The organism is Pseudomonas kurunegalensis, assembly GCF_030291635.1.
Taxonomy (GTDB): Bacteria; Pseudomonadota; Gammaproteobacteria; order Pseudomonadales; family Pseudomonadaceae; genus Aquipseudomonas; species Aquipseudomonas monteilii.
On sequence record NZ_CP127871.1, the window covers coordinates 2,413,851 to 2,527,552 of the forward strand.

Here is a 113,702-nt window from a genome sequence, read left to right on the forward strand (position 1 = left end):
TTCGGGCGATGTGATGCCGTGAGGTGAGTCATGTGTGGACTGTGTGGCCTGATCGGTGAAGACGCTCACTGGAGCGACCCTCTTGATTCAAGCCTTCCGGCGCGGCGCGAGCGCTTGCGCCGCATCGCCTCGATCAACCAGGTTGTTGCTCCGTTCAGGCTCAAGGTCAGTGACGTTCAAGGCGCTACCTATCTGGTACAGGGGCCTACCGGGAAACAGGGCATTGCCTCAGGCCTGGAGCAACTCTGGCAGGTGGCCGAGGACATCTTGAACCGTAAGCTCGACCCCCTCGACCCAAGAATTCTCGATCATCTGGAGGCGCTGTCATGAGCGTTCAGATCAATGTCCTGACCGGGTTTCTGGGCAGTGGCAAAACCACACTGCTGCAGCGGGTTCTGGCCAATGAAGAGATGGGCGAGACGGCGCTTCTGATCAACGAATTCGGCGAGGTAGGGATTGATGATCTGCTCGTACAGGAGATCGCTCCAGACACCGTTCTGTTGCCGAGCGGGTGCGTTTGCTGCTCGGTGCGAGGTGATCTGAAACAGGCGCTTATCGACCTGCATGACAAGCGCAGTCGAGGTGAAATTCCCGCTTTTCGTCGTGTGCTTCTTGAAACAACAGGCCTTGCAGACCCAGCCCCCATTCTCTCGACGTTGCAGCGTGACCCGCAATTGCGTGGTCGCTACCACCTGGGCCTGCTTGTAACGGTGGTGGACGCTCAGCATGCCGCGCTGCAGGAGCACCTTCACCCTGAGTGGTTGGGGCAGGTCACAGCAGCTGATCGCCTGTTGGTAAGCAAGGCAGACCTGGTAAGTGCCGGGGTGCTCGAACACGTGTTTGCCAACCTGAGGGCACTCAACCCGTCTGCCTCGGTGGCCCTCGCCAGTTCCGTTGTTGCAGGTGACGAGCAGCTTTTGGGCGAGGGCTTGAGAAGCCTTGCACCCGATGAAGAAGTTGCGACGTGGCAGCTGTTCGCGCCCACCACACAACCTCGGCACGCCGGTGCGCGCGTCTGTGCGCTGGAGTATGAAAGGCCGCTGGATTGGCTGGCTTTCGGGGTTTGGCTGTCGATGCTGTTAAGATGCCACGGAGACCAAATTCTGCGGGTCAAAGGGATCTTGAATGTGAGCGACTCCGAACAACCCATCGTGATTCATGGTGTCCAGCACTGCCTTCATGCTCCCGTGCACCTTACCCGTTGGCCAGGCGGTGAGCGGCGCTCACGCCTGGTGATCATTGTGCGAGACCTGGACACCGAGCTGTTGCGCAGATCCTTCGGTGCATTCCTGCAGCACCTGGGGCGTGCGGCATGAGTGGTCCGGTTACATTGCGGGTGCTCGGCACCTCGGTGACGTTGCTCGAATCCATTCGCCTGCGCGCTGAACAAGAGCTGGGCATTCGCATTGAATATCAGGTCCATGATGTGCAAACCGTGCAGCGCATTGCGCTGATGCATCCTGAACGCTATGACCTTTACGATCAGTGGTTTCATAGCATGGACTTTGTCTGGCCTGCGGGCGCGATCCAGCCCATTGATATTCGACGCATCGCTTTGTGGGACGAGATCAACGACCTGGCGAAGCGAGGCAGGTTGCACGCCGACGATCAGCTATCGGGGGGCAGCTTGCCTTGCGATCGCCTGTTCGTTCAGCACGATGGGGGTTTGGCGAATCGGCCAAGCCACTTGATCAGCATGTTGCCGTTGACCCATAACGTCGACAGCTTCGCCTACCGGCCTGATCTGCTGCCGCCAGGGTTTTCTGTCGACAATGAAAGCTGGTCCTGGCTTGTCGACCCGGCCTGGTGCGGCCACGTTGCACTGCAAAGCGATGCGGCGATAGGCGCGCTCGACGCGGCATTGGCCGTGCAGGCCAAGGGCCTTGCCACGTTCGATGTCATTGCGAACCTTCGTCTGGAGGAAATTGACGAGCTTGCCAGGATCCTGATCAAGCTCCAGCGACAAGGGCATTTTGCGGCATTCTGGTCGGATGATCGTGAGGCCGGCAAACTGATGCTTGGCCCGAACGTACACATCGAGAGTGTCTGGTCTCCGGCACTCATGCAACTGCACCGCGAAGGTGTTCAATACCGACAAGCCGTGCCCAAGGAGGGTTACCGGGGCTGGTTTGGCGGCTTATCGCTGTCGCGAGCTGTAGACGGTGTGGTCAAGGACGCAGCGTACGCGTATCTCAACTGGTGGTTGGCGGGTTGGCCTGGGGCGATGATGGCTCGGCAAGGGTTCTACATTTCCAATCCCCTCAGGGCCCGAGACCATCTGTCAGCCGCAGAATGGGACTACTGGTACGAAGGCAAGCCAGCTTCCGAGCAACTGCTGGGAAGCGATGGCGAGCCGCTCATCGAGAAGGGCGAGGTGCGAGAAGGCGGTTCCTATACCGAACGCGTCAGCCGCATCAGTGTCTGGAACTCGGTCATGGACGAGCACAACTACCTGGTGCGCAAATGGGCGGATTTTCTCCGCTCAGGGCGGCATTAACAGGCTTGCTCGGCCGCCGTCTTGCGCGCCGCAGCCAGGATGGTCGCCAGCACGATCAGAGCAGCCCCCGCTGCCATGCGCAGGCTTGGTTGGTCACCAAACAACCACCACGCCCCGATGATCGCGTACACCGGCTCCAGCGCGATGATCATGCCGGCTGTGCGGGCCTCCAGGCCTTCCAGGCTCTTGACGAACAAGAACTGCGAAAGCCCGGTGCAGAACACCCCCAACAGCACCAGGTTGACCCAGTCGCTGCCCTCAAGGCTGGTGTTGCCCAGTTGGGTAAATGCAAACGGCGCCACCAATGCGGCCACCACCACGTTCTGCCAGAAGGCCACCTGCATGGCGTTCATGCTCGAACCGTTGCGACGGTTGGCCACGGTCAGCAAGGCGAACGCCAGACCCGAGCCCAAGCCCCAGAGCAGGCCGATGGTGCCTTTGTCCAGCAGGTCGAAAGTCGGCACCACCAACACCAGGCCGGCGGTAACCATCAGCAGAAGCAAACCTTGCACGGCGCCGATGCGTTGGCCGAACACACCGCGCTCGATCATGGCGATGAACGCCGGGAAGCTGGCAAAGCCCAAGGTGGCCACGGCCACGCCACCCACTTTTACAGCAATGAAGAAGGTCACCCAGTGGGTAGCCAGCAGGGCGCCGGTCAGCCCCAGCACTGGCAGGTTGCGCAAGGTCAGCGCATCAAGCAGGCGCGTACCCTTGAGCCCGGCGACAAAACCCAGGGCAATGAAAGCAAAGGTAGCGCGGCCAAAGGTGATGATGCTGGCGTCGGCCTCGATCAGGTGACCGAGGATACCGGTCAGGCCGAACAGCACAGCGGCGATGTGGGCAACGAGCAGGGCATTACGGTGGCCGGAGGCAGCACCGGCTACGGGGATTGAAGTCGCGATCATGGCAGTCAAGTCTTCACAATGTGGCGCGCGCGAACACTCCCGGCTGGCGCGGCACGGGTCTCTAATACTGGGAGTTTTATCGTTATGAGCCCGGACGAACTGCCCGGTGCAAAAGGGCGCCACAGCGTTGGAATTGTGAAGCGAGGCTGCTTACTCGCGGATACCACGTCGGCCAGCCCACGGCGCGGGGCTGGTCGATGTGTGTATTATCTTTGTATACAGGCGTGTCAGCCGATCGCGGGCGACGTGTGCTTGTCTGATCGCGACATCGGCAGTTGCCTTGCTGCGCCGCGTCACTCTTCGCCGTAGTTCATGATCGACAACAGGCGGATGGGCACCTGCACCAGCTGCTCGGGGCCATGCGGGGTTTCACCGTCGAAGGTCAGGCTGTCGCCGGCATGCATGTGATAGAGCTGGTTGCCATGGCGGTACACCAGTTCGCCCTCCAGCAAGTGGAGGAATTCGGTGCCTGGGTGGGCGAAGGTCGGGAACTCTTCGCTGGCGTCATCCATGCTCACCATGTACGCCTCGAAGTTCTTTTTCGGCCCCCTGGCGTGGTTGAGCAAATGGTAGGTGTGGCCCTTCTCGGTGCCGCGGCGCACCACCTCCAGCCCTTCGCCGGCCTTTACCAGCAAGGCATTGCCGTCGGGCTGGTCATACTGGCTGAACAGCTTGGCCATCGGCATGCCCAGCACATCGCACAGGCGGCTGAGGGTGTCGAGGCTGGTGGACACCTGGGCGTTCTCGATCTTGCTCAGCATGCCTTGGCTGATGCCGGCGATGCGCGCCACGTCGGCGAGCTTGAGGGACTGGGCCTGGCGCTGGCGCTTGATCTGCAGGCCCAGGTACTGCTCCAGGCGAAGGCGCGGTTCGGTTTCGGTCGACATCGAATGTCCTGCACGGTTTCAGTTCAAGAATAAAGATTTCGCACTGGGAAAGTGCGAAAAGCAGCTGCGTTGGCTGCTTCTTTCCTCGGGTGAAAACAAGTTTCCCATAAATAGAGCATAAAAATCTGCCTGGGATTTGAGTGGCCTGTGCCGGCCTCTTCGCGGGTAAACCCGCTCCCACAGCGGGGTGGAGAACTCTGTGGGAGCGGGTTTACCCGCGAAGAGGCCGGTACAGGCAACCTCCAACGAGCGCTCTGGAAAAAGTTGGCAAGCGCATTGCATTCCTGTGAGGAAAGTAAGTTTCTCGTGCGGAATCATTGCCCCTTACCCAGGAGTGTTCAACCCATGTTGCCAGCAGAAACCCAGCGCACCCTCGACCAGCACGGCATCAAGTACGTGCTGGCGCAGTTCGTCGATATCCATGGCTCGGCGAAGACCAAATCGGTGCCGGTCTCGGGCCTGAAGATGGTGGCCGAGGAGGGCGCCGGCTTTGCCGGGTTCGCCATCTGCGGCATGGGCATGGAGCCGCACGGCCCGGACTTCATGGCCCGTGGCGACCTTTCCACCTTGATCCCGGTACCGTGGCAGCCGGGGTACGGCCGGGTGGTGTGTGTGGGGCATGTCAACGGCCAGCCCTGGCCTTACGACAGCCGCTATGTGTTGCAACAACAGGTGCAACGCCTGGCCGACAAGGGCTGGACCTTGAACACCGGCCTGGAGCCGGAATTCAGCCTGTTCCGCCGTGACGAAGGCGGCAAGCTGCAACTGGTGGATGCCTCCGACAACCTCGACAAGCCGTGCTACGACTACAAGGGCCTGTCGCGCTCGCGTCTGTTTCTCGAACGCCTGACCGAGGCACTGCAACCGGTAGGCTTCGACATCTACCAGATCGACCACGAAGACGCCAACGGCCAGTTCGAGATCAACTACACCTACAGCGACGCCATGGAGTCGGCCGACCGCTTCACCTTCTTCCGCATGGCCGCCGGTGAAATCGCCAACGACCTGGGGATGATCTGCTCGTTCATGCCCAAGCCCGACCCCAAGCGCGCCGGCAATGGCATGCACTTCCACCTGTCGCTGGCCAGCAGCACCAACAAGAACCTCTTCCACGACGCATCCGACAGCAGCGGCATGGGCCTGTCGAAGCTGGCCTACCACTTTGCCGCAGGGCTCCTGGCCCACGGCCCGGCGTTGTGTGCCTTCGCGGCACCGACGGTCAACTCCTACAAGCGCCTGGTGGTCGGGCGTTCCTTGTCGGGTTCGACGTGGGCCCCGGCCTTTGTCGCATGGGGGGCCAACAACCGCTCGGCGATGGTGCGCATCCCGTATGGCCGCCTGGAGTTCCGCCTGCCGGACGCCGGTTGCAACCCGTACTTGGTTACCGCCGCGATCATCGCCGCCGGCCTCGATGGCATCGACCGCCAGCTGGACCCGGGCGAGATGTGCAACGAGAACCTCTACAACCTCAGCCTTGAAGAAATTGCCGCACGCGGCATCAAGACCCTGCCGCAATCGCTGAAGGAAGCCGCCGACGCGCTCGAAGCCGATCCGTTGTTCCGCGAGGTGTTGGGCGCCGAGATCGTCGACGAGTTCATCAAGCTCAAGCGCATGGAGTGGGTGGAGTACTGCCGCCATGTCTCCGACTGGGAAATCCAGCGTTACACCGAGTTTTTCTGAGCTGCAAGCTATAAGCCGCAAGCTGCAAGAGAAAGCCAGTGCGCGGTGAACATAAATATCCCGTTCTATTACGGACAACTTGCAGCTTGCCGCTTACAGCTTGCTGCCGAACGTAGTGAGGCTCTTTTATGTGTGGAATCGTAGGTCTGTACCTGAAAAAGCCCGAGCTGGAGGCCCAGCTTGGCAAACTCTTCGAACCCATGCTCGAAGCCATGACCGACCGTGGCCCGGACAGCGCAGGCTTTGCCATCTACGGCGACGAAGTGGCGGATGGCTGGGTCAAGCTGACCCTGCAAGCCACGGACATAAACTACCCCTGGACCACCCTGATGGGCCAGCTGGAAGGGCGCCTGGGCTGCTCGCTGGACTGGTTCCAGAATGCCAGCGCGGCGGTGCTCAAGGTGCATACCAGTGAGGCCGCTGCGCGCCTGGCCCTGAGTGAACTGGCACCGGACGTGCGCATCATGAGCGCCGGGCAAAGCATCGAAATCCTCAAGGGCATGGGCCTGCCGGCTGAAATCTCCAGCCGCTTCGGCTTGGCCGGCATGAAGGGCAGCCACATCATCGGCCATACCCGCATGGCCACCGAAAGCGCCGTTACCATGGAAGGCAGCCACCCGTTCTCCACCGGTGCCGACCTGTGCCTGGTGCACAACGGCTCGCTGTCCAACCACTTCCGCCTGCGCCAGGAACTGAAGCGCGAAGGCATCAGCTTCGAAACCGATAACGACACCGAAGTGGCCGCCGGTTACCTGACCTGGCGTTTGCAGCAAGGAGACACCCTGGCCCAGGCCCTGGATGGTGCGCTGGAAGACCTGGACGGTTTCTTCACCTTCGCCATCGGCACCCGCAACGGCTTTGCCGTGATCCGCGACCCGATTGCCTGCAAGCCGGCAGTGTTGGCCGAGACCGACGACTACGTGGCCATGGCCTCGGAATACCAGGCACTGGCCAGCCTGCCGGGTATCGAGCATGCCAAGGTCTGGGAACCGGCTCCGGCCACCCTGTACGTCTGGGAGCGCGAAAGCGCCTGACCTGCCACCGAACCTCTGGAGAACCTTATGAAAACGATCGACCTGTCCAGCACTTCGGTGCGCGTGCTCAACCAGTCCCTGCACGGCGAGGTGCAGGACCACGAATGGCGGGTGACCCACCCCGATGGCAAACACAACCTGGCCGTGGGCATCAACGCCGCCGTGGCGGTGGATATCGAAGGCCACGCGGGCTACTACTGCGCCGGCATGAATCAGCACGCCAGCGTGACGGTGCATGGCAACGTGGGCGTGGGCGTGGCCGAAAACATGATGTCTGGCTCGGTGCGGGTCAAGGGCAGTGCCTCCCAGGCCGCTGGCGCCACCGCCCATGGCGGGCTGCTGGTGATCGAGGGTGATGCCGGTGCCCGTTGCGGCATTTCCATGAAAGGCGTGGACATCGTGGTGGGCGGCAGCATCGGCCACATGAGCTGCTTCATGGGCCAGGCCGGCCGCCTGGTGGTGTGTGGTGATGCCGGCGATGCGTTGGGCGACTCGCTGTACGAGGTGCAGATCTACGTCAAAGGCTCGGTGCAGTCGCTGGGCTCGGACTGCATCGAAAAAGAAATGCGCGCCGAGCACCTTACAGCGTTGCAGGAGCTGCTGAACAAGGCAGGCCTGGACCACAAGGCCGCCGATTTCAAACGCTACGGCTCGGCCCGCCAGCTGTACAACTTCAAAGTCGACAACGCCAGCGCGTACTGATCCAGGAGCATTCCCATGAGCGAACAATTCCCCCCGGTACTGCGTGAGTCGGCCACCTTCGATCGCCTGACCATCCAGGAAATCCAGCGTGCCGCCGAAACCGGCATCTACGACATTCGCGGTGGTGGCACCAAACGCCGTGTGCCGCACTTCGACGACCTGCTGCTGCTGGGTGCCAGCGTGTCGCGCTACCCGCTGGAAGGCTACCGCGAGAAGTGCGGCACCGATGTGGTGCTGGGCAACCGGTTTGCGAAAAAGCCGATCCACCTGAAAATCCCGGTGACCATCGCCGGCATGAGCTTCGGCGCGCTGTCGGCCAATGCCAAGGAAGCGCTGGGCCGTGGTGCGACCATCGCCGGCACCAGCACCACCACCGGCGACGGCGGTATGACCCCGGAAGAACGCGGCCAGTCGCAGCACCTGGTGTACCAGTACCTGCCGTCGCGTTACGGCATGAACCCGGACGACCTGCGCAAGGCTGACGCCATCGAGATCGTCCTCGGCCAGGGTGCCAAACCGGGCGGTGGCGGCATGCTGTTGGGCATGAAGGTAACCGAGCGCGTTGCCGGCATGCGTACCCTGCCGATCGGCGTCGATCAGCGCAGTGCCTGCCGCCACCCCGACTGGACCGGCCCGGACGACCTGGCGATCAAGATTGCCGAGATCCGTGAGATCACTGACTGGGAAAAGCCCATCTACGTGAAAATCGGCGCCAGCCGCCCGTACTACGACGTCAAGCTGGCAGTGAAGGCCGGTGCCGATGTGATCGTGCTCGACGGCATGCAGGGCGGTACTGCGGCGACGCAGGAGGTGTTCATCGAGCACGTCGGCATCCCGATTCTGCCGGCCATCCCGCAGGCGGTGCAGGCGCTGCAGGAAATGGGCATGCACCGCAAAGTGCAGCTGATTGTCTCGGGCGGTATCCGCAACGGTGCCGACGTGGCCAAGGCCATGGCACTGGGCGCCGATGCGGTGGCCATTGGTACGGCGGCGCTGATCGCCCTGGGTGACAACCACCCGCGACTGGACAGCGAACTGAAGAAGATTGGTTCGGCGGCCGGCTTCTATGACGACTGGCAGAACGGTCGCGACCCGGCCGGCATCACCACCCAGGACCCGGAACTGGCCAAGCGCCTGAACCCGGAAGAGGCCGGGCGTCGGTTGGCCAACTACCTGCGCGTACTGGTGTTGGAAGCGCAGACCATGGCGCGGGCGTGTGGCAAGTCGCACCTGCACAACCTGGACCCGGAGGACCTGGTGGCGTTGACCGTGGAAGCGGCAGCGATGGCACGGGTGCCGCTGGCGGGGACTGCGTGGGTGCCGGGCCAGGCGCAGTACTGATCCATTGGTTATTGGGGCCGCTCTGCGGCCCTTTCGCGACACAAGGCCGCTCCTACAGGGACCGCAGTGCCTGAGCCTGGCGCGGTCCTTGTAGGAGCGGCCTTGTGTCGCGATGGGCTGCACAGCAGCCCCAAGGGCATCACCTTCATTCACACAGGAGTGACTCCATGAAGCACCTCACCCTCGCTGTAATGTTGTTGGCCCTGGCCTCCCAGGCCACTGCCGCTGAAGCGGTGCTGGACACCGGCAACACCGCCTGGATGATCTGCGCCGCGATGTTCGTGCTGATGATGTGCATACCTGGCCTGGCACTGTTCTACGGTGGCATGGTACGGGCGAAGAACTTCCTTTCGGTGTTCACCCAACTGTTTGCCGTAGCGGGTGTGATCGGCATCCTTTGGGTGCTGTTTGGCTACAGCCTGGTGGTCGACACCACGGGGATGGTCGAGGGGCAGTTGACCTTCAACAGCTTCATCGGCGGCCTGGACAAGGCGCTGATGCTGAACATCGGCCACGACAGCCTGGTGGGCACGATCCCGGAAGGTGTGTTCGCGGTGTTCCAGCTGACGTTCGCCATCATCACCCCGGCGCTGATTGCCGGTGGTTTTGCCGAGCGCATGAAGTTCAGTGCGTCATTGCTGTTCATGGGGGCCTGGTTCGTGCTGGTGTATGCGCCGATTGCCCATATGGTGTGGGGCGGGCCGGGGGCGCTGATGGTCAACTGGGGCGTGCTGGACTTTGCCGGTGGCACGGCGGTGCATATCAACTCCGGCGTCGCTGCCTTGGCGGCGGCGCTGATGCTGGGCAAGCGCAAGGGCTATCCGCAAGTCGCCATGCCGCCACACAACCTCGGTTTTACCCTGGTGGGTGCCGGGTTGTTGTGGGTGGGCTGGTTTGGCTTCAACGTGGGGTCGGGGCTGGCGGCCAACGAAGGGGCAGGGGTGGTGATGCTGGCGACCATGGTGGCGGCCTGCTCCGGGATTGTCGGCTGGTTGCTGACCGAGAAGGTGATGCATGGTCGGCCGACTGCCTTGGGTGCGGCTTCAGGCGCGCTGGCTGGCCTGGTGGGGATTACCCCGGCCTGTGCGTTTGTCGGGCCTTTGGGGGCTGTGGTGATTGGTCTGTTGACCGGGGCCATCTGCTTCTTTGCCGTGACCCGGCTGAAACAGGCATTGGGGTATGACGACAGCCTGGACGTGTTCGGGCTGCATGGTGTGGGCGGAATGGTCGGTGCGATCCTGACCGGGGTGTTTGCTGCACCGGCGTTTGGAGGTTATGTGGAGGGCGTATCGCCTATAGGGCAGGCGCTGGTGCAGTTGAAGGGGGTGGCGTTCACCTTCGTTTACTGCTTCGTGGTGAGCTGGGCGATTCTTGGGGCCATCAAGCTGACCGTGGGGCTGCGGGCCAGTCGGGAAGAGGAAGAGCAGGGGCTGGACCTGGCGGAGCACAATGAGCGGGCGTACAACCTCTGACTGATGTGTTGTCTGTTCCGGCCTCTTCGCGGGTGAACCCGCTCCTACACTGGGATGTGCCGCTTATGCCACCGGTGTAGGAGCGGGTTTACCCGCGAAGAGGCCAGTACAGGATGAATCAGTGCCCCATGGCCAACTTGGCACTCATCTGCCGACGACGGTAGGCGCTGTCACGCGAAGCCAGCCACCAGTACAGCGGCGAGGTAACCGCCAAGCCCACCAGCCACGACAGATCCGCCCCATTGATGTGCTCGGAAATCGGCCCGACGTACAGCGGCGTGTTCATGAACGGGATCTGCACCACGATGCCCACCGCATAAGCGATCAGCGCCTGCGGGTTGTAACGGCCGTAGATACCGCCATCGACCTGGAAGATCGACTGGATGTCGTAGTCCCCCTTGTGAATCGCGTAGAAGTCGATCAGGTTGATCGCCGTCCATGGCACCAGCACCACCAACAGCACCAGCACCATGTCGACGAAGTGGCCGATGAAGTCTGCCGAGGCAAACACTGCCACCACACAGCAGGCCGACAGCACGATCAGCGAAAGCACCGCGCGGCTCTTGGCGGTCGGGATCCAGCGGTAGGCGAAGGTTTGCACCAGGGTGATGATCGACAGCACGGCACCATACAGGTTGAGGGCGTTGTGGCTGATGACACTGAGCAGGAACAGCACCAGCATGACCGGGCCGAGGGTACCGGTGGCCAGCTTGACTGCGTCCATGGTGTCCATGCCGGCCGGGATCGCCAGCACCGCCACGGCGCCGAAGATGAACGACAGGCTCGAACCCAGGGCCGAGCCCAGGTAGGTGGTCCAGAAGGTCGAGCTGACTTTCACATCCGCCGGCAGGTAGCGCGAGTAGTCCGACACATAGGGCGCAAAGGCGATCTGCCACAGCGCCGCGAGCGACACGGTGGCCAGCCAGCCGGCCAGGTTGAAGCCGCCGCGGGTGAGGAAGTCGTCGCTTTGCACATGGGTGAAGATGTAGCCGAAACCGACCACGATGCCGATGCCCAGCACCCAGGTGCCGATACGGTTGAGCACATGGATGAAGCGATAGCCGATGATGCCGATGATGCCCGAGCCCAGCGCACCGATGACGATGCCTACCGGTACCGGCACGGCGTCGACCACGCCATGCAGCGACTTGCCGGCGAGCACGATGTTGGAGGCGAAGAAACCGATGTACATGACCCCGGCGATCACCACCACCAGCAGCGCGCCAAGGGTACCGAACTGGGCGCGGCTCTGGATCATCTGCGGGATACCCATTTGCGGGCCCTGGGCCGAGTGCAGCGCCATCAACACACCGCCAACCAGGTGGCCGACCAGGATGGCGATGATGCCCCACACCAGGTTCAGGTGAAACAACTGCACGCCCAGCGCGCCGGTAACGATGGGCAGCGGCGCGATGTTGCCGCCGAACCACAGTGTGAACAGATCCCTTACCTTTCCGTGGCGGTCTTCCGGCGGTACGTAGCCGATCGTGTGTTTTTCTATGAGGGGTGCCGAATTGGCTGCACTGGTCATGACTGACTCCAAGGCAAGGTAGGGCATCGGGAACTGCCCGGGGGCGTGCCGGCGAAGGGCGACGCGTTCTTGTTGGAGCGATGATGCGGGGCGCGGGGATAACGAGAAATTAGTAAATATGTACCCATAAACCTTAAAAAACCTAAGGCTGACAAAAGCTTAAGCGGTGGACGGTAGCAAGGACGGTGCCAGTTGGCGGGAGGGCTTGTAGTAGAGGGGGTTGTGGTCTGGCGGGTTGGTTGTAGTGGGCTGTGCTGGTGCGCTGCGCCCGTTTTCAGGGCGCAGGCAAAACAGTTACATCGGCAACAACCGATCCTGAATCACCTCCTTCATCACCAGTGTCGAGCTTAAACGCTTCACATTGGGAATGCTGGTCAGCTTCTCGTCATACAGCTTCTGAAACGCCGGCAAGTCCTTGGCCACCACGTGCAGCAGGTAGTCCGGGTCACCGAACAGTCGCTGTGCCTCGACAATCTGCGGGATCTCGGCCAGTGCCGCTTCAAAATCCGCCACCGGTTGGCGGGTGACTTCGCGCAGGGTCACGAACACCAGCGCGGCAAAGTTGAGCCCCAGGGCGCTCGGCGCCAGGCGGGCGTGATAGCCCAGAATCGCCCCCGACTCCTCCAGTGCCTTCAGGCGCCGATGGCAGGGCGAGAGGCTGAGCCCCACGCGATCGGCCAGTTCGGTCACCGAGAGGCGACCGTCTTTTTGTAGCTCGGCAAGAATCTTTCGATCAGTCCTGTCCATTGAGAAGGATCTTCCAGTAATTGAACCATGAAGGGGAATATACGAAAGAAAATCCCCGGACGGAATCCGTAATCTTTCGACATCCCAAGGCAGTGGAAAAGGAAGATTCAAGTGGCTATCAGTGTTCTGACGGCATTCTGGGCCGTGTCGATGCTGTTCGTGATTACCCCCGGGGCAGACTGGGCCTACGCTATTTCGGCGGGCATGCGCGGGCGCTGGGTGATGCCGGCGGTGGCGGGCATGCTGTCGGGGCATTTCCTGGCCACCCTGGTGGTGGCGGCTGGGGTCGGCAGCCTGCTGGCCGGCCACCCGTTGGCGCTGACCTTGCTGACCCTGGCAGGGTGCAGCTACCTGTTGTGGCTGGGCGGCAACCTGTTGCTGAGCCCGGCATTACCCGAGGCCGGGCAGGGCGGTGTGGGGGAGTCGGGCTCGCGCTGGGCGTTGAAGGGTTTTTGCGTCAGTGGGTTGAACCCGAAAGTGTTCCTGCTGTTCCTGGCCCTGTTGCCGCAGTTCACCGACCCGCAGTCAAGCTGGCCGGTGCCGTTACAGATCCTGCTGCTGGGCCTGGTGCACCTGTGTAGCTCGCTGGTGATCTATTCGTTGGTCGGCTATGGCGCCAAGGCGGTGCTGAGCACCCGGCCGGGGGCGGCCAGGCTGGTCGGGCGGGTGTCGGGGGTGGCGATGATCACGGTGGCCTTGGGCTTGATAGCGGGGCAGATCAACTGAGTTCACCGGTTTCAAAAGGCTTCAGATAAACTCGCAGCAATCCACAGCACAACCAGGATGTGCCCAATGCCCGAAACAACCCAACTGTTAACGTTTGCCCTGATCTGCCTCGGCATGGTGCTGACCCCAGGGCCGAACATGATCTACCTGATTTCCCGCTCGATCTGCCAGGGGCGCAAGGCCGGCTTGATTTCCCTTGGCGGCGTAGCGCTGGGTTTCGTCATCTACATGTTCTGCGCTGCACTGGGCATCACCGCCCTGGTGATGGCTGTGCCTTTTGCCTACGATGCACTGCGCATCGGTGGCGCGCTGTATCTGCTGTACCTGGCCTGGCAAGCGCTGCGCCCGGGCGGTCGCTCCCCGTTCCAAGTCAAGGACCTGCCGGCGGACAGCCCACGCCGGCTGTTTACCATGGGCTTTGCCACCAGCCTGCTGAACCCCAAGATCGCCGTCATGTACCTGTCGCTGATGCCGCAGTTCATCGAACCCGGCCACGGCAGTGTGCTGGTGCAGTCACTGGTGCTGGGCTCGACGCAGATCGCCATCAGCGTCTCGGTCAATGCATTGATCGCGATCATGGCCGGCTCCATTGCGGTGTTCCTGGCCGGTCGACCGCTGTGGCAGCAGGTTCAGCGCTGGTTGATGGGCACTGTGCTGGCGGGCCTGGCCGTGCGCATGCTGGCTGAAGGGCGTCGCTGAGCGCCAGGCGAGCTGTCGGGTTCAGGTGCCCAGCACCTTCCCGAGTATCTGACACACCTGTTCTGCCGAATAGGGCTTTGCCAGAAAGGCAAAGCCCTGGTGCCCACCCTCAGCAATCGACTCGCTGTAGCCCGAGGTGAGGATGACCGGCAACTGCGGCCGCTGACGCCGCAGTTCACGGGCCAGTGCCAGCCCACCCATGCCGGGCATCACCACATCGGAAAATACCGCATCGAAATGGCCTGCAGGCCCCGCCAACTGGGCCAAAGCATCTTCCGCCGAGCGCGCATAGCTGATCTGGTAACCATGGTCCTCAAGGATTTGTGCAGTGAAGTTGCCAAGGTCGGGGTTGTCTTCCACCACCAGTATTCGTCGCTGCTCACCTTGCGCCTGAGCTTGGGGGCTGGCCGTGGTGTCTGCCGTCGGGGCCGCTGGCGGCGCCTCCTGAGGTAAATAAAGGGTGAACGTGGTGCCCTGACCCGGGATGCTGTGCACCTGCACATCCCCGCCCGACTGCTTGGCAAAGCCGAACACCTGCGAAAGCCCGAGACCGGTGCCTTCGCCTGGCGCCTTGGTGGTGAAGAACGGGTCGAAGATACGCTCCAGCAGTTCTGCGGCAATGCCCACACCGCCGTCACTCACCGAAATCGCCGCAAACGTGCCTGCCTGCGCAGGCTGGCCACGCAAGGCAGGCAGGCGCTGGTCAGCCAGCAAGCGCAGTTGCAACGTGCCTTCACCCGCCATGGCGTCACGGCCATTGAGCATCAGGTTGATCACCGCAGTTTCCAGTTGGCTGAGGTCGGCACGGATGTGGCAAGGCGCTTCTGGCAACTGCAGCTCCACCTGGATGCGCGCACCGGTGGCAGTGTCGAGCATGTCGGCCATGGCTTCCAGCCGTGGCCCGGCTTCGAACACCTGAGGGCTGAGGGCCTGGCGTCTGGCAAAGGCCAGCAACTGCCCCGTCAGCTTGGCGCCGCGGTCGACCGTGTCGGACATGGTCTTGAGGTAGCGCTCGCGGCGCTTTTCATCGAGGCTAGGGCGCTGCAGAAAATGCAGCGAGGAGCGGATGATGGTCAGCAAATTGTTGAAGTCGTGGGCAACACCGCCAGTCAGTTGGCCGATGGCTTCAAGCTTTTGGGTCTGGCGCAGCACGGCTTCGGTGTGCAGCAACTGGCTGGTGCGCTCTTCGACGCGATGTTCGAGGGTGGCATTGAGTGCTTCAAGCGCCGCCATGGCCTCGCGCACTTTGGCATTGGCCTGCACCCGCTGAATGTGGGCCCAGGAGCGTTCGGTGACTTCGCTGAGCAAAGCCAGTTCGTAATCGGTCCATTCGCGCGGCACGCAGTCATGGATGGCCATCAATGCGGTCAGGCGACCGCCTTTTATCAGTGGCATGCAGATGGTGGCAGTGATGCCGATGGCCTGAAAGGTGGCTGCCTCGTCGGCAGCCAGTTCACTGAGGTTGTCGTTGATCACCAGGGGCAGGCCACTGCGCAGGCGGCTGAACGCCAGGCGACCGAAGTCGTGCAACTGGTACTGGCCCACCAGCCGTGGCGCGCCGTGGGCTACCGAGTCACCGCAGATGGTAAAGCCGTCTTCGTCAGGGTCCATTACTGCATAGGCGCAACTGGACAGGCCCAGGTGTTCCACCAGCATACGCGTTGTGGTGGCCAGTATCTGGTCCGGGGCCGTGGCTTCGGCCACGGCGCGGCCGAGTTGGTCAAGGAAGTTGAGGCGCTGGTTGGCGATCACGCTGGCCGTGGTTTCGGTCACGGTGTCGAGCATGCCCAACACCGTGCCGTCATGGTCACGGATGGGGCTGTAGCAGAAGGTGAAATAGGCGCGTTCCGGGCCGCCGTTGCGGTCAATCGTCAGCGGAAAGTCTTCTATGTACACCGCCTCGCCAGCCAAGGCGCGGTCGGCCATGCTGCCGATGTCGGCCCAGGCCTCCTGCCACACGTCGCGGAAGGGGATGCCCAAGGCCAGGGGCTTGCGCCCGAGAATCTGGGTGAAGGCGTCATTGTGCAGGGTGAGCAGGTCCGGGCCCCACAGCACGGCCTGTGGAAAGCGCGATGCCAGGCACAGGGCCAGGGTGGTTTTCAGAGCGTCTGGCCAGTGTTCGAGCGGGCCCAGGGGCGTGGCGGCCCAGTCGTGGTTGCGGATACGTTCGGCCATCAGTCCGCCGCCGTCTAGCCATTTTGCCATGTGCTCTGCCGGTCCGTTTGCGTAAGGCCTCTAGGGTGCACCGAGAATAGGCGATTGGCGAGGGGTTTGTGCAGGCTTGTGCCGGCCTCTGCGCCGGTACGGGCTAGCGAATGAAGTGCACCTTGCCAGTGTCATCGTTGCCCATGTAGATGCCGTAAACCCCTGCCTGCCGCTCAAGGATATAGCGCTCCAGTATCTGCCGGATCGCCGGGTAGTAGATCTCGTCCCACGGAATCTCGTCCGGTTCGAAGAACTTGTACGCCAGCGTCTCCGCCCCGTACTGCCCGGTCTCTTCGATGGCGATGGCGCGGAAGATGATGTACACCTCGCTGATTTTCGGCACGCTGAAAATCGAGTAAGGCGAAACGATGTCGGCACGTACGCCGCTTTCTTCCCACACCTCGCGCAGCGCCGCCTGCTCGGTGGTTTCGCCGGCCTCCATGAAGCCAGCCGGCAAGGTCCAGGTACCCGGGCGCGGGGGGATGGCGCGCTGGCACAGAAGGTACTTGCCATCGCGCTCGATGATGCAACCGGCGATGATCTTCGGGTTGATGTAGTGGATGTAGCCGCAGCCGGTACAGTGCAGGCGTTCGTGGGTATCGCCTGTGGGAACGCCCCGGGCCAGTTCCGTGGTGCAGTGCGGGCAGTAGCGCGGGGCGTTGGGCATGATCAGCGACCTATGCGGGGTTCCTTGAGGGTCAGGGGCTCGACGATTTCGCGTACCTTGGCGTTGTCATCCTGCTTCTGGCGCAGGTAGTCCAGGGCTACCTTGGCGGCAGCGCGGACGTGGTCGACCGAGGCCTGGTGGGCCACCAGCGGGTCGCCGCCTTTGATCGCTTCGACGATCTTTTCCATTTCGCGGTTGCTGGCGCCACGGCGGTTTTCCTGCGACACCGAGGTGGCACGCAGGTAGCTAATGCGCGCCTGCAACTGGCGCAGCTGCTGGGCCGCCACCTGGTTGCCGGAGCCTTCCAGCAGCACGTCATAAAAACCTTGTACCGAGTCCAGCACCTGTTGCAGTTCGCCTTCTTCGAGGGCCTCGCGGTTGACCTCCAGCGCACGTTCCAGGGCACGGATGTCCTTGGCTTTGGCGTTGAGGGTGAACAACTGCACGATCAGGCCTTCGAGCACACAACGCAGCTCGTAGATGTCGCGGGCATCTTCCAGGGTGATGATGGCGACGCGCGGGCCCTTGGCGTCGGCGAATTCCACCAGGCCTTCGGATTCCAGGTGTCGCAGCGCTTCGCGCACCGAGGTACGGCTGACCCCAAGGCGGTCGCAGAGGTCACGCTCGACCAGGCGGTCGCCTGGCAGCAGGTGGAAGTTCATGATCGCGGCGCGCAGCTTGTCGAGCACGATTTCGCGCAGGGTAACGGGGTTGCGGTTGACCTTGAAGCTGTCGTCGAGTGGCTGGCGTTTCATCAGGTGCGCTCTTTATGAGGCTGTTGCGCCAACATCGCGGAACGCCCCGAACCGAGGCTTTCCATGCAGTGGTTCGAACAGCCCGTTGTTAACGGGTTGGCTCCGCATCGGCTTCGGCAAACGCTTCACGGGCCAGGCGGAAGCTGTCCACCGCCGCGGGTACGCCGCAGTAAATGCCGACCTGGAGCAGGATTTCGCGAATCTGTTCACGGCTCAGGCCATTGCGCAGTGCGCCCCGAATGTGCAGCTTGAGTTCGTGGGGCCGGTTGAGCGCGGAAATCATGGCCAAGTTTATCATGCTGCGCTCTTTGAGCGACAAGCCTTCGCGGCCCCAGACGTGGCCCCAGCAGTATTCTGTGACCAGTTCCTGCAACGGCTGGGTGAACGCGTCGGCGTTCTGGATCGAGCGGTTGACGTAGTCCTCGCCCAGCACCTGAGTGCGGATGGCCAGGCCTTTGTCGTACTTTTCGTTGCTCATGTGCCGTACTCCGGAATAAAACAGGGGCCGCAACCGAGGGTGAGACGATTAGCGCGGCCCCTAAAAGGATGATCAGCCAAGCGGGGGCAGGGCGCCCAGCTTGCCTTTGTGGTAAACCATCGGCGTTGCCGGCTGCTCGGGCAGCACCAGGTTTTTCACAGCGCCCACGATGATCGCGTGGTCCCCGCCGTCATACTCGCGCCACAGTTCGCACTCGATGATCGCCGTAGCCTTGGCCAGCAGCGGGTTGCCCAGCTCGCTCAGGTGCCAGTCGATGCCTTTGGCCTTGTCCTTGCCCTTGCCGGCGAAGGCATAGGCTTCGGCAGTCTGGTCGGCGGACAGCAGGTGGATCGCGAACTGCTTGCTGTCGCGCAGGATCGGGTAGGTGTCGGAGGCGTAGTTGGGGCAGAACAGCACCAGCGCCGGGTCGATCGACAGCGCGCTGAAGGCGCTGGCGGTGATGCCGACGATGGCGCCGTCGGCGTCCAGGGTGGTGACTACCGTGACGCCGGACGGGAAGGAGCCCATCACGTCTTTGTAGATGCCGGGTTCGATCATCTCGTGTTCCTCTTAACGCATCACGAACGGGTCGGGCATCGGCGCGGTGGACAGGTTGATCCACACGGTCTTCAGCTCGGTATAGGCCAGCACCGAATCGATGCCGCTCTCGCGGCCGTAGCCGCTGTTCTTGAAGCCGCCGATCGGTGCCATGGCCGACACGGCGCGGTAGGTGTTGACCCAGATGATCCCCGAGCGCACGTCGCGGGCCAGGCGGTGGGCACGGCCCAGGTCGCGGGTCCAGATGCCGGCGGCGAGGCCGAACTGCGAGTCGTTGGCGATGGCCAGTGCCTCTTCCTCGGTTTTGAAGCGGATCACCGCAGCAACCGGGCCGAACACCTCTTCCTGCATGATGGTCATCGCGTTGCTGTCGCACTCGAACAGGGTCGGCTCGTAGAACCAGCCGTCACCTTCGACCTCGGCACGCTTGCCGCCCATGTGCAGTTTGGCACCTTCGGCCTTGGCAGCAGCGACCAGGCCTTCAACCACCGCGAGTTGTTGCGCGGTTGCCATGGGGCCCATTTCGCTGGCGTCGTCCTGCGGGTTGCCGATGCGAATGCGCTTGGCGCGGGCAATCAGGCGTTCGACGAACTCGTCGAAGATCTCGTCCTGCACCAGCAGGCGCGAGCCGGCCACGCAGCTTTGCCCGGAGGCGGCATAGATGCCGGCCACGGCGCCATTGATGGCGCTGTCCAGGTCGGCGTCGGCAAAGATGATGTTCGGCGACTTGCCGCCCAGCTCCAGCGACAGCTTGGCGAAGTTTTCGGCACTGCTGCGCACGACGTGGCGGGCGGTGGCGGCGCCGCCGGTGAAGGCGATCTTGCGCACCAGCGGGTGGCGGGTCAGCGCTGCGCCGGTGCTTGGGCCGTAACCGGTGACCACGTTGACCACACCGGCCGGGAAACCGGCCTCAAGGGCCAGGCGGGCCAGTTCGAGGATGGTCGCCGAAGCGTGCTCGGACGGCTTGAGCACGATGGTGTTGCCGGCGGCGAGGGCCGGGGCCAGCTTGATCGCGGTGAGGTACAGCGGGCTGTTCCACGGGATGATGCCGGCCACCACGCCAATCGGCTCGTGCACGGTGTAGGCGAACAGGTCGGGCTTGTCCAGTGGCAGGGTGCCGCCTTCGAGCTTGTCAGCCAGGCCTGCGGTGTAGTGGAAGAACTCTGGCAGGTAGCCCACCTGGCCGCGGGTTTCGCGGATCAGCTTGCCGTTGTCGCGGCTTTCCAGCTGGGCCAGGTGCTCCTTGTTTTCGGCAATCAGGTCGCCCAGGCGACGCAGCAGCTTGCCGCGCGCGGTGGCGGTGATGCTGCGCCATTCCTTGCTGTCGAAGGCACGCTGGGCGGCCTGCACCGCCAGTTCGACGTCGGCTTCATCGGCGTCGGGCAGTTGCGCCCAGGCCTGAGCGGTGGCCGGGTTGAGGCTGTCGAAGGTCTTGCCGCTCTGGGCATCGCGCCATTGGCCGTCGATGCACATCTGGAAACGAACGAGGGTCATGCAACAATCCCCTTGGCGGATTCGGTGAGGGTGCGGGCTTGCGCGAGGAAGTCCAGCAGCATCTTGTTGACTTCACGCGGTGCTTCTACCGGCATCATATGCCGTTGCTCGGCGAGGACCACACTGTGCGCCCCAGGAATGCTGGCGGCGAGCTGGCGGGTCATGGCCGGGGTAGAGCCCGAGTCGAGTTCGCCGGTGGCGATCAGCGTCGGCACCTGGATGCTGCCCAGGTCGCTGGCGCGGTACATGTCCTGGGTGGCGAACAGCGAATAAGTGGTGTGGTAGCCCTGCGGGTCGTTGCTCGCCAGTACCTGGCGGATGGCGGCGACCTGCGCCGGGTTGGCAGCCTTGTATTCACGGCTGAACCAGCGGTCCAGGGCGGCGTCGACGTTGGCGTCGGGGCCCAGCTGCGCCGCCTGGGCGGCGCGGGCGATAACGCCGGCACTCTGCTCGGGGGTGCGGTTGAACACGCTGTTGAGTACCACCAGTGCTGCCAGGCGTTGCGGGTAGTTCAGGGCAAATGCACGGGCAACCAGGCCGCCCATGGAGAAGCCGATCACGGTGGCTTGTGTGATTTGCAGGTGGTCGAGCAGTTCGGCGAGCTGGGCGGCGTAGCCTTCCAGGCCGATGTCGGCAGCCGGCAGGGCGCTTTGGCCGTGGCCGAGCATGTCGTAGGCGATGACGCGGTAGTCGTTGGCCAGGCCAACGATCTGACCGCCCCACATTTCCTTGTTCAGGCCCACGCCGTGGATCAATACCACGGGTTGGCCCTGGCCGACGGACAGGTAGCTGGTGCCGGCAGGGGTGTGTTCAGCAACAGGCTGAATCATGGAGGGCGCTCCTTGAAGGTCGGGCGCGGCGGGTAAGCACGCCACGCCCCGGCCCCGTTTTGGTTGTTGTTATTGAGCGTTGGCTTTTTCGGCAGCCAGTTCTTCCAGGTCGATGTAGCGGTTGCCGATGCGCGGGTGCAGGCGGCCGCCGTCGGCAGCGCCGAGGACCACGACGATTTCATCGGCACGCGGGGCGTCTTCGATCTGCATTTCCAGGGTGATGTAGTGCGAACGCAGGCCTTCGTCGTCCTTCTGCATCATCGGGATCTGGATCGAGGTGCCTGGGCCGCCACGTTTGTTGGTGAAGCTCAGGTAGCTCTTGGCCTGTACCGCTTCGCGGTAGTGGTTGCCGAAGCGCAGGGTGTGGATCACCGCCGAGGCGTGCTCGATTTCGCCATCGGCGCCCACTACAGCAGCTTTACCGTAGGCTTCGATCTTGTCGGCACCGCCGATGGCGGCAGTCAGGCGCTCGACCATCAGGGCACCCAGGTCCGAGCAGTTGGCGCGGATTTCCGGCTTCAGATCTTCAACAAAACCGCGACCGGCCCATGGGTTCTTGATCACGACGGCCAAGCCGACCATGGTCACCGGCTTGTCGGTGGCCTTGCCGCCTTCGATGCGGGTCTCTTCGGAGTAGGTGACGATCTTGCGGATTTCGAAACTCATGGGTGGCTCCTGGTGAGGGTTATCAGCTCTTGTTGTCTGATGGTATACCATAATATTTGTTGTGCAAGAGGGGGCTGGAAATTTCTCTTGTGAGGGGACGAAAGGTGTATGCCTTGAGGGTTGTGGCGTCTGATAGATCGAGCGCCGCCCGCGCGGCGCATCGCGAGCAAGCTCGCTCCTACATTTGTTTCGGGCCAGTTATTCCTGTGGGATTTGCGCGCGAACGCCGTGGCGCATGGCGCAATATCGCGTCGTACAAACAAGGCGGTCGTGTGCGCTGGCACAGGCATTACTGGCCCGAAACAAATGTAGGAGCGAGCTTGCTCGCGATGCGCCGCGCGGGCGGCGCTCGATCTCCCACGCACCACAAACCCCAAGGCCTACACTCCAAAAAAAGCCCGCTCACGCAGGCCGCAGGGGCCCACGTGAGCGGGCGCGTCCCGCAATGATTCAGGCAATGGGAATTCAGGCGAACGCCGGCACCACTTCCTTGATGAACAGCTCCAGCGACTTCTTCTTCTCGGCGTGGGGCAGGCTGTTGTCGCACCAGAAGCTGAACTCGTCGACACCGAGCTCCTGGTAGTACTTGATGCGCGCAATGATTTCTTCCGGAGTGCCGATCATGGTGTTCTTGCGGATGTTCTCCAGCTCGAACGCCGGCACTTCGGCGAACTTCGACTCCGGGCTTGGCTCCAGGAAGCCGTTGACCGGGGTGGTCTTGTTGCCGAACCAGGCGTCGAAGGTGCGGTAGAAGCGCGAGATGGCCTGGGCGCCGACTTTCCAGCCTTCCGGCTCGGCCGGGCTGTGTACATGGGTGTGGCGCAGCACCATCAGTTGCGGGCGCGGCACATCCGGGTTGTTGTCCAGGGCGGCCTGGAACTTGTTCTTCAGGTCCAGCACTTCTTCGTCCCCCTTCATCAGCGGGGTGACCATGACGTTGCAGCCGTTGGCCACGGCGAAGTTATGCGAGTCCGGGTCGCGGGCAGCGATCCACATCGGTGGGGTGGCGTTGAACGGCTTCGGTACGCTGGTGGAAGTGGGGAACTTGTAGACTTCGCCGTCGTGGGCGTAGTCGCCTTCCCACAGCTTGCGCACCACCGGCACCATCTCGCGCAGCGCCTTGCCACCGTCGGTGGCCGGCATGCCGTTGGCCATGCGGTCGAATTCGAACTGGTAGGCGCCACGGGCCAGGCCCACTTCCATGCGCCCGTTGCTGATCACATCGAGCAGGGCGCATTCACCCGCCACGCGGATCGGGTTCCAGAACGGCGCGATGATGGTGCCGGCGCCCAGGCGGATCTTGTCGGTGCGTGCGGCCAGGTAGGCCAGCAGCGGCATCGGGCTTGGCGAAATGGTGTATTCCATGGCGTGGTGTTCGCCAATCCACACGGTGCTGAAACCGCCGTTTTCGGCCATCAGGGTCAGTTCGGTCAGGTCTTCGAACAGCTGGCGGTGGCTGACCTGTTCATCCCAACGTTCCATGTGTACGAACAACGAAAATTTCATGGGGCTTTCCTCAACGCTTGAAAGGGGCTGGCGCCGGGCAGGGGAGGCGCCAGGGGGCTCGATTCAGAATAGGCTTCAGGCAAAGGCCGGCAGGCTCGCCATTTTGCCGCGGCAGTACACCATCGGCCGTGGCGCTTCTGCAGGGACGATCAGGTTGTGCACCTTGCCGACCATGATGGCGTGGTCGCCACCTTCATATTCACGCCACAGTTCGCATTCGATAACAGCGGTGGCGCCGGCCAGGATGGGGTTACCCAGTTCGCTCAGGGTCCACTCGATACCACTGGCCTTGTCCTTGCCTTTTTTGGCGAACGCATAGGCTTCTGCCTGCTGTTCACCCGAGAGCAGGTGAATGGCGAAACGCTTCTGCTTGATCAGCACAGGGTAGGAATCGGAGGTGTAGTTGGGGCAGAACAGCACCAGCGGCGGGTCCATCGACAGGGAGGAGAAGGCGCTGGCGGTCAGGCCGACAACCGAGCCGTCATCGTCCAGGGTAGTGATGACGGTAACGCCGGACGGGAAGGAGCCCAGGACGTGTTTGTAGACGGTTGCGTCGATCATCGGGTGTACCTCTAAAGGGCTGCGGTGGTCCGCGGTTTTTATCGTTGATGTGTCTGATGGTATACCGTAATACCTATTTTGCAAGCGGAATTTTCAACGCTGATTTTTCACGATGAACGGCTCAAGGCCACGTAAATAGAGGCTTTGAGCGATGAGGCGGTTTGTCGCAGGGGTTTCGCGAGCAGATCAGCGGCCGTTTTTTCCTGCGGATCAGTGTTGTCAAAAGTTTGGAATACCATAATATGGTCCGCAGCTGAGAGGCCGCCCTAGATGCGGTTTCCTTACAACGATAAAAACGACCTTTCGAGCTGAATCCTATGTCCCAACCGTCGTCGCAACACCAGTTTGTCGAGAATCACACGGTCGATTACGTTCCACCTGCCGAGCGCCACGGGAAGGCGCGCGACCTGTTCACCCTCTGGTTCAGTACCAACATTGCGCCACTGCCTATCGTCACCGGCGCCATGGTGGTCCAGGTGTTCCACCTCAATCTGTTATGGGGGCTGATTGCCATTGTGCTGGGCCATCTGGTCGGCGGCGTGGTCATCGCCCTGGCCTCTGCGCAGGGACCGCAGCTGGGCATTCCACAGATGGTGCAGAGCCGTGGCCAGTTCGGCCGCTACGGCGCCTTGCTGATCGTGTTCTTCACCGCGCTGATCTATGTCGGCTTCTTCATTTCCAACATTGTCCTGGCGGGCAAGACCATCCATGGCATCACCCCAAGCGTGCCGATGCCGGGCGCGATCGTGATCGGTGCCCTCAGCGCCACTGCCATTGGCGTGATCGGTTATCGCTTCATTCATATTCTGAACCGTATCGGTACCTGGGTGATGGGTTCGGCACTGGTGGCAGGCTTCATCATGATGTTCGCCCAGGACCTGCCGGCCGACTTCTTCAGCCGTGGTGCATTCAACCTGTCAGGCTTCATCGCCACCGTATCGTTGGGCACCATCTGGCAGATCAGCTTCTCGCCATACACCTCCGACTACTCGCGCTACCTGCCGCGTGAAGTAGGCATCGCCAAGCCGTTCTGGGCCACGTACTTCGGCGCCACCCTGGGCACCATCCTGTGCTTCAGCTTTGGTGCGGTGGCGGTGCTGTGCGTGCCGGAAGGCACCGACGCCATGGATGCGGTGAAACAGGCCACCGGCTGGTTGGGCCCGATCCTGATGGTGCTGTTCCTGCTCAACATCATCAGCCACAACGCCCTCAACCTGTATGGCGCGGTGTTGTCGATCGTGACTGCGATCCAGACCTTCATGGCCGATTGGACGCCGAGCATCAAGGTGCGGGTGATCCTGGCATCGGTGATTCTGGTGGGCTGCGGGATGGTTGCCCTGAACGCCTCGGCGGATTTCATTGGCCACTTCATCGGCCTGATCCTGGCGCTGCTGCTGGTGCTGGTGCCGTGGGCTTCGATCAACCTGATCGACTTCTACCTGATCAAGAAGGGGCAGTACGACATTGCGTCGATCTTCAGTGCTGATGGCGGTGTCTATGGCCGCTTCAATCACCACGCGATCATTGCCTATGCGTGCGGGATTCTGGTGCAACTGCCGTTTGCCAATACGTCGCTGTATGTGGGGCCGTATTCCAACCTTGTCGAAGGGGCGGACTTGTCCTGGTTGTTCGGGTTGATCGTCACGGTGCCGCTGTATTACTGCCTGGCGACGCGCGGCAAGGCTGCCGAGAAACCGGGGCGGGTTGTGGGTGTCAACGACTGATAGAACGTTGTAGCAGTAACTGGGGCCGCTTTGCGGCCCTTTCGCGACACAAGGCCGCTCCTACAGGTACAGCGCAGCATTTGGAATCTGCGCTGTACCTGTAGGAGCGGCCTTGTGTCGCGAAAGGGCTGCAAAGCAGCCCCGGCTGTTTCAGATCAAACCTTGAACTGCGCCACCATGCCGTTCAGGTCCACCGCCAACCGCGACAGATCCTGCGCCGCCGCACTGGTCTGGTTCGCCCCCGCCGACGTCTGCATCGCCAGATCACGAATGTTCACCAGGTTACGGTCCACCTCGCGTGCCACCTGCGCCTGCTCCTCCGAAGCACTGGCAATCACCAGGTTGCGCTGGTTGATCGCCGCAATCGCCTCGGCAATCACCTCCAACGCCTGGCCGGCGCCTTGCGCCACATCCAGTGTGCTGGTGGCACGCCCCTGGCTGCTGTGCATCGCCGTCACCGCCCGCTCGGTACCGTTCTGGATACCGGCGATCATCTGCTCGATCTCCGCCGTCGACTGCTGGGTGCGGTGGGCGAGGGCGCGTACCTCATCTGCCACCACCGCAAAGCCACGGCCCGCCTCGCCTGCGCGGGCTGCTTCGATAGCAGCGTTCAGCGCCAGCAGGTTGGTTTGCCCGGCAATCGCGCCAATCACATCCAGCACGCGGCTTATCTCGTTGGCATTGCTGGCCAGTTGCTCGATTTCGGCCGAGGTGCCCGTTACGTCAGCCACCAGATGCTGAATGGATGCCAGCGCCTGATTGACCCGGTCGCGGCCATCGCGGGTGGTCTGGTCAGCGCCCTTGGACGCATCGGCAGTGCTGACCGCATTGTTCGCGACCTCTTCGACGGCGGCGGTCATCTGGTTGACGGCGGTGGCCGCCTGGTCGATTTCCGCGCTCTGCTGGTGCAGGCCGCGGCTGGTGTCTTCGGTCACGGTGTGCAGCTCTTCCGAAGCCGAGGCCAGCTGGTCGGACGACGCGGCGATCTTGCGCAGGGTATCGCGCAGGCTTTCCTGCATGCGGGCCAGGGCGCGTAACAGCAAGGCTGGCTCGTCGCGCCCGGTCACGCGAATTTCCCGGGTGAGGTCGCCGGTGGCCACGCGTTCGGCAACCGCCACGGCATCGGCCAGTGGTACCACGATGCTGCGGGTGAGCACGGTGGCAATGGCGGCCAGGGCAAGCATGATGACCAGCAACGAGGCGATGATGGCGGTGAACGCTTCGTCGGCCACATCGCTGCTGCGCTGCGAGGCGTCTTCGGCACCCTTGCTGTTATAGCCGAGCAGGGCGGTCATGGCCTTCATCATGGTGTCGGCGCGCTGCGTGAGGGGGCCGCTGATCTGCTGCTTGGCATCGTCCATGCGGCCTGCGGCAATGTCCTGCAGCACTTTTACCTGCAGGTCGAGGTACTGTTGGTGTGCGTCATTGAAGGTGTTGAACAGGGCGCGGTCGTCGGCCGCGATGATGGTGTCGGCGTAGTCTTTCAACCCACCCTTGAGCTCGGCGTTGATGCCTTCGAGCAGCTGCAGGTTGCGTGCGCGCTCGGCGGGGTTGTCGTCCAGTGCGGCGCGCAAGGTGACAGCCCGTGCGCGGCCCAGGTTGCTGCTGATGTCACCCAGGGCTACCACGGCGGGCATCCAGGTGACACGGATCTCGTCGGTGGCCTTGTCCATCTGGCGGGTTTCATAGAGTGCGATAAGGCCCATGAACAGGACCAGGATGCCCAACAGGGCAAATACGCTGGCAGCGCGAATGCCGATCTTCATATTCCGTAACTGCATGGAATGCTCCTTGACGGTGGCGTGCAGGCCTCAGGAGCTTGGTCGGAAAGCCGGGTCACCGGTAGGGCGCCAGGCTCTTGATGCGCTGCGGATTAGTAGTGTTGCCTCACCCTCTTGAATACTTTTTTGGTTTGAATGATGCCATATGGCCATCATTATTGAACAGTCCAACAATGTAACGACATAATTGACAAAACCGTCGTTTATTGACGGTTTTGTCAGGATCTTGCTGTCAAACGATCGCAATCATCGGGTCGGCAGCAGCCAAGGCCACGGCACGATCAGCCGCTGGCGGGTAGATCCATACCGAGTTGATCTGGCGCTTGAGGTCCTTGCCTTCCTGGCCTTGCAGCTTCAGTTCGCGCTCCCAGCCTTCGCTGTACGCCGCGCCCCATTCACCCAAGTCAAGGCAGGTGACGTACTTCGGTTGGCGGTACACCACCGGTGCCACCCCAAGCAGGTCAGCCATGGCATTGTTGCCACTGTGGCGACCCATGGGAATGGCGTGCTGGCAAGTCATCAGGGCGTGGTTGCCGACTTCATCGACGGCGGCCCAGGCGGTATCACCGGTGGCGTAGATGTGCTGCTGGCCCACCACTTTCAGGTGGTCATCGACCTTCAGCCGGCCGAAGTTGTCGCGCTCACCGGCAACCTGTGCGGTCAGCGGGCTGGCCTTGACACCGACGGTCCAGATTACGGTGCTGCTGGCGATGTACTCGCCACTGTCGAGGGTGACGCCGCCTGCATCCACAGCCACCACCGAGGTATCGGTCAGCCATTCGACCCCGGCCTGTTCCGAGGCCGCAACGATCGACGGCTTGATGCCAGCACCCAATGCCGCGCCAATGCTGACACCACGGTCAATCAGCAGCACCCGTACATCGTCACCCAGGATGGCACGCAGTCGGGCAGGCATTTCGGTGGCGGTTTCGATACCGGTGAAACCACCGCCACAGACCACCACGGTGTTGCGGGCAGGTGAAGCAGGCAGGGCCCCCAGACCCGTCAGGTGCTGCTCCAGGCGAACAGCCGATTCCATCTGGTCGACATCGAACGTGTGCTCGGCCAGGCCCGGGACTGCCGGGCGCGCTACCTGGCTGCCGGCGGCGAGGATCAGGCGGTCGTAGGCGATCTGCTGGCGCTGGCCGTGGCTGTCGATGTAGCTGACGCTGCGTGCATCGGCGTCGATGGCCTCGGCATTACCGGTAATAAAGCGCACGCCCACGGCTTCGAACAGTTCACCCACAGGTGCCTTCAGGGTATGCGCGTTGGCTTCGTAGAAGCGCGGGCGAATACGCAGTTCTGCTTGCGGGGCGAGCACGCTGATGCTCAGGTCGTCGCGCTGGACCTGGTCGAGCAGGCGGGCGGCGCTCAGGGCGCTCCAGACACCGGCAAAGCCGGCACCGATGATGAGGATGTTCGATTTCATGTAGATGCTCCGCAAGGTTCGAAGAGGGCTTCGAGGACGGGTGGGCGTCGCTCGAATAACTACGACTGTATTGATCGTAGTTAATCCCTGCAAGTCTTTTTTCGGACACGCCGGTGCCTCGTGCCGCCTGAAAAGGGATGAGATGGCTGTATTTGCTGGCTCATAGGTGTGATTGGAACCGACAGGCGGCAATTATCTGCTTTGCCCATCCAATGCGATCAGCGTATTATTTGCGACAAGATTGGTCGGAGATTGATATGTCGCTCTACAGTGCTGGCGTCGAATATGGCATCCATTGCCTGCTGTTCCTGGTGGACGAACGTGGCGATTCACGCGAGTCCAGCGTGCGCGACCTGGCGGAGTTGCAGGGTGTGCCTCAGGAGTACCTGGCCAAGGTCTTTACCAAGCTGGCCCGTGCCGGGCTGGTGGCGGCTACCGAGGGCGTACGCGGCGGTTTCCGCCTGGCGCGGCCGTCGGACGAAATCACGGTGCTGGATATCGTCAATGCCATCGACGGGCCGAAAAAGATTTTCGACTGCCGTGAGGTGCGTGAGCGTTGCAGCCTGTTCGACGGCTCGCCACCTGGCTGGGCGACCGAGGGCACCTGCGCGATCCATGCGGTGATGCTGGGGGCGCAGAAGCGCATGGAGGAGGCGTTGGCGCAGCAGACCATTCTTGACCTGGCCCGGCGGTTTGGGCGCAAGGCGCCGGCTGAGTTTGGCCAGCAGGTGAACAGCTGGATGGGGGAGCGGCGTGAAGGTAAAGGTGGCGGGGATATTCCGGTCAGCCAGGTCTGAATGTGTAGCCTGTGTCGGCCTCTTCGCGGGTAAACCCGCTCCCACAGGTACTGCGTAGACCTTGAGATCACGCTATCCCTGTGGGAGCGGGTTTACCCGCGAAGAGGCCAGTACAGGTCAGCGTCCTTCATGTTGGCGCCGATATGCACCCGGCTGCACCCCCACCGCCTTGGCAAACGCCCGGGTAAATGCCGCCACCGACTGATACCCCACCTGCGCGCCTACTTGCTCCACGGTATTCCCCGCCCGCAGCAACTGGCTGGCATGGCGCATACGCAAAGCCAGCAGCACCTGCCCCGGCGATTGCCCGGCCAGCTCATTGAAACGCTTGAAAAACGCCGAGCGCGACAACCCCGTGCAGGCAGCCATGCTTTCCAGTGTCCAGGCCTGTCCCGGTTGCTCGATCAATTGCTCCAGCAAACCGGCAAACGCCGGCTGGCGGGCGAGGGCGACCAGCCCGCCCAGTGACTGCCCGGCAATTACCTGCTGGCGCAGCACGTACAGGAACAACAGGTGCGTCAGCCGCTCCAGCAACGTCTGCGACGGGCCTGCGGCACGTCGGCATTCTTCCAGAATCAGCTCGAACAGCGCCCGCGCCGCACTGCCGGCGGGGTCTTCGGCGCGCAGCAAGATCCAGTCAGCCAGGCCTTCGACAATCAGCGAAGACAGGCCGGACTGAAAGTGGAAGAAGCCGCAGACCAGCCCTACGCCGTCACTGGCCTCACTGTCCAGCGCCTGCATGGCCTGGCGCGGTTGGGCGCAGGCGTCGACCGGGTCCTGGTCGCTGGACAAGCGATAGGCAAGGTCGCGTAACAGGAATACTGCATCGCCCTTTTCCAGGCGCACCGGTTGCGCCTCGCCGTCGATGTGCAGCCAGCAATGCCCTTGCACCACCAGGTGGAAGCTGGCGCGGCCCATGCCTTGGGTGCTGGCGTGCCAGCCACCGCAGTAGCGCCCGACATGAAACAGGCTGGCATCGAGCTCCAGGCCCTCTAATAACCAATCGACAAGGTGGCTGGACGAAATCATCTAATACAAACACTCAGGAGCAAGGAAAGGCGACTGATGAATATGGAGGGTAATTCTTATAACCAACAGACTGTAGTGACCCCCATCAAAGGAGACCTCTCCATGTCCTCCCGCATTACTTTACACACCCTGCAGAGCGCCCCGGAAGCGGCCCGTCCATTCCTCGAGAATGCCCAGAAAAACTCAGGCTTCATCCCCAATCTGCTGGGTGTGCTGGCCAACGCCCCGGCGGCGCTGGAAACCTACGTGACCGTTTCGGCGCTCAACGGCAAGTCCGAGCTGAGCCTGGCCGAGCGTGAAGTGGTGCAACTGATCGCCGCTACCCAGCATGGCTGCGACTTCTGTGTGGCCGGCCACACTGCTGTGGCACTGAACAAGGCCAAGCTGCCCCAGGAAGTGGTCGATGCCCTGCGTGCCCGTGGCGAACTGCCCGACGCCCGTTACGAAACCCTGGCCGCGTTTGCCCGCGAAGTGATCGCCACCCGTGGCAATGTCAGCGAGGCCACCTACCAGGCCTTCCGCGCAGCCGGCTTCAGTGAAGGCAACGCACTGGAGGTGATTCTGGGCGTGAGCCTCGCAACCCTGTGCAACTTTGCTAATGTTTTCGCCCAGACGCCGCTCAATGAAGAGCTTGGCAAATACCGTTGGCAGCCTTCTGCGTAACCCACCCGTGATAGCGGCCTTGATGCGGTCGTTGTAGAAGCGGCCTTGTGCCGCGAATGGGCCGCAAGGCGGCCCCGGCGTTCCCAAAGGAGCAAGACCATGCAAGATTGCGCATTTCGTCACTGGCTGGATGCCAATGCCGAGGCCATCGACCGGGGCCTGTGCGAACCGCAACAGGTGCTGGCACAGATCGCCGAATCACAGCTGCTGCGCATTGGTGTCGACCCGGCCTTGGGTGGCACGGGCGGGCAGGTGACCGACGCCGTCGAGGCCATCGCCGCGATTGCCAGCCGTTCGTTGGCTTCAGCCTTTGTCTGCTGGGGCCAGCGTGCCTTCATTGAATACCTGTTACACAGCCCCAACCAGCCATTGCGCGAGCGCTTGCTGCCGCGCCTGTTGACGGGCGAGCTGGCGGGAGCCACCGGGCTGTCCAACGCCATGAAGTTCCTGTCCGGCATCGAAGCGCTGCAGGTGCGTGGCCGGCCGGTAGCTGATGGCTGGCACCTGGAGGGGCGCTTGCACTGGGTGACCAACCTGCGCAAGAGCGGCTTCGTGGTAGCGGCGGCCATCGAAGACGAAGCCGGCGGTGCGCCGTTCGTGCTCGCCATTCCTTCAGACGCCCAGGGCCTGACACGCTCCGATGACTTGCAACTGATGGGCCTGCAATCGAGCAACACGGCGGCGCTGGCTTTCCACCAGGTGCCGCTGGCGCGTGACTGGTTGCTGCACGATAACGCCCGCGAGTTCCTGCCGCGGGTACGCCCGGCTTTCCTGGCATTGCAATGCGGGATGGCCATCGGCTTGGCGCGACGGGCGCTGGAAGAGGTGCAGGCGCATCTGCATGGGCGTGCCTCGTTCCTCGATGAAGCCCGTCAGGTACTCAGCGAGCGCCTGGAAAACACCGTGAGCGAGCTCAAGCAGGGGTTGCTCGATGGCCGCTTCCAGCAGCAGCCAGCGGCTTTGTTCAAGTTGCGCATCACCCTGGCTGAAAGTGCCGCCGATGCCGTGCAACTGGAGTTGCAGGCCAGCGGTGGCAAGGCCTACCTCAGCGAATATGGCGAAGGCTTTGCCCGCCGCTGGCGTGAATCGGCCTTCGTGCCGATCGTCACCCCCAGCCTGGTGCAATTGCGCGCCGAACTGCAACGCCAGGCGGGCGCCGCATGAGCCACGTGTTGCTCGAAGCCCGCGATGTCAGCCTGGGCTACCCGCGTGAGGGTGGCTGGCAGCAAGTGCTGGCGCAGTTTGACCTGCAATTGGCACCGGGCGAAGTGGTGAGCATTCTTGGCCCCAGTGGCGTCGGCAAATCCAGCCTGCTGCGGGTGCTGGCGGGGCTGCAGCAGCCCCGTGGCGGCAGCGTGACCTTGCACGGCCAACCTTTGCAGGGGCCGCACCCACGGCTGGCGGTGGCCTTTCAGGACCCAAGCCTGCTGCCCTGGCTGAGCCTGGAGAAGAATGTTGCCTTTGGCCTGGACTTCGCCCGCCAGCCCAAGCTGGATGCTGCCGAGCGGCGCGCGCGTATCGACCATGCGATTGCTGCCGTAGGCCTGGCCCACGCCCGTGGCCAGTACCCGGCGCAGTTGTCCGGCGGTATGGCCCAGCGCACCGCGCTGGCCCGTTGCCTGGCCCGCCAGCCCGAAGTGCTGTTGCTGGACGAACCGTTCGGCGCGCTGGATGAAGTGACCCGGGCCGACATGCAGCAACTGCTGCTGCAACTGATCGCCACCCACAACACGGCGGCGGTGCTGATCACCCACGATATCGACGAAGCGCTGCTGCTGTCCGACCGGGTGCTGCTACTGGGCAACCACCCAGCGCACATCCTCGGCCAATGGCACATCGACCTGCCGCAACCACGCGCGCAGCGGGTTGAAGAACTGGGCGCCTTGCGTATCGAAATCCTCAAAACCCTTCGGCGGGCAAGCCGCACCGTAGAACCTACCCCAACCCCGTTGCCCTCGGAGGCTGTCCATGTGCATGGATGACTGCTGTTCCTCTTCTTCGCGTCGCGATTTCCTCAAGCTTGGCGCCATGCTTACGGCGGCGGGTGCGCTGCCATTGCTGTCGAGCCTGCAGGCGCGCGCTGCCGCCGAGCCGGACGCGCCGGTGCGCATCGGCTACCTGCCGATCACCGACGCCACGCCATTGCTGGTGGCGCACAACAATGGCCTGTTCGAGGCCGAAGGCATCAAGGCCGAGCGCCCGGTGCTGTTGCGCAGTTGGGCACAGGTGATCGAGGCGTTCATTTCCGGCCAGGTCAACGTCATCCATTTGCTGTCGCCGATGACGGTGTGGGCGCGTTACGGCAGCAAGGTGCCGGCCAAGGTCGTGGCGTGGAACCACGTGGGCGGTTCGGGCCTGACCGTGGCTCCGGACATCACCGACATGAAACAGCTCGGTGGCAAGACCGTGGCCATCCCGTTCTGGTACTCGATCCATAACGTGGTGCTGCAGCAGATGCTCAACGACAACGGCCTGACGCCAGTGTCGAAGCCGGCCAACGCTCAGTTGGCGGCCACCGAAGTCAACCTGCTGGTGCTGCCGCCCTCCGACATGCCGCCCGCTTTGGCCAGCAAGCGCATTGCCGGCTACATCGTCGCCGAGCCGTTCAACGCCCTGGCCGAGAACCTCAAGGTTGGCCGTGTGCAGCGTTTTACGGGTGATGTGTGGCGCAACCATGCGTGCTGCGTGGTGTTCATGCATGAGCATGATCTGAACAACCGCCCGGAGTGGTCGCAGAAGGTGGTCAACGCCATCGTCAAGGCCCAGCACTGGACCCGCGACCACCGCGCCGAAGCCGCTGCCTTGCTGTCCAAGGCCGGCCCCAACAAGTACACCTCGCATGAGCCTGCCGTGCTGACCAAGGTGCTGGCCCCGGCCGCCGAGGACCGTGCCGGCTACATTGCCAGTGGTGCCATTCGGCATCAGCAGTGGGACGAAAAGCGCATCGACTTCCAGCCGTATCCGTTCCCCAGTTACACCGAGGAACTTGTCAAACGCCTGAAAACCACCCTGATCGAAGGCGACAATGCGTTTCTTGCCGGGCTTGATCCGGCGCAGACTGCCCGCGACCTGGTCGACGACCGATTCGTGCGCAATGCCATCGCTGCAGTGGGTGGCCCGTCGGTGTTCGGCATTGCCGACAACTTCGAGCGTAGCGAGGAGTTTGCTGTCTGATGCGCACGCATGTCGTACATGCCGGCCTTGGCCTGGCCGGGTTGTTGGGTTTGTTGCTGTTGTGGTGGGCCGGTGTTGCCGTGTTCGGCCAGGCTGACGGGCTGTCGGCGCGCTTTTCTCCGGCGGCAACCCTGGCCAGCCTGTTCGAGTTGCTGGGGCAGGGTGAGGTCTACGGGCATATCTGGGTCAGCCTCAAGCGTATCCTGGTCGGGCTGTTGCTGGCACTGCTCATCGGCGTGCCGTTGGGCCTGCTGGTCGGCAGTTACCGGCACCTGGAGGCGGCAACCACCCCGGCGTTCCAGTTCCTGCGCATGATCTCGCCACTGTCGTGGATGCCGGTGGTGGTGATGTTGATGGGCGTGGGTGACCAGCCTATCTACTTCTTGCTGGCGTTCGCCGCGTTGTGGCCGATTTTGCTGAACACGGCGGCCGGGGTCAGGCAGCTGGACCCACGCTGGTTGCAACTGAGCCGCAGCCTGAGTGCCACGCGTTGGGAGACGTTGTGCAAGGTGATCGTGCCTGGGGTGATTGGCCACGTCCTGACCGGTGTGCGGTTGGCCATTGGCATTTTGTGGATCGTGCTGGTGCCGTGCGAAATGCTCGGGGTGAGTGCAGGGCTGGGGTATTTCATTCTCGATACCCGCGACCGGCTGGCGTATTCCGAGCTGATGGCGATGGTGCTGCTGATTGGCGTGTTGGGGTTTGTGCTGGATGCCTTGGCGCGAGGGCTGCATCGGCGCTGGGTGCATGGCTGAAATTTACAAGCCTGCACTCCCACCTGTAGGAGCGGCCTTGTGTCGCGAAAGGGGTGCGAAGCGCCCCCAGAATTTCAACACAAATGCAAAAAATGCTGGGGCCGCTTTGCGGCCCTTTCGCGACACAAGGCCGCTCCTACAGGGATCTTAGAGGGCCTGATTGTTGTTGCTGTGCCTGTGGGATCAATGCACCGTTTTACGCTGCCGCACACACTCCAGCGCCTGAGCGGTCAATTCATCCAGCCGCTCATCGCGCATCTGTTCGGCTTCGATCATCGCATCCTCACCCTGCTGGTTAAGCAGGTAGGTATGAATCTGCAGCACTTCTGCCGTCTGATAAATCGGCGCAATGTCCAACCGCCCGATCAGCGCACCACTGGCCTGTCCGGTACTGCTCATCAGTACCTGCGGCCCATTGGCGGCTACAACTTGCATGCCCATGGCCTCGAACCACGGCACCTGGCTGGCAAAGGCATTCAGTTCCACACAGGCATGGCATGCCTGCAGGTCGCCCAGCAAGGCGCGTGCGATGCCCTGGCGGCGGTGGCTGTCGCGCACGGCAAGAAATGCCAATGAGCATGCCCGCTCATCGTCCTCGGCCGGCAGCGACAGGGCAAAGCCCAGCAACTGGTCCGGCGCTTCGGCATCCAGCGCCAGGGTTAGCGCCACGGCCAGGCCACGGGTGCCGTCCAGCGCTTGCAGGTACTGGTGCACTTCCATACCAACGCCGTACTGGTACAGCGGGTACAGCGGGTTGTCGGCGGTGATGGCAACACTGCTCAATTCACCGACATTGTGGATCACCAGTTCGCGGATCTGGTTCTGGAAAGACTCGGGCGGCACGCTGTCGAGGCGGCTCAGGATGAACATCGGGGGGCAGGCTCCGGCGGGTAGGAATACAGCCCACGCCGTGTAGGCGCGGGTTGTACAGTCTAACCGGTTTTGCCCCATCAGCCTTGTGCCTGTAGTGCACCGAGCATCAGATCGAGGTTTTGCACCGCAGCACCCGAGGCACCTTTGCCCAGGTTATCGAACACCGCAGTGAGCAATACCTGGCCATGTTCGGGGTTGGCGTACAGCGCCAGGCGCAGGTCGTTGCTGTCGTTCAATGCTTCGGGGTCAAGGTTGGCCGCTGCGCCTTGTTGGTGCAGCGGCATCACCTGCACGTGGCGGGCCCCCTGGTAGTGCTGCTCCAGGCAGGCCTGCAACTGATCGGCGCTGACCTGGCCGGGTAGCAGGCGCAGTTGCAGCGGGATGCTCAACACGATGCCCTGGCGGTAGGCTCCATAGCCGGGCATGAACACCGGCCGTGCCGACAGCCCGGCGTGTTGCTGAATTTCGGGTACGTGCTTGTGCGCCAATTCCAGCCCATACATTTGCAGGATCGGTGCCTTGCTCGCGCCGGGGTGTTCGTGGCGCTCGACCGCCGCACGGCCACCGCCGGAGTAGCCGGAAATGGCATGGATGCCCAGCGGGTAGTCGGCGGGTAATAACCCGGCCTTGACCAGCGGGCGCAGCAGAGCAATGGCGCCAGTCGGGTAACAGCCTGGGTTGCTGACGCGTTTGCTTAGGGCGATGCGCTCGGCTTGTTGCTCGTCGAGTTCCGGCAGGCCATAGACCCAGCCCGGTGTGGTGCGATGCGCCGAGCTGGCGTCGATCACCCGCACCTGCGGGTTATGGATCGCCGCCACGGCCTCACGGGCGGCGTCGTCGGGCAGGCACAACAGGGCGATGTCAGCGCTGTTGATGGCCTCGCGGCGGCGTTGCGGGTTTTTGCGTTCGGCCTCGGGGAGGGTGAGCAGGCGCAGGTCGCTGCGGCCTTGCAGGCGTGCATGGATCTGCAGGCCGGTGGTGCCTTGGTCGCCGTCGATGAAAACAACAGGGGTGTGCATGGTCAGGGTCCGGTAGGGTTGGGATGACCTATGCTCGCCTGTGGCTGAGTTAATGGAAATTTGAATATCATGATGCTGATGTTCATGTTTCATGAATGAAAAGGCCAGCACAGACCATGCGTGAAATCAGCCTCGACCGCCTGCGCACCCTGGTGGTCATCAGCGACCTGGGTTCCTTCGCCGAGGCGGCTCGCCAGCTCAACCTGGCACCGCCCACCATCAGCCTGCATGTGGCTGAACTGGAGTCACGTATCGGTGCCCCGTTACTTAGCCGTGCCCGCGGCCAGGTGCGCCCTACGGCCATTGGCGAAACACTGCTGGCCCGCGCCCGGCGCTTGCTGGCCGACGCTGACCTGGCGCTGGACGAAGTACGCCGACAGGTCGAGGGGCTGACCGGCCGGGTACGCCTGGGCGCGTCCACTGGTGCCATCGCTCACTTGTTGCCACAGGCGCTGGAGCACCTGCGCGTGGAGCACCCGGGGATCGACGTGCAGGTCCAGGTGCTGACGTCCCAGGCATCGCTGGCGCGTTTGCGTGAAGGCGCGCTGGATATCGGCCTTGTGGCCTTGCCGCAAGTCGCCGGCAAAGGGCTGACAGTGACGCCCTGGCGGCGCGATCCGATCCTGGCCTACGTGCCGGTCGACTGGCAGCCACCGGCCAGGGTTACCCCGGCCTGGCTGGCGCAAAGGGCGTTGATCCTCAATGACAGCAGCACCCAGCTCTCGCGAGTGACAGGGGAGTGGTTTGCGGCAGCGGGGTTGTACCCCGAGCCTCGGATCGAGCTGAATTACAACGATGCGATCAAGAGCCTGGTCGGCGCCGGGTACGGGGCGACGTTACTGCCGCAGGAGGGCGAGGCGGCCGAGCTGGACCGGCGCATTGCACGCCGGCCACTGCGGCCTGGGTTGTGGAGGCAGTTGGGTATCGCTTGCCGGGAAGGCCAGGTTGAGCGGGCCACGGAGTATGTGTTGCAGGCATTGGAGCGGTTGCGGCAGTAGCGATTACCGGCTTTACCCTCGCTCTCGTGCCCGCACCACGGTCACCGTCTCGCCGCCCACCCCCCAGTTATCGGTCGGCACCTCTTCGATCACCACAAAGGTACTGGCCGGCGGTTTGCCCAGCACTTCCTGCAACAAGCGGGTCGTCCCCTCGATGAGCTGGCGCTTGTGCTCGCCAGTAACCCCTTCGTCAGTCACGCGAATATGGACATAAGGCATGGTGGTTCGCTCCCGATTCAGTGCCAGGTACCCGCGGTGCTCCCGCCATCTACGGGCAGGATGACGCCGCTGACAAAACGTGAATCGACCAGGTACAGCACGGCGTCCACCACATCCTGGGGCGAGCCGGTGCGGCCACTGGGCGACAACGCGCCCATCCCCTGCACATTGTCGCCATGCAGGGGGGTTGCGATGATCCCTGGCGCCACGGCATTCACCTGCACGCCGCTGGCTGCCAGCTCCAGCGCCAGGCCCTTGACCGCCTGGTTCAGGCCGCCCTTGACCAGTACCGGCAGCAGGGCTGGCACGCGGGTGTCCGGTTGCAGGGCAATGGACGCGGTGATGGCGATGATTTGCCCGTGCCCTTGCCTGGCCATGACCCGCGCCGCTTCCTGGGCCGGGTAGAAAAAGCCTTTGAGGTTGGTGCCGACCAGGGCGTCAACATCGGCTTCGCTGTATTCGGCAAAGGCTTTGGCAATGAAGATGCCGGCGTTGTTGATCAGGATGTCCACGCCGCCAAACATTTGCAGGGCGGTGGCGAACAGCTGCTGCGCCGTAGTGGGCTCGGCGATGTCGCCCGCCACGCCGATAAAACGCGAAGGGTTGCCTAGACGCGCTGCGGCCTGGTCCAGGCGTGCCTGGCTACGGGCGTTGCCGACCACGTTGTCGCCGCGTTCGAGGAAGGCCTCGGCCAGGGCGAACCCCAGGCCGCTAGAGGCCCCGGTGATGATGACGGTGCGTGGCGTGTTCATGTGCATGCTCTCCAGTGAAGTGAGCCATCGGCTCGGTGTGACGCCACTGTAGGCTGCCACCAGCACTTGAAAAATGAGGCGCAGGGCATTTCAATCGATACATCATGTAATCAATCGAGCCGCCATGACCCGCCATTTCGACGACGTTCAACTCGGCAGCCTGGAACTGTTCTGCCTGGCCGCAGACAGCGGCAGTTTCACGGCTGCCGCCACGGACGCTGGTGTTACCCCGGCGGCAGTCAGCCGCAGCGTGGCGCGCCTGGAGGAGCGCCTTGGGGTGCGCCTGTTTGTCCGCACCACGCGGCAGATGCGCTTGTCCGCCGCAGGCGAGGTCTATTACCAGCAATGCCGGCAGGCACTGGGGCAACTGGTCGAGGCCGAGCGCCAGGTGACGGGTGGGCAGGTTGAACCCAGCGGCCGCTTGCGCATCAGTGCGCCCACGCCCTATGCCCACCACCGGCTGTTGCCGCTGCTGCCGCGCTTTCGTCAGCGCTACCCGAAGGTGCAGGTGGATGTGCATGTCAGCAACCGCAATGTCGACTTTGCCGAAGAGCCCTTCGACCTGGCCATCCGTGGTCGCGAGCCGGCCGATTCACGCCTGGTGGCGCGCCGCCTTGAAGATGCCGAGCTGGTGGTGGTGGCCACGCCAGGCTACCTGGCCCGTGCTGGCACGCCGCAGGTGCCGCAAGACTTGCAGCAGCACGAGTGCATCCAGTTCGAAATGCCCAGCAGTGGTCGCCGCCCACCGTGGAGTTTTCGCCAGGATGGCCGCCACATCGAGATCGAAACCCAAGGCGCATTCACCTGCCTGGGCGACTTCCTTGCCACGGCAACGCTGGTGCGCCATGGCGGCGGCTTGATGCAGGCTTACCGCTTTACCGTGCAGGACGCATTGGCCAGCGGCGAGTTGGTGGAGGTGCTTGCCGAGTTTGGCGGGACGACACGGCCGTTCATGTTGATCTACCCGCATGGCCCGCACATGCCGTTGCGGGTGAGGGTGTTCATCGATTTTCTGTTTGCCGAAGGGGCACGGCCCCAGGGCTGAGCCGAGGCGCCGGGGCGTATGGCCGACTATGCTGTTTGCTGCGTCGAGCCAATGTCATCTCGATGACCCTTCCGGTTTCCCAGGAGAACACTCCATGAAATCCATCGTACTGCTGGTGATTGCTTCAGTGTTGAGTTTTGCCGCCCATGCCGACCCGGCAAGCAACTGTGCAGCCAAGATCAAGGAACTTGAGGACTTCCACAAGGCCAGTGGCCAGGCGATGCATGGCGGCGCGGCCCATGACTTCAAAGTCCACATGCAAAATGCCAAGGATGCTCAGGGCAAGGGTGACTATACCCAGTGCCAGGCCTCGGCGGACCAGGCCAAGACCATCTATAACAAGGCACGTAGCAAGTAAGCCTTCTCCGGCCTCTTCGCGGGTGAACCCGCTCCCACAGGTGCATCACCGGCTTCAAACCTATTGGCGATCCTGTGGGAGCGGGTTTACCCGCGAAGAGGCCAGTGCAGCATGGCCGCAGTGTCAGAACCAGCGGTCGTTCTTCTTCCGCCCCCGGGTCAGCGCCGGCAAAATCAGCCCCACCAGCAACCCCGCCCCGGCAATGCTGCCGCCATACACCATGTAGCGCATCATCACCTGTTTGTTCTCGTCACCCAGGCGTGCCTGGGTATCGCGCAGGTCCGACTGGCTCTGGTCAAGCTGCTCGCTCAGTGCCTTGTTGCGCGCCTCCAGTTCGTCGTTCAGCTTCTTGCGTGAATCCAGGGTTTCCTGCATGCCCTGCACGCGGCTCTTCCAGCTGTCGTCGATGGTCTTCAGCTGCCCGGTCAGCTCCGCGACCTGGGCATCGAGCTGTGGCAGGCGCTCGTTCTGCCCCGGCACGGCCTGCAGGTCGTTGCTGAGGATCCACACCACATCGCCGTTCTGCCCGCGCACCTGGCTGTAATTGCCCTGGCTGCCGATCAGGGTCAGCTTCTGCCCGGACTTGAGGGTGCCGACAATGCGGTGGCCATCGGTCGGGCCGCTGCGCACATAGGTGCTCAGGCTGTCGCTGACCCAGCGTGCGTCGCTGGCGGGCTCTTCGGCGTGCGCCGGTAGGGCGAGGGCCACCAGAGCGGCAATCAGGCCGCCGCGCAGGGCAGGGAGGGCGGAGGCAGTTGGGCGGGAATCGGGCATGTTGGGTCTTCGCTGAAACAGGACAAAAGTAGGCCCGGTGACTGGGCCGATGAACCGGTCGGTGAGTTGACCGTCAGCGAAAGACCGCTTTTTTGTAAGCAGGTTCACTACCTGATGTCGGAAATGTCTGCAGGATGTTGCAGAACCCTACCCAGAGCGCTTCCTCGACGATGACGCAATTGTAATGCGCCGATCACCTTGGCGTTATCTGCCGGCCGTCAATCTCGGGCCGCCGACACAATTATAAAGATGACGTTCAAGGAGCATCGGATGACCTGCAGATCACCCCTGAAACTGGCTGCGTGCCTGGCGCTTTCTGGCGTCGGCAACCTGGCCATGGCGGCGGACGACGCCGCAGAAGGTTTTATCGAAGGCAGCACGCTGAACGTGCTCAACCGCAACTTCTACTTCAACCGCGACAACCGCGATTCTGCGGCACCCACGCATCACCCGGACAAGGCATCTGACAACGGCTATTCCGAAGCCTGGGCCCATGCCGTCATCGCCCGTTTCGAATCGGGCTTCACCCAAGGCACTGTCGGTTTTGGCCTGGATGCGTTCGCCATGCTCGGGCTCAAACTGGACACCGGTGGCGGTCGCAACGGCGGGCGCAGTTCGTTCGATGTATTGCCGGTAGACCATGACGGCCAGGCCCGTGACGAATACACCAAGGTTGGCGGCGCGGCCAAGCTTCGGCTGTTCGACACGGTGCTGAAGGTGGGCGACGTGTTCCCGGCCAACCCGGTCGTGGCCGCCGGCGATTCACGGCTGCTGCCGGAAAGCTTCCGTGGCGTAACCCTGGAGAACACCATCATCAAGGACCTCACCCTGCAGGCCGGGCGCCTGCATGCCATGAGCCAGCCGGTGTCCAGCGACCTGCGGGAAAACTTCGCGACGTTCTACGGCGGCCCGGTCGATTCGCCGTGGATCGCCTATGGCGGTGGTGACTACACGCTCAACGAACACGTCAGCGTCAGCCTGTTCAGCAGCCGGCTCAAGGATGTGTGGAACCAGTACTACGCCGGCACCAGCCTCAGCTACCCGCTGAGCGATGAACTGGCCCTGATCGGCGGCTTCAACTATTACAAGGCGGTTGATGAAGGGCAGCAGCGCCTGGGCGCATTCGACAACGACATCTGGAGCGCCAGGCTGGGTGTGCGCTTTGGTGCCCACACCCTGGCCCTGACTCACCAGCGCAACAACGGTGACGACGACTTCGACTACCTGCGCCAGTCCGACTCGATCTTCCTGGACAACTCCATCCAGTACAGCGACTTCAACTCGCCCAAGGAGCGTTCGTGGATGTTGCGTTACGACCTGAACATGGCTGTTTACGGTATTCCCGGGCTGTCGTTCATGACGCGCTACGGTAAAGGCACCGATGCGGACTACTCCAATGCCAACGCCGTCTATATGCGCCGCGATGCCGACGGCAACCCGCTGACCGACCAGAAGCGCTGGGAGCGTGACATCGAGGTCAAGTACGTGGTGCAGACCGGCGCGGCCAAGGACCTGTCACTGCGCGTACGCCAGGCCACCACCCGCGCCACGGAGTTCGAGTCGGATCTGGACGAAGTACGGCTGATCGTCGAGTACCCATTGTCGATCCTGTGAATTCACCTGGGTAGCTTTAGCGCTCCTTTGGTTTGGGTGGATGTTTTGGCGCTCCGTATGGGGCGCTTTTTTTTGGTTGTTGCCTTGGGTGTTGCAGCGCCTGTGAGATCGAGCGCCGCCCGCGCGGCGCATCGCGAGCGAAGCTCGCTCCTACGTTTGTTTCGGGCCAGTTTTTCCTGTGAAATCTGCACGCGAACGCCTTGGCGCTTGACTCAATATCTCGTCGTACAAACAGAGCGGTCGCGCGCGCCTGCCACAGGTGTTACTGGCCCGAAACAAACGTAGGAGCGAGCTTCGCTCGCGATGCGCCGCGCGGGCGGCGCTCGATTTCCGCCTTGATACAAAACCCAAGGCAGGCACCTGCGAAACCATACGCTCTGGTTATCGTTTTGCCCTGGAAAACATCGCTTATCGAGGCGTGCCGCCGTTCCTAAACTCAGGTGGCGGCACCGATTCATCCGCTGTTTTCCACACAACAATAACCGACGGAATACCGCCAGCCATGATGACCTCGCCATTCTCGATCCCCGCTCAAACCCGCCGCATCGACCCCTCACGCCAACGCGCCGCCGCGCTCAAGGCCGATGGCTCTGTGGATGACAATGACCGCACGGAAATCGGCCCTACACCGCTGGCTTTCGCCGAGTGGGCCGCGCTCGGCCTGCAGGCGCCGCACTTGCCGACCCTGCGCGAATACCGCCTGCAACGCATTCGTGACCAGCTGGTGGCCCGCGACCTGGGCGGCATTCTGCTGTTCGACCCGCTGAATATCCGCTACGCCACCGACACCACCAACATGCAGCTCTGGACCACCCACAACCCTGCGCGCGCCTGTTTCGTTGCCGCCAGCGGCCATGTGGTGCTGTGGGATTTTCATGGCTGCGACCATTTGTCCGCACACTTGCCGTTGGTCAGCGAGCTGCGCAGCGGTGCCTCCTTCTTCTACTTCGAAACCGGCGACCGCACCGACGAGCACGCCCGGCGCTTCTGCGCCCAGGTCGACGAACTGCTGCGCACCCACGCCGGCAACAACCGCCGCCTGGCCGTGGACCGGATCGAGGTGGCCGGTCTGCGTGCCCTCGATGCCCTTGGCGTGCAGGTACACAACGGCCAGGAAGTCACCGAGTTCGCCCGCCTGATCAAGGGCGCCGACGAAATCCTGGCCATGCGCTGTGCGGTGGCGTCCTGCGAGGCCTCGGTTGCCGAGATGCGTCAGGCGATGCGCGCGGGCGCTACCGAGAACGATGTCTGGGCAGCCCTGCACAGCGGCAACATTCGCCGTGGCGGTGAATGGATCGAAACCCGCATTCTCAGTTCCGGGCCACGCACCAATCCCTGGTTCCAGGAGTCTGGGCCACGGGTGCTCAGCGATGGCGACCTGTTGTCGTTCGACACTGACCTGATCGGTGTTTATGGCTTTTGCGTAGACATGTCGCGCAGCTGGATCTGTGGCGGCCTGGAACCCACGGCCGAGCAGAAGCGCCTGTACCGCATCGCCCACGAGCACATCCACTTCAATGCCGGGATGGTCAAGCCTGGCGTACGTTTTACCGACCTCACCCGCAACGGCCACCGCCTGCCCGAACGTTGTCGTGAGCAGCGTTACGGTGTGATGTTCCATGGCGTGGGACTGTGCGACGAGTACCCGAGCATTCGTTACCCGGAAGACCTTGAGTCTTATGGCTACGAAGGTGAACTGCAGCCGGGCATGGCGTTGTGTGTGGAGGCGTACGTGGGGGAGGTGGGTGGGCGTGACGGCATCAAGCTGGAGAATCAGTTGCTGGTGACCGAGGACGGGTATGAGCTGTTGACCCATTACCCGTTCGAGGAAAGCTTTCTGCGCGATTGAACGAGTTCATGTACTTTGGGGCCGCAAAGCGGCCCCGAAATTCAACCCTGCCACCCACCTCCCAGTACCTTGTACAGCGTCACCCGGTTCTGCTGCTCGGCCAGCTCCAGGCTGATCAGCGTTTGCTGCGCCGAGTACAGCGACCGCTGCGCATCCAGCACCTCCAGGAAGCTCTCCGACCCTTGCTTGTAAAGCGCTAGCGACAGGTCATAGCTTTTCTCGGTGGCGCTGGTCAGGCCGCGTTGGGCATCCAGCCGCTCATTGATGTGCCCCCGCACGGCCAACGCATCGGCCACTTCACTGAAAGCGGTCTGCAAGGTCTTTTCATACGTGGCCACCTCGATCTCCCGATTGACCTTGGCCGCATCCAGTGACGCCCGGTTGCTGCCGGCATTGAAGATCGGCAGGTTGATCGACGGCGCAAAGCTCCAGGCGCGGCTGCCGCCACCAAACAAACCGGACAGCTCGCTGCTGGCGCTGCCACCGCTGGCGGTGAGGGTGACACTGGGGAAGAATGCCGCCCGCGCCGCGCCGATGTCGGCATTGGCGGCCTTGAGCGTGTGCTCGGCGGCCAGCACATCCGGGCGCCGCTGCAACAGGCTCGAAGGCAAGCCTGCTGGTACGCCGACCAACAGCGCTGCATCCAGGCGGGCATCGCCCGGCAACAGCGTGTCGTCCAGACGGTGCCCCACCAGCAGCTCCAGGGCATTGCGGTCCTGTTCCACCTGGCTTTGGTAGTTGGCGACGTCGGCCCGTGCAGACTCTACGGTACTCAGCGCCTGCGACAGGCTCAGGCCAGACTCGCCACCCAGCGCGTGGCTCTGTTGCACCAGGTCGTGGGTTTTCTGTTGGCTGGCGTAGGTTTGCCGGGCCAATGCCAGTAGCTGCTGGTCGGCCGCCAGGGTCATCCAGGCACTGGCCACCTCAGCCACCAGGCTAATCTGCGTGCTGCGCCGGGTCTGCTCCAGCGCCAGGTAGTCTTCCAGCGCAGCGTCCTTGAGGTTGCCGAGGCGGCCGAACAGGTCCAGCTCGTAACTGCTCACCCCCAGGCCGACGCTGTATTGGCTGCTGACCGCGTTATTGACTTCGCTTACACCGCGCTGGCGAGTGCCGTCGGCAGTGGCGGAAACGGACGGGAACAGCGCCGCACGCTGGATACGGTACTGCGCTCGTTGGTACTCGACGTTCAATGCCGCCACCCGCAAGTCGCGGTTGTTGGCCAAGGCCAGCGCCACGGTGTCGCGCAGGCGGGTGTCAACAAACAGGGCCTGCCAGGCAATATCGGCACTGTTGCTACTGCTGGCGGTAGTGCCCGGCCATTGTTCAGCTACGGGGGCCGCCGGGCGCTGGTAGTCCGGGGCCAGGTTCACACAGCCAGCCAAGGCCATGACCAGCACCAGGGGAAGAGGGGACAGGCGCATCAGGCTTCTCCTGCAGCAACGTCGGTGCGTGGGGCGTTGCGGCGCGCAGCCAGGCGCTGCACCAGCACATAGAACAAGGGGATGAAAAACAGGCCGAGCACGGTGGCGGCAAGCATGCCGCCCAGCACGCCGGTCCCGATGGCCTGGCGCCCGCCGGCACCGGCACCGCTGCTCAGGGCCAGCGGCAGTACGCCGAGGATGAAGGCCAGCGAGGTCATCAACACCGGGCGCAGGCGAATGCGCACGGCTTCCAGGGTGGCGGCCAGCAAGTCCTGGCCACGTTCGTAGCCTTCCTTGGCAAACTCGACGATCAGGATCGCGTTCTTCGCCGCGAGGCCTACGGTGGTCAGCAGCCCGACCTGGAAGTACACATCGTTGCCCAGACCACGCAGCCCGGTCAGCACCAGCGCGCCGAGGATGCCCACCGGCACCACCAGCATCACCGCGAACGGCACCGACCAGCTTTCATAAAGCGCCGCCAGGCACAGGAACACGAACAGGATGGAAATGGCATACAGCAACGGCGCCTGGTTACCGGCCAGGCGCTCCTGGTAGGACTGGCCCGCCCAGGCATAGCCAATGCCTTCCGGCAGTTGCGCCATGATCTGCTCGACCGCCGCCATGGCGTCGCCCGAGCTGACGCCACTGGCCGGCTCGCCAACCAGTTCGTACGAACCAAACCCGTTGAAGCGCTCCAGCAGCGGCGAAGCGGTGCTCCACGAAGTGCTGGTGAACGCCGACAGCGGCACCATGGCATCGCTGTCGTTGCGCACGTACCAGGCGCCGATGTCTTCGGCCAGCATGCGTTTGTCGGCTTCGCCTTGCAGGTACACCTTCTTCACCCGCCCGGCATCGACAAAGTCGTTGACGTAGCTGCCGCCCATCACCGTGCTGAGGGTGGCGTTGATGTCACTGGCAGCAACGCCCATGGCTCCGGCCTTGCGGTCGTCGATGGCAACGTTCAGCTGGGGCGTGTCCTCCAGGCCCTGGGCCCGTACATTGGCCAGGCGTGGGTCCTTGGCGGCAAGGCTGATGAACTGGTCACGCGCCTTGAGCAGTTCGGCGTGGCCCAGGCCTGCCAGGTCCTGCAATTGCACATCGAAGCCCGAACTTTGCCCCAGGCCCTGGATGGCTGGCGGCGCCATGACGAACACGTTGGCGTCGAGAATCTTCGACAATGCCATGGTCGCCCGGCGCGCCACGGCAGCGGCGCTGTGTTCGTCGCCCTGGCGTTCGCTCCAGTCCTTGAGCTTGATGAAGCCGCGCCCCGAGTTCTGTGCGTTGCCGCCATTGCCCAGGCCACGCACGATCAGGATCGAGGCCACTTCCGGTTGTTGCAGCATGTAGTCCTGCACCTGGCTGCTCACCGCCTGCAAGCGTTCGTCGGTGCCGCCCACCGGCAGGGTCATCTGCATCATCAGCATGCCCTGGTCTTCTTCGGGCAGGAACGCCGACGGCAGTTTCTGGAACATCAGCGCTACACCGCCCAGCACCAGGGCGTACACCAGCAGGGCGCGCAGCGGGCGTGCCAGCACCTTGCCAACCGCCTGCTGGTAACGCCGGGAGGTGCGCTCGAAGTGGCGGTTGAACCAGCCAAAGAAGCCTCGGCGCGGTTCGCCATGGGCTGACACAGGCTTGAGTAACGTGGCGCACAGGGCCGGGGTGAGGGTCATGGCCACCAGCACCGACAGCGTCATCGCCGCCACCAGGGTGACCGAGAACTGCTTGTAGATCACCCCGGTGGAGCCGCCAAAGAACGCCATGGGCACGAACACCGCCGACAGCACCACGGCAATGCCGACCAGTGCGCCACTGATTTCGCCCATCGACTGGCGCGTTGCCTCGCGCGGCGGCAGGCCTTTTTCGGCCATGATGCGTTCGACGTTTTCCACCACCACAATGGCATCGTCCACCAGCAGGCCGATGGCCAGCACCATGCCGAACATGGTCAGGGTGTTGATCGAGTAACCGAGCAGGGCCAACACGCCAAAGGTGCCCAGCAGTACAACCGGCACGGCGATGGCCGGGATCAGCGTGGCGCGCAGGTTCTGCATGAACAGGTACATGATCAGCACCACCAGGGCGATGGCCTCGAACAGCGTCTTGACCACTTCCTCGATGGAGATTTTCACGAACGGCGCGGTGTTATAGGCCACTTCGCTGCGCAACTGCAGCTTGCTGGGGAAGAACTGTTCCAGCTCGGCAAGCTTGGCCTGCACCGCTTCGGACACGTCCAGCGCGTTGGCGCCCGTGGCCAGGCTCACCGCCAGGCCGCCAGAGGGCCGGCCATTGTGCTCGGCGACCACGTCATAGCTTTCGCTACCCAGCTCGACGCGGGCCACGTCCGCCAGCGTCACCACCGCGCCAGCGCTGTTGTGCTTGAGCACCAGCTCGCGGAACTGCGCGGCGGTCTGCAGCTTGCTGCGGGCGTTGATGGTGGCGTTCAGCTGTTGGCCGGCGCGGGCGGGCAGGGCGCCCAACTGGCCGGCTGAGGTGTCGACGTTCTGCGCTTCCAGGGCGCTGCTCACGTCCGAGGGCATCAGCGCGTACTGCTTGAGTTTGTCCGGGTCGAGCCAGATGCGCATGGCGTAGCTTGAGCCCAGGGTAGTCACCTGACCGACGCCGCTGACCCGGCTGATCTGGTCGTACAGGGTGCTGGAGATGAAGTCGCTGATATCGGTGGCGCTGACGTCGGGGTTGTCCGACACCAGCGACAGGATGATCAGGAAGTCGCTGGCCGAGTTGTGAATCTCGATGCCTTGCTGCTGCACGGCTTCGGGCAGCCGCGCCTTGGCCTGCTCCAGCTTGGTTTGCACCAGCATCTGCGCGGTATTGATGTCGGTGCCGGCCTCGAAGGTGAGGGTGATCGAGGCACTGCCCGCCGAACTGCTGCTGGACGACATGTAAGTGAGGCCGTCCAGGCCGGTCATCTGCTGCTCGATCACCTGGGTGACCGAGTCCTCCATGGTCTTGGCCGAGGCGCCGGTGTAGGTGGCGCTAAGGCTGATCTGCGGCGGGGCGATATTGGGGTATTGCGCCAGCGGCAGCTGGAAGATAGCCAGGCCGCCACCGAGCATCACCAGGATGGCGATCACCCAGGCGAAGATTGGCCGGTCGATAAAGAAGCGTGCCATGTCATTCGCCTCGCGCGCTGTCGTTGCGGGCGGTCAGGGCGTTGTCCCGCACCTGGACTTGCTGGCCAACGCGCACCTTTTGCAGGCCCTGGACGATCAACTGGTCGCCAGCGGCCAGGCCTTGGCTGACCCACCAGCGGTTGCCCACTGCGCGAGCCAGGGTCAGTTCGCGTTGCTGTACCTTGCCGTCGACCACTACCAGGGCGGTAGCATCGCCGCGCTCGTCGCGGCTCACGCCCTGTTGCGGTACCAGGATGGCATCCGCTTGTACGCCTTCCTGCACGGTGGCCTTGAGGTACATGCCCGGCATCAGCAGGCCATCGGGGTTGGGTACCACGGCGCGGAAGGTCACGCTGCCGGTGCTTTCATCCACGCTCACGCCGTTGAAAGTAAGGGTGCCGGCATGGGGGTAGGTGCTGCCGTCTTCCAGTTCCAGGCTGATACGGGTGGCGTCCTGCTGCGTGCTGGGCGCCAGCTTGCCTTCGGCCAGTTCGCGTTTCAGGCGCAGCAGGGTGCTGCTGGGCTGGGTGAAGTCGACGTAGATCGGGTCCAGTTGCTGCACGGTGGTCAGTGCGGTGGTCTGCTCGGCGGTGACCAGTGCGCCGGGGGTCACCGACGAGGTGGCCGTGCGCCCATCGATCGGCGCATTGATGCGGGTGTAGTCCAGGTTGATACGCGCGGAGCGCTGCGCAGCCTGGGCCGATTGCAGGCTGGCGCGGGCTTCGAGCAGGGAGGCCTGGGCGCTTTCGTTGTCTTCGGCGCTGATGGCGTCGATCTTCACCAGTTGGGCATCGCGCTTGGCCTTCAGCTCGGCGGCCTTGAGGGTGGCGCGTGCTGAACTGACCGTGGCCTCGGCCTGGGCCAGCGTGGCCTGGTAAGGCTGCGGGTCGATCTGGTACAGCGCCTGGCCGGCCTTGACCGTATCGCCCTCGTTGAACAGGCGCTTCTGGATGATGCCGCCGACCTGTGGGCGAATCTCTGCAATCAGGTGAGCACTGGCGCGACCGGGCAGGGTGGTGGTCAAGGTTTGGGCGGCAGTGGTCACCTCGTAGACAGCAACTTCCTGTACGGGGGGCGCTGCGGCGCCCGTTTCGGCTTCACGGCAGCCTCCAATGACCAGCAGGCCGGCGCCCAGCAACAAGGCACGCGCCAGGGGCGAACGGGCGAACATCAGGGAGTGGAATAAAGTAGGCATCGCAGGCTCCGAGCCAAGGGATTTCGATGGCGCCAGCGTGCGCGGCAATTGTGCAGGCAATGTGCAGAAAGCATGGAGATTGCCCGCCGAGCCTTGCGGCACATGGGCCTGCACGCTTCAATACGGGCAATTCCAACGTGCCGGCGGTGCCATGAAAGTCAGCCTTTCGCGCAAGTTCTTCTTCGCCATGCTCACGGTGTGTGCATTTGCCGTGCTGGGCATGGTGTTTGCCGCCTACCTGAGCTTGAAGTACGGCTTTCTCGGTTACCTCAACCAGCAGGCCGAGGAGCGCATGGACCGCATCGTGCCGAGGGTCGAGCAGGCCTATGCGCGCAATGGCAGCTGGGATTTCATCCGTCGTGACAAGGACCAGTGGTTCGAGTTGCTGCGCCCGGAAGACGTGCTGCCCAACGCACGTTTCGACGCCAGCCTGCTGACGGTTTCCGACCTGACTGGCGCGTTCGTGCGTTTTGCCCTGCTTGATGCGCAACGTCAGCCGATCATCGGCTACCAGGCCGCCCCGGCCGACATGCTGCTGCGCCCCATCCATCACCAGGGCCAGGTGGTTGGATGGATGGCTCTGGCACCGCTGCAGTCGGTGACCAGCATTGGCGACCAGCGTTTCCAGCTCAACCAGCTGCGCTCCAGCCTGCTGATCGGCCTGGCCTGCCTGCTGGCCACGGCGGTCATCGCCTGGTGGCTGAGCCGCGCCCTGTTGCGGCCCATCCGCGAAGTGGCCAGCGCCACCCATCGCCTGGCAGCAGGCGACTACGCCATCCAGCTGCCGGTGCGTTCGGCGGACGAAGCCGGGCAACTGGCCGGTGACTTCAACCGCATGGCTGCCACGTTGGCCAGCAACGAACGCCTGCGACGCGACTTCATGGCAGACATCTCCCACGAATTACGCACGCCGTTAGCCGTGATGCGCGCCGAGCTGGAGGCCATGGAAGACGGCATTCGCCCCCTGGACGGCAATGCATTGCGTTCACTGCAAGGCGAGGTGGGGGCATTGAGCAAACTGGTTGACGACCTGTTCGACCTGTCGTTGGCCGAGGTCGGCGGCCCTACCTACCGTCGCGAACGTATCGACCTATGCGTGCTGCTGTCGGTGGTTGCCGAAGCCTTCCAGGCCAGTTTCGCCGAACGTGGCCTGGCGCTGCGCCTGGCCTTACCCGGGCAGCCGTTGTGGGTGTTGGGCGACGAGTCGCGACTGGGCCAGTTGTTGCACAATTTGCTGGAGAACAGCCGCCGCTATACCGATGCAGGTGGCCATACTGTGTTGCGTGCGTTTCAGGAGGGTGGCGAGGTGCTGGTGCAATGCGAAGACACCGCCCCCGGCGTCGACAGCGCGTCGCTGGCGCGCCTTTTCGAACGTTTCTACCGCGCCGAGCGCTCGCGCAACCGGGCCAGTGGCGGCACCGGGCTGGGCCTGGCGATCTGTCGCGGTATTGCTGAAGTACACGGTGGTCGGCTGACAGCCAAGGCCTCTGCCATGGGCGGGCTGCTGCTGGTGCTGGCCCTGCCGGTTGCTGGAGAGCAAACATGAGCCGGATCCTGCTGGTGGAAGACGAACCCAAGCTCGCCGCCCTGGTGGGCGATTACCTGCGGGCGGGTGGTTATGGCGTCGATCATCTGGCCGACGGCCTGGCGGTGATCCCGGCCATTCGCCAGGGCCAGTACGACCTGGTGCTGCTGGACCTGATGCTGCCGGGCCGTGACGGCCTGGACATCTGCCGGGAGCTGCGCGGCTTCAGCCACTTGCCGCTGATCATGATGACCGCTCGGGTGGACGAGATCGACCGCCTGCTGGGCCTGGAGCTGGGTGCCGACGATTACATCTGCAAGCCCTTTTCGCCCCGCGAGCTGGTGGCACGGGTGAAGGCGGTGCTGCGCCGCAGTGGCGAGCAGCCAGGCAACCTGGGCCTGGAACTGGATGCCCGTGCATTCCAGGCGCGCTACCGGGGCGTGGCGCTGGAGCTCACACCCGTGGAGTTCCGCATGCTGGCAGCGTTGGCGGTACGCCCGGGGCAGGTGCTGTCGCGGGACCAGTTGATGAACCACATCTACCAGGACCACCGGGTGGTGGCCGACCGCACGGTGGACAGCCATGTGAAGAACCTGCGACGCAAGCTGACTGCGGTGATGCCGGGGCATGACCCGATCCGCTCGGTGTATGGGGTGGGCTACAGCCTGGAATTTGAATGAAGGTGAACGGGGCCGCGCAGCAGCCCCGGTTTCCAGGCCGTCCCGGTCAGCTACCGGTCACTTCGGCTTCTGTTGAGACCTTCACTGAAGCCTTCTTCTCCTGCACCACGATGTAGAACTCCTCGCCATGCTTCACCGCGCCATACAGCACGGCCTTCTCGATCAGCTCGTTACCGCGCAGGTGGCGCAGCATCATCGGGTCTTTGCGCAGGTCGCGGTACAGGGCCAGGCACAGCAGCACCATCACCACCACAAAGGGCAAGGCCACGACGATGGTCAGGTTCTGCAACCCCGTCAGCGCCTCGCCCGGGTCCCGCGGGTCGCCAATCGCCAGCATGATCGCCGCCACGGTACCGGTCAGCGCGCCCCAGAAAATCACCGTGCGCCGCGAGGGTGCGGTGGTGCCATGCTCCGAGAGTGTGCCCATCACCAGCGAGGCGGCGTCGGCACCCGAAACGAAGAAGATGCCCACCAGGATCATCACCAGCACCGAGGTCGCTGAGGCCAGTGGATAGCTGCCCAGCAACTGGTACAGCGCGTGGTTGCTGTTGACTGCGCCATTGGCCAGCTGGAACGCGCCTTCGCGTACGGCATCAATGGCCGCACCGCCAAAAATGGTGAACCACACCAGGCTGACCAGGCTGGGCACCAGCAGTACACCGGTAACGAACTGGCGAATAGTGCGGCCGCGGCTGATGCGGGCGATGAACATGCCCACGAACGGAGTCCAGGAAATCCACCAGGCCCAGTAGAACACGGTCCAGCCGGCCAGCCAGTTGTTCATCTGCTCACCGCCGCTGGCGTTGGTACGGGCCATCATCTCCGGCAGCATCTTGATGTAGATGCCAAGCGAGGTCGGCAGCAGGTTGAGCATCAGCAAGGTCGGGCCGACCATGAACACGAACACTGCCAGCACCAGTGCCAGCACCATGTTGGTGTTGGACAACCACTGGATGCCCTTGCCGATGCCCGACACCGCCGAGGTGACGAAGGCAATGGTCAGCAGGGTGATGATCGAGATGTAGAACAGCTTGCCGGGGCTCTCGATCCAGCCGTTGTACTCCAGGCCGCCGGCAATCTGCAGGGCCCCAAGGCCCAATGAGGCCGCCGAGCCGAACAGCGTGGCGAAAATTGCCATCATGTCGATCATGCGCCCGAGCGGGCCGTTGGCATGCTTGCCGATCAACGGGCGGAAGGCAGCGGAAATCAGCTGTGAACGGCCACGGCGGAAGGTGCCATAGGCAATCACCAGGCCGACGATGGCGTACATGGCCCAAGGGTGCAGGGTCCAGTGGAACAAGGTGGTGGCCATGGCCACCTGCATCGCTTCACTTGTCTGCCCGGTGGCCGAGCCCGGCGGCGGCGACACATAGTGCGACAGCGGCTCGGCAACGCCGAAGAACATCAGGCCGATGCCCATGCCGGCGCTGAACATCATGGCCACCCAGGACACCGTACGGAATTCTGGCTGTTCGCCATCACGCCCCAGTGGCACCCGGCCATAACGGCTGGCGGCCAGCCACAGCACGAACACCACGAACAAGGTGGATGTGAGCACGAAGAACCAGCCAAAGTTGAGAATGACCCAGGACTGCGCGCTGGAAGCGCTGCTGGCGAGGCTGGCCTGGTTGAGGAAACCCCAGAGTACGAACGCGATTGCCAGGAGACTGGTGAAACCAAACACGACGCCGTCGAGTTTGCCCTCGAAATGCCGGTCCTGTCGGGCTTCTGCGGTTTTCGAGGGGTCCGTCACGCCAAGGTCGAGCGTTTCGGTGATGTGTTCCTTTGCCATGAATGATGAGGCCCCTTTGTGGCTTACCTGCGGGCGCAGGCTTGTTGTTGTGTGGGCTACCGAGTTCGATGACGGCCTCGGCGGGGTGGAATGCTGGCGCGATTATCCTGCGCGGGAAAAGGCGCCCCCTGTCTCGATAACGCCCTGGGGCGTCCATTGCGCGACTTGGCAAATACTTTTAGTTCTGGGGGCAATAGCCCTTTCTGCCTCGCGTTCTGGTACCCTGATGGGCATTACCCGGGCCCGCTCATCCGAGCACCGTAGAAGCGCTGCTGCTTGCGGGCCTGGCCGTACCAGGAAACGGAGATTCGTCAAAATGGCCACTGATCGTGTGAGCCTGATTCATTTCGATAAATTGAGCATGAGCCCTGCCGCTGCCGATCGGTTCCAGAAAGCCCTCGACGCGCTGGCAGCGCTCAAGCTGCAGGACCGTTACGTGTACCTCATCGCTCCTTATCTGGGTGATATCGCTGACGCGTCTGACGCCGAGCAACTGGACACCGCCCTGGGCCAGTGCATCCGGGTGGTGGATGAGCTGCTGGCTGCCAGGTCGGTGAGCAAGGTCAAGGCCGAGGAAGTGCGCCAGGTGTTCCACAGCGCTGCCGAGCGTGCGCGGGCAGAACTGCCTGGCTGAGTGGTGGCATGGCCAAAGACATCGACAACCCCTGCGTTTCGTTATGCCAGCTCAACAGCGAGCTGTGCGTGAGCTGTGGCCGCACCCGTGACGAAATCCGCAAGTGGCGGGGCATGAAACGGCCGGAAAAGATGGCCACCGTGCAACGCGCGGCAACGCGGATGAAGGCTATCGTCAAGAAGGCAGCCAAGCGGCAGAATACCGACTGAACCCTCGCGCCCTGTACAGGGCCTTTCCTGATTTGCCTGAAGAGCCTGAAAATGGATGTTCACTCGCTGTTAGCGTTTACCCTGGTTGCCGCCATCGCGATCGGCAGCCCCGGCCCCGCCACCCTCATGGCCATCAACAACAGCCTGGCCCATGGCCAGCGCAGCACGATCTGGTCGTCGTTGGGCAATGGCTCGGGCCTGTTCTGCCTGTCGGCAGCCGCCATGCTGGGCCTGGGCGCGCTGCTGGCCAGTTCTGAAGTGCTGTTCAATGCCGTGAAGATCCTGGGGGCGGGCTACCTGTTCTACCTGGGGGTGCGGCAGTTGCTGAAAAAAGGCCCGATGCTGGCGCAGGCTACGGCAGAGGGTGCGGCCAAGGTTCGCCCCTCGCCGCTGAAGCTCTACAAGTCGGCGTTCCTTACCGCAGTGACCAACCCCAAGGCAACCATGTTCTTCACGGCGCTGTTCCCCCAGTTCATCGACCAAGGGGCCGCATTGTTGCCGCAATTCCTGGCGTTGACCGGTATTTTCGTGGCGTTGTCCCTGGTTTCGCTGAGCATGTATGCCGCGTTGGCTGCACGGGCGAAAGGCGTGCTGACCCGGCCGTCGCTGTCGCGCTGGGTGAGCCGGGTGGTGGGCACCACCTTCATCGGGTTTGGTGCGGCGATCCTGGCGATGCGTCGTCAGGGCGCCTGAGTGCCTGAGAAGGTAATCGACGACTCGTTCCACCGTTAGCCGATGAAAGGCCCATCTACTTTTCGCGCAGGGTCCAGACTGTCTACAGCCCGCACAGATGAATGCTGCAGTTGATCACAGGATGTGGCAGCCTTTGGCCACCACGCCGGGTCACCGGATGTAACTTGTGCCGAGGGTTGTAGATGATCGAGCGTTGCTTTCGCCACGGCTTGCTCCTGTTGTCGTGCCTGCTGCTGCCATTGGCTGCGGTAGCGGAAGAGCCTTGCCGGCGGTTGACCGCCACCGGCAACCCGGAATACCCCCCGTACCTGTGGCGCGACCCGCAAAACCCCCAGCAACTGATCGGTGCCAACGCTGACCTGCTCAAGTACCTGGGCAAGCAGTTGGGGCTGGAGATCGAGGTGGTTTACGGCGGGCCGTGGTCGCGTGCCCAGGAAGAGGTGCGCACCGGCCGGATCGACTTGATGGCCGGGTACTTCATGACCCAGGCCCGGCAGCAACAGATGGACTTCATCACCCCGCCATTTCTGCACACGCCCAGCGTGGTCTGGGTACGCCAGGACAATGCCTTTGCCTACCACCAATGGGCAGACCTGAAAGGTCGCAAAGGCGGGACCTTGGTCAACAACAGCCACGGTCAGCAGTTCGACGACTTTGCCAGGGCCAACCTCATCCTCGAAGCAGTACCCAGCGCCAGGCAGGCATTCGAAAAACTCATGCACAAACGCAGCGACTATGTCGTGTACGAGCAGTACCCCGGCATGGCACTGGCGCGCACCTTGGGGATTGCCAGCACTGTGCAGGTGCTGGAGCCGCCAATCTCCAGCGAAGGGCTGTACCTGGCGCTTTCGCACGATTCGCCCTGCAATCGGCCGCATTTGCGTGAAGCGCTGGCGCGGGAAATGGAAAAGATCGTGGCCGGGGCGTTGCCGCAGCAGTTGTTGCAGCAGAACCTGGAGCGGTGGCAGTAATCAGCGAGGAAGGTGCGCGGCCTCCCGTGCGTGCTTGGCCCGGGTCACGTTGACCGCGCCAGGCAGGGAGACGTCGTTCTTCGCTGCGAGGATTTCGGCCATGACGCTGACGGCGATCTCGGCCGGTGTCTTGCTGCCGATGTAGATGCCAATCGGGCCATGCAAGCGTTGCAGCGACGCCTCGCTTTCGCCGAAGTGCTCGATCAGGCGTTCACGGCGCAGTTGGCTGTTGCGCCGCGAGCCGATGGCGCCAATGTAGAACGCCGGGCTGTGCAAGGCTTCGAGCAGGGCCAGATCATCCAGTTTGGGGTCGTGGCTGACGGCGACGATGGCGCTACGCAGGTCCGCAGCGAAGGCGCGGACCACGTCGTCGGGCATGCCGGCCAGCAGGTTGACGCCGGGCACGCTCCAGCCTGCGGTGTACTCAGGGCGTGGGTCGCACAGCGAAACGTTGAAACCATTGAACAGGGCCATGGTGGCCAGGTATTCGGCCAGAGCGCCACCACCGATCAGCAGTAAACGGTAGCCCGGGCCAAGGGTGTTGAGCATGTGGTGGCCATCGAAGCTGAACAGGTCAGGCGTGCTGGTGGGGGTCAGGCTGATATCACCGTTGTGCAGGTTGAGCCCTCGGCGGACCAGGCTGCCCTTGTCGAGGCAGGCCAGCAGTCGTTCGAGGTGCTGCAGCGGCGTTGCGAACTCCAGCACAAGCTCCAGTGTGCCGCCACAGGGCAGGCCGAAACGGTGTGCCTCATCGGCGCTGACGCCGTAACGCACCACTTGGGGCAAGCCATCGGGCATGCCGGGGCCGCCGTAGGCGGTGGTGTAACGGTGAATGAGGTCGTCCTCGATACAGCCACCGGAGACACTGCCGACCACCCGGCCGTCACTGCGCAAGGCCATCATCGAGCCCACCGGACGCGGGGAGGAGCCCCAGGTGCGGGCGACTGTGGCCAGCAGGACGCGGTGCCCGGCGGTGAGCCAGTCTCGGGTGGTGCGCAGCACCAGCAGGTCGATGCTTTCCATGGGGGGCTCCCGTTCAGCGCATATGCAAAATGATCGGGCTACTGCTGGCCGGGTCGGTATGCCCGCGCAACTTGCCCACGGCCTGTGCATCCACACCACCGCCATGATTACCCCAAGCCATGCGCACGAAGCTGAGCACATCGGCAATTTCCTGGTCACTCAACTGCTCGCGAAAGGCCGGCATGCGGTAGGCATCAGGCAACCCCGCCGTCACCACCCGCTGCGAACCGTTCAAGGTAATGTTGATTGCCGAAGCGTCTTCTTTCGCCAGTGCCGAGGTTGCCCCCGCCAATGGCGGCATCCATGGGTCCTGGCCCTTGCCCTCCAGCCCGTGGCACGAGGCGCAGCGGGTCACGTAGGTATGTGCGCCCGGGCTGTCGAGCTGTGTTGCTGCCGACTCGGCCACGTATTGCCACGGCGCCCCATCGCGCTGCGGGTCGCCGGGAAGCGATTTCAGGTAGTGGGCGATGGCCGCCAGGTCATCGTCGCTCATGAACTGCGTGGAGTTGTTGAACGCCTCGGTCATCGAGCCGAACACGACGGCATGGCGGTTGCGGCCGGTCTTGAGAAACTGCGCAATCTCGTCTTCGCTCCAGCGCCCCAGCCCTGTGTTGTGGTCGGCACGCAGGCTTGGTGCGTACCAGCCATCGAGCAGGGCGCCCGCCAGGAATGGTTTGCCGCTGTCATCCAGCGCCTTTTCGTTGAAGGCCAGGCCACGGGGCGTGTGGCAACTGCCACAGTGACCAGGGCCCTGAACGATATAGGCCCCCCGGTTCCACAGCGCATCCTGCCCGGCCTTGTCGGCGTAAGGCGTGGTGGCGGCGAACAGGCCGTTCCACAGGGCAATGGGCCAGCGCAGGTTCAGCGGCCAGGGGATGTCGCTGGCCAGGTTGGCCTGCCGGGCCGGTTGCACGCCGTGCATGAAGAATGCGTACAGCGCCTTTACATCGTCGTCACTGAGCTTGGCGTAAGACGGGTAGGGCATGGCCGGGTAGAGCCGCCGACCGCCGGGCGCGACACCCTGGCGCACGGCGCGGTCGAAGTCGGCGAGGCTGTAGTTGCCGATACCGTTGTCGCGATCAGGGGTAATGTTGGTGGCGTGGATGGCCCCCAGCGGGGTGGCCATTTCCAGCCCGCCGGCGAACGGTTTGCCGTCCGGCAGGCTGTGGCAAGCCACGCAGTCGCTGAGCCGGGCCACGTACTCGCCACGGCTGACCAGCGCCGGGTCGGCGGCACTGGCCTGTGCATCGACGAACGGCGAGGCAGGCTCGCGGGTGACATACCAGGCCATCAGGCCTGCCGCGACCAGGCACGGCAGCGCCAGCCAGCCAGCGGTTCTTGCGAAACGATGGGTCATGGGGCGATCCTTGTGCGGTCAGCTGAAGGTATGGCGGCTCATTGGCAGGCTGCGCACGCGCTGGCCAGTCAGTTGCGCGACGGCGTTGGCCACCGCCGGGGCTACGGCCGGCAACGGAGGCTCGCCAATGCCGCCCATCTTCGCCCCGCTTTCGACAATGCGCACATGCACCCGGGCCATGCGTGAAGGCGGCAGGATCGGGTACAGGTCGTAGTTGCGCGCTCGCGGTTTGCCATCCACGTATACCGCCTCTTCCACCAGCGTCTGCGACAGCCCCAGGGCGACGGCGCCGTTCACCTGATGCTCGATGATCGCCGGGTTGACGATGCTGCCCGGGTCGATGGCCTGCCAGATGTCGTGCACCTTCACCTGGCCGTTCTCGATCGACACCTCGGCGATGACTGCCGCCTCCGAGCCGAATGGCGAGGCCATGGCCACGCCGCGCGCCCGCTTGCTGCCATCCTCGGCGGTGAACGGGCCGCGCTTCCAGCCACCGGACAGGTCGGCGACCGCGTTCAGCAGATTGGTCAGGCGCGGGTTGTCGCGCAGCAGGTGCAGGCGCAGTTCGAACGGGTCCTTGCCGCCTTTGTCGGCCAGTTCGTCGAGGAACGACTCGTAGAAGAAGTCGTTCAGCGAGTTACCCACCGAGCGCCAGTAGCCGAGCATGGCCGGGCCTTTTACGTAGATCTGCGCGATGCGCTTGTTGGCGATGGCGTAGGCTTTGCCCGACAGCCCTTCAAGCGCGGTCGGGTCGATCTTTTCACCTTGTTTGCCGGCCAGGGCCTCGGTCGGGCCTTCGGTGGCGCTTACCGCTTCGAGGGCCACCGGCATGCCGTCGGCATCCAGGCCGGCGCGGAACTTCACCACGGCGACCGGGCGCAGCACATCACGCAGGAATTCCTCTTCGCGGCTCCAGATAAGCTTCACCGGCCGCCCCACAGCCTTCGCCAGTGCAATGGCCTGCGGGTAGGGGTTGGCCGAGTCGTACAGGAAGTGGCGGCCAAAGAAGCCGCCCAGCAGTGGCGAGTGCAGGTTGATCTGCGCAGCCTCCAGGCCTGTACGTTTGGCAATGTCGTCGCGGAACATGTCCGGTGCCTGGTTGGGCAGCCACACGTCCAGGGTGCCGTCCGCGTTGAAGCGGGCGAGGGCAGAGGGCGGCTCCAGCTGGGCATGGTTCAGGTACTGGTTGTGGTAGCTGGCCTCGACCTTGGTCTTGGCGTTGCTCAAGGCACCCGTGATGTCGCCCTCGTTCTCCTCATCACGTGCCGGGCCCTCGACCGTGGCCAGGTGCTCGCGCCAGCCATCGCTGGAGAAGTCTGCCGGCATCGCCCGCACCTTGGTGTCGGCGGTCGCCTCTTGCCAGTCCACCTGGATAGCCTCCACCGCACGTTTGGCATGCCACCAGCGCTCGGCGACCACGGCGACAGCGCCCGGTAACTGATGCACGGAATGCACACCCTTCATGGCCTTGACCTGCTCTTCGTTGCGCAGGCTGCCCACGGTCATGCCCAGGCGTGGCGCGTGCTGCACGGCGGCGTGGAGCATGCCGTCGACCTTGATGTCGATGCAGTACTGCGCCTTGCCGGTGGACTTGTCGTAGGCATCCAGGCGACGCACCGGCTTGCCGATCCAGCGAAACTGGCTGGGGTCGCGCAATTTGACGCTGTCCGGGTCGGGTACTGGCAGGTCCATGGCGCGGCCGGCAAGTTCGCCATAGGGGATGGAGCGGCCTGTCGTGGTATGTACCACGTTGCCCGGCGTGGTGGAGAGCTCATCGACCGGTACACCCAACTGCTGGGCGCCGGCCTGCAGCAGCATGGCCCGGGCGAGGGCACCCAGGCGGCGCATGGTCGGGTAGCTCATGCGCACCGACATGCTGCCGCCAGTGATGCGCATACCGTTTTCCATGACGACATAGGCTTTGCCCGGTGGCGCGCTGTCGACCACGAAATGGGCAGGGTCGACATCCAGCTCTTCACCTACGATCTGCGCCATGGCTGTGAAGGGCCCTTGCCCGCCTTCCATGAAGGGGCTGAGCAGGCGCACCGTGCCATCCGGGCGAATTTCAAGAAACGCAGGCACTTGTGTACCGCGTTGCGGGGCGGCTGCAGTCGCCGCCTGTACGCGTGCTGACCCCATTGGCAGGCCGAAACCCAGCACCAGGGCCCCGACGGCCGTGCCGGCAAGAAAGCGCCGACGCGACAGGTTGACGGTTTCGCCCATTTGCAGCTTGAGCAGTTCGGCCGGGGTATCGACTGGCGTGTTCATCAGGCCTGCTCCCCTTGGGCCAGCGCATGCACGGCCGCGTGGATGGCGTTGTAGGTGCCGCAGCGGCACAGGTTGACCATGGCCGCGTCGATCTGCGCGTCACTGGGCTTAGGGGTGTGCTTGAGCAGCGCCGTGGCCGCCATCACCTGGCCGGACTGGCAGTAGCCGCACTGGGCCACCTGGTGCTCGACCCAGGCCGCGACCACCCGTTTGCCAACGGCATCGGCTTCGACCGCTTCGATGGTCGTCACTTCGCGCCCGACCACACCGGCCACCGGGGTGACACAGGCGCGCACCACGTTGCCGTCCACCAGCACCGAACAGGCGCCGCACTGGGCCAGGCCGCAGCCATACTTGGTGCCGGTCAGCCCCAGGTCGTCGCGGATTACCCACAGCAGGGGCGTGTCGGCGTCCACCTCGACCTGATAGGTCTTCTGGTTGATGCGTAGTTCCATGGTTCACCTGCCAATCATCGGTTGCTGTCGCTGTGTTTTTTTGGGGCGGGGAATACGTTGTTCCCCAGAGAAGAAACGCTAGCACAGGGGCATGACCGCTGGTCCGGTGGCGGGGGCAGGTCCAGAGGATCAGGCAAGCAATCCGGTGGAATGCGCAAGCGACGAGGTAAACAGGACTTCCAGGCTGAAAACCCGGATAATGCCGGCCACTTTCGTTTTGCACGCTTAAATCACGGTAAACCCGCATGGAAATCAAGGTCAATTTTCTCGACAATCTCCGTCTCGAAGCCAAGTTCGACGACTTCACGGTGATCGCCGACCAACCGATCCGCTACAAGGGTGATGGTTCGGCCCCAGGCCCGTTCGATTACTTCCTGGCGTCTTCGGCCTTGTGCGCGGCTTACTTCGTCAAGCTGTACTGCCAGACCCGCGACATCCCGACCGAAAACATTCGCCTGTCGCAAAACAACATCGTCGACCCGGAAAACCGCTACAACCAGATCTTCAAGATCCAGGTCGAGCTGCCCGAAGACATTTCCGAGAAGGACCGCCAGGGCATCCTGCGCTCGATCGACCGCTGCACCGTCAAGAAGGTGGTACAGACCGGCCCCGAGTTCGTGATCGAGGTGGTCGACAACCTCGATGCCGACGCCCAGGGCCTGCTGATGCCGGTGTCGGACAGCACCACCTACATCCCTGGCAAGGACCTGCCGCTGGAGCAGACCATCGCCAACATGTCGGGCATCCTGGCCGGGTTAGGGATGAAGATCGAGATCGCTTCGTGGCGCAATATCGTGCCCAACGTGTGGTCGTTGCATGTGCGTGATGCGCAGTCACCGATGTGCTTCACCAATGGCAAGGGTGCCACCAAGGAAGCCGCGCTGGCATCGGCGCTGGGTGAGTTCATCGAGCGCCTGAACTGCAACTTCTTCTATAACGACCAGTTCTGGGGCGAGGACCTGGCCAACGCGCCGTTCGTGCATTACCCGAACGAGCAGTGGTTCAAGCCTGGCCCACGCGATGCGCTGCCCGCCGAGATCCTCGACGAGCACTGCCTGGCAATCTACAACCCCGACGGTGAGCTGCGCGGTTCGCACTTGTACGACACCAACTCGGGCAACACGGCGCGCGGCATCTGCTCGCTGCCGTTCGTGCGCCAATCGGACGAGCAGGTGGTGTACTTCCCCTCCAACCTGATCGAAAACCTGTTCCTCAGCAACGGCATGAGCGCTGGCAACACCCTCGCTGAAGCGCAGGTGCAGTGCCTGTCGGAAATCTTCGAGCGCGCAGTCAAGCGCGAAATCCTCGAAGGCGAGCTGTGCCTGCCGGATGTGCCGCAGGAAGTACTGGCCAAGTACCCGGCCATCGTTGCCGGCATTCAGGGCCTGGAAGAGCAGGGCTTCCCGGTGCTGGTCAAGGATGCGTCGCTGGGTGGCGAATTCCCGGTCATGTGCGTGACCCTGATGAACCCGCGCACCGGCGGCGTATTCGCCTCGTTCGGCGCCCACCCAAGCCTGGAAGTGGCACTGGAGCGCAGCCTTACCGAACTGCTGCAGGGCCGCAGCTTCGAAGGCCTGAACGACCTGCCGCAGCCCACCTTCGAAAGCCACGCGCTGACCGAGCCGAACAACTTCGTCGAGCACTTCATCGACTCCAGCGGTGTGGTGTCGTGGCGCTTCTTCAGCGCCAAGGCCGACTTCGAGTTCGTCGAGTGGGACTTCTCCGGTCACGGCGAGGATTCCAATATTCAAGAGGCCGCAACCCTGTTCGGCATCCTTGAAGACCTGGGCAAGGAAGTGTACATGGCGGTGTACGACAACCTGGGCGCCACTGCCTGCCGCATCCTGGTGCCGGGCTACTCGGAAATCTACCCGGTCGAGGACCTGATCTGGGACAACACCAACCGCGCCTTGTCGTTCCGTGCCGATATCCTCAACCTGCACAACCTTGAAAGCCGCCCCCTGAAGCTGCTGCTCAAGCGCCTGGACAACTGCGATGTGGATGACTACACCACCATCACCACACTGATTGGCGTGGAGTTCGACGAAAACACGGTGTGGGGCCAGTTGACCATTCTGGAACTGAAGCTGCTGATCTGCCTGGCAGTGCAGCGCTTCGAGGAGGCCAAGGAGCTGGTCGAGGCGTTCCTGCAGTTCAACGACAACACCGTCGAGCGCGGGTTGTTCTACCAGGCCTTGAACGTGGTGCTGGAAGTGCAACTGGATGACGAGCTGGAGATGGACGACTACGAAGCCAACTTCCGCCGCATGTTCGGCAACGCACGCATGGATGCTGTGCTGGGCTCGTTGGATGGCAGCGTGCGCTTCCATGGCCTGACCCCGACTAGCATGAAGCTGGAAGGCCTCGATCGCCACCTGCGCTTGATCGAGAGCTACAAAAAGCTGCACGCCGCCCGGGCCAAGTTCGCCTGAGGACGCAATCTCTTGCAGGGCTAGTTAATAGCCCTGCTCGATATCCAGATGTCGCGCGAACACCGGCGTAGCCGTTGCCATATATCGCTTTGATCACAGCCCTATCCCCAATTCGCCTTTCCGCTTGGCCTGAGAGGCGCGTAACATCTTGCTCCCCAAATCCATGGCGCGTTAACCGCCAGAAGGACCTCGGCCGCGCACAGCAAAAAGGCGCAGACCATGAGCACCCCTTTGGATACCAATGCCCTCAAAGCCCGTCAGCAAGCCGCCTGGGCCAGCGGTGACTACGCGGTGATCGGCACCACCCTGCAACTGGTTGGCGAGCGCCTGGCAGAAGCCTGTGACCTGCGCTGGGATGAGCAGGTGCTGGATGTTGCGGCCGGCAACGGCAACGCCACACTGGCGGCCGCCCGACGCGGTTGCCGCGTCACCTCCACCGACTATGTACCCGAACTGCTCAAGCGTGGTGAAGAGCGGGCACGGGCCGAACACCTGAATGTGCTGTTTCAGGCTGCCGATGCCGAAGCGTTGCCGTTTGCCGATGGCACCTTCGATGCGGTGCTCTCCACGTTCGGTGTGATGTTTGCCCCTGATCAGGCCCAGGCCGCACGTGAGCTGGGGCGGGTATGCCGGCCCGGTGGCCGTATAGGCTTGGCCAACTGGACCCCGCAAGGTTTTGTCGGGCAGATGTTCAAGACCCTCGGGCGGCATGTGCCGCCACCCGCCGGGGCCTTGCCGCCCTCGCGGTGGGGTGACGAGGAACAGTTGCGCGTGATGTTCGAAGGGGTGCTGGGTGAGCTGAATGTCAGCCGCCAGCAGTTCAACTTCCGCTACCGCTCGGCGGCGCATTTCATCGAGGTGTTTCGTACCTGGTACGGGCCGGTGCACAAGGCGTTCGCTTCGCTGGATGCGGAGAAGGCCAGTGCTTTGGAACGAGACCTTACTCAATTGCTGGATGAGAGCAATGTGGGAGGGCCTTCATCGTTGGTGGTACCCAGCGAATACCTTGAGGTGGTGATCATTCGCGGGCGTTAGCCGGCACACCTTCAAAAGCCTCGGCGGGTGGCGGTGCCGCGCGAACATTGAAGAGCTTGCAGATGAAGTACCAACAGATGGCGACGGTCAGGTTGTAAGGGAACAGCACGGCCCAGAAGGGCAGTTGCCAGTTTTTCTTACCCTGCATTTCACCGGGTTCGCCGGTTCGCCAGGGGGCGTAGTGGCGCCAGGCTTCAGCCGGGGTCAGGCAGATGGCATGCAGGGGCTTGTGCCACCAGTTGGGTTCGCCGGGCGGGGGGAGTTTATCGGGGCCGTAAGCCATGAAGTGGCGCAGGTATTCCCAGACTTCGGCGACGTGCCTGACGTCGGACTCGGTGGGTTCGTTGCTGTCGACCCAGAGGCAGTCTTTTTGGTGGAGGCTGCCGTCTGCTCGGCGCGGGGCGAAGGCGAGGGCGTAGCTGGTGCTGAAGGATGAGCCACCAAATTCGGTGCGTTTGAATACGCCGCCTCCTGTATTGCTCCAATCAAAGACCATAAGTTTATTTATTCGTTTGTAATAGATTTTTTGGGTTGATCTATTGAGGTAGATGCTGGAGAGTTTCTTTATGAAGAAAATTCGATAGGCTAGGAATGGTGTGAAAATGAGTGGTCCAAATATTTGTATTGCAATAAAGGCGAGGGCGCCTTTCTGTTCATAATTGATCGTGTAGATCAAAGATCCTATATAGGATGTCATGGCTATGGCTAAGATTGTGCCAGTATACATTTTGGCCATGAAGACTGAGTCAGAAACCCACGGGTTTCTCAACTGTGCTACTGTGTCGGTCAAGCTGGAAATTTGTCCTTGAATTTTTGGTTTGATATCCGTTTTTTTGTGTGGGCTGAATAGCCATATTGTTGTCATGGTACTACCTTTCAATGTGCAGGCTTGAGGATGAATGAGTGTTTTTGGATAGTCCTTGATTGGGTTGGTATTCTATTGTTAGTGTGGCGCTTTTGGCTCTGGCACTATCTATTTTGTAATGCAAAATAAGCCCTGCCGAATTCAAGTGACAAGTCGGTTCTGCTCGCAAGTTTGTTGAAGTGTTGTCGAAGTCCTTGGCTGTCAAGGTGCCATGCCATTGGCTTTGCCCTACAGTAAAGTCTTTTAGCAGTACGGTGAACTCTATAGTGGCCATGGCCTCATCCACATGGCTGTGAATGATTGTTGCCCAATCCGGTGTTGGCCAGTGACTTTCTGAGCTCAACCTTGTAGTCAATCCCTCAAGATTCAGCAATGCTGCTTGCTCAGCTGTCAGTGCAACGGGGGCGTAAACTTGAGCATGCCAAGACTCAAGCTCTTCGTTGATGTTGGCGAAGCCTGGGAGAAAGCCTTGGTAATCTAATCTTATCCCGGCACGGATCTCTCCATCGTTTTGTTTTGTGCCAAAAATACTTCTGCTTGCCCATAGTTCTATCGGGCTATGAAGGCGCTCATGCGCTTTAGCGTGTAGGTAAAGTCCCCCAGCAAGCACGATGGCACCGACTAGCACTAGGCTCGCTGCGGTCCAACCCGCAAAGGGAATTAAAAACGTTGGGCCAGCGATGGCGAGGCTAGCCTCAAGCATAAGAGTGGCCCCTGCGGCAGATGTGAATCCAGCGGCAGCAGTGTAAGCACCTGATATGGCGTTGCCGTTTTGTGACTGTCGATACCCTTTTAACAGGTCTGAAGTTAATCCCAGTATAATCGCCGGGTAGCCAGAAGCGCGCGCGAATAAATTGCTGCCTAAGTGTTTTATAATTCCGTTGCCAAACGCCATCCCTGGCGCTGTCGAACTTAACCTCAGCATCACGGCCTTCTGCGTGGCCCTTACGCTAACCAGCGTCGCCGCTGCTGCACCGATCACCCCGAAAATCGACGAAGCAAAACCCAAGGTGTATTCCGGGGCATTGCTCTTTTGCAGGCTGTTGTAGGCCGTCTGGAGCGATAGGATGTTGTACCACAGCATCCCCGCGTTCAAACCACCGCCTCCTCCCGAGGTGAGCATCCCGAGAAAGTTGGGTTTCACCCGTGCAGTGGTGGTCAGTTCGATCGAGATCGTCCGGCTCCCCGAAATGCGCAGCTGTTTCATCTCCTCAACCTGCGCCATGCCATTCTTCAGGTACTTCTCCACCTCCTGGCTGAACGGGTTGTTCTTGATGGCCTGCCCGGTGATCCCGTAACGCGCAGCCAACAACCCCAGCGCTTTCTCGGCATTCGCTTCACGCGCCGCCAACAACACCTGCTGGCGCAGGCCATGGCTGGCGTCCCAGCGGGTTTGCCCGCGCAGGCGCTTGAGCACCACGGTATTGACCGACTGGGCGGTAAGGTCGGTGATGTCGGCCATGGCCGGGAAGCGACCGGCCAGCCCCTTGATCACATTGTCTACGGCGCCGAACAGGCTGCCGATCGAATCGGCCTTGTCCTTGAACGGGTTGAAGGGCGCCAGGGCGGTGTACAGCGGGCTGTCGTCCCGGTCCAGCCACTGTTCCAGGCGTTTGAAGCGCCGATCCAGCTCTTCGGCGCCCGGCGTCGGTTGGCCCATCGGGTGGATCAGCAGCGCCAGGGAGATTTCCAGGCCACGGGCGGACACGATTTCGTCGCGGTCGTAGCAGGCCAGGGCGGCGGCCAGGCTGTAGGGGTTGTCGATATGCTCGGGCTCGGCCGTCGCCAGCCAGGCGTCATGGTCGTTGCTGGCGTGCAAGGCCTGGTTGCGCAGGGCGGCCATCCGGCGTCCCAGCTCGTCACGTTCGGCGAGGAAGCGCCGGTATTTGTCCAGATCGAGGCGCTGTGCCAGGCGCGCGCCGTGGGGGGAGTAGTCTTTGTGGGTGAGGGCCTGGAAATGTGACTCGGCGGGCGACAGGGCGGGGCCCCGGCGTTCCGTGCCCAGCCGGAACGCGGCGAGTTCCGGCGAGGCAGCGTCGGCCGGATACATACTCTCCAGCGTCTTGTTCAGCAGCATGGCCACCAGGTTGCGATGGTGAAAATCACGGCTCTGCGTGCTCAACTGTTCGGCATCCAGCTGGAAGCACGCCGGCACGCGTTCGTGCTCGGGCGGTTGGGCGGGTTTGGTGTGTTGCAGCTGCTCGGCGGGCATCAGGTCGCGCAGCTGGTGCTGGTAGGCCGACACCGACAGGCTGAGGTCCAGGGCCATGCCTTCGGCGTCGGCGAGTGCGACCACCACCGGCACTTTGGGTTGGGTCCAGGGATAGTGCCGGGCCACGGCGACGAGGTTGCCGATGGGCAAGGTGTCGGTGATCGGGTCGCTGCTCCAGCTCAACGGCATGCGCCGCTCGGTGGGCTTGAAGTCTTCGACCCAGGTTTGCAGGGCACTGACCGGCAAGACATGGGGCTGGGTCGAGGGTGCCCGGTTGCCGGCTATCAGTTCGGCCATGTCCAGCCGGCGCATGTGCCGTTTACGCAGGACGGACGAGCCGGTGATGCGGGCGGTCATGGCGTTGGTCCACAGGTGCGGGCTGTAGCCGATCCACACCTCCCTGGCGGTATCGGGGCAGGTGTCGGCCCACACCCAGCCCATGGGGCGGCTGGACAGGTAACGGTCACGCCGGTGGTAGCCATCCAGCCCTTTGTAGAGCAGTTCCTTGTACAGGCCCGCGCCAACGTACTCATGGATGACCAGCTTCTGGCCCACAGGGCCTTTCATGAACACGTAGACATAACCCGGGCGCAATGCGCGGAGGGTATAGGCGGAGCGCTGCAGCGGGGCGAAGCCTTGTTCCAGGTTGAAGCCTGAATCGGCGTAACGGCAGGCGGGTGCGTCAGCGGTGCGCGGCACGATGGCATAGCGGATGGGCAGAATGGGGACGCGTGCGCTGCAGGCAGGGCCGGAAGTGGCGCTGCTGACGGAAGCATCAGTCATGTGAACTCCTTGTTCAGCACTTGCCGTTACAGGTCGTGCACAAGCCCAGTGCGCACTACTTTGGCTTCGAGAGGGTTGGAGAATGAAACTTTCTTGATCAATGAAGTGTGGTGAATGAATCTTCAGTTGATCTTCAAGTGCAGGACATTGCCTTGATTAAGGCAGTAGCGTCGAGGCGGGAAGTGTAAGAATATGTTGTCGGGTTTTGAGTCTGATAGTTGTAGTGTTTAATGCAGTAAGACAGCTTGTTTATATTTGTAGGAAGTTTCCGTTTTTATTGGTAGTGCATAAACACTTAATTCTTGCACTTGGCCATCACCACTTGGCACGTTCTAGGCGTGCCTCCTGACCGGGTGGCATAGCGCACGCAGTTGTTCAGCGACTTCTGCCGGGCAATGCTCAGGGTATTCCCCCACGCCAAACCACCTTCTCCGGTTGAGGGGACTGCTTTGGCAAAGCAGTTCGAGCCTACGGTAGAAGCTCCATAGCGTGCCTTGCTGTTTTTGCTGGAGCAGCCAGCAGAGAGCGCCAGGCTGAGGGCGAGCAGGGTGGTCAGCGCCAAGGAGGTGTGGGGGGCCTTCGTGTTACTGCTCATGTTTACTCCGGCTTCATGTGTTGAATACCTTGCAGGATATTTCATTCAAGCGAAGCGGTGAACTGTTGCGGCGCAGTAGCGGGCTGATTCGTATGTGCAGACATCGGCGAAGCTGCAAACAGGCGGGGCGCTGCGCGCCCCTTTCGTGACGGAAGGCCCCGCTCATACGGGGCATGCAAGGCTTGAGTGTGTGCCGAAGGTCAGAAGCGGTAGTTGAAGCTGGCTTCCAGCGTACGGGGTGCCCCTGGGGTAACCAGGTCTACCGAGCCATGTGCCGAGGCATAGTAATCCCGGTCGAACACGTTCTTCAGGCGCAGCGCCGCGTCCCACTGCGGCACGCTGTACAGCAGCGCAGCGTCGAAGGTGGTGTAGCCCGGCATCACCACCACGTTGTCGAGCGCGGTGTAGCGTTCGTCCACGTAGTTGGCGCCAGCGGCCACGCGCCACTCCGGGGTCAGGGTGCGTACCAGCCAGACGTTGGCGCTGTTGCGCGGCGTCAAGGTAGGGGTCTGGCCTTCGTTGGCCACGCCGTTGGTCTTGCTGTTGGACTTGGTGATCTCGGCATCCAGGTAGGCGTAGCCGGCGTAGATCTGCCACTTGTCCGTAAGCTGCCCGCTGACGGTGGCCTCGAAGCCGTCGGTGCGTTGTTCGCCGGCCAGCACGGTCAGGTTGGGGTTGGCCGGGTCGGCGGTCTTCATGTTGGTGCGTTCCAGGCGGAACACCGCCGCTGTCAGCGACAGGCGGCTGTCGAGCAGGTCCCACTTGGCGCCGATTTCGTAGTTGGTGGTTTCTTCCGGCTCCAGGTGCTGGTTGGTCGGACTGACCGCGAACACCTCGCCCGAAGGCTGGTAGCTGCGGCTGACCGACACGTAGTAGGACTGGATGGCGTCTGGCTGGTAGACCAGGCCGGCACGTGGACTCCAGGTCTTGTCGGTACGGTCGAGGTCGACGTTCTGCACGCGGTCGTCGTCGTACTCCTGGCCAAAGATGTCATAACGCACCCCGACCAAGGCCTTCCAGTGCTCGTTCAGCTCGATCATGTCCTGCAGGTACAGGCCGGTGGTCTGCTGGAAGTTGGTGCCTTTGGAGGAGAGGTTGGCAGCGTGCTCGGGTACCGATACCAGGGCGTCGCGGTACACCGGCACCTGGGCCACGTTGTTCTGGCTCAGCACGCGCTGGTACTTGTCCTGGAAGCCCACTTCCACGCCGTACAGCAGGTTGTGCTGCATGCCGGCCAGTTGCGCCTGTTGTTTGAGCTCGGTCTGGTTGAATACGCCGTATTCGTCACGGGCTACGTTGCCGCGGTTGAGCTTGACCAGCAGTTCGCCGTTGGGCGCAGTGACGAAGCGTGTCGGGCTGCTGTCAGCCAGGGTGTTGTTGCGGTCCAGGTCGTAGCGGTAGTAGCGGCTGGTGTTGGTCAGGGTGAAGTTGTCGTTGATGCGGTAGTCCAGGCTGGCGGTCAACGAGAACACTTCGCTGCGGGCGTAGTCCTGGTCGGCGTCGCCAGAGCCGAAGCGTTTGTCACGGTCCACATCCACAGGGCGATTGCCCAGGGCCGGGATGCCGAAGTCGATCAGGCGCTTGTCGTACAGGTAGGTGGCACCCAGGTTCAGTTCCAGGTCGTCGGACAGGCGGAAGTAGGCCGACGGCGCAATGGCCTTGCGGTCGATGTAGCCATCGTCGCGGAAGGTGTCGCTGTCTTCGAAGGCGCCGGTGACACGGTAAGCCTGGTTGCTTTGCGGGTCGGCCCAGCCGGTGTCGAACTGCGTACGGCGCTTGCCTTCGCTGTCGAAACTCATGCCAACCTCGCGCTTGGGCGTAAAGCTTGGTTTCTTGCTGATGCTGTTGATCAGCCCGCCGGAAGAGCCGCGGCCATACAGCACGGCTGCAGGGCCCTTGATGACCTCGACACGTTCGATGTTGGACAGATCGCGGAAGTACAGGGCGTCATCCCGCACGCCGTCGATATACATGTCACCAATGGCGCTGAAGCCACGGATGGTCACCTGGTCGCGCTGGCCGTCGCCGTTGGACAGGCCGATGCCGGGCACGTTTTTTAGCACGTCTTCCATGGATTGCGCGCCTTGGTCCTTGATCACGCTTTCAGGCACGACGTTGACGGTTTGCGGGATGTCGCGCAGTGGCGCGTCGATCTTCATGGCGCTGCGGGTATCACTGGCCTTGTAGCTTTGTTGCTCGTAGGCGCTGGTGACGGCAGTGGCAGGCAGGGCGAGAGAGCCCTGAGCATCGGGTTGAACGGCGGCGTGAACAGCAGGCACTACTAGCAGGCCCAGCACGGAAATGGATGCTGGGGCAACAGACCTTTTTGCCATTACAGGTGACTCTTTGTTGTTTTGAAGGTCACGAATAGTAATGATTTGTAAATGTAAAGCAAGTGTAAAGGGTTCGCATTTGCTATTACAAGGGTGGGCATGACGAAAACAGGACGAAATACGTCGCGCCAGCAGGGTGGCGGACAGGGTCTATGCTTGTTGGCGCGCGAGCATTTCGCGCCCCTATCCGGTCTTGATCACATGGAAGCAGGCCTATGAACCCGATCCGCTCTCTTGCGCGTGCTGTTGCTTTGGCCACGCTGGTGTCCGCTACCAGCCTCACCGTGCACGCTGCAGATATCCCGATTGCCAGCGAGGCGCTGGAAAGTCACGTGACCACGCAGGTCACCGCCATCGACCTGGCCAACCGCCAGGTCACGGTGAAGGGCCCAGATAACAAGAAGGATGTGACGTTCCAGCTGACTGAAAAGGCCAAGGCCCTACCCAACCTCAAGGTGGGGGACCAGGTCGACATCTTCGTGACCCGTGCCGTGGCCTATGTGCTCAACACGGATGTGGGCGGGGCGCCGAAGGCCAGTGAGGAGTCCGGCACCATTCGCGCCACGGCGCAAAACCCCAACCCGGGCGGCGAGGCCTTCCGCCAGGTCAGGGTTACCTCGCAGATCAAGAAGATCGACCTCGCCAAACATGAAGTGAGCCTGCTGCCGCCAGAGGGCAAACTGCAGGTGGTCAAGGTCGAGAACCCGGACCTGCAGGCGCGCATGAAAAACCTCAAGGTCGGTCAGACCGTCGACGCGATCTACACCGAAGTGCTGCGCGTCGAAACCTCGCGCTGATTTCAGCCGCTGCCGACCTCGGTTGCCTCCGAGGTCGAACGTGGAGTGCGGGCATGTGCTGTCAGTGGCTGGCGGCTTCGATCAGTGCCTGGGGTTCGGCGCGTTCGGAATAGTCGACATTGATGAACGCCCGGCGTATGTGGCCGTCCTGGCCGATGACGAATGCGCTGGCCATCGGCAAACCGAGGTCGTCGCTGGCATTGAGGGCCTTGAGGTCTGCACCGAGTGAGCGGTACACCGCCTCGAGCTCCGGTTCCAGTTCGAAGACGATGCCGTACTGGCGCGCCAACTGGTTGCCGGGGTCGCTCAACAGTTGATAGCGCACCCCCAGGGCTTCGCGGGTTTTCCAGGTGGCGGCAGGGCTCTGGGCGGAGACAGCCACCAAGGTGGCACCGCTGGCGGCCAGGTCACCCACCATCTGCTGGTATTCGCCAAGCGCGGCATTGCAGAACGGGCACCACAGGCCGCGATAGAAAACCAGCACCAATGGGCCGCGTGCCAGCAAGGCATGCAGGTCTACGGCCTTGCCATCGGCATCCTCCAACACGGCCAGTGGTGCGCGGTCGCCGGCTTTCAGCGCATGGGCTTCGGGGTGGCGTGCGATCAAGGCCTGTAGCGACGTGCTGAATTTTTCCAGCACGTCGGCGGGCAGTTGGCCCATCTGCTGTTTGATGGCGTCGAGTTTTTCCTTGAGTGACATGCTTCTCTCCTTGTGGTGATTCACCGGGGCAGGCTTCGGGTTGCCCGCGTGTGGATTCGCTGCGAGGCCTTGCAGCCGGGGGGATAGCGCTGGAACAGCTGGAGTACCCAATCGGGGCGGGTTTTGCTGGCATCGTTAAGCCAGTTGGCGACCGAATCCTGGGCGTACCTTTCAGCCTCGGCCAACAGCGGTACCAGCAACGCCTCGGCCACTTCCGGGTGTTCTTTGAGCGCGGCTATGTGCCCACACCAGACGCCACGTGGGCGCAGGATTTCGATACAAAAGCGTCGCACCAGCGGGTCTGCGTCGCCGGCGTAGCGGCTGAGCAGGGGCAGGGCGGTGTCCAACTGCTGTGCCAGGCGTGGGCGCAGGGCAATCCAGGCCCATTCGCGTACACCAAAATGCTCATCGCGGGCAAAGCGCAACTGCGCCAGCAGGGCGTCTTGTGCAGGCAGCGTGCGTGAAAGGTGTGCCTGAGCGAAGGCTGCCCAGCTGCGTACGGTGTCGGACGGGTGTGCACAGCATTGCTCGAACACCTCCTGGCGCAGGGGGGCGGGTGCATGTTCCAGCCATTGGCCCAGCGCCAGGCCGATGGCTGCAACCTTCTTTGACAGGCCCAGCGTCTGAACCTGGTCAGCGCAGGCAGCCAGTTGCTCGACCAGTGCTGCAGGTAACCGGGTAACCAGCGTATTGGCCAGTGTCACCTGATCCACGGCCAGGCATTCGGCCAGGTTGCGGGTTGGCAGTTGGCCAAGGTCGATCAGGGACTTGCGATCATCAGTCATTGCCGAGGCTCCGCCACAGCAGGTTGGCAGTGGGGGGCTGGCGCCGCCCTGCCTGGTCGCGCTCGTTCTGATTCTGCAACATCATCCACCTCCATGTGGTTTGACGGGGTATTGGCTTCAGCCCTTGTCGGGTGGCAATGCCAGGGCAGGGCTCGCCGAAAGTGCCTGCAGCGTGGCGGAAAGGGCTTCCCGCTGTGTGTTGTCCAGCGTGTGCATGATCGTGCCGATCCAGTCGGTGTGTTCGGCGAATACCGCGTCCAGGACAGCAACACCTGCCGGGGTAAGGCTGATACTCAGTTTGCGACGGTCATGGGCATCCTTTCGGCGCTTGATGAAGCCGTCGCCTTGCAGGCCGTCGAGCAGACCGGTGACGGTGCCCGAAGTGATCGCCAGACGCGTCGCCAGTTCCAGCGGCGACAAGCGTCCGCCAGCCGCTTGCAACGTCAGCAAGATGGCGAAACGCCCCTCCGACAGGTTATGGCGAGCCAGGCGCACCGCGCACACGCGGTTGATTGCCGCAGCCGCGGACAGCAGTTCGAAGCACAGGCGCACGCTTTGCCTGGCGTCGGCAGGGGCCTCTGCCAGTGCGTCGAGCATGATGTGATGCTTGTTCTCAAGAATATTCATAAGGCGCAGTTTATCTTGGCGCCTTAGTAAATCAACAGTGGCTGTGTTACAGGGCTGCGATAGCGATTGAGTTATTGCGTTGCACGGCTGTTTTTCATGCATGTTACGAATAGTTCGTGTGCATGATTTTGATTTCCATCAGCCTGGTGCATTGCACGATGATGGCGGTCATCAAAACGTTGAAAAGGCACGGCCATGTTCAGTAAATCCATGCTTCTGTTGGTTCTGCCGCTCGCCCTGGCGTTGTTTGCAGGTGCCGTACTGCCCTTTCAGGCCACCGCTAACGCTGCCGTAGGCCGGGCATTGGGGCACTGGTTATGGGGGGCGTTCACCTCGTTGACGGTGAGTTCGCTGGTGGTGATTGTTGCCCTGCTGGTCCTCAGGGTGCCTGCACCGGACATGGGCAAGGCGCTGCAGGGGCCTTGGTGGCTGTGGGTAGGGGGTGTTCTGGGGGCTCTGTATGTGGCCGGTGCTGCTGCTCTTACCCCAAGGCTGGGGGCTGCGGGCTTCCTGGTACTGGTCGTGGCCGGGCAGATCATCACCGCAGTGCTGGCCGACCATTTTGGGGTAATGGGGTTGGCGGGCAAGCCACTCAACCTGGCCAGGCTGGCGGGCGTGGTGCTGATTTTATGTGGCGTGCTGCTGGTGCAGGGCATCTGGACGACGGCGGCACCGGCCAGTGCCGCAGCGGTGGTGAAGCCGCCAGAAGGTTGATCAGCACCCCGGTTGGCTGCAGGCCCACACGGTTTCGCGCAGCCATCGATGCCCCGGGTCGCTGTCCTTACGGCTGTGCCAGGCCTGCTGGTAGTCGAACGAGGGGATTGCCAATGGCGGTTCGAACTGGCGTAACGCGTTGTGCGGGTGCAGTGAACCTACGGCGCGGCTGGCCACGGTAAGGATCAGGTCGGTACCGGCCAATACCTCCACCGCTGCGCTCCAGTGTGGCAAGGCCAGGGCAATTCGACGGCGCAGGCCTTGGGCCGCCAGCGCACGTTCAATCTCATCGAAGGCGTCCGGGCGCATGGCCATCAGTACATGCGGGCGCGCCAGCCAGTCTTCCAGCGCCAGGCCGCCGCTGGCTGGCAGCACCTGGCGGTCGGCGACGCTGATGAAACTGTCGGCAAACAGCGGCTGGGTAGTGATGCCCTGGGGCCGGTCCGGGAAGATGCCCAAGGCCAGGTCCAGTTCGCCGTCGAGCAGTTGGGCCAGCATGGTTTCGCGGCTGGCCTGGCTGATGGCCAGGTCTACCCCGGGTGCGACCTGGCGCAGATGGCGCATCAGGGGTGGCAGGATAATGCGCGACGAGTAGTCGGACAGCGACAGCCTGAAGCGGCGCTCGGCCTTGGCCGGGTCGAACTGGGGGGTGGCGAGTAGGCCATTGAGGCTGCCCAACGCATCCTGCAGCGGGCTGGCCAGCGACTGGGCGAGTGTGGTGAGCGCCATGCGGCCGTTCTGGCGAACGAGCAAGGGGTCGTCGAAGTGTTTGCGCAACTGCGCCAGGGCGTGGCTTACCGCCGGTTGGCTGCGGTGCAGGCGCAGGGCGGCGCGGGTCACGTGTTTCTCGCTGAGCAGCGCGTGAAGGGCCAGCAGCAGGTTGAGGTCGATCTTGCGCAGTTCATCCATGGGGTGAATGGCTTTATCACTGTTCAAATGTCTTGATCAGGTTAACAAATACAAGCACCGACATGTCGTTGCTAACGGTGTTAGCAGCATTCAATCCTTTGCTGCAAGAGGTGCAGATATAATCTGCATCCAGCCTGATTGTTCAACTTTGCCAGCCTCATTAGCCTGATTCGAACATTCATCCAGCAGGATTCGATCATGGCTACCCGCATCATCCTCGATACCACCGGCACGGCCGATGTCATGCAGCTTGAACACGTCGACGCGCAATCGCCAGGGCCTGGCCAGGTCTGGCTGGAGCAGACGTTCATTGGCGTAAACCCCCTTGACGTGTTGCAGCGCAAGGGTGGCGCAGCGCTGCCATTGCCCTCGGGCCTGGGCCTGGAAGGCGCAGGCCGGGTTGCGGCCATCGGCGAGGGGGTAACCAACGTGAAGGTGGGCGATCGGGTCGCCTATGCAATGGGGCCGGTAGGTGCCTATGCCAGCGGTCGGCTGTTCCCGGCCGACCGGCTGGTCAAGCTGCCACCGCAGCTGGATGACGAGGCCGCCGCAGCGGTGTTGTTCAAGGGCATCACGGCGCAGTACCTGCTGAAAACCACCTGTGCTGTGGGGCCGGGTACTCAAGTGCTGCTGTACGGTGCCGCCGGTGCCTTGGGCCAGCTGATGGCGCCTTGGGCGCGGCATCTCGGGGCGACAGTGATTGGCGTGGTATCGCGCCCGCAGAGCGTGGGCAGGGCGCAGGCGGCTGGCTGCCACCATGTGCTGGTGTTCGATGCGGCAACACTGGCCGGTGAAGTGCGCGAGCTGACCCAAGGGCAGGGCGTGGACGTGGTCTATGACTGTGTCGGCAAGGTGTCGCTGGGCGCTTCGTTGGACAGCCTGCGGGTGCGCGGCCTGCTGGTGTCGTTTGGCGGTACCTCCGGTGCCCCGGCGGCGATCGAGGTCGCCACGCTCAATGCCAAAGGCTCGCTTTACCTGACCCGACCGTCGCTGGCGGCACACACGCGCACGGTTGGCGAATATCAGCAGCGCGCCGCCGATGTGCTGGCAGCCGTCGCCGAAGGTATCATCCAGCCTCGGGTCTGGCGTCGCTACCCGCTGGCCGAAGTGGCCAGGGCCCACCGGGACCTGGAACAAGGGCTGTCGGAGGGCGCGCTGGTCCTTACCGCCTGATGCCCGATCACACCGCCGAGTCTTGCCATGGATGCCTTCGACAGCCGCCGCGCCGATGAACGTGCCACCTTGCTGGCCCTGCACGAGCAGGGGTCGTTTGCCGCTGCCGGGCGGCTGCTGGAGCGCCACCCCACGGTGCTGTCAAAGCGCCTGAGTGCACTGGAGGCCCGCCTGGGCATTCGCCTGGTGGAGCGCAGCACACGGCAATTGCGTTTTACCGATGAAGGCGAGCGGTTGGTGGCCAAGGTGCGCGAGGCCAACCGGCTGATCGCCGAGGCGGAACAGGAAGCTGCCGAGGGCGCGGTAGCGGTGCGCGGGCGCTTGCGCCTGGCGTTGCCGGCGGCCATGGGCCGGCGCTGGTTGAGCGGGATGCTGGCCGACTTCGTGCTGGCCTACCCGCAGGTAACGGTGGAGGCTGAGTACGCTGATCGATTCGTCGATCTGATCGGCGAAGGTTTCGACGCCGCCATCCGCATTGGTGAGCTGGCGGACAATCGCCTGGTCGCCAGGAAGCTGTGCGATCACCTGCGCATCCTGTGCGCCTCACCCGAGTACCTCGCTCGCCAGGGCGTGCCTGCCCGGCCGGAGGATCTGGTTGGTCATAACTGCTTGGGATTCAGTGGCTTACGTTCATTTCCTGAGTGGCGCTTGATGAGCGCTGGGCAGCAGGTAAGCGTTAAAGTCGCTGGCAACTTACGCAGCAATGACAATGAGGCGCTGCTGGAGGCGGCGCGGCGTGGTGTGGGTATTCTTGCCGGGGGAGACTGGCTGATGGGCGAAGACCTTGCCCGTGGGCGCCTGGTGCGGGTGTTGCCGCAGTGGCAGCTGGATGTGGCCGCGGGCATTTACCTGGTGCGGCCGACCGCGCGCCTGAATACAGCGGCACTGGGGGCATTCAAGGCCTGGCTGGAAGACCGCTTCAAGGCCGGAGCCCCTTGGCGGCCTTGATACGGTCTGTCGTGATCCAAGATTTATTCTAAAGTTTATTTCATAATCTTTTGATAAATAACAAATTATCTTCTTGCTACAGCATGCTGAACGCACTGCTCATAGTAAGTCTGCCTGATTGCCGACGGCTTTAGCCGCGAGCGGCTGTTGTAGGTCTGCTCGGTGATACCGAAGGCGGTCATGCGCATCCACGGTTTGGGGAATTTGCGTACCTGCAGCTTCTTTCGCGTGGCATACAGCGTTACCCCGGAAAGCTTGGCCTGTTGGGCTTCGGCGGCTATCTGCGCACCCCAGGTGCAGGTGTGGCGATCGTTCTGGCTTGGCGCCCGGGCTTGGGCGCCGAAAGCGAGCGTGGCCAGCAGGCAACCGGCCAACGTTGCTAGAAGTACTCGCATGTTGCTGTCCTAAGCATCTGAAGAGGAAGGAAGTTTGCCTTCGCTTTTCAAGGCTGGGGGCCAGCAGTTTGCCGTCAGATCACCGCCATGCGTAGCGGGCTGGTGGCAGGTTTTCGCAGGCTGGCCCAGGCCAGGCCGGCGACCCAGATCACCGACACGCCATAGTTCAGCCGTTGGTACAGGCCGAACAACTGGCCGCTTTCTACCGCCTGGCCCATCAGCGCGACAGTAACGATCGCGAGTACCACGCAGGCCAGGGAGAACAACGACAGAGCGGCTGAACCTGCAATGCGATTGCCCAGCCAGGCCCACAAGGCGCTGGCCAGGGTCAGTGAGAGAAACATCAGCAGGCCGGACAGGTTATGCAGTTGCTGAGAGGTGGACGGCTGTGCCGGAGCGCACCCCTGGTCGCAGGGGAACCAGCCGGTGCCCAGGCTGCCGACACCGTGTAGCAGCACCAGGCCCGCACTCAGCAGTGCAAGTCTGGAGTGACGCCAGCGCCGCACCAGGCCCCAGGCAAACAGTGCGAACAGCACGGCCAGGGGGAAGTTGTTGACCCGTGGTGACCAGCTATGGGTTGGCGAACCAACGGCACCGAGTTGGCTCATGGCCTGTTGCAGGTGGTCGTAGCCGGGGTAGGCCTGGGCAGTGAGCCATACACCGGCCAGCAGCCAGAGGGGGATCAGCAGGCCGCTGGCGAGCAGCAGGCGGTCGTGGGCTTTCATGCCGGGTCTTCCTTCCATGGGTGAGTGAGCGCAAAGGCGCACAGTACAGGCTTGCACTGGCTTTGGGCCAGCTTTTCCCGAGGTGGGGCGACAGGGATGCGCAATAAATACCGCACCAGGTGTATGTGATCGTACAACTGCATGCGCTATGATGAGCGCTGTCTTTCAAGGTGAAACACAGGGCAATGACAGAGCAGCAGGTACAGGCAAGGACCCGGCGCAAGCCGCGTAGTCTGGCCCAGGAACTGGTCACGGTGCTGACCGAGCGCATTCGCAGTGGCCAGCTCAAGCGTGGCGACAAGCTTCCGACCGAATCGCAGATCATGGCTGAGGAGGGCGTCAGCCGCACGGTGGTGCGTGAGGCGATCTCGCGGCTACAGGCCGCCGGGCAGGTCGAGACCCGTCATGGCATCGGCACCTTCGTGCTGGACGCGCCGGCCACCGGGGGCTTTCGCATCGACCCGGCCACCGTGGTCACCCTGCGTGAAGTGCTGGCAGTGCTGGAATTACGCATTGCCCTGGAGATCGAGTCGGCTGGCCTGGCGGCGCAGCGGCGCAGCGATGAAGAGCTGGCAGGCATGCGCGCGGCGCTGGACGAACTCAACGAAGGGGCGGCCCATGCCAACGATGCCGTGTCGGCAGACTTCCAGTTTCACCTGCGCATTGCACAGGCCAGCGGCAACCATTACTTCGCCGACATCATCAACCACCTAGGTACCAGCATCATCCCGCGTACCCGGCTGAATTCGGCGCGGTTGGCCCATGATGACCAGGCGCATTACATGAGCCGGTTGATGCATGAGCACGAAGCGATCTACGAAGCCATTGCCCGGCGTGACAGCGAAGGGGCGAAGATGGCCATGCGCATGCACCTGAGCAATAGCCGGGAGCGTTTGCGCCAGGTGCATGAAGAGGCGGAGGCGCAAGGGGCCTGACGTTTCTCTTGCCAGCGGACACTGCCAAAAGAAAAGCCCCGCCATGCGCGGGGCTTTCTTGTTTCAGGCAATCACTCAGATCGCCCCGTCACGCCACTGACCATTTACCAGGCGGCGCAGACCCAATGGGTTGCCATCGCGCAGGGCTTCAGGCAGCAGCGCCTGCGGGTAGTTCTGGTAGCACACCGGTCGCAGGAAGCGGTCGATGGCCAAGGTACCTACCGACGTGCCGCGCGCATCCGAAGTGGCCGGGTAGGGCCCGCCGTGGACCATCGCATCACACACTTCGACACCGGTCGGGTAACCGTTGACCAGAATGCGCCCGACCTTCTCCTCCAGCAGCGACACCAGCCAGGCAAAGGCCTCGAAGTCCTCCTGCTCACCGATCAGCGTCGCGGTCAGCTGGCCACGCAGGCCGAGCAGGGCGGCGCGCAGCTGGTCGTTGTCCTGCACTTCGACGGCTACGGTGGTTGGGCCGAACACTTCTTCCTGCAGCAGCGGGTCGGCATTCACCAGCAGGCTGGCGTCGGCCTTGAACAGCTGGGCGCGGGCCTGTCTGCCTTCCTGTGGCTGGCCAGCCAGGTGCTGGATACCCGCGTGGGCGTGCAGGTGTTCCAGGCCGCCGACGTAACTGCGCAGGCCGCCGGCGTTGAGCATGGTCTGGCCGGCCTGGGCGTTCAGGTGCTGGCCAAGGTCGGCCAGCAGTTGGCTGAACTGAGGCGATTGCAAGCCGATGACCATGCCCGGGTTGGTGCAGAACTGGCCGGCGCCCATGCACACGGAGCCGGCCAGTTCGCGGGCGATGGCCTCGCCACGTTTGGCGAGGGCGCCCGGAAGGACGATCACCGGGTTGATGCTGGACATCTCGGCGAACACAGGGATGGGTTGCGGGCGCTCGGCAGCCATGCGGCACAGGGCGTCGCCACCTTTGAGTGAACCGGTGAAGCCGACAGCCTGGATGGCCGGGTGCTTGACCAGCCACTCGCCCACGCCGCCACCGAATACCATGTTGAACACACCCTTCGGCATGCCGGTACGCTCGGCGGCACGCACGATGGCGCAGCCGACCAGGTCGGCGGTGGCCATGTGGCCGCTGTGTGCCTTGAACACCACCGGGCAACCGGCAGCCAGGGCGGCGGCGGTGTCGCCACCGGCGGTGGAGAAGGCCAGCGGGAAGTTGCTGGCGCCGAACACGGCGACCGGGCCAACGCCGATGCGCATCTGGCGCAGGTCTACACGCGGCAGCGGCTGGCGCTCGGGCAAGGCCAGGTCGATACGGGCGCCAAGGAAATCACCCCGGCGCAGCACCTGGGCGAACAGGCGCATCTGGCCGCTGGTGCGGCCACGCTCGCCTTGAATGCGGGCGGCGGGCAGGGCGGTTTCTCGGCAGACGATGGCGACGAAAGCGTCGTCCAGTTCGTCCAGTTCCGCGGCAATGGCTTCAAGGAATTCGGCGCGCCGCGCTGGGGCCAGTTGGCGGAATTCGGCGAAGGCAGCGGCGGCGGCTTTGGCTGCCTGGTCCACTTCGGTTTCAGTGGCCTGGGCAAAGTTGTAGGGCAGGGCTTCGCCAGTGCTGGCGTCCAGGCTCTGCAGGCGCTGTTGGCCGGCGGCGCTACGCTGGCCGGCGATGAAGTTGTGGCCGAGGATTTCAGGCATGGAGTGCTCCTGTAGATTGAGAGTAAATCTGGCGGGTTGTCACATGACCTGTGGGAGCGGGCATGCCCGCTCCCACAGGGAAGGAGGTGCGTTCTACGATCAAGTGAGCCCTTGGCATCAGGTAATCGGTGCCGGGTTGAACAGGGTGATGTCATTGTGCAACCGGTGCTGTTCGGCCCAGGTCTGCTTGCGGCCGCTGGCCACGTCCAGGTAGTAATGGAACAGTTCCCAACCCAGTTCTTCGATGGTCGAACGGCCTGTGGCGATGCGCCCGGCGTCGATGTCGATCAGGTCGGGCCAGCGCTGCGCCAGTTCGCTGCGGGTGCATACCTTGACCACCGGCGCCATGGCCAGGCCATACGGGGTGCCGCGGCCGGTAGTGAATACGTGCAGGTTCATGCCGGCGGCCAGTTGCAGGGTGCCGCACACGAAGTCGCTGGCCGGGGTGGCGCAGAAGATCAGGCCTTTGCGGTTTACCCGCTCGCCAGGGCCAAGCACGCCCTGGATGGCGCCGCTGCCGGACTTGACGATCGAACCCAGCGACTTCTCGACGATATTGGACAGGCCACCTTTCTTGTTGCCCGGCGTGGTGTTGGCGCTGCGGTCGGCGGCGCCTTGCTGCAAGTAGCGGTCGTACCAGTCCATCTCGCGCACCAGGGATTCGGCGACGTCCTGGTTTTCGGCACGAGAGGTCAGCATGTAAATGGCGTCGCGCACCTCGGTCACTTCCGAGAACAGCACGGTGGCTCCGGCGCGTACCAGCAGGTCGGACGCGTAGCCCAGTGCCGGGTTGGCGGTAATGCCCGAGAAGGCGTCGCTGCCGCCGCACTGCATGCCAAGGATCAGCTCGCTGGCGGGTACGGTTTCGCGTCGGCGCTGGTCGAGTTTCTTCAGTCGGGTTTCGGCCAGTTCCATGATCTGTTCGATCATTTCCACAAAGCCCAGGCTGGCGTCCTGCAGGCGGTACAGCCACGGGTCGCTGAGGTCCACCGACGGGTCGTTGTCGTGCATCACCTGCCCGGCCTGCAGTTTTTCGCAACCCAGGCTGATGACCAGCGCCTCTCCGCCCAGGTTGGGGTTGCGCGCCAGGTTGCGCACGGTGCGGATCGGGATGTAGGCGTCGCGTGCGTTGATGGCCACGCCGCAGCCGTAGCTGTGGGTGATGGCTACCACATCGTCGACGTTGGGGTACTTGGGCAGCAGTTCGTTGCGAATGCGCTTGACCGCATGCTCCAGCACGCCGGTTACGCATTGCACGGTGGTGGTGATGCCGAGGATGTTGCGGGTACCGACGGTGCCGTCTGCGTTGCGGTAGCCTTCGAAGGTGAAGCCCTCAAGGGGGGGCAAAGGCTGTGGGACAGCGTCACAGCGCGGCAGGCTGTCCAGCTCTGGTGCGGCCGGCATGGCCAGCTGGCTTTCCTGCACCCAGCTGCCTTGGCGCAGGTCTTCCAGCGCGTAGCCGATGATTTGCCCATAGCGGCGCACGGGTTCGCCCTTGGCGATGGCCACGGTGGCCACCTTGTGGCTCTGCGGCACGCCTTCGATCAGGGTCAGGCCGTCGGCGAAGCGGGCGCCTTCGCCCAGGCCGCCGTCGTTTACAACCACCACGACGTTATCGTCGTCGTGCAGGCGGACGTAGCGGGGCGAGTCGGAATGTTCGATCAACTGCATGTTTGGGCCCTACTTGTCAGGTTCTCAGGCTTTTTGTACATCCGCCCGCGCCAGGTAACCCGGCGCGGGCGTGTTCACTCAGTGGCGCGCGCTGGCCAGTTCGCCGTTGGCGGCAGGCTCAGCTTGCGGCTTTGGGGCATCGTCGCGCAGTTCGATACGCTTGATCGGGCCGACGATTACCAGGTAGCTGAACACGGCCACCAGAGCGTTGGCACCCACGTACACCAGTGCCCACTTGAACGAGCCAGTGGCGCTGATGATGTAGCCGATCACGATAGGGGTGGTGATCGAGGCGATGTTGCCGAAGGTGTTGAACAGGCCACCGGACAGCCCGGCGATCTGCTTGGGCGAGGTGTCTGCCACCACCGCCCAGCCCAGCGCGCCGATGCCTTTGCCGAAGAATGCCAAGGTCATGAAACCGACCACCATCCATTCGGCGTCGACGTAGTTGCAGAACACCATGGTGGTCGACAGCAACAGGCCGCAGACGATCGGCAGTTTGCGCGAGAAGGTCAGCGAGTTGCCACGGCGCAGCAGCCAGTCCGAGATCACGCCACCCAGCACGCCACCAATGAAGCCGCAGACCGCCGGCAGCGAGGCGATGAAGCCGGCCTTGAGGATGGTCATGCCGCGCTCCTGCACCAGGTACACCGGGAACCAGGTGAGGAAGAAGTAGGTGATGGCGTTGATGCAGTATTGGCCCAGGTACACGCCCAGCAGCATGCGGCTGGTCAGTAGCTGCTTGATGTAGCCCCATTTCGGGCCGTCGTTGCCGCGCTTCTGGTCCATGTCCACCAGGCCGCCGTTCTGCTCGATGTGTTCAAGCTCGCTTGGGCTGATGCGGGGGTGTTGGCGCGGGTTGTGGATGGTCTTCAGCCATACCATGGAGAACACGATGCCCAGTGCGCCCATGACCACGAACACATGCTCCCAGCCGAAGCTGAACACGATCCAGCCCATGATCGGAGCGAACAGTGCGGTGGCGAAGTACTGTGCCGAGTTGAAGATGGCCGAGGCCGTGCCACGTTCCTGTGTGGGGAACCAGGCGGCGACGATGCGCGCGTTACCCGGGAACGACGGGGCCTCGGCGAAACCCACGAGGAAGCGCAGGGTGAAGAGGGTTACTACGGCCCAGGCAACTGGCAGGCCACCGACAAAACCCTGCAACAGGGTGAACAGCGACCAGGTGAAGATGCTGAAGGCGTAGACGTTCTTGGAGCCGAAACGATCGAGCAGCCAGCCACCAGGAATCTGGCCAGCCACGTAAGCCCATCCGAAGGCGGAGAAGATATAACCGAGGGTTACGGCGTCAATGCCGAGGTCTTTCTGCAGGCTGGAGCCTGCGATTGCAATGGTAGCGCGGTCGGCATAGTTGATCGTGGTCACCAGAAACAGCATGAACAGGATCAGGTAGCGCACATGCGTCTTCTTAGTCGCTTGCATGCTGGTAATACTCCCACTAGTTATTTTTGTGCGGGCTCACGAATTGTAACCGGAGTGGGGCTTCCCACTCCGGGTGCGGCAAGGGCAGGCCGCAGGGGTGCGCTTATTGCGGACCCATCTTGTCCATCAGGGCAGCGAGCATTTCGTACTCTTCGGCAGTCAGGTCGGTCAGCGGCGTGCGCACCGGGCCTGCGTCGTAACCGGCAATTTTGGCGCCGGCCTTGACGATGCTGACGGCGTAGCCGGCTTTGCGGTTGCGGATGTCCAGGTACGGCAGGAAGAAATCGTCGATCAGCTTGGCCACGGCGGCGTGGTCGTCACGGGCGATGGCGTTGTAGAAGTCCATGGCGGTCTTCGGCACGAAGTTGAACACGGCGGAGGAGTACACCGGTACGCCCAGGGCCTTGTAGGCAGCAGCATACACTTCGGCGGTCGGCAGGCCACCCAGGTAGCTGAAGCGGTCGCCCAGGCGGCGACGGATCGACACCATCAGCTCGATATCACCCAGGCCGTCTTTGTAACCGATCAGGTTCGGGCAGCGCTCGGCCAGTTTTTCCAGCAGGTCGGCGTTCAGGCGGCAGACGTTGCGGTTGTAGACCACCACGCCGATTTTTACCGATTTGCACACCGCTTCAACGTGGGCGGCAACGCCATCCTGGCTGGCTTCGGTCAGGTAGTGCGGCAGCAGCAGCAGGCCCTTGGCACCCAGGCGCTCGGCTTCCTGGGCGTATTCGATGGCCTGGCGGGTGGAGCCACCCACGCCGGCGAGGATCGGTACCGAAGTGGCGCAGGTGTCGACGGCGGTCTTGATCACCTGGCTGTATTCGCTGGCAGCCAGGGAGAAGAACTCACCGGTGCCGCCAGCGGCGAACAGGGCACTGGCGCCATACGGGGCCAGCCATTCCAGGCGTTTGATGTAGCCAGCCTGGTTGAAATCGCCCTGGGCGTTGAAGTCGGTGACCGGGAAAGACAGCAGGCCGTGGGAGAGGATGGATTTCAGTTCTTGTGGAGTCATTGTTGTAGGCATCCTGTGGCGCTTGGGTGAAGGGTGTTGTTCTGCGTTGGAGGTAAGTTATCGTACAACTTGCGCGATGACTAGTCCCCCTAGAAAATTTTTTAGGTGCCTGCCTGAAGATTTGTGGTGGGGCATATACCGAGCGCCGCCCGCGCGGCGCATCGCGAGCAAGCTCGCTCCTACATTTGTTTCGGGCCAGTATCGCCTGTGCCGTCGTGCGCGACCGCCTCGATGGCTCAGCACAATATCGAGGTGTACGCCAAGGGGGCGCGCGCCTCTGTCTCAGGAATAACTGGCCCGAAACAAACGTAGGAGCGAGCTTGCTCGCGATGCGCCGCGCGGGCGGCGCTCGATCTCACAGGCGCTGAAAATGAAACGGCGACCACATAGCAGTCATCGTATCTCTTGTCAGGGGAAGGGAAAAACGATCGCGGAGACAGGCACAAGCCCGCCGCCCGCATCCACGGGAAGTGTTCTGGGACCAGCAGAGGGTGACCGGGGAAACGGGGGCGGCCTTGCGCCGCCCCGCGATCAAAGCAGAGGAAACTGAAGGTCAGGCAGCGTGCTGGCGCTTGATCTGCGCCTTGCGTACCTGGGCACGGCAAGCATCGCCGAACGCCTGGAAAATCTTGATCGAATCAGGGTTTTTCGCCGCTTGCCACTCCGGGTGCCACTGCACGGCGAACAGGAACGGCGAAATGCTCGGGGCGTGAATGGCCTCGACCAGGCCGTCTTCGGCATGGGCAATGGCTTCGATGCCGGCGCCAAGCTTGCGCAGGCCTTGGCCATGCAGCGAGTTGACGCGAATCTCATCGGTACCCAGGGTGTCTTGCAGCCAGCTGCCCGGCTGGACCTTCACGCCATGAACCTGAGCGTATTGCACTTCAACCGGGTCTTCCGGGTTTTCCCGGTGGTCGTTGAAGCCCGGCTCGGCGTACACCTTCTGGTAGATGTCGCCGCCCAGGGCGACGTTGATTTCCTGCATGCCACGGCAGATGCCGAAGATTGGCAGGCCACGCTTGATCGCCGCCTTGACCAACGGGATGTCGAACAGGTCGCGGTTCTGGTCCTGGCCCTTGCCTGGGGTCTGGTTTTCCTGGCCATACAGGGCCGGGTCGATGTTGCTGCCAGCGCCGGTCAGGTACACGCCGTCGGCCATGTCCAGGTAGGTCTCGAGGTCTTCAGTGCCGCAGCAAGTGGGCACCAGTACCGGAACGCAATCGGAGAATTCGACCAGCGGAGTGATGTATTTGTGGGTCATGACCTGATAGTCATGGCCTTTGCGCTCTTGGCTGCCCATGGTCATCAGGACGACGGGTTTGCGCAGGGAAGGTTGCTTGTTGCCAATGTTGCTGTTGGACATATGTCACCTTGGGACAGGTTCAGCCTGTCGTTGTTGTGCAGGCGCACGGCGCGGAGCCTTGGGTGCAGCCTGTAGCCCCGAGCACTGCCGGCTCGTCAGAGGCGACGATTCCGGTCGAGGCATGTAGATAGCTTGCCAGAGCCGTTCGATATGTCAAACGACTGAAGAGGGCTTTAACGCGGGGAATGCACCGGTTTTTGGGGGCTGAAACCGATGCGGGCCTGTAGCGGCGTGGGTTTGGCGGGGGTGTCGGTCAATAATATTTAACGATGCAGTTGGGTCTTTGCAGCGGTGCAAAGAAGGAGGCGCAGGTGCCCCCTATTTATCCGGTCGACGTTGAACCTGTAGGAGCGGCCTTGTGTCGCGAAAGGGCCGCGCAGCGGCCCCGGCGATATCGGCAGCGAAGCTGAATGCGGGTCCGCTGCGCGGCCCTTTCGCGACACAAGGCCGCTCCTACACGGTTGCGCATCAGCCAAGCAGTCCCAATCAGTGCAGTATCTGCGCCAGAAACGCCTTGGCTCGGTCGGTACGTGGCTGGTTGAAGAACACCTGCGGCGGGCTGTCCTCGATGATATGCCCACCCTCCAGGAACAGCACCCGCTCGGCCACTTGCCGGGCAAAGCCCATTTCATGAGTGACGCACAGCATGGTCATGCCGGTGCCGGCCAGTTGCACCAGCACATCCAGCACTTCGGCGACCATTTCCGGGTCCAGCGCCGAGGTTGGCTCGTCAAACAGCATGATCCTCGGTTTCATGCACAGCGCCCGGGCGATCGCCACGCGTTGCTGCTGGCCGCCGGACAACTGACTGGGGTACTTGTGCGCCTGGCTTTCGATACCCACCTTCTTCAGGTACATGCGCGCCCGTTCCTCGGCGTCCTTGCGCGACAGCCCACGCACGCTGGTAGGGGCCAGCAGGCAGTTGTCCAGTACGCTCATGTGCGGGAACAGGTTGAAATGCTGGAACACCATGCCGATATCGCTGCGCACCTGCGCCGCTTCACGGGTGGTGGCGGCCAGGTCGATGCCGTCGACCTTGATGCTGCCCTGCTGGGCCACCTCCAGGCGGTTGATGCAGCGGATCAGCGTCGATTTGCCCGAGCCGGACGGCCCGCACAGCACGATGCGTTCGCCTTCGCGCACCTGCAGGTCGATGTCGTGCAGCACGTGGTACGCGCCGTAGTGCTTGTTCAGGCCTTCGATGCGGATCAGCACCTGGCGTGGGTCGGGCTCGGGGGCAAGGCTGGCAAGGCTCAGTGGTGCGGTCATGTTGTTTTTCTCCCGCGTGGGTTCAGTCGAAACGGGTCGCGCTGTAGGGCGCGGGGTCGGTGAAGGGGTGTTCGCCGGTGATCAGCTCGGCCACCAGCCGACCGCTGACCGGGCCCAGGGTGAGGCCGTGGTGGGCGTGGCCGAAGTTGAACCACAGCCCCGGGTGGCGCGGTGCAGGGCCGATCACCGGGCGCATGTCGGGCAGGCACGGGCGACGGCCCAGCCACGGCGTGTCATCGAGGCGTTCGCCCAAGGCCGGGAACAGCTTGCGCGCCAGGGCCTCGCAGCGGCCCAGCTGGATCTGGTTGCCGGGCGCGCTGGCTGCGTCGAACTCGATGCCAGTCGTCAGGCGCACACCGCGCGCCATCGGCGCCAGCACGTAGCCGCCCTGGGTATCGCAAATGGAATGCTCCAATTGCGCGCCGTCACGGGTGCTGTAGTGCATGTGGTAGCCGCGCTTGATCGCCAGCGGGATCTGGTAGCCCAGGCCGCTGAACAGGTCGGCCGACTGTGGGCCGAGGCAGGCCACCACTTCGTCGGCGGTAATCGGGCCACGGCGGCTCTCTACCCGCCATTGGCCGTTGGCCTGGCGCAGGCTGCGTGCATCACCATGCAGGAACTGCCCGCCGCGTTGCTGGAACAGCGCCGCGTAGCCACGGGTGAGGGCGCCGGGGTTGTTCACGGTCTTCGGGTCGAGCCAGTGAATGCCGCCGACCACGGTGGCGTCCAGCTGGTGCTCGCGGGCCTGCAGTTGCCCGCATTCAAGGATTTCAAATTGCAGGCCATAGCGGCTCAGGCCTTTGGCATCGGCCTTGGCCTGCTCGAACAGGGCCGGGTCGCGGAACACTTCGATCCAGCCTTTGGCCTGCACCAGCCCTTCAAGGCCGGCAGCGGCGATCAGCGCGTCGTGTTCTTCGACGCAGCGCTGCACCAGCGGCAGCATGTCAGCGGCGGCGCCGGCCAGGCGACCAGGGGCTGACTGACGCCAGTAGCGCCACAGCCACGGCGCGGCCTTGGGCAGGTGCGCCAGGCTGTAGCGCACATCGGGCTGACGGTTCAGGCCGTAGCGCAGCAATGCGCCCAGTTGCCGGGGAAAGGCATAGGGGATGACGCTGGAGCGCTCGATCAGCCCGGCGTTGCCGTGGCTGGTGCCGCTGCCCGGTTCGTCGCGGTCGATCAGGATCACCTGGCGCCCGCGGGCCTGCAGGTGCAGCGCGGTGCTGACGCCGACGATGCCGGCGCCGAGGACAAGGGTCTGGCAATGCATGGAACGTATCCTTCGGTCAGTTCAGGTGGCGGCCCAGGCGGGCTTCCAGGTGTTTCAGCAGGCGCCGCACCAGTTCCACGATCACCAGGTAGAGCACAGCGGCCCACAGGTAGATCTGGAAGTCGAAACTGCGCGAGAAGGCCAGTTTGGTCACGCCCATGAGGTCGTAGATGGTCACCAGCGAGGCAATCGCACTGGCCTTGATCATCAGGATCAGTTCGTTGCCCAGCGGGCCGATGGCCACCAGCAGCGACTGCGGCAGGATCACCTTGAAGAAGGTGGTCGAGCGTTTGAGGTTCAGCGCCCGCGCTGCCTCATGCTGGCCGGGGGCGACGGCCATCAGGCTGCCACGGAAGATCTCGGCCTGGTAGGCGGCGGTGTTCAGGGTGAATGCCAGCAAGGTGCAGAACCACGCCTCGCGGAAGAACCACCACAGGCCCACGTCCTGCCAGAAGCCCTTGAGCGAGCCCAGGCCGTAATACAGCAGGAACAGTTGGGCCAGCAGCGGCGAGCCACGGAAGAAGTACACATAACCGGCGGCCATGCGCTGCAGTACCAGGCTGCGCGACATGCGTGCCAGGGCCAGCAACAGGCCGAGCACGGCGCCCAGGCTGAAGGAAATGGCCACCAGCTTGGCGGTTACCAGCAGGCCATCGAGAAAGCGCGGGCCGTAGCGCTCCAGCAGGTCGGGGTCGAGCACCAGTGCCAGCAGTTGATCGAAGCTCATGCGCGTGCTCCTTGCAGGTGGCGGTTGCTGCGCCGTTCGATGTAGGCGAACACGCGCCCGGAAAGTGCCGCGAACAGCAGGTAACCCAGGCAGGCGACGCCGTAGAAGAACATGGGCTCCTTGGTCACGCTGACCGCCAGGTTGGTCTGGCGCATCAGGTCGACCAGCGAAATGGTCGACACCAGCGAGGTGTCCTTGAGCAGCGACAGCCAGTTATTGGACAAGCCAGGCAGGGCGATGCGGGTCAGTTGCGGCAGCAGCACCTTGAAGAAGCCGGTGCGCTTGCTCAGGCCCAGTGCCGAGCAGGCTTCCAGCTGGCCTTTGGGCAGGGTCTTGAAGGCTGCGAGCCAGATCTCGCTGGAAAACGCGGCGAACACCAGGCTGAAGGCAATCATCGCGGCAAGGAAAGTGTTGATCAGGAACTCACCCTCGTAGCCCATGGCGGCAAGGATCTTCTGCGCGGCGATCTGGCAGCCGTAATAAATGATCAGCAATGTCAGCAGCTCTGGCAGGCCGCGAAACACGGTAGAGAACGTGGTGGCCCAGGCCCGTGGCAGGCGTTTGCGCGAGCGTGCGGCCAGCGCAACTACCAAGCCCAGCGGCAGGCCGATGGGCAGGCAGGCCAGGGCGAGGGAAACGGTAACCAGCGCGCCGGCCAGCAGCGCCTGGCCCCAGCCTCCGCTGGCGAAGGACAGCAAGGACAATTGATCGAGCATGACAAACCCCTTGGACGGGTAGTGCGGTCTCTGCGGGAGCGACGCAACGCCGTTCCCACAGAGCTTTCGCAAGACTTCCTGAAGATCAGTTGTAGATATCGAAAGCGAAGTACTTGCTGGCGATCTTCTGGTAGGTGCCGTTGGCCACGATCTGTTGCAGTGCAACGTTCAGGCGCTGGCGCAGGGCCTCGTCGTCCTTGCGCACGGCAATGGCAGCATCGGCTTTGGTGTTTGCCACGTCGCCGAGGATCTTGCAGCAATCCCCACCATTCTTGGTCATCCACTCGTGCAGCGGGAATTTGTCGGCAATCACCCCGTCCAGGCGCCCGGCGGCCAGGTCGGCGTTGGCTTCGTCCATGGTCGGGTACAGCTTCACGTCGGCACCGGCCTTGCCATACACGTCTTCGGCGTAGATGGCCTGGGTGGACGACGACTGGGCGCCGACGGTGTAGCCGACGAAGTCGGTCTGGGCGCTGTCGATCTTGCTGTCCTTGGCGACGGCAACGGTCAGCGGGGTGCGGTAGTAATGGTCGGTGAAGGCGATTTTCTTGCGACGTTCTTCGGTGTCGATCATCGAGGCGACAATAGCGTCGTACTTGCGTGCCATCAGGGCCGGGATGATGCCTTCCCAGTCCTGGGCCACCAGCGTGCACTCGACTTTCATCTGTTCGCACAGGGCGTGGGTGATGTCGATGTCGAAGCCGTGCAGTTTGTTATCGGCATCGACATAGTTGAAGGGCGGGTAGGCGCCCTCGGTGGCAAAACGCAGGGTTTCGGCACTGGCGGCACCCGTCAGCAGCAGGGCACACGCACCCACCAAGGCCATGGTCTTGTTCATCTCGCACCTCATTGCACTCTTGCTATTGTTGTTTGCCCGCCGACCACGAGGTGTAGCCGACGAACTCGTTATGTAGAGCGGCAGTCGCTTCCAAGCGTTTTTCAACATCAGGCCCGAGTTTCTTGCAGACCTCGTTGACCATCAGGTGAACCCACGACAGCATCGTCGAGGTGGATTCCCAGAACAGATTGAACTCGGTGGGGATGCGGAACACCTCGTCGGCGTTGGCATCGGCCCAGTCACAGAAGGTGTCGGTCACCAGGGTGACCGCGATGCCCGCCTCGCGCGCCTTCTGGCACAGCATCAAGGCATGGCGGGAATAACGGCGCGCTTCGAACACCACCAGGGCACTGTCTTCGGCGCGGCCCAGCAACACGTCGCCGAAGTGCCCGGCGCTGATATCGACCAGCTGCACGCCATCGCGCAGGTATTGCAGCAAGTGGCTCATGCACATGGCCACGCCGCGCTCGGTCTGGAAGCCGGCGATGAACACCCGTGGCTTGCTGGCCAGGCGTTGCGCCACGCTGTGCCAGGCCGGGCTCTGACGGTACTCGTGCACGCGCACCAGGGCGGCGATCTCCAGCTCCAGGCTGCCGGCGTTGTCGCTGGCGTCCTGGTTCTGGCGGTAATCTTGCAGGCGGTCACCCACCAGCCACGGGCCGTCGCCCAGGTCGTTCTGCAGGTCTTGCTTAAGCGCCTTGAGGTGGGCATAACCCAGTGAGCGGCAGAAGCGCCCGACGCTGGATTCGCTGACGCCCAGCTTGGCGGCGATGCTGGCCGAAGTCTGGAACGGCAGTTCGTGCAGGTTGGCGAGCATGTAGGTGGCGATCTTGCGGCCCGAGGCAGCGGCCCCTTCGAGGCTGTTTTCCAGGCGTTGCTTGATCGGTTGGCTCATGCTGCGGCTCCAGGGGTGAGGCGTGGGAAGAAAATGAATGTTTTCTGTCATCAAGTCAACATTTGACAGATTGCTGTCACATGCAGGAAAGTTTTTGTCGTTGCAACGCTGTCGCCATTCCAAAATCAACAAGGAGCTTCAGATGTCCGCACCTTCCACCAGCACTGTCGTGCATGTGCCTTTTACCGAGCTGCAGGGCCTGTTGCAGGCCATCTTCCAACGCCATGGCTGCAGCGAGCGCGTGGCTCGGGTGCTGGCTTACAACTGTGCCAGCGCCCAGCGCGATGGCGCTCACAGCCATGGCGTGTTCCGCATGCCCGGCTATGTCTCTACCTTGAACAGTGGTTGGGTTGATGGCCAGGCCACGCCCAAGGTCAATGACGTGGCGGCCGGCTATGTCACGGTCGATGCAGCAGGCGGTTTCGCCCAACCCGCGCTGGCTGCTGCCCGTGAGTTGTTGGTGGCCAAGGCGCGCAATGCCGGTATTGCCGTGCTGGCGATCCACAACTCGCACCACTTCGCGGCACTGTGGCCAGATGTTGAACCGTTTGCCGAAGAGGGCCTGGTGGCCCTGAGCGTGGTCAACAGCATGACCTGCGTGGTGCCGCATGGCGCCCGCAAGCCACTGTTCGGCACCAACCCCATCGCGTTTGCCGCACCGTGTGCCGAACACGACCCGATCGTCTTCGACATGGCCACCAGCGCCATGGCCCACGGTGACGTGCAGATTGCCGCGCGTGCCGGCCAGCAACTGCCGGAAGGCATGGGCGTGGATGCCAATGGCGAGCCGACCACCGACCCCAAGGCGATTCTGGAAGGCGGCGCCTTGCTGCCATTTGGCGGGCACAAGGGCTCGGCGCTGTCGATGATGGTCGAGTTGCTGGCGGCGGCGCTGACCGGCGGGCATTTCTCCTGGGAGTTCGACTGGTCGGGGCACCCGGGGGCGAAAACGCCATGGACCGGGCAACTGATCATCGTCATCGACCCGCACAAGGCCGAGGGCGAGCGCTTTGCCCAGCGTAGCCGCGAGTTGGTGGAACAGATGCAGGCGGTGGGGTTGACGCGGATGCCGGGTGAGCGGCGCTATCGTGAGCGCGAGCTGGCCGAGGAGGAGGGTGTGGCGGTGACTGAGCAGGAGTTGCAAGGCCTGAAAGAGTTGCTTGGCTGATTGCCGCTATTGCGTTGGCGCTACGCGGTCCCTGTAGGAGCGGCCTTGTGTCGCGATGGGCCGCAAAGCGGCCCCAGGATTTCAGCGCAAGTGCACATAATGCCGGGGCTGCTGCGCAGCCCTTTCGCGACACAAGGCCGCTCCTACAGGAGGCGCGCTGGCTTCAGGCTTCCAGCCATGCAATGTTGCATAGACAACCTTGCACAATAGTGGATGTTCCTGAACCCGCACTCCGGGTATGCTCAACGCTGACTTTTCGTACTGTCCTGATCCAAGGAGCTGCACGCTGTGTTCAAACATGTCGATGCCTATGCCGGCGACCCGATCCTCTCGTTGATGGAAACCTTCAAGGCCGACCCGCGCGCCGACAAGGTCAACCTGAGTATCGGCCTGTATTACGATGAGGCTGGCGTGGTGCCGCAACTGGCGGCTGTGGATGCGGTGGAAAAACGCATCGCCGGCCAGGACCACGAAGCTTCCCTGTACCTGCCGATGGAAGGCCTGGCCAGCTACCGCCAGGCGATCCAGGCACTGCTGTTCGGTGTCGATCACCCGGCTGTAACCGGCGGCCGTGTGGCCACCGTGCAGACCGTGGGTGGCTCCGGTGCCCTGAAAGTCGGTGCCGACTTCCTCAAGCGCTATTTCCCGCAGTCCGAAGTCTGGGTCAGCAACCCGACCTGGGACAACCACCGCGCCATCTTCGAAGGCGCCGGCTTCAAGGTGCACACCTACCCGTACTTCGACCAGGCCACCCGTGGCGTGGACTTCGACGGCATGCTGGCAACCCTGCAGACCCTGCCGGCCAACAGCGTGGTACTGCTGCACCCCTGCTGCCACAACCCCACCGGCGCCGACCTGGAACAACACCAGTGGCAACAAGTGGTCGAAGTGGTCAAGGCGCGCCAACTGATCCCGTTCCTCGACATCGCCTACCAGGGCTTCGCCGAAGGCCTGGTGGAAGACGCCTACGCTATCCGCGAAATGGCCCGTGCCGGTGTGCCGTGCCTGGTCAGCAACTCGTTCTCGAAAATTTTCTCGCTGTACGGCGAGCGGGTTGGCGGCCTGTCGGTAGTGTGCGACGACGACGCCACTGCCCAGAGCGTCCTTGGCCAGCTCAAGGCCACCGTGCGCCGCAACTACTCCAGTCCGCCCAACTTCGGCGCCCAGCTGGTCGCTGGCGTGCTGAGCGATGCCGGCCTCAATGCCCAGTGGGCCGAAGAAGTCGAAGTGATGCGCAAGCGTATCCTCGACATGCGCCAGGCGCTGGTCGATGCGCTGGCGGTGCTGCTGCCAGGCCAGGACTTCCAGTTCTTCCTGCGCCAGCGCGGCATGTTCAGCTACACCGGCTTCAGCGTCGAGCAAGTGCGCCGCCTGCGTGACGAGTTTGGCGTGTACCTGATCGACAGCGGCCGCGTGTGCATGTCCGGCCTGCGCCCGGCCAACCTGCAACGGGTTGCCGAAGCATTCGCTGCTGTTCAGAAGTAATACCGCCAAGGGGCCTGCGCGGCCCCTTCTTGCGGGAGTGCAGGCCTTTCGCGCCGCACGGTTGCTCTGACAATCGCACGGCAGGTTTTCGCTGGTGAAGACAAAATGGCCGTCACACAAGTGGTGACGGTCAAGGACTATGCCTTCACACAGCGTTCGGCACGATACTATTTGGTCTTTTTGTCCGGGTAGAGATCAATAGACGCCGTGGCCTTGAAAATGTCCTTCATGTCTGAAGTTTTACCATTGACGGTGAAATTTATGAATCTGTCTGCGTTGCGGCTGTACTCCAAGTTGCCATGCCAGTGTCTTTCTATTACTCCGTCTTTGTCTTTGCCGGGCCTGAAGACAGTACAACCGAGTCCCGTTTCTTCATCCAGGCTCCCAGATTTAAGCGCTTGTTCAGCGTAAATAAAAAAGGCCCATTCCTGTTTGTTTTCGTCAGTGCCGAGCAGGGCGACCGTATTGGGTGAGGCAAAAGCAAGATTAAATTTGTCAAAAGATGGGCCTTCGTTCGCGTACTTTATATTCGCTTCTATGGTGGCGGTAGAAGAGGTAGAGGCGACCTTAACCCCATTTTCGATCAGGTCAAACAGCGCTTTCACCAAACTCATGATGTAGCCTCGCATTTTTTCAATTGGTTCTTGTCACCATTCCAAGATCCCGAGCGATTCGCAAAAATGAATAGGGCCTTGTTTGGAAATATCAAGCTACTATCGAATCCCATGCTGGGAAACTGACAAAAATGATAGGTGCCGTCCGGCCTTGGCCAGGCTCGAATACCCCTGATTTCGCTAAATCGCCACCCCAAAAAACGGTTTTTCATGGGGCCTTGTGAAAGACAAAAACAAGAATGCCGTTTTGGTGAATGACATTCATGCGGGCAAGCCTGTCTACAAATTGGCGTTTTTATGCACGGTGTCGGTGTTCGGTCGCGAAATGGAGGGGGTGGAGCGGGTTCAATATCAGAATATGGCAGGTCGTCTCGATGCGATGATGGCCGACATGAGGCAAAGCGGGACAGGTTGGCAGGCCAGCTTGGCTCACTTTACCCTGCAAGGTAGCCCCACCGGCACAACCCGCTTGTAAAGACAAGTGCAACCGCCCCTCGGAAAGGGGCTTCGCAAGTGCAACCTTTCCGTGCACAATCGCGCCCCTCTTTTCCGGTTGAGTTGGGCGATAGCACTATTTCGCCATTCTCAGCCTGTTGCAGTCTTGCGAGTGGAGCTTCACCCGGAATGAATGAGCAGGCCCCAAGCGTTGAACAACGCTTTGCAGAATCGACCCCCGCCACCCTTGGCAGCTGGGCGCGTCACGACACTACCTGGATGCTGGGCCTGTTTGGCACAGCGATTGGCGCCGGAACCCTGTTCCTGCCGATCAACGCCGGCCTTGGCGGCTTCTGGCCGCTGCTGATCCTGGCCATCCTGGCCTTCCCGATGACGTACTTTGCCCACCGTGGCCTGACCCGTTTCGTCCTGTCGGGGCGCAACGGTGGTGACATCACCGAGGTGGTCAAAGAGCACTTCGGCAGCACCGCCGGTGCCTCGATCACCGTGCTGTATTTCTTCGCGATCTTCCCCATCCTGCTTATCTATAGCGTGGCGCTGACCAACACCGTGTCCAGCTTCATGGAGCACCAGCTGCACATGGCGCCGCCACCACGGGCCATCCTGTCGTTCGTGCTGATCCTCGGCCTTTTGGCCATCGTGCGCTGCGGCGAGCAGGCCACGGTCAAGGTCATGAGCCTGCTGGTGTACCCGTTCATCGTCGCCCTGGCATTGCTGGGCCTGTACCTGGTGCCGCACTGGACCGGTGGCATCCTCGACAGCGCCACCCAGGTGCCGCCAGCCTCGGCCTTCCTGCACACCCTGTGGCTGGCCATTCCGGTGATGGTGTTCTCGTTCAACCACTCGCCGATCATCTCGGCCTTCGCGGTGGACCAGAAGCGCCGTTACGGCGAGCACGCCGATGAGCGTAGCGGCCAGATCCTGCGCCGTGCCCACCTGTTGATGGTGGTGATGGTGCTGTTCTTCGTGTTCAGCTGCGTGCTCACCCTGAGCAGCGCCCAGTTGGCCGAAGCCAAGGCACAGAACCTGTCGATCCTGTCGTACCTGGCCAACCACTTCAGCAACCCGACCATCGCGTTCGCTGCACCGCTGATCGCCTTCGTGGCTATCGCCAAGTCGTTCCTGGGTCACTACATCGGTGCCAGCGAAGGCCTGAAAGGCATCATCACCAAGACCGGCGCGCGCCCAGGTGCCAAAACCCTGGATCGCGTAGTCGCTGCACTGATGCTGGTGGTGTGCTGGATCGTTGCCACCCTCAACCCGAGCATCCTCGGCATGATCGAGTCGCTCGGCGGGCCGATTCTCGCGGTGCTGCTGTTCCTGATGCCGATGTACGCCATTCACCGTGTACCGTCCATGCGCAAGTACAGCGGCGCGGCCTCCAACGTGTTCGTCGTGGTGGTCGGCCTGGTTGCGTTGACTTCGGTGGTGTACGGCCTGCTGGGCTGATTCGCCCCCTGCAATAAAGAATGCCCGGGTTGCTTGTCGCAAACCGGGTATTTTTTTGTCCACAAAAAGTGTCGGGAAATAGAACAATTTTACCTGACCCATAGGCACCCGGCCGGCTTCATGCTTAACTCAGTGTCCTTTTCAAACCCAGCATAAGGATTTCGTCATGGCTCAAGTGACTCTCAAAGGCGGCCCGGTTCAGGTCAACGGTAACCTGCCACAGGCCGGCGCCCAGGCTCCGGCTTTCTCCCTGGTCGGTGAAGGCCTGGCTGACAAGTCGCTGAAAGACTTCGCCGGCAAGCGCAAAGTGCTGAACATTTTCCCGAGCGTCGACACCCCAACCTGCGCTACCTCCGTGCGCAAGTTCAACGCCCAGGCCAACGATGTCGCCAACACTGTCGTGCTGTGCATCTCCGCCGACCTGCCGTTCGCCCAGGCGCGCTTCTGCGGCGCTGAAGGCCTGGAGAACGTGAAGAACCTGTCGACCCTGCGTGGCCGCGAGTTCCTCGAAAACTACGGCGTCGCCATCGCCGACGGCCCGCTGGCCGGCCTGGCAGCCCGCGCTGTGGTAGTGCTGGACGAGAACGACAAGGTGCTGCACAGCGAGCTGGTTGGCGAAATTGCTGACGAGCCGAACTACGATGCAGCCCTGGCTGTGCTGAAGTAAGGACTGTGTAGGGCCGGGGGAACCCTTCTGCCCGCCACCGCTCCAAGCAACACCCTGTAACGGCCCGGAGCGCTCTCCGGGCCGTTTTCATTTAAAATTCCGCGTCTTGGCAACGTCAGCCTAAGGTAAACCTCTGGTAAAGGCCCTTTGCTTAAACGATGCCATTGCTTATCGTTCACCCTCCCCAAGTCGCCATTCCGAACAAGGTTCGTTCAACCCATGCAAGCGTCCAATTCCCGTTCCCCCCGTCGCTGGCTCGTCGGCCTGCTGATCCTGCTGCTGGTGGCTGCACTGGCCTGGTGGCTGTGGCCTGCAGCAACGCCTGCGCATAAAGAAGCCAGTGGCGGCGGCGGGCGCGGCGGCAAGGGCATGGGCATGATGGGCGGTCGCCCGGGCTTTGGCGGCTCCAGCGAAGCGGTACCCGTGCGCGTCGAGCCGGTGCGAGTGGGTGACTTCCCGCTGTACTACAAGGCCCTGGGCACGGTCACCGCGACCAACACCGTCAACGTACGCAGCCGCGTGGCTGGCGAACTGGTGAAAATCCACTTCAAGGAAGGCCAGCAGGTCAAGGCCGGCGACTTGCTCGCCGAAATCGACCCGCGCTCGTACCGCATCGCCTTGCAGCAAGCCGAAGGCACATTGGCGCAGAACCAGGCGCAGTTGAAGAACGCCCAGGTCGACCTGGCCCGTTACAAAGGCCTGTACGCCGAAGACAGCATCGCCAAGCAAACCCTCGACACCGCCGAAGCACAGGTGGCGCAATTCCAGGGGCTGGTCAAGACCAACCAGGCTCAGGTCAACGATGCCCGCCTGAACCTCGACTTCACCCAGATCCGTGCGCCGATCAGCGGCCGTGTCGGCCTGCGTCAGCTCGACCTGGGCAACCTGGTGGCGGCCAATGACACCACCGCACTGGTAGTCATCACTCAGACCGAGCCGATCAACGTCGCCTTCACCCTGCCGGAAACCGAGCTGAGCACCGTGCTGGAGCGCTATCGCAGCGGCGCCAGCCTGCCGGTCGAGGCCTGGGACCGCAGTGACAGCAAACTGCAATCTACCGGCGTGCTGGGCAGCATCGACAACCAGATCGACACCACCACTGGCACCCTCAAGTTCAAAGGCCGCTTCGAAAACAAGGACCTGGCCCTGTTCCCCAACCAGTTCGTCAACGTGCGCTTGCTGGCCGATACCCTCAAGCAGGTGGTCATGGCCCCGGCGGCGGCCATCCAGTTCGGCAATGACGGTAGCTTCGCCTACGTGGTCAATGCCGAGAACACCGTTAACGTGCGCAAGCTCAAGGTGGGCGCCAGCGATGGCGAGAACAGCGTCATTCTCGACGGCCTGAAGGCCGGTGATCGTCTGGTGCTGGAAGGTACCGACCGCCTGCGCGAAGGCACCAAGGTCGAAGTGGTCGAAGACAGCTCGCAAGTGCCGACCACCCCGGGCCAGCACCTGCAAGGGCAAGAGGCCAAAGGCTCGGCGCAAACCGGTGAAGCACAACCTGGCAAAGCAGCAGGCAAGGCGGGCGCATGAACCTCTCGCGTCTGTTCATTCTGCGGCCGGTCGCCACCACGCTGAGCATGCTGGCCATCGTCCTGGCCGGTCTGATCGCCTATAAGCTGCTGCCGGTTTCCGCCTTGCCGCAGGTGGATTACCCGACCATCCGCGTCATGACCCTGTACCCCGGCGCCAGCCCGCAGGTCATGACCAGTGCGGTCACCGCCCCCCTGGAGCGCCAGTTCGGCCAGATGCCTGGCCTTGAGCAAATGGCCTCGACCAGCTCCGGCGGCGCGTCGGTGCTGACCTTGCGCTTCAACCTCGACATGAACATGGACGTTGCCGAGCAACAGGTGCAGGCCGCGATCAACGCCGCCAGCAACCTGCTGCCCAGCGACCTGCCAGCGCCACCGGTGTACAACAAGGTCAACCCGGCTGATACCCCGGTGCTGACCTTGGCCATTTCCAGCAAGACCATGCCGCTGCCAAAGCTCAACGACCTGGTCGACACCCGCGTGGCGCAAAAGCTCGCGCAGATCAGCGGTGTGGGCATGGTCAGCATTGCCGGCGGCCAGCGCCAGGCAGTGCGCATCAAGGTCAACGTCGATGCCTTGGCCGCCAACGGCCTGAACCTGGATGACGTGCGCACGCTGATTGGCGCGTCCAACGTCAACCAGCCAAAGGGCAACTTCGACGGCCCGACCCGGGTGTCGATGCTCGATGCCAACGACCAGCTGCGTTCCCCCGAGGAATACGCCAACCTGATCCTGGCCTACAACAACGGTGCGCCGCTGCGCCTGAAAGACGTGGCCGAAATCGTCGACGGCGCAGAGAACGAGCGCCTGGCCGCCTGGGCCAACGAAAATCATGCCGTGCTGTTGAATATCCAGCGTCAGCCGGGCGCCAACGTGATCGAAGTCGTCGACCGCATCAAGGACTTGTTGCCGTCGATTACCGACAACCTGCCGGCCGGTCTGGATGTGTCGGTGCTCACCGACCGCACCCAGACCATCCGCGCTGCGGTGAAGGACGTACAGCACGAACTGCTGATCGCCATCGCCCTGGTGGTGATGGTCACCTTCCTCTTCCTGCGCCGCTTCAGCGCCACCATTATCCCTTCGATCGCCGTGCCTTTGTCGCTGATCGGCACCTTTGGCGTGATGTACCTGGCCGGCTTCTCGGTCAACAACCTGACGCTGATGGCCCTGACCATCGCCACCGGCTTCGTGGTCGATGATGCCATCGTGATGCTGGAAAACATCTCGCGGCATATCGAAGAGGGCGAGACGCCCATGCAGGCAGCGCTCAAGGGCGCCCGGCAAATCGGTTTCACCCTGATTTCCCTGACCTTCTCGCTGATCGCGGTACTGATCCCGCTGCTGTTCATGGCTGACGTGGTCGGCCGGCTGTTCCGCGAGTTCGCCATTACCCTGGCGGTGGCCATCCTGATTTCCCTGGTGGTGTCGCTGACCCTGACGCCGATGATGTGTGCCCGGCTGCTCAAGCGCGAGCCCAAGGAAGAAGAGCAGGGGCGCTTCTACCGTGCCAGTGGTGCCTGGATCGACTGGCTGATCAAGCACTACGGCAGTGCCCTGCAATGGGTGCTGAAGCACCAGCCGTTGACCTTGCTGGTCGCCGTGGCCAGCCTGGCGCTGACGGTGTTCCTGTACATGGTGGTACCCAAGGGCTTCTTCCCGGTGCAGGACACCGGGGTCATCCAGGGCATTTCCGAGGCGCCGCAATCCACCTCGTTTGCCGCCATGAGCGAGCGCCAGCAGGCCCTGAGCAAGGTGATCCTGCAGGACCCGGCCGTGCAGAGCCTGTCGTCCTACATCGGCGTCGATGGCGATAACGCCACGCTCAACAGTGGCCGCCTGCTGATCAACCTCAAGCCCCATGGCGAACGGGATGTCACCGCCAGCGAGGTCATCAGCCGTCTGCAACCGCAACTCGACCGGCTGGTGGGTATCCGCCTGTTCATGCAGCCGGTGCAGGACCTGAGTATCGAAGACCGCGTCAGCCGCACCCAGTACCAGTTCAGCCTGTCGTCGCCAGACGCCGACCTGTTGGCGCAATGGAGCAGCAAGCTGGTACAGGCGCTGCAGCAGCGCCCGGAACTGGCCGACGTGGCCAGTGACTTGCAGGACAAGGGGCTACAGGTGTACCTGGTGATCGACCGTGACATGGCCAGCCGCCTGGGCATCACGGTGTCGCAGATTACCAACGCCCTTTACGACGCGTTCGGCCAGCGGCAGATCTCCACCATCTACACCCAGGCCAGCCAGTACCGCGTGGTGCTTCAGTCGCAGGACGCGGCAGTCATTGGCCCACAGGCGCTGGAGTCGATTCACGTCAAGGCCACCGATGGCGGCCAGGTGCGCCTGTCGGCGCTGGCGCGTATCGAGCAGCGCCAGGCCCAGTTGGCCATTTCCCACATCGGCCAGTTCCCGGCGGTGACCCTGTCGTTCAACCTGGCCCACGGTGCATCGCTGGGCGAGGCTGTGCAGGTGATCGAGCAGGTGCAGAAGGACATCGGCATGCCGTTGGGCGTGCAAACCCGCTTCCAGGGTGCGGCGGAGGCCTTCCAGGCATCGCTGTCGAGCACCTTGCTGCTGATCCTGGCGGCGGTGGTGACCATGTACATCGTGCTGGGCGTGCTGTACGAAAGCTACATTCACCCGGTGACCATCCTCTCGACCTTGCCGTCGGCAGCAGTGGGCGCTTTGCTGGCTCTGCTCATCAGCGGCAACGACCTGGGCATGATCGCCATTATCGGCATCATCCTGCTGATCGGTATCGTCAAGAAGAACGCGATCATGATGATCGACTTTGCCCTGGAGGCCGAGCGCCACCAAGGCATGAACCCGCGCGATGCCATCTACCAGGCGGCGTTGCTGCGCTTCCGGCCGATCCTGATGACCACCCTGGCCGCGCTGTTCGGCGCCGTGCCGCTGATGCTCGCCACCGGTTCCGGCGCCGAGCTGCGCCAGCCACTGGGCCTGGTGATGGTGGGCGGCTTGCTGGTCAGCCAGGTGCTGACGCTGTTCACTACCCCGGTCATCTACCTGTACTTCGACCGCCTGGCCCGCCGCTGGCGCCCGGCCACTGACGTGAAGCAGGCCGAGGCATGAACCTGTCCGGTCCTTTCATCCGTCGCCCGGTGGCGACCATGCTGTTGAGCCTGGCGATCATGCTGCTGGGTGGGGTCAGCTTCGGCTTGCTGCCGGTGGCGCCGCTGCCGCAGATGGACTTCCCGGTGATCGTGGTGTCGGCCAACCTGTCCGGCGCCAGCCCTGAGGTCATGGCGTCTACCGTGGCCACGCCACTGGAGCGCAAGCTGGGCAGCATTGCCGGCGTGACCACGCTGACCAGCAGTTCAAACCAGGGCTCCACGCGGGTGGTGATCGGTTTCGAGATGGGCCGTGATATCGATGGTGCGGCGCGCGAGGTGCAGGCGGCGATCAACGCTACCCGCAACCTGCTGCCCAGCGGCATGCGCAGCATGCCCACCTACAAGAAGATCAACCCGTCCCAGGCGCCGATCATGGTGCTGTCGCTGACCTCGGAAGTGCTGCAGAAAGGCCAGCTGTACGACCTGGCCGACACCATCCTGTCGCAGAGCCTGGCCCAGGTGTCGGGGGTAGGGGAGGTGCAGATCGGCGGCAGCTCGCTGCCGGCGGTGCGCATCGCCGTCGAGCCGCAACTGCTCAACCAGTACAACCTGTCGCTGGACGAAGTGCGCACGGCGGTGTCCAACGCCAACCAGCGTCGGCCCATGGGCTTTGTCGAGGACGCCGAGCGCAACTGGCAGGTGCGCGCCAACGACCAGCTGGAAAGCGCCAAGGACTACGAGCCGGTGGTGATCCGCCAGCAAAACGGTACCATCCTGCGCCTGTCCGACGTGGCGACCATCACCGACGGCGTCGAGAACCGTTACAACAGTGGCTTCTTCAATGACCAGGCGGCTGTGCTGCTGGTGGTCAACCGCCAGACCGGCGCCAACATCATCGAAACGGTTGACCAGATCAAGGCACAGCTGCCGGCCCTGCAGTCGTTGCTGCCAGCCAGCGTGCAACTGAACGTGGCCATGGACCGCTCGCCAGTGATCAAGGCCACCCTGAAAGAGGCCGAGCACACCCTGCTGATTGCCGTGGTACTGGTGATCCTGGTGGTGTACCTGTTCCTCGGCAGCCTGCGCGCCTCGCTGATCCCCAGTCTGGCCGTGCCGGTGTCGCTGGTGGGCACGTTCGCGGTCATGTACCTGTGCGGTTTCTCGCTGAACAACCTGTCGCTGATGGCGCTGATTCTGGCCACCGGCCTGGTGGTGGACGACGCCATCGTGGTGCTGGAGAACATCTCGCGGCACATCGAGGACGGGCAGCCGCCGATGAAGGCGGCCTTCCTCGGCGCCAAGGAAGTAGGCTTCACCTTGCTGTCGATGAACGTGTCGCTGGTGGCGGTGTTCGTCTCCATCCTGTTCATGGGTGGCATTGTGCGCAACCTGTTCCAGGAGTTCTCCATCACCCTGGCGGCGGCGATCATCGTATCGCTGGTGGTGTCGCTGACCCTGACGCCCATGCTCTGCGCCCGCTGGCTCAAACCGCATCAGGCCGAGCAGACACGCCTGCAACGCTGGAGCGACAAACTGCACCAGCGCATGGTCAACGGCTACGACCGCAGCCTGGGCTGGGCCCTGCGCCACAAGCGCCTGACCCTGCTCAGCCTGTTGGCCACCATCGGCATCAACATCGCGCTGTACGTCGTGGTGCCCAAGACGCTGATGCCGCAACAGGACACCGGCCAGCTGATGGGCTTTATCCGCGGCGACGACGGGCTGTCGTTCACCGTGATGCAGCCGAAGATGGAAATCTACCGCCGTGCTTTGCTCGCCGACCCGGCAGTGCAGAGCGTTGCCGGTTTCATCGGTGGCAACAGCGGCACCAACAACGCCATGGTGTTGGTGCGCCTGAAACCGATCAGCGAGCGCAAGATCGATGCGCAGAAGGTGATCGAGCGCCTGCGCAAGGAAATGCCCAAAGTGCCTGGCGGGCGCCTATTCCTGATGGCCGACCAGGACCTGCAACTGGGCGGCGGTGGCCGTGACCAGACGTCGTCGCAGTACCTGTATACCCTGCAGAGTGGCGACCTGGCAGCGCTGCGTGAGTGGTTCCCGAAAGTGGTCGCAGCTGTGCGTGCACTGCCGGAACTCACTGCTATCGATGCGCGTGACGGTGCCGGCACCCAGCAGGTGACCCTGGTGGTCGACCGCGACCAGGCCAAGCGCCTAGGCATCGACATGGACATGGTTACCACGGTGTTGAACAACGCCTACAGCCAGCGGCAGATCTCTACCATCTACGACAGCCTCAACCAGTACCAGGTGGTGCTGGAGATCAACCCGAAATACGCCTGGGACCCAAGTACTCTGGAGCAGGTGCAGGTGATCACCGCCGACGGCGCCCGCGTACCGCTGTCCACCATCGCCCACTACGAGAACAGCCTGGCCAACGACCGCGTCAGCCACGAAGGCCAGTTCGCCTCCGAAGACATCGCCTTCGACGTCGCGGAAGGCTACAGCCCCGACCAGGCCATGGCAGCGCTGGAGCGCGCGGTGGCCAAGTTAGGCTTGCCTGAGGAAGTGATCGCCAAGCTGGGTGGCACTGCCGACGCCTTTGCCAAGACGCAGGAGGGTCAACCGTTCATGATCCTGGGTGCGTTGGTGCTGGTGTACCTGGTGCTGGGCATCCTGTACGAAAGCTACATTCACCCGCTGACCATTCTCTCGACACTGCCTTCGGCTGGCGTTGGTGCGTTGCTGGCACTGTACGTCACGGGGGGCGAGTTCAGCCTGATCTCGATGCTGGGCCTGTTCCTGCTGATCGGCGTGGTGAAGAAGAACGCCATTTTGATGATCGACCTGGCCTTGCAGCTGGAGCGCCATCAAGGGCTGTCGCCGGAAGAGTCTATCCGCCGGGCCTGTCTGCTGCGCCTGCGGCCGATCCTGATGACCACCCTGGCGGCCATTCTTGGCGCCTTGCCGCTGCTGCTGAGCCACGCCGAAGGCGCGGAAATGCGCCAGCCGCTGGGCCTGACCATCATTGGTGGCCTGGTGTTCAGCCAGATCCTCACCCTTTACACGACGCCGGTGGTCTACCTGTATCTGGACCGCCTGCGCCACCGTTTCAACCGTTGGCGCGGCGTGCGCACCGACGCCGCCCTGGAAAACCCGCTATGACTTTTGCCCAGACCCCACTTCATCGTGCCCTGCAAACGCTGACCTGTGGGCGTGGCTCGCGCCTGCTCGGCGCCGGGTTGTGCGTGGCCCTGCTCAGTGCCTGTACCTTGAGCCCGGATTACCACCGTCCCGAGCTGAACAGCACGGCGGCGCAGTTCAAGCACGCCGAAGGCTGGACCCAGGCCGCGCCATCCGACGCCATCGCCCGTGGCGCCTGGTGGGAAATCTACGGCGATGCCGGGCTCAATGCGCTGGTTGAGGAACTGAACCGCAGCAACCAGACCGTAGCGCAATCCGAAGCCCAGTACCGCCAGGCCCAGGCGCTGGTGCGCAGCAGCCGCGCGGCGCTGTTCCCGAGCCTGGACCTGAGCACCAGCAAGAACCGCTCGGCCCAGGGCACCGGCAGCTCCAGTTCGAGCTTGTCCAACAACAGCAGTGGTATTCGCAACACCTACAATGCGCAGTTGGGCGTGAGCTGGGAAATCGACCTGTGGGGCAAGCTGCGCGAAACCATGAATGCCAACGAGGCCAGTGCCGAAGCCAGCTTCGCCGACCTCGCGTCGATCCGCTTGAGCCAGCAATCGGAGCTTGTGCAGAACTACCTGCAACTGCGGGTGATAGACGAGCAAAAGCGTCTGCTGGAAGCCACTGTGGCGGCCTACGAGCGCTCGTTGCGGATGAACGAAAACCAGTATCGCGCCGGCGTTGCCGGGCCGGATGCAGTGGCCCAGGCGCGCACCCAGCTCAAGAGCACCCAGGCTGACCTGATCGACCTGATCTGGCAGCGTGCGCAGTTCGAGAACGCCATTGCCGTGCTGTTGGGCAAAACCCCGGCCGACTTCGCTCTGGCCGACAGCAAGGACATTCCTGCGCTGCCGCAAATCCCGGTATCCCTGCCTTCGCAGCTGCTGGAGCGGCGCCCGGACATCGCTGCTGCCGAGCGTAACGTGATGGCCGCCAATGCCAACATCGGCGTGTCGCGGGCGGCGTATTTCCCCGATCTGAGCCTGAGCATGAGCGGCGGCTATTCCAGCAGCAGTTTCAGTAACTGGATCGAGCTGCCCAACCGCTACTGGTCGGTAGGCCCGCAACTGGCGTTGACCCTGTTCGACGCCGGCAAGCGCAGCGCCGAGGTGGACCGCACGGTGGCGGCGTATGACCAGACCGTGGCGCAATACCGCCAGACAGTGCTGGACGGCTTCAAGGAAGTGGAAAACCTGCTGGTGCAGTTGAAGGTGTACGGCGATGAAGCGGTGGTGCGCCAGGAAGCGCTGGATGCCGCCCGCGAGTCGCTGCGCCTGACCGAGAACCAGTACCGCGCAGGGTTGATCGGCTACCTGGATGTGGTGAACGTGCAGACCACGGCGTTGAGCAACGAGCGCAGTGTGTTGAACCTGCTGCAAGGGCGCTTGGTAGCCAGCGTGCAGTTGGTAGCGGCGCTGGGTGGCGGCTGGGATGCCGAACAGGCATTTGCCGAGCAGGATTGAAGCGACCCGCAGACGCGTACCCCTGTAGGAGCGGCCTTGTGTCGCGATCGGGCCGCAGAGCGGCCCCAGAACTTTGTGTACAAGCACAGATCGCTGGGGCCGCTTCGCAGCCCGATCGCGACACAAGGCCGCTCCTACAGCTACCGCGCATCCGTCCAGGCCCTCGCAGTCTTTGGATCCATTCCCATTCGCAAAAACCCCGTGCGTTTCGCTTAAGCTTGAGTACAATCGTCAGCTTTTGCCGGGCCCCCTGTCCCGTCGCTGGAACTCCCAATGCTGACCGGTAGCTACTCCTCTTCGCTGGTGCTGATTTCGCTGTGCGTGGCGATTCTGGCGTCTTATACCGCCCTTGACCTGACCGGCCGCATCGCCACGGCCAAGGGCCGGGCTGCCTACTTGTGGATGGGGGGCGGCGCGTTGGCCATGGGCATCGGCGTGTGGTCGATGCACTTCATCGGCATGCTCGCCTTCAGCCTGCCTATCGACCTGGGTTATGACCTGGCGCTTACCGCGTTCTCGCTGCTGATCGCTGTGCTGTCCTCGGGCTTTGCCCTGTGGCTGGTGAGCCAGCCGAGCCTGCCGTGCCTGCAACTGGGCTTCGGCGCGCTGATCATGGGCGCCGGCATTGCCTGCATGCACTACACCGGCATGGCCGCGCTGCGCATGCTGCCGGGCATCGACTATGACCCGACGCTGTTTGGCGCCTCGCTGCTGATTGCCGTGGGTGCGTCTGCGGCGGCGCTGTGGATCGCCTTCCGTCTGCGCAAACACACCCCCTACGTGCGGCAGATCCGCGGGCTGGCGGCCGTGGTGATGGGGTTTGCCATCGTCGGCATGCATTACACCGGCATGGCGGCGGCGAACTTCCCCGAAGGCAGTTTCTGCGGTGCGCTGGCAGGTGGGTTGCAGGGCGATAGCCTGGTTTACCTGGTGTTGATCACCACCTTGGCGGTGTTGGCCGTGGCCTTGCTCACCTCGGTGCTGGACGCGCGCCTGGAGGCGCGCACCGCCGAGCTGGCCCGTTCGCTGACCCTGGCCAACCAGGAGCTGACCCAGCTGGCCCTGCACGACACCCTGACCGATCTGCCCAACCGCACGTTGCTGGCCGACCGCATCGAGCAGGCCATTGCCAAGGTGGCGGAGCAGGGCGGCTGTTTTGCCCTGATGTTCATTGACCTGGACGGTTTCAAACCGGTCAACGATGCCTTTGGTCACCACATTGGCGACCTGCTGCTCAAGGCCGTGGCGGGGCGGCTGCGCGGCCACTTGCACAGCCAGGACACGTTGGCGCGCATCGGCGGTGACGAGTTCGTGCTGCTGGTGGAATTGCAGGAGCCGAACGATGCCATGGACGTGGCGGTCAAACAGGTCAACCTGGTGTCGCGGCCATTCCGCGTGGCCGAACACGACCTGCAACTGTCGGCGAGCCTGGGCATTGTCCTGTATCCGGGCAACGGCCAGGACCAGCACGAGCTGCTGCGCAATGCCGACGCTGCCATGTACCACGCCAAGAGCGCCGGCAAGAACGGCTACAGCTTCTTCGACGTGTCGATGAACAGTAACGCCCGCCAGCAACTGCAACTGCTGCAGGACCTGCGCCAGGCGCTGGAGCAGCGCCAGTTCCGGTTGCACTACCAGCCCAAGTTCGACGCCCAGGCCTGTCAGCCGATCGGTGCCGAGGCCTTGCTGCGCTGGGAGCATCCGCAACAAGGGCTACTGCTGCCTGACCGTTTCATTGGCCTGGCAGAGAAAACCGGCCTGATCATTCCCATCGGTGATTGGGTGCTGGACGAAGCCTGCCGGCAGATGCGCCAGTGGCTGGACCAAGGGCATCAAGGCTGGCGCATGGCCGTGAACCTGTCGGCCATCCAGTTCTGCCATGCCGGGCTGGTCGAGAGCGTGGCCCGGGCCCTGCAACAGAACGGCCTGCCGGCCAACTGCCTGACCCTGGAAATCACCGAAACCACTGCCATGCACGACGCCGATGCCAGCCTGACCGTGCTGCAACGCCTGTCCGACATGGGAGTGGACCTGTCCATCGATGACTTTGGCACCGGCTACTCCAGCCTGATGTACCTCAAGCGCCTGCCGGCCAACGAACTGAAAATCGACCGTGGCTTCGTGCGTGACCTGGAGCAGGACAGTGACGATGCGGCGATTGTTTCGGCTATCGTCGCCCTGGGCCAGGCGCTGGGCCTGCGCATCGTTGCCGAAGGGGTGGAGACCGACAAGCAGCAAGACTTCCTGACCCGACTGGGGTGTGATTCGCTGCAAGGCTACCTGCTGGGCCAACCAGTGCCCGCCGAACAGTTCATGAGCAAGTTGCAGGCAATGCGGCCGCAAGATACCGCAGCGGGCTAAACGGCATCGCGCAAGGTGAAGCTGGGTATGAACGCGTCCATCTCCGCTTCGACGGCTTCGATGATGCGTTCAACGTCGGCGGCAGCCATGACGGCCGTGCAGGGGATACCGGCTATAGCCAGTAGCGTTTCGCCGGTGGCGCGGTCGAACAGCCGTGCGACCATGCTGCGTGGCGCATCCATGATGGCCTCGAAGCCCAGCGGGTGGAAATGCCAGCGCATCACCTGGCAGGCGTTGGGGAACGTCATCTTGTTCATGCCTGCCTCCTTGTCCGTGCCTGGACGTGGTGAGCGGATGGCCACATCGATGCGGCCGCCGGGAATGTAAACATAGCAGCTGCCACGCGTGATTCTCGGTTGCAAATACGACAAATGTGCTAATGCATGACGGCGTTCACATCCTTGTCATGGGTGCAGATTGTTCCGTGCCTTCAAGGCAAACGTTTTCCTTGCGTGCTAGCGTCGGCAACCCAGCGGTAATTGTCTTTTTCCAAGACAATCGACTGGCGTTATTTCCGACGAGTGGCGCTATACATCCCTAGGGCGGGAGCTGCTGATGTTAGTCGATGTGTAGGGGCCGGCACCTCTCACATATTTGGCAATTTCTATTGCCGCTTGCACGGGTGCAATGGTCAATTTGTGAACGTTCAACCGGGGTATCCAACTGCGAATTGTCCGCAAGGAAATGACGGCGGACTCAGCGATTTGGTTGCTGATTATCGCCTCTTGCTGGAGGACGGATATGCTGTTCTCGATGCTCAAGATGCTATGGTCAGCCCGAGGCACTTGCCTTTGAAGAGTAGGCGTTGCGGCCTGAGGTGCGCGAAATTGTGGTGTGGGGTCTAATCCAGTCCAATTCAGCACTCTACGCTTCAACCATTCAACTATATGCCCAGAAGGATCGTATCGGTTGATCGGGTCGTTATGGCAGTAGGCGTACGCATTGATGCCGCCTTTGTCAAAAGGGGACTTCGAGTCTGCTTGATTGAAGGTGTTGTGGGCAGGTGCATAGAGCCGCTTTCCTTGGCCTAGTGGATAACAGTTGCTGATTCGCTCATACGGTTGGCCATTAAAGCCTAATAGTGTTGCCAGACCGTTGTTGCCAATGAAACCAAAGGGCGTGTAGGCCTGATGTAAGAGGCCGGAATGGGTTCCAATGACAGTTCCCGCCTCGTCTACCAGCAGTGCATTGAATGTGACAGCCATCACGTAATCCTGTGCGATTCAGCCTCTTCATAATTTAGCGCTTACATGGCACCGCGAACACTGGCAGTTTTATCAGTTGATCGACCTAACAGCCCAGCTGCAATATTGATGGTGAACCCCACATCTGACGTTTGCACTACCAGCCTAAGTTCGACGCCCAAGCCTGTCAGTCGATCGGTGCCGAGGCCTTGCTGCGTTGGGAATACCTTCAACAAGGGCTACTGCTGCCTGGCCGCTTCATTGGCCTGGCAGAGAAAACCGGCCTGATCATTCCTATCGGTGAGTGGTTGCTGGACGAGGCCTGCCGGCAGGTGCGCCAGTGCCTGCTGAACAGTTCATGAGCAAGTTGCAAGCATTGCGTCAGCAGGATGCCGCGGCGGGTTAAACCGCGTCACGCAAGGCGAAGCTGGGTATGAAGGCGTCCATCTCCGCTTCGACGGCTTCGATGATGCGTTCAACGTCGGCGGCAGCCATGATGGCCGTGCAGGGGATACCGGCTATAGCCAGTAGCGTTTCGCCGGTGGCGCGGTCGAACAGCCGTGCGACCATGCTGCGTGGCGCATCCATGATGGCCTCGAAGCCCAGCGGGTGGAAATGCCAGCGCATCACCTGGCAGGCGTTGGGGAACGTCATCTTGTTCATGCCTGCCTCCTTGTCCGAACCTGGACGTAGTAAGCGGATGGCCACATCGATGCGGCTGCCGGGAATGTAAACATAGCAGCTGCCATGCGTGATTCTCGGTTGCAAATACGGCAATTGTGCAAATACCTGACAGCGATCACAGTCCCTTGTGGTGTGGGTCGCGAGGCAAACGTTTGTCTTGGGCGTTAGCGGCATGAAGCCCTGTCTGTTCAACCTCTCGGACCTGCATTGAGAGCAGTGGCTTTCGGACGAGCGGCAGAACTGAACAGGGCCTTTTGCGCCAACTTACTCTCCGAAGGCTTCTTGGTAATCGGATGCACCATCCGCTTTCATGTTTGCTGGTTCCACGCTACAGGGTCATCATGATGGCCCATCCGTGATGGGGATGATCGAAAATCTTGAATGAGATATTGCATTAGCAACGGTTCGAGTACCTCAGTGGCCGCTCTTATTACCCCG

The 113,702-nt window shown here is 62.8% G+C and carries 102 protein-coding genes and 1 pseudogene (2 of these 103 cut by a window edge); 47 read left to right on the plus strand and 56 right to left on the minus strand.

From position 1 onward, the window contains the following. The 4 genes in view from QQ992_RS10815 to QQ992_RS10830 are tightly spaced (at most 8 nt apart) and all read left to right on the plus strand, a layout consistent with a single transcriptional unit that may run on beyond the window. Positions 1-22, plus strand: the end of a protein-coding gene (locus tag QQ992_RS10815) for an SDR family NAD(P)-dependent oxidoreductase (RefSeq protein ID WP_105948569.1). The gene continues 728 nt to the left of window position 1, outside the view; 22 of the gene's 750 nt are visible here — the last part of the coding sequence; the start codon falls outside the window, past its left edge; it ends in the stop codon at positions 20-22. Between the two features lie 8 nt (positions 23-30). Continuing rightward, positions 31-330, plus strand: coding sequence for a hypothetical protein (locus tag QQ992_RS10820; RefSeq protein WP_110741127.1), 300 nt, complete (start codon positions 31-33; stop codon positions 328-330). Next, positions 327-1,316 carry a CobW family GTP-binding protein gene (locus tag QQ992_RS10825; protein WP_286113350.1) on the plus strand — a complete coding sequence of 330 codons (990 nt, stop codon included), beginning with the start codon at positions 327-329 and terminating at the stop codon, positions 1,314-1,316. The genes QQ992_RS10820 and QQ992_RS10825 overlap by 4 nt, the downstream gene beginning before the upstream one ends. Then, the gene (locus QQ992_RS10830; RefSeq protein ID WP_286113351.1) at positions 1,313-2,497 is read left to right on the plus strand and encodes an ABC transporter substrate-binding protein; all 1,185 of its coding nucleotides are present in this window, start codon (positions 1,313-1,315) and stop codon (positions 2,495-2,497) included. Before QQ992_RS10825 ends, QQ992_RS10830 begins: the two co-directional genes overlap by 4 nt. Here QQ992_RS10830 and QQ992_RS10835 read toward each other — a convergent pair. Further along, positions 2,494-3,405 (minus strand): DMT family transporter, encoded by a 912-nt coding sequence (locus tag QQ992_RS10835; protein ID WP_286113352.1) that lies wholly within the window; start codon positions 3,403-3,405, stop codon positions 2,494-2,496. The two genes, QQ992_RS10830 and QQ992_RS10835, sit on opposite strands and share 4 nt — an antisense overlap. Positions 3,406-3,698: 293 nt before the next feature. Beyond that, entirely contained in the window at positions 3,699-4,292 is a 594-nt protein-coding gene (locus tag QQ992_RS10840) for a helix-turn-helix domain-containing protein (protein ID WP_016715694.1), read from the minus strand. A 345-nt stretch (positions 4,293-4,637) separates the two neighbouring features. Between QQ992_RS10840 and glnT the strand changes: the two genes are divergently transcribed. The 5 genes from glnT to QQ992_RS10865 all read left to right on the plus strand — a co-directional run bounded on the left by glnT (position 4,638) and on the right by QQ992_RS10865 (position 10,521). After that, on the plus strand, positions 4,638-5,972 hold the full coding sequence (gene glnT, locus QQ992_RS10845; protein ID WP_198752507.1) for a type III glutamate--ammonia ligase: 1,335 nt from the start codon (positions 4,638-4,640) through the stop codon (positions 5,970-5,972). Positions 5,973-6,100: 128 nt separating this feature from the next. Further along, entirely contained in the window at positions 6,101-7,006 is a 906-nt protein-coding gene (locus QQ992_RS10850) for a class II glutamine amidotransferase (RefSeq protein ID WP_286113353.1), read from the plus strand. A 27-nt stretch (positions 7,007-7,033) separates the two neighbouring features. Next, entirely contained in the window at positions 7,034-7,708 is a 675-nt protein-coding gene (locus QQ992_RS10855; RefSeq protein ID WP_110741123.1) for a GltB/FmdC/FwdC-like GXGXG domain-containing protein, read from the plus strand. Positions 7,709-7,723: 15 nt separating this feature from the next. After that, positions 7,724-9,049 carry an FMN-binding glutamate synthase family protein gene (locus QQ992_RS10860; RefSeq protein ID WP_016715698.1) on the plus strand — a complete coding sequence of 442 codons (1,326 nt, stop codon included), beginning with the start codon at positions 7,724-7,726 and terminating at the stop codon, positions 9,047-9,049. A gap of 167 nt (positions 9,050-9,216) precedes the next feature. Further along, entirely contained in the window at positions 9,217-10,521 is a 1,305-nt protein-coding gene (locus QQ992_RS10865; protein WP_286113354.1) for an ammonium transporter, read from the plus strand. A gap of 118 nt (positions 10,522-10,639) precedes the next feature. Here QQ992_RS10865 and QQ992_RS10870 read toward each other — a convergent pair whose 3' ends face one another. Continuing rightward, positions 10,640-12,052 (minus strand): purine-cytosine permease family protein, encoded by a 1,413-nt coding sequence (locus tag QQ992_RS10870; RefSeq protein ID WP_286113355.1) that lies wholly within the window; start codon positions 12,050-12,052, stop codon positions 10,640-10,642. 294 nt (positions 12,053-12,346) lie between these two features. Further along, entirely contained in the window at positions 12,347-12,799 is a 453-nt protein-coding gene (locus QQ992_RS10875; RefSeq protein WP_012271902.1) for an Lrp/AsnC family transcriptional regulator, read from the minus strand. Between the two features lie 111 nt (positions 12,800-12,910). Here QQ992_RS10875 and QQ992_RS10880 point away from each other — a divergent pair, with 111 nt between their 5' ends. Then, positions 12,911-13,525 (plus strand): LysE family translocator, encoded by a 615-nt coding sequence (locus QQ992_RS10880; RefSeq protein WP_110741121.1) that lies wholly within the window; start codon positions 12,911-12,913, stop codon positions 13,523-13,525. A 66-nt stretch (positions 13,526-13,591) separates the two neighbouring features. Continuing rightward, complete coding sequence (locus tag QQ992_RS10885) at positions 13,592-14,224, plus strand: LysE family translocator (RefSeq protein ID WP_105948578.1); 633 nt, start codon at positions 13,592-13,594, stop codon at positions 14,222-14,224. 21 nt (positions 14,225-14,245) lie between these two features. Here the strand turns inward: QQ992_RS10885 and QQ992_RS10890 are convergent, their stop codons facing one another. From QQ992_RS10890 to QQ992_RS10935, 10 genes are all read right to left on the minus strand, one after another. Next, on the minus strand, positions 14,246-16,429 hold the full coding sequence (locus QQ992_RS10890) for a GAF domain-containing hybrid sensor histidine kinase/response regulator (protein WP_286113356.1): 2,184 nt from the start codon (positions 16,427-16,429) through the stop codon (positions 14,246-14,248). Positions 16,430-16,532: 103 nt separating this feature from the next. Then, positions 16,533-17,096 carry an NUDIX hydrolase gene (locus QQ992_RS10895; protein ID WP_286113357.1) on the minus strand — a complete coding sequence of 188 codons (564 nt, stop codon included), beginning with the start codon at positions 17,094-17,096 and terminating at the stop codon, positions 16,533-16,535. A gap of 2 nt (positions 17,097-17,098) precedes the next feature. After that, the gene (locus QQ992_RS10900) at positions 17,099-17,851 is read right to left on the minus strand and encodes a GntR family transcriptional regulator (RefSeq protein WP_286113358.1); all 753 of its coding nucleotides are present in this window, start codon (positions 17,849-17,851) and stop codon (positions 17,099-17,101) included. A gap of 88 nt (positions 17,852-17,939) precedes the next feature. Further along, on the minus strand, positions 17,940-18,329 hold the full coding sequence (locus tag QQ992_RS10905) for a carboxymuconolactone decarboxylase family protein (protein WP_119369642.1): 390 nt from the start codon (positions 18,327-18,329) through the stop codon (positions 17,940-17,942). 72 nt (positions 18,330-18,401) lie between these two features. After that, positions 18,402-18,887 carry a flavin reductase family protein gene (locus QQ992_RS10910; RefSeq protein WP_016715707.1) on the minus strand — a complete coding sequence of 162 codons (486 nt, stop codon included), beginning with the start codon at positions 18,885-18,887 and terminating at the stop codon, positions 18,402-18,404. A gap of 12 nt (positions 18,888-18,899) precedes the next feature. Then, positions 18,900-20,381, minus strand: coding sequence for an aldehyde dehydrogenase (locus QQ992_RS10915; protein ID WP_286113359.1), 1,482 nt, complete (start codon positions 20,379-20,381; stop codon positions 18,900-18,902). Further along, entirely contained in the window at positions 20,378-21,211 is an 834-nt protein-coding gene (locus QQ992_RS10920; protein ID WP_286113360.1) for an alpha/beta fold hydrolase, read from the minus strand. Before QQ992_RS10920 ends, QQ992_RS10915 begins: the two co-directional genes overlap by 4 nt. Positions 21,212-21,280: 69 nt before the next feature. Continuing rightward, complete coding sequence (locus QQ992_RS10925; RefSeq protein WP_016715710.1) at positions 21,281-21,877, minus strand: amino acid synthesis family protein; 597 nt, start codon at positions 21,875-21,877, stop codon at positions 21,281-21,283. A 465-nt stretch (positions 21,878-22,342) separates the two neighbouring features. Next, complete coding sequence (locus QQ992_RS10930; protein ID WP_016715711.1) at positions 22,343-23,383, minus strand: LLM class flavin-dependent oxidoreductase; 1,041 nt, start codon at positions 23,381-23,383, stop codon at positions 22,343-22,345. Positions 23,384-23,458: 75 nt separating this feature from the next. Beyond that, positions 23,459-23,944 carry a flavin reductase family protein gene (locus QQ992_RS10935; RefSeq protein ID WP_060497080.1) on the minus strand — a complete coding sequence of 162 codons (486 nt, stop codon included), beginning with the start codon at positions 23,942-23,944 and terminating at the stop codon, positions 23,459-23,461. A 317-nt stretch (positions 23,945-24,261) separates the two neighbouring features. Here QQ992_RS10935 and QQ992_RS10940 point away from each other — a divergent pair, with 317 nt between their 5' ends. Then, the gene (locus tag QQ992_RS10940) at positions 24,262-25,668 is read left to right on the plus strand and encodes a purine-cytosine permease family protein (RefSeq protein ID WP_286113361.1); all 1,407 of its coding nucleotides are present in this window, start codon (positions 24,262-24,264) and stop codon (positions 25,666-25,668) included. A gap of 155 nt (positions 25,669-25,823) precedes the next feature. Here QQ992_RS10940 and QQ992_RS10945 read toward each other — a convergent pair whose 3' ends face one another. Further along, positions 25,824-27,449, minus strand: coding sequence for a methyl-accepting chemotaxis protein (locus tag QQ992_RS10945; RefSeq protein WP_286113362.1), 1,626 nt, complete (start codon positions 27,447-27,449; stop codon positions 25,824-25,826). A gap of 232 nt (positions 27,450-27,681) precedes the next feature. After that, positions 27,682-28,878, minus strand: a complete 1,197-nt coding sequence (locus tag QQ992_RS10950) for an NAD(P)/FAD-dependent oxidoreductase (protein WP_286113363.1) — start codon at positions 28,876-28,878, stop codon at positions 27,682-27,684. 257 nt (positions 28,879-29,135) lie between these two features. On the opposite strand from QQ992_RS10950, the gene QQ992_RS10955 reads away from it, so the two are divergent. Beyond that, positions 29,136-29,675, plus strand: a complete 540-nt coding sequence (locus tag QQ992_RS10955; RefSeq protein ID WP_060497076.1) for an RrF2 family transcriptional regulator — start codon at positions 29,136-29,138, stop codon at positions 29,673-29,675. Between the two features lie 117 nt (positions 29,676-29,792). On the opposite strand, the gene QQ992_RS10960 is transcribed toward QQ992_RS10955, so the two are convergent. Further along, a complete protein-coding gene (locus tag QQ992_RS10960) occupies positions 29,793-30,704 on the minus strand; it encodes an AraC family transcriptional regulator (protein ID WP_286113364.1) in 912 nt (303 codons plus the stop codon). Between the two features lie 102 nt (positions 30,705-30,806). Between QQ992_RS10960 and QQ992_RS10965 the strand changes: the two genes are divergently transcribed. The 5 genes from QQ992_RS10965 (at position 30,807) to QQ992_RS10985 (ending at position 35,296) form a co-directional block, all read left to right on the plus strand. Next, complete coding sequence (locus tag QQ992_RS10965) at positions 30,807-31,367, plus strand: carboxymuconolactone decarboxylase family protein (protein ID WP_025754491.1); 561 nt, start codon at positions 30,807-30,809, stop codon at positions 31,365-31,367. A gap of 99 nt (positions 31,368-31,466) precedes the next feature. Beyond that, positions 31,467-32,531, plus strand: coding sequence for an acyl-CoA dehydrogenase family protein (locus QQ992_RS10970; protein ID WP_286113365.1), 1,065 nt, complete (start codon positions 31,467-31,469; stop codon positions 32,529-32,531). Further along, the gene (locus QQ992_RS10975; RefSeq protein WP_025754489.1) at positions 32,528-33,349 is read left to right on the plus strand and encodes an ABC transporter ATP-binding protein; all 822 of its coding nucleotides are present in this window, start codon (positions 32,528-32,530) and stop codon (positions 33,347-33,349) included. Before QQ992_RS10970 ends, QQ992_RS10975 begins: the two co-directional genes overlap by 4 nt. Then, entirely contained in the window at positions 33,336-34,541 is a 1,206-nt protein-coding gene (locus QQ992_RS10980) for an ABC transporter substrate-binding protein (RefSeq protein ID WP_286113366.1), read from the plus strand. Before QQ992_RS10975 ends, QQ992_RS10980 begins: the two co-directional genes overlap by 14 nt. After that, positions 34,541-35,296, plus strand: a complete 756-nt coding sequence (locus QQ992_RS10985) for an ABC transporter permease (protein ID WP_105948824.1) — start codon at positions 34,541-34,543, stop codon at positions 35,294-35,296. The genes QQ992_RS10980 and QQ992_RS10985 overlap by 1 nt, the downstream gene beginning before the upstream one ends. Positions 35,297-35,479: 183 nt before the next feature. On the opposite strand, the gene QQ992_RS10990 is transcribed toward QQ992_RS10985, so the two are convergent. Beyond that, positions 35,480-36,166, minus strand: a complete 687-nt coding sequence (locus QQ992_RS10990; RefSeq protein WP_286113367.1) for a GNAT family N-acetyltransferase — start codon at positions 36,164-36,166, stop codon at positions 35,480-35,482. 80 nt (positions 36,167-36,246) lie between these two features. Next, positions 36,247-37,188: an N-acetyl-gamma-glutamyl-phosphate reductase gene (gene argC / locus QQ992_RS10995; protein WP_286113368.1), complete on the minus strand. Its 942-nt coding sequence runs from the start codon at positions 37,186-37,188 to the stop codon at positions 36,247-36,249. Between the two features lie 116 nt (positions 37,189-37,304). Between argC and QQ992_RS11000 the strand changes: the two genes are divergently transcribed. Continuing rightward, positions 37,305-38,186, plus strand: a complete 882-nt coding sequence (locus QQ992_RS11000; protein ID WP_286113369.1) for a LysR family transcriptional regulator — start codon at positions 37,305-37,307, stop codon at positions 38,184-38,186. Positions 38,187-38,198: 12 nt separating this feature from the next. On the opposite strand, the gene QQ992_RS11005 is transcribed toward QQ992_RS11000, so the two are convergent. Continuing rightward, on the minus strand, positions 38,199-38,405 hold the full coding sequence (locus QQ992_RS11005; RefSeq protein ID WP_350157457.1) for a tautomerase family protein: 207 nt from the start codon (positions 38,403-38,405) through the stop codon (positions 38,199-38,201). Positions 38,406-38,422: 17 nt separating this feature from the next. Beyond that, positions 38,423-39,157: an SDR family NAD(P)-dependent oxidoreductase gene (locus tag QQ992_RS11010; RefSeq protein ID WP_286113370.1), complete on the minus strand. Its 735-nt coding sequence runs from the start codon at positions 39,155-39,157 to the stop codon at positions 38,423-38,425. A gap of 124 nt (positions 39,158-39,281) precedes the next feature. Between QQ992_RS11010 and QQ992_RS11015 the strand changes: the two genes are divergently transcribed. Both QQ992_RS11015 and QQ992_RS11020 read left to right on the plus strand, forming a co-directional pair. Next, positions 39,282-40,202: a LysR family transcriptional regulator gene (locus tag QQ992_RS11015; RefSeq protein ID WP_286113371.1), complete on the plus strand. Its 921-nt coding sequence runs from the start codon at positions 39,282-39,284 to the stop codon at positions 40,200-40,202. Between the two features lie 94 nt (positions 40,203-40,296). Beyond that, on the plus strand, positions 40,297-40,560 hold the full coding sequence (locus tag QQ992_RS11020) for a PA2433 domain-containing protein (RefSeq protein ID WP_286113372.1): 264 nt from the start codon (positions 40,297-40,299) through the stop codon (positions 40,558-40,560). Positions 40,561-40,683: 123 nt separating this feature from the next. Here QQ992_RS11020 and QQ992_RS11025 read toward each other — a convergent pair whose 3' ends face one another. Next, on the minus strand, positions 40,684-41,334 hold the full coding sequence (locus tag QQ992_RS11025; protein ID WP_286113373.1) for a TIGR04211 family SH3 domain-containing protein: 651 nt from the start codon (positions 41,332-41,334) through the stop codon (positions 40,684-40,686). Between the two features lie 270 nt (positions 41,335-41,604). Here QQ992_RS11025 and QQ992_RS11030 point away from each other — a divergent pair, with 270 nt between their 5' ends. Both QQ992_RS11030 and dddP read left to right on the plus strand, forming a co-directional pair. Next, the gene (locus QQ992_RS11030; RefSeq protein WP_286113374.1) at positions 41,605-42,948 is read left to right on the plus strand and encodes an OprD family porin; all 1,344 of its coding nucleotides are present in this window, start codon (positions 41,605-41,607) and stop codon (positions 42,946-42,948) included. Positions 42,949-43,450: 502 nt separating this feature from the next. Next, entirely contained in the window at positions 43,451-44,797 is a 1,347-nt protein-coding gene (dddP, locus tag QQ992_RS11035) for a dimethylsulfonioproprionate lyase DddP (protein WP_286113375.1), read from the plus strand. 41 nt (positions 44,798-44,838) lie between these two features. Here the strand turns inward: dddP and QQ992_RS11040 are convergent, their stop codons facing one another. From QQ992_RS11040 to QQ992_RS11050, 3 genes are read right to left on the minus strand one after another with little or no spacing between them, the layout of a single operon-like run. Next, a complete protein-coding gene (locus QQ992_RS11040; protein WP_286113376.1) occupies positions 44,839-46,218 on the minus strand; it encodes an efflux transporter outer membrane subunit in 1,380 nt (459 codons plus the stop codon). Beyond that, positions 46,218-49,352, minus strand: a complete 3,135-nt coding sequence (locus QQ992_RS11045) for an efflux RND transporter permease subunit (protein ID WP_286113377.1) — start codon at positions 49,350-49,352, stop codon at positions 46,218-46,220. The genes QQ992_RS11040 and QQ992_RS11045 overlap by 1 nt, the downstream gene beginning before the upstream one ends. A 1-nt stretch (position 49,353) precedes the next feature. Next, positions 49,354-50,547: an efflux RND transporter periplasmic adaptor subunit gene (locus QQ992_RS11050; RefSeq protein WP_286113378.1), complete on the minus strand. Its 1,194-nt coding sequence runs from the start codon at positions 50,545-50,547 to the stop codon at positions 49,354-49,356. Between the two features lie 151 nt (positions 50,548-50,698). Between QQ992_RS11050 and QQ992_RS11055 the strand changes: the two genes are divergently transcribed. Together QQ992_RS11055 and QQ992_RS11060 are read left to right on the plus strand one after the other, a co-directional pair. Beyond that, positions 50,699-52,093 carry an ATP-binding protein gene (locus QQ992_RS11055; RefSeq protein ID WP_286113379.1) on the plus strand — a complete coding sequence of 465 codons (1,395 nt, stop codon included), beginning with the start codon at positions 50,699-50,701 and terminating at the stop codon, positions 52,091-52,093. Beyond that, the gene (locus QQ992_RS11060) at positions 52,090-52,752 is read left to right on the plus strand and encodes a response regulator (protein WP_286113380.1); all 663 of its coding nucleotides are present in this window, start codon (positions 52,090-52,092) and stop codon (positions 52,750-52,752) included. The genes QQ992_RS11055 and QQ992_RS11060 overlap by 4 nt, the downstream gene beginning before the upstream one ends. 46 nt (positions 52,753-52,798) lie before the next feature. On the opposite strand, the gene QQ992_RS11065 is transcribed toward QQ992_RS11060, so the two are convergent. After that, positions 52,799-54,544, minus strand: coding sequence for a BCCT family transporter (locus QQ992_RS11065; RefSeq protein WP_286113381.1), 1,746 nt, complete (start codon positions 54,542-54,544; stop codon positions 52,799-52,801). A 316-nt stretch (positions 54,545-54,860) separates the two neighbouring features. Between QQ992_RS11065 and QQ992_RS11070 the strand changes: the two genes are divergently transcribed. The 4 genes from QQ992_RS11070 (at position 54,861) to QQ992_RS11085 (ending at position 57,051) form a co-directional block, all read left to right on the plus strand. Then, on the plus strand, positions 54,861-55,178 hold the full coding sequence (locus QQ992_RS11070) for a hypothetical protein (protein WP_105948807.1): 318 nt from the start codon (positions 54,861-54,863) through the stop codon (positions 55,176-55,178). Between the two features lie 8 nt (positions 55,179-55,186). Beyond that, complete coding sequence (locus tag QQ992_RS11075) at positions 55,187-55,387, plus strand: DUF1289 domain-containing protein (RefSeq protein ID WP_028697727.1); 201 nt, start codon at positions 55,187-55,189, stop codon at positions 55,385-55,387. Positions 55,388-55,438: 51 nt separating this feature from the next. Then, positions 55,439-56,080: a LysE family translocator gene (locus QQ992_RS11080; protein WP_286113382.1), complete on the plus strand. Its 642-nt coding sequence runs from the start codon at positions 55,439-55,441 to the stop codon at positions 56,078-56,080. 182 nt (positions 56,081-56,262) lie between these two features. Beyond that, a complete protein-coding gene (locus QQ992_RS11085; protein ID WP_286113383.1) occupies positions 56,263-57,051 on the plus strand; it encodes a substrate-binding periplasmic protein in 789 nt (262 codons plus the stop codon). On the opposite strand, the gene QQ992_RS11090 is transcribed toward QQ992_RS11085, so the two are convergent. Genes QQ992_RS11090 through QQ992_RS11105 form a run of 4 tightly spaced genes read right to left on the minus strand, consistent with a single transcriptional unit; the run spans position 57,052 to position 62,154 of the window. Further along, the gene (locus tag QQ992_RS11090) at positions 57,052-58,074 is read right to left on the minus strand and encodes an XdhC family protein (protein WP_286113384.1); all 1,023 of its coding nucleotides are present in this window, start codon (positions 58,072-58,074) and stop codon (positions 57,052-57,054) included. Between the two features lie 13 nt (positions 58,075-58,087). Further along, entirely contained in the window at positions 58,088-59,431 is a 1,344-nt protein-coding gene (locus QQ992_RS11095) for a c-type cytochrome (protein WP_286113385.1), read from the minus strand. 18 nt (positions 59,432-59,449) lie between these two features. Beyond that, entirely contained in the window at positions 59,450-61,699 is a 2,250-nt protein-coding gene (locus QQ992_RS11100; protein WP_286113386.1) for a xanthine dehydrogenase family protein molybdopterin-binding subunit, read from the minus strand. Then, the gene (locus QQ992_RS11105) at positions 61,699-62,154 is read right to left on the minus strand and encodes a (2Fe-2S)-binding protein (RefSeq protein ID WP_060497053.1); all 456 of its coding nucleotides are present in this window, start codon (positions 62,152-62,154) and stop codon (positions 61,699-61,701) included. The genes QQ992_RS11100 and QQ992_RS11105 overlap by 1 nt, the downstream gene beginning before the upstream one ends. A gap of 245 nt (positions 62,155-62,399) precedes the next feature. Between QQ992_RS11105 and QQ992_RS11110 the strand changes: the two genes are divergently transcribed. Next, positions 62,400-64,586, plus strand: a complete 2,187-nt coding sequence (locus QQ992_RS11110; protein ID WP_119369673.1) for an OsmC domain/YcaO domain-containing protein — start codon at positions 62,400-62,402, stop codon at positions 64,584-64,586. 219 nt (positions 64,587-64,805) lie between these two features. Further along, positions 64,806-65,621, plus strand: a complete 816-nt coding sequence (locus QQ992_RS11115; RefSeq protein ID WP_286113387.1) for a class I SAM-dependent methyltransferase — start codon at positions 64,806-64,808, stop codon at positions 65,619-65,621. Here QQ992_RS11115 and QQ992_RS11120 read toward each other — a convergent pair. The 4 genes from QQ992_RS11120 to QQ992_RS11135 all read right to left on the minus strand — a co-directional run bounded on the left by QQ992_RS11120 (position 65,605) and on the right by QQ992_RS11135 (position 72,409). Beyond that, positions 65,605-66,486 carry a DUF6708 domain-containing protein gene (locus QQ992_RS11120; protein WP_286113388.1) on the minus strand — a complete coding sequence of 294 codons (882 nt, stop codon included), beginning with the start codon at positions 66,484-66,486 and terminating at the stop codon, positions 65,605-65,607. The two genes, QQ992_RS11115 and QQ992_RS11120, sit on opposite strands and share 17 nt — an antisense overlap. 4 nt (positions 66,487-66,490) lie before the next feature. Beyond that, on the minus strand, positions 66,491-69,481 hold the full coding sequence (locus QQ992_RS11125) for a T6SS effector BTH_I2691 family protein (protein WP_286113389.1): 2,991 nt from the start codon (positions 69,479-69,481) through the stop codon (positions 66,491-66,493). Positions 69,482-69,776: 295 nt separating this feature from the next. Next, positions 69,777-70,076, minus strand: coding sequence for a hypothetical protein (locus tag QQ992_RS11130; RefSeq protein ID WP_286113390.1), 300 nt, complete (start codon positions 70,074-70,076; stop codon positions 69,777-69,779). A 200-nt stretch (positions 70,077-70,276) separates the two neighbouring features. Then, positions 70,277-72,409 carry a TonB-dependent receptor gene (locus QQ992_RS11135; RefSeq protein WP_286113391.1) on the minus strand — a complete coding sequence of 711 codons (2,133 nt, stop codon included), beginning with the start codon at positions 72,407-72,409 and terminating at the stop codon, positions 70,277-70,279. Between the two features lie 215 nt (positions 72,410-72,624). Between QQ992_RS11135 and QQ992_RS11140 the strand changes: the two genes are divergently transcribed. Then, on the plus strand, positions 72,625-73,206 hold the full coding sequence (locus QQ992_RS11140; RefSeq protein WP_105947456.1) for a hypothetical protein: 582 nt from the start codon (positions 72,625-72,627) through the stop codon (positions 73,204-73,206). A 61-nt stretch (positions 73,207-73,267) separates the two neighbouring features. On the opposite strand, the gene QQ992_RS11145 is transcribed toward QQ992_RS11140, so the two are convergent. From QQ992_RS11145 to QQ992_RS11155, 3 genes are all read right to left on the minus strand, one after another. Further along, entirely contained in the window at positions 73,268-73,906 is a 639-nt protein-coding gene (locus QQ992_RS11145) for a peroxiredoxin-like family protein (protein ID WP_286113392.1), read from the minus strand. Between the two features lie 20 nt (positions 73,907-73,926). Continuing rightward, positions 73,927-74,691, minus strand: coding sequence for a hypothetical protein (locus QQ992_RS11150; RefSeq protein WP_286113393.1), 765 nt, complete (start codon positions 74,689-74,691; stop codon positions 73,927-73,929). A gap of 117 nt (positions 74,692-74,808) precedes the next feature. Next, positions 74,809-75,318: a MarR family winged helix-turn-helix transcriptional regulator gene (locus tag QQ992_RS11155; protein ID WP_286113394.1), complete on the minus strand. Its 510-nt coding sequence runs from the start codon at positions 75,316-75,318 to the stop codon at positions 74,809-74,811. A 195-nt stretch (positions 75,319-75,513) separates the two neighbouring features. Here QQ992_RS11155 and QQ992_RS11160 point away from each other — a divergent pair, with 195 nt between their 5' ends. After that, complete coding sequence (locus QQ992_RS11160; RefSeq protein WP_286113395.1) at positions 75,514-76,032, plus strand: DMT family transporter; 519 nt, start codon at positions 75,514-75,516, stop codon at positions 76,030-76,032. On the opposite strand, the gene QQ992_RS11165 is transcribed toward QQ992_RS11160, so the two are convergent. Beyond that, entirely contained in the window at positions 76,033-76,941 is a 909-nt protein-coding gene (locus QQ992_RS11165; RefSeq protein WP_286113396.1) for a LysR family transcriptional regulator, read from the minus strand. Between the two features lie 198 nt (positions 76,942-77,139). On the opposite strand from QQ992_RS11165, the gene QQ992_RS11170 reads away from it, so the two are divergent. Together QQ992_RS11170 and QQ992_RS11175 are read left to right on the plus strand one after the other, a co-directional pair. Next, positions 77,140-78,114, plus strand: coding sequence for a quinone oxidoreductase family protein (locus QQ992_RS11170; RefSeq protein WP_286113397.1), 975 nt, complete (start codon positions 77,140-77,142; stop codon positions 78,112-78,114). A 27-nt stretch (positions 78,115-78,141) separates the two neighbouring features. Further along, a complete protein-coding gene (locus QQ992_RS11175) occupies positions 78,142-79,062 on the plus strand; it encodes a LysR family transcriptional regulator (RefSeq protein WP_286113398.1) in 921 nt (306 codons plus the stop codon). Between the two features lie 65 nt (positions 79,063-79,127). Here the strand turns inward: QQ992_RS11175 and QQ992_RS11180 are convergent, their stop codons facing one another. Both QQ992_RS11180 and QQ992_RS11185 read right to left on the minus strand, forming a co-directional pair. After that, positions 79,128-79,457: a hypothetical protein gene (locus QQ992_RS11180; protein WP_016713830.1), complete on the minus strand. Its 330-nt coding sequence runs from the start codon at positions 79,455-79,457 to the stop codon at positions 79,128-79,130. A gap of 74 nt (positions 79,458-79,531) precedes the next feature. Further along, positions 79,532-80,182, minus strand: a complete 651-nt coding sequence (locus QQ992_RS11185) for a DUF998 domain-containing protein (RefSeq protein ID WP_286113399.1) — start codon at positions 80,180-80,182, stop codon at positions 79,532-79,534. A gap of 185 nt (positions 80,183-80,367) precedes the next feature. Between QQ992_RS11185 and QQ992_RS11190 the strand changes: the two genes are divergently transcribed. Beyond that, positions 80,368-81,117, plus strand: a complete 750-nt coding sequence (locus tag QQ992_RS11190) for a FadR/GntR family transcriptional regulator (protein WP_027608907.1) — start codon at positions 80,368-80,370, stop codon at positions 81,115-81,117. Between the two features lie 75 nt (positions 81,118-81,192). Here QQ992_RS11190 and QQ992_RS11195 read toward each other — a convergent pair whose 3' ends face one another. The 11 genes from QQ992_RS11195 to QQ992_RS11245 all read right to left on the minus strand — a co-directional run bounded on the left by QQ992_RS11195 (position 81,193) and on the right by QQ992_RS11245 (position 93,977). Beyond that, positions 81,193-82,773, minus strand: a complete 1,581-nt coding sequence (locus QQ992_RS11195; RefSeq protein WP_286113400.1) for an aldehyde dehydrogenase (NADP(+)) — start codon at positions 82,771-82,773, stop codon at positions 81,193-81,195. A 117-nt stretch (positions 82,774-82,890) separates the two neighbouring features. Continuing rightward, entirely contained in the window at positions 82,891-84,444 is a 1,554-nt protein-coding gene (gene garD, locus QQ992_RS11200) for a galactarate dehydratase (protein WP_286113401.1), read from the minus strand. A 78-nt stretch (positions 84,445-84,522) separates the two neighbouring features. After that, positions 84,523-85,887 (minus strand): MFS transporter, encoded by a 1,365-nt coding sequence (locus QQ992_RS11205; protein ID WP_286113402.1) that lies wholly within the window; start codon positions 85,885-85,887, stop codon positions 84,523-84,525. Positions 85,888-85,990: 103 nt separating this feature from the next. Further along, positions 85,991-86,902 (minus strand): 5-dehydro-4-deoxyglucarate dehydratase, encoded by a 912-nt coding sequence (kdgD, locus tag QQ992_RS11210; RefSeq protein ID WP_016713836.1) that lies wholly within the window; start codon positions 86,900-86,902, stop codon positions 85,991-85,993. Positions 86,903-87,455: 553 nt separating this feature from the next. After that, positions 87,456-88,265 (minus strand): gamma-glutamyl-gamma-aminobutyrate hydrolase family protein, encoded by an 810-nt coding sequence (locus tag QQ992_RS11215; RefSeq protein WP_286113403.1) that lies wholly within the window; start codon positions 88,263-88,265, stop codon positions 87,456-87,458. 486 nt (positions 88,266-88,751) lie between these two features. After that, positions 88,752-89,534, minus strand: coding sequence for an amino acid ABC transporter ATP-binding protein (locus QQ992_RS11220; protein ID WP_105947475.1), 783 nt, complete (start codon positions 89,532-89,534; stop codon positions 88,752-88,754). A gap of 22 nt (positions 89,535-89,556) precedes the next feature. Further along, on the minus strand, positions 89,557-90,801 hold the full coding sequence (locus QQ992_RS11225; RefSeq protein WP_105947476.1) for an NAD(P)/FAD-dependent oxidoreductase: 1,245 nt from the start codon (positions 90,799-90,801) through the stop codon (positions 89,557-89,559). 16 nt (positions 90,802-90,817) lie between these two features. Then, complete coding sequence (locus QQ992_RS11230; protein WP_105947477.1) at positions 90,818-91,528, minus strand: ABC transporter permease; 711 nt, start codon at positions 91,526-91,528, stop codon at positions 90,818-90,820. Beyond that, positions 91,525-92,244 carry an ABC transporter permease gene (locus tag QQ992_RS11235; protein WP_016713841.1) on the minus strand — a complete coding sequence of 240 codons (720 nt, stop codon included), beginning with the start codon at positions 92,242-92,244 and terminating at the stop codon, positions 91,525-91,527. Before QQ992_RS11235 ends, QQ992_RS11230 begins: the two co-directional genes overlap by 4 nt. A gap of 85 nt (positions 92,245-92,329) precedes the next feature. Further along, positions 92,330-93,082: a transporter substrate-binding domain-containing protein gene (locus QQ992_RS11240; protein ID WP_028698823.1), complete on the minus strand. Its 753-nt coding sequence runs from the start codon at positions 93,080-93,082 to the stop codon at positions 92,330-92,332. Positions 93,083-93,104: 22 nt separating this feature from the next. Continuing rightward, complete coding sequence (locus QQ992_RS11245) at positions 93,105-93,977, minus strand: MurR/RpiR family transcriptional regulator (protein WP_110741082.1); 873 nt, start codon at positions 93,975-93,977, stop codon at positions 93,105-93,107. Positions 93,978-94,119: 142 nt separating this feature from the next. Here QQ992_RS11245 and QQ992_RS11250 point away from each other — a divergent pair, with 142 nt between their 5' ends. Both QQ992_RS11250 and QQ992_RS11255 read left to right on the plus strand, forming a co-directional pair. Next, positions 94,120-95,145 carry an Ldh family oxidoreductase gene (locus QQ992_RS11250; protein WP_286113404.1) on the plus strand — a complete coding sequence of 342 codons (1,026 nt, stop codon included), beginning with the start codon at positions 94,120-94,122 and terminating at the stop codon, positions 95,143-95,145. 288 nt (positions 95,146-95,433) lie between these two features. After that, the gene (locus QQ992_RS11255) at positions 95,434-96,630 is read left to right on the plus strand and encodes an amino acid aminotransferase (RefSeq protein ID WP_286113405.1); all 1,197 of its coding nucleotides are present in this window, start codon (positions 95,434-95,436) and stop codon (positions 96,628-96,630) included. Between the two features lie 167 nt (positions 96,631-96,797). On the opposite strand, the gene QQ992_RS11260 is transcribed toward QQ992_RS11255, so the two are convergent. Next, positions 96,798-97,244: a hypothetical protein gene (locus tag QQ992_RS11260; RefSeq protein WP_286113406.1), complete on the minus strand. Its 447-nt coding sequence runs from the start codon at positions 97,242-97,244 to the stop codon at positions 96,798-96,800. Positions 97,245-97,464: 220 nt separating this feature from the next. Here QQ992_RS11260 and QQ992_RS11265 point away from each other — a divergent pair, with 220 nt between their 5' ends. The 8 genes from QQ992_RS11265 (at position 97,465) to QQ992_RS11300 (ending at position 111,396) form a co-directional block, all read left to right on the plus strand. After that, positions 97,465-97,719: a hypothetical protein gene (locus QQ992_RS11265; protein ID WP_286113407.1), complete on the plus strand. Its 255-nt coding sequence runs from the start codon at positions 97,465-97,467 to the stop codon at positions 97,717-97,719. A gap of 149 nt (positions 97,720-97,868) precedes the next feature. Beyond that, positions 97,869-99,149, plus strand: coding sequence for a serine/threonine transporter (locus QQ992_RS11270; RefSeq protein ID WP_060497024.1), 1,281 nt, complete (start codon positions 97,869-97,871; stop codon positions 99,147-99,149). A gap of 166 nt (positions 99,150-99,315) precedes the next feature. Then, positions 99,316-99,816, plus strand: coding sequence for a thiol peroxidase (gene tpx, locus QQ992_RS11275; protein ID WP_105947479.1), 501 nt, complete (start codon positions 99,316-99,318; stop codon positions 99,814-99,816). Between the two features lie 219 nt (positions 99,817-100,035). Then, positions 100,036-101,349, plus strand: a complete 1,314-nt coding sequence (locus QQ992_RS11280) for an MdtA/MuxA family multidrug efflux RND transporter periplasmic adaptor subunit (protein ID WP_105947480.1) — start codon at positions 100,036-100,038, stop codon at positions 101,347-101,349. Further along, on the plus strand, positions 101,346-104,444 hold the full coding sequence (locus tag QQ992_RS11285; protein ID WP_286113408.1) for an MdtB/MuxB family multidrug efflux RND transporter permease subunit: 3,099 nt from the start codon (positions 101,346-101,348) through the stop codon (positions 104,442-104,444). Before QQ992_RS11280 ends, QQ992_RS11285 begins: the two co-directional genes overlap by 4 nt. Further along, a complete protein-coding gene (locus QQ992_RS11290) occupies positions 104,441-107,548 on the plus strand; it encodes an efflux RND transporter permease subunit (protein WP_286113409.1) in 3,108 nt (1,035 codons plus the stop codon). The genes QQ992_RS11285 and QQ992_RS11290 overlap by 4 nt, the downstream gene beginning before the upstream one ends. Then, the gene (locus tag QQ992_RS11295) at positions 107,545-109,035 is read left to right on the plus strand and encodes an efflux transporter outer membrane subunit (protein WP_286113410.1); all 1,491 of its coding nucleotides are present in this window, start codon (positions 107,545-107,547) and stop codon (positions 109,033-109,035) included. Before QQ992_RS11290 ends, QQ992_RS11295 begins: the two co-directional genes overlap by 4 nt. 273 nt (positions 109,036-109,308) lie before the next feature. Next, positions 109,309-111,396 carry a putative bifunctional diguanylate cyclase/phosphodiesterase gene (locus QQ992_RS11300; RefSeq protein WP_286113411.1) on the plus strand — a complete coding sequence of 696 codons (2,088 nt, stop codon included), beginning with the start codon at positions 109,309-109,311 and terminating at the stop codon, positions 111,394-111,396. Here QQ992_RS11300 and QQ992_RS11305 read toward each other — a convergent pair. Together QQ992_RS11305 and QQ992_RS11310 are read right to left on the minus strand one after the other, a co-directional pair. Then, a complete protein-coding gene (locus QQ992_RS11305) occupies positions 111,393-111,653 on the minus strand; it encodes a DUF1652 domain-containing protein (RefSeq protein ID WP_019098363.1) in 261 nt (86 codons plus the stop codon). The genes QQ992_RS11300 and QQ992_RS11305 overlap by 4 nt on opposite strands. Positions 111,654-111,923: 270 nt before the next feature. Beyond that, entirely contained in the window at positions 111,924-112,601 is a 678-nt protein-coding gene (locus QQ992_RS11310) for an RHS repeat-associated core domain-containing protein (protein ID WP_286113412.1), read from the minus strand. Between the two features lie 128 nt (positions 112,602-112,729). On the opposite strand from QQ992_RS11310, the pseudogene QQ992_RS11315 reads away from it, so the two are divergent. Continuing rightward, positions 112,730-112,927 (plus strand): annotated as a pseudogene (locus QQ992_RS11315) (EAL domain-containing protein); the annotation flags it as partial. Positions 112,928-112,982: 55 nt separating this feature from the next. On the opposite strand, the gene QQ992_RS11320 reads toward QQ992_RS11315, so the two are convergent. After that, positions 112,983-113,243, minus strand: coding sequence for a DUF1652 domain-containing protein (locus QQ992_RS11320; RefSeq protein ID WP_286113414.1), 261 nt, complete (start codon positions 113,241-113,243; stop codon positions 112,983-112,985). 329 nt (positions 113,244-113,572) lie between these two features. Continuing rightward, positions 113,573-113,702: the end of an RHS repeat-associated core domain-containing protein gene (locus QQ992_RS27965; RefSeq protein ID WP_350157478.1), read on the minus strand. The gene runs 665 nt beyond the window's last position; only the last 130 of its 795 coding nucleotides appear in the window; its start codon lies beyond the right edge, outside the window; the stop codon is at positions 113,573-113,575.

Coding starts and splice junctions, on each gene's coding strand:
- QQ992_RS10820 (WP_110741127.1), top strand. CDS start 31: ATGTGTGGACTGTGTGGCCTGATCGGTGAAGACGCTCACTGGAGCGAC.
- QQ992_RS10825 (WP_286113350.1), top strand. CDS start 327: ATGAGCGTTCAGATCAATGTCCTGACCGGGTTTCTGGGCAGTGGCAAA.
- QQ992_RS10830 (WP_286113351.1), top strand. CDS start 1,313: ATGAGTGGTCCGGTTACATTGCGGGTGCTCGGCACCTCGGTGACGTTG.
- QQ992_RS10835 (WP_286113352.1), bottom strand. CDS start 3,405: ATGATCGCGACTTCAATCCCCGTAGCCGGTGCTGCCTCCGGCCACCGT.
- QQ992_RS10840 (WP_016715694.1), bottom strand. CDS start 4,292: ATGTCGACCGAAACCGAACCGCGCCTTCGCCTGGAGCAGTACCTGGGC.
- glnT (WP_198752507.1), top strand. CDS start 4,638: ATGTTGCCAGCAGAAACCCAGCGCACCCTCGACCAGCACGGCATCAAG.
- QQ992_RS10850 (WP_286113353.1), top strand. CDS start 6,101: ATGTGTGGAATCGTAGGTCTGTACCTGAAAAAGCCCGAGCTGGAGGCC.
- QQ992_RS10855 (WP_110741123.1), top strand. CDS start 7,034: ATGAAAACGATCGACCTGTCCAGCACTTCGGTGCGCGTGCTCAACCAG.
- QQ992_RS10860 (WP_016715698.1), top strand. CDS start 7,724: ATGAGCGAACAATTCCCCCCGGTACTGCGTGAGTCGGCCACCTTCGAT.
- QQ992_RS10865 (WP_286113354.1), top strand. CDS start 9,217: ATGAAGCACCTCACCCTCGCTGTAATGTTGTTGGCCCTGGCCTCCCAG.
- QQ992_RS10870 (WP_286113355.1), bottom strand. CDS start 12,052: ATGACCAGTGCAGCCAATTCGGCACCCCTCATAGAAAAACACACGATC.
- QQ992_RS10875 (WP_012271902.1), bottom strand. CDS start 12,799: ATGGACAGGACTGATCGAAAGATTCTTGCCGAGCTACAAAAAGACGGT.
- QQ992_RS10885 (WP_105948578.1), top strand. CDS start 13,592: ATGCCCGAAACAACCCAACTGTTAACGTTTGCCCTGATCTGCCTCGGC.
- QQ992_RS10890 (WP_286113356.1), bottom strand. CDS start 16,429: ATGGCAAAATGGCTAGACGGCGGCGGACTGATGGCCGAACGTATCCGC.
- QQ992_RS10895 (WP_286113357.1), bottom strand. CDS start 17,096: ATGCCCAACGCCCCGCGCTACTGCCCGCACTGCACCACGGAACTGGCC.
- QQ992_RS10900 (WP_286113358.1), bottom strand. CDS start 17,851: ATGAAACGCCAGCCACTCGACGACAGCTTCAAGGTCAACCGCAACCCC.
- QQ992_RS10905 (WP_119369642.1), bottom strand. CDS start 18,329: ATGAGCAACGAAAAGTACGACAAAGGCCTGGCCATCCGCACTCAGGTG.
- QQ992_RS10910 (WP_016715707.1), bottom strand. CDS start 18,887: ATGATCGAACCCGGCATCTACAAAGACGTGATGGGCTCCTTCCCGTCC.
- QQ992_RS10915 (WP_286113359.1), bottom strand. CDS start 20,381: ATGACCCTCGTTCGTTTCCAGATGTGCATCGACGGCCAATGGCGCGAT.
- QQ992_RS10920 (WP_286113360.1), bottom strand. CDS start 21,211: ATGATTCAGCCTGTTGCTGAACACACCCCTGCCGGCACCAGCTACCTG.
- QQ992_RS10925 (WP_016715710.1), bottom strand. CDS start 21,877: ATGAGTTTCGAAATCCGCAAGATCGTCACCTACTCCGAAGAGACCCGC.
- QQ992_RS10930 (WP_016715711.1), bottom strand. CDS start 23,383: ATGAAATTTTCGTTGTTCGTACACATGGAACGTTGGGATGAACAGGTC.
- QQ992_RS10935 (WP_060497080.1), bottom strand. CDS start 23,944: ATGATCGACGCAACCGTCTACAAACACGTCCTGGGCTCCTTCCCGTCC.
- QQ992_RS10940 (WP_286113361.1), top strand. CDS start 24,262: ATGTCCCAACCGTCGTCGCAACACCAGTTTGTCGAGAATCACACGGTC.
- QQ992_RS10945 (WP_286113362.1), bottom strand. CDS start 27,449: ATGCAGTTACGGAATATGAAGATCGGCATTCGCGCTGCCAGCGTATTT.
- QQ992_RS10950 (WP_286113363.1), bottom strand. CDS start 28,878: ATGAAATCGAACATCCTCATCATCGGTGCCGGCTTTGCCGGTGTCTGG.
- QQ992_RS10955 (WP_060497076.1), top strand. CDS start 29,136: ATGTCGCTCTACAGTGCTGGCGTCGAATATGGCATCCATTGCCTGCTG.
- QQ992_RS10960 (WP_286113364.1), bottom strand. CDS start 30,704: ATGATTTCGTCCAGCCACCTTGTCGATTGGTTATTAGAGGGCCTGGAG.
- QQ992_RS10965 (WP_025754491.1), top strand. CDS start 30,807: ATGTCCTCCCGCATTACTTTACACACCCTGCAGAGCGCCCCGGAAGCG.
- QQ992_RS10970 (WP_286113365.1), top strand. CDS start 31,467: ATGCAAGATTGCGCATTTCGTCACTGGCTGGATGCCAATGCCGAGGCC.
- QQ992_RS10975 (WP_025754489.1), top strand. CDS start 32,528: ATGAGCCACGTGTTGCTCGAAGCCCGCGATGTCAGCCTGGGCTACCCG.
- QQ992_RS10980 (WP_286113366.1), top strand. CDS start 33,336: ATGTGCATGGATGACTGCTGTTCCTCTTCTTCGCGTCGCGATTTCCTC.
- QQ992_RS10985 (WP_105948824.1), top strand. CDS start 34,541: ATGCGCACGCATGTCGTACATGCCGGCCTTGGCCTGGCCGGGTTGTTG.
- QQ992_RS10990 (WP_286113367.1), bottom strand. CDS start 36,166: ATGTTCATCCTGAGCCGCCTCGACAGCGTGCCGCCCGAGTCTTTCCAG.
- argC (WP_286113368.1), bottom strand. CDS start 37,188: ATGCACACCCCTGTTGTTTTCATCGACGGCGACCAAGGCACCACCGGC.
- QQ992_RS11000 (WP_286113369.1), top strand. CDS start 37,305: ATGCGTGAAATCAGCCTCGACCGCCTGCGCACCCTGGTGGTCATCAGC.
- QQ992_RS11005 (WP_350157457.1), bottom strand. CDS start 38,405: ATGCCTTATGTCCATATTCGCGTGACTGACGAAGGGGTTACTGGCGAG.
- QQ992_RS11010 (WP_286113370.1), bottom strand. CDS start 39,157: ATGAACACGCCACGCACCGTCATCATCACCGGGGCCTCTAGCGGCCTG.
- QQ992_RS11015 (WP_286113371.1), top strand. CDS start 39,282: ATGACCCGCCATTTCGACGACGTTCAACTCGGCAGCCTGGAACTGTTC.
- QQ992_RS11020 (WP_286113372.1), top strand. CDS start 40,297: ATGAAATCCATCGTACTGCTGGTGATTGCTTCAGTGTTGAGTTTTGCC.
- QQ992_RS11025 (WP_286113373.1), bottom strand. CDS start 41,334: ATGCCCGATTCCCGCCCAACTGCCTCCGCCCTCCCTGCCCTGCGCGGC.
- QQ992_RS11030 (WP_286113374.1), top strand. CDS start 41,605: ATGACCTGCAGATCACCCCTGAAACTGGCTGCGTGCCTGGCGCTTTCT.
- dddP (WP_286113375.1), top strand. CDS start 43,451: ATGATGACCTCGCCATTCTCGATCCCCGCTCAAACCCGCCGCATCGAC.
- QQ992_RS11040 (WP_286113376.1), bottom strand. CDS start 46,218: ATGCGCCTGTCCCCTCTTCCCCTGGTGCTGGTCATGGCCTTGGCTGGC.
- QQ992_RS11045 (WP_286113377.1), bottom strand. CDS start 49,352: ATGGCACGCTTCTTTATCGACCGGCCAATCTTCGCCTGGGTGATCGCC.
- QQ992_RS11050 (WP_286113378.1), bottom strand. CDS start 50,547: ATGCCTACTTTATTCCACTCCCTGATGTTCGCCCGTTCGCCCCTGGCG.
- QQ992_RS11055 (WP_286113379.1), top strand. CDS start 50,699: ATGAAAGTCAGCCTTTCGCGCAAGTTCTTCTTCGCCATGCTCACGGTG.
- QQ992_RS11060 (WP_286113380.1), top strand. CDS start 52,090: ATGAGCCGGATCCTGCTGGTGGAAGACGAACCCAAGCTCGCCGCCCTG.
- QQ992_RS11065 (WP_286113381.1), bottom strand. CDS start 54,544: ATGGCAAAGGAACACATCACCGAAACGCTCGACCTTGGCGTGACGGAC.
- QQ992_RS11070 (WP_105948807.1), top strand. CDS start 54,861: ATGGCCACTGATCGTGTGAGCCTGATTCATTTCGATAAATTGAGCATG.
- QQ992_RS11075 (WP_028697727.1), top strand. CDS start 55,187: ATGGCCAAAGACATCGACAACCCCTGCGTTTCGTTATGCCAGCTCAAC.
- QQ992_RS11080 (WP_286113382.1), top strand. CDS start 55,439: ATGGATGTTCACTCGCTGTTAGCGTTTACCCTGGTTGCCGCCATCGCG.
- QQ992_RS11085 (WP_286113383.1), top strand. CDS start 56,263: ATGATCGAGCGTTGCTTTCGCCACGGCTTGCTCCTGTTGTCGTGCCTG.
- QQ992_RS11090 (WP_286113384.1), bottom strand. CDS start 58,074: ATGGAAAGCATCGACCTGCTGGTGCTGCGCACCACCCGAGACTGGCTC.
- QQ992_RS11095 (WP_286113385.1), bottom strand. CDS start 59,431: ATGACCCATCGTTTCGCAAGAACCGCTGGCTGGCTGGCGCTGCCGTGC.
- QQ992_RS11100 (WP_286113386.1), bottom strand. CDS start 61,699: ATGAACACGCCAGTCGATACCCCGGCCGAACTGCTCAAGCTGCAAATG.
- QQ992_RS11105 (WP_060497053.1), bottom strand. CDS start 62,154: ATGGAACTACGCATCAACCAGAAGACCTATCAGGTCGAGGTGGACGCC.
- QQ992_RS11110 (WP_119369673.1), top strand. CDS start 62,400: ATGGAAATCAAGGTCAATTTTCTCGACAATCTCCGTCTCGAAGCCAAG.
- QQ992_RS11115 (WP_286113387.1), top strand. CDS start 64,806: ATGAGCACCCCTTTGGATACCAATGCCCTCAAAGCCCGTCAGCAAGCC.
- QQ992_RS11120 (WP_286113388.1), bottom strand. CDS start 66,486: ATGACAACAATATGGCTATTCAGCCCACACAAAAAAACGGATATCAAA.
- QQ992_RS11125 (WP_286113389.1), bottom strand. CDS start 69,481: ATGACTGATGCTTCCGTCAGCAGCGCCACTTCCGGCCCTGCCTGCAGC.
- QQ992_RS11130 (WP_286113390.1), bottom strand. CDS start 70,076: ATGAGCAGTAACACGAAGGCCCCCCACACCTCCTTGGCGCTGACCACC.
- QQ992_RS11135 (WP_286113391.1), bottom strand. CDS start 72,409: ATGGCAAAAAGGTCTGTTGCCCCAGCATCCATTTCCGTGCTGGGCCTG.
- QQ992_RS11140 (WP_105947456.1), top strand. CDS start 72,625: ATGAACCCGATCCGCTCTCTTGCGCGTGCTGTTGCTTTGGCCACGCTG.
- QQ992_RS11145 (WP_286113392.1), bottom strand. CDS start 73,906: ATGTCACTCAAGGAAAAACTCGACGCCATCAAACAGCAGATGGGCCAA.
- QQ992_RS11150 (WP_286113393.1), bottom strand. CDS start 74,691: ATGACTGATGATCGCAAGTCCCTGATCGACCTTGGCCAACTGCCAACC.
- QQ992_RS11155 (WP_286113394.1), bottom strand. CDS start 75,318: ATGAATATTCTTGAGAACAAGCATCACATCATGCTCGACGCACTGGCA.
- QQ992_RS11160 (WP_286113395.1), top strand. CDS start 75,514: ATGTTCAGTAAATCCATGCTTCTGTTGGTTCTGCCGCTCGCCCTGGCG.
- QQ992_RS11165 (WP_286113396.1), bottom strand. CDS start 76,941: ATGGATGAACTGCGCAAGATCGACCTCAACCTGCTGCTGGCCCTTCAC.
- QQ992_RS11170 (WP_286113397.1), top strand. CDS start 77,140: ATGGCTACCCGCATCATCCTCGATACCACCGGCACGGCCGATGTCATG.
- QQ992_RS11175 (WP_286113398.1), top strand. CDS start 78,142: ATGGATGCCTTCGACAGCCGCCGCGCCGATGAACGTGCCACCTTGCTG.
- QQ992_RS11180 (WP_016713830.1), bottom strand. CDS start 79,457: ATGCGAGTACTTCTAGCAACGTTGGCCGGTTGCCTGCTGGCCACGCTC.
- QQ992_RS11185 (WP_286113399.1), bottom strand. CDS start 80,182: ATGAAAGCCCACGACCGCCTGCTGCTCGCCAGCGGCCTGCTGATCCCC.
- QQ992_RS11190 (WP_027608907.1), top strand. CDS start 80,368: ATGACAGAGCAGCAGGTACAGGCAAGGACCCGGCGCAAGCCGCGTAGT.
- QQ992_RS11195 (WP_286113400.1), bottom strand. CDS start 82,773: ATGCCTGAAATCCTCGGCCACAACTTCATCGCCGGCCAGCGTAGCGCC.
- garD (WP_286113401.1), bottom strand. CDS start 84,444: ATGCAGTTGATCGAACATTCCGACTCGCCCCGCTACGTCCGCCTGCAC.
- QQ992_RS11205 (WP_286113402.1), bottom strand. CDS start 85,887: ATGCAAGCGACTAAGAAGACGCATGTGCGCTACCTGATCCTGTTCATG.
- kdgD (WP_016713836.1), bottom strand. CDS start 86,902: ATGACTCCACAAGAACTGAAATCCATCCTCTCCCACGGCCTGCTGTCT.
- QQ992_RS11215 (WP_286113403.1), bottom strand. CDS start 88,265: ATGTCCAACAGCAACATTGGCAACAAGCAACCTTCCCTGCGCAAACCC.
- QQ992_RS11220 (WP_105947475.1), bottom strand. CDS start 89,534: ATGACCGCACCACTGAGCCTTGCCAGCCTTGCCCCCGAGCCCGACCCA.
- QQ992_RS11225 (WP_105947476.1), bottom strand. CDS start 90,801: ATGCATTGCCAGACCCTTGTCCTCGGCGCCGGCATCGTCGGCGTCAGC.
- QQ992_RS11230 (WP_105947477.1), bottom strand. CDS start 91,528: ATGAGCTTCGATCAACTGCTGGCACTGGTGCTCGACCCCGACCTGCTG.
- QQ992_RS11235 (WP_016713841.1), bottom strand. CDS start 92,244: ATGCTCGATCAATTGTCCTTGCTGTCCTTCGCCAGCGGAGGCTGGGGC.
- QQ992_RS11240 (WP_028698823.1), bottom strand. CDS start 93,082: ATGAACAAGACCATGGCCTTGGTGGGTGCGTGTGCCCTGCTGCTGACG.
- QQ992_RS11245 (WP_110741082.1), bottom strand. CDS start 93,977: ATGAGCCAACCGATCAAGCAACGCCTGGAAAACAGCCTCGAAGGGGCC.
- QQ992_RS11250 (WP_286113404.1), top strand. CDS start 94,120: ATGTCCGCACCTTCCACCAGCACTGTCGTGCATGTGCCTTTTACCGAG.
- QQ992_RS11260 (WP_286113406.1), bottom strand. CDS start 97,244: ATGAGTTTGGTGAAAGCGCTGTTTGACCTGATCGAAAATGGGGTTAAG.
- QQ992_RS11270 (WP_060497024.1), top strand. CDS start 97,869: ATGAATGAGCAGGCCCCAAGCGTTGAACAACGCTTTGCAGAATCGACC.
- tpx (WP_105947479.1), top strand. CDS start 99,316: ATGGCTCAAGTGACTCTCAAAGGCGGCCCGGTTCAGGTCAACGGTAAC.
- QQ992_RS11280 (WP_105947480.1), top strand. CDS start 100,036: ATGCAAGCGTCCAATTCCCGTTCCCCCCGTCGCTGGCTCGTCGGCCTG.
- QQ992_RS11285 (WP_286113408.1), top strand. CDS start 101,346: ATGAACCTCTCGCGTCTGTTCATTCTGCGGCCGGTCGCCACCACGCTG.
- QQ992_RS11290 (WP_286113409.1), top strand. CDS start 104,441: ATGAACCTGTCCGGTCCTTTCATCCGTCGCCCGGTGGCGACCATGCTG.
- QQ992_RS11295 (WP_286113410.1), top strand. CDS start 107,545: ATGACTTTTGCCCAGACCCCACTTCATCGTGCCCTGCAAACGCTGACC.
- QQ992_RS11300 (WP_286113411.1), top strand. CDS start 109,309: ATGCTGACCGGTAGCTACTCCTCTTCGCTGGTGCTGATTTCGCTGTGC.
- QQ992_RS11305 (WP_019098363.1), bottom strand. CDS start 111,653: ATGAACAAGATGACGTTCCCCAACGCCTGCCAGGTGATGCGCTGGCAT.
- QQ992_RS11310 (WP_286113412.1), bottom strand. CDS start 112,601: ATGGCTGTCACATTCAATGCACTGCTGGTAGACGAGGCGGGAACTGTC.
- QQ992_RS11320 (WP_286113414.1), bottom strand. CDS start 113,243: ATGAACAAGATGACGTTCCCCAACGCCTGCCAGGTGATGCGCTGGCAT.